Annotated in this window: 99 protein-coding genes, 1 other RNA gene and 5 pseudogenes (2 of these 105 running past the window's edge); 50 read left to right on the forward strand and 55 right to left on the reverse strand. The window is 39.0% G+C overall.

The window, feature by feature from the left end; genetic code table 11:
* The 4 genes in view from HPB14_RS03385 to mqnE are tightly spaced (at most 37 nt apart) and all read right to left on the reverse strand, a layout consistent with a single transcriptional unit that may run on beyond the window.
* Positions 1-975: the 5' portion of a M16 family metallopeptidase gene (locus HPB14_RS03385; protein WP_000713997.1), read on the reverse strand. Its footprint begins 327 nt before the window's first position; the window shows 975 of its 1,302 coding nt (coding positions 1-975); it begins with the start codon at positions 973-975; its stop codon lies off the left edge, out of view.
* Positions 976-980: 5 nt separating this feature from the next.
* Entirely contained in the window at positions 981-2,042 is a 1,062-nt protein-coding gene (locus tag HPB14_RS03390) for a dehypoxanthine futalosine cyclase (RefSeq protein WP_001222318.1), read from the reverse strand.
* A 1-nt stretch (position 2,043) separates the two neighbouring features.
* Positions 2,044-4,839, reverse strand: coding sequence for an outer membrane protein assembly factor BamA (gene bamA, locus HPB14_RS03395; RefSeq protein WP_195182604.1), 2,796 nt, complete (start codon positions 4,837-4,839; stop codon positions 2,044-2,046).
* 37 nt (positions 4,840-4,876) lie between these two features.
* Complete coding sequence (gene mqnE / locus HPB14_RS03400; RefSeq protein WP_014658465.1) at positions 4,877-5,959, reverse strand: aminofutalosine synthase MqnE; 1,083 nt, start codon at positions 5,957-5,959, stop codon at positions 4,877-4,879.
* A 297-nt stretch (positions 5,960-6,256) separates the two neighbouring features.
* Between mqnE and HPB14_RS03405 the strand changes: the two genes are divergently transcribed.
* The 3 genes from HPB14_RS03405 to HPB14_RS03415 are packed head-to-tail and all read left to right on the forward strand — an operon-like array spanning position 6,257 to position 8,855.
* Positions 6,257-6,760: a ferritin gene (locus tag HPB14_RS03405; RefSeq protein WP_000949202.1), complete on the forward strand. Its 504-nt coding sequence runs from the start codon at positions 6,257-6,259 to the stop codon at positions 6,758-6,760.
* Positions 6,761-6,775: 15 nt separating this feature from the next.
* Positions 6,776-7,399, forward strand: a complete 624-nt coding sequence (gene serB / locus HPB14_RS03410; protein WP_001170374.1) for a phosphoserine phosphatase SerB — start codon at positions 6,776-6,778, stop codon at positions 7,397-7,399.
* A gap of 40 nt (positions 7,400-7,439) precedes the next feature.
* Complete coding sequence (locus HPB14_RS03415; RefSeq protein ID WP_000487472.1) at positions 7,440-8,855, forward strand: glycosyltransferase family 10 domain-containing protein; 1,416 nt, start codon at positions 7,440-7,442, stop codon at positions 8,853-8,855.
* Positions 8,856-8,863: 8 nt separating this feature from the next.
* Here HPB14_RS03415 and HPB14_RS03420 read toward each other — a convergent pair whose 3' ends face one another.
* The 12 genes from HPB14_RS03420 to HPB14_RS03475 all read right to left on the reverse strand — a co-directional run bounded on the left by HPB14_RS03420 (position 8,864) and on the right by HPB14_RS03475 (position 19,875).
* Positions 8,864-9,454 (reverse strand): uracil-DNA glycosylase family protein, encoded by a 591-nt coding sequence (locus HPB14_RS03420; RefSeq protein WP_000440402.1) that lies wholly within the window; start codon positions 9,452-9,454, stop codon positions 8,864-8,866.
* A 44-nt stretch (positions 9,455-9,498) separates the two neighbouring features.
* Entirely contained in the window at positions 9,499-10,905 is a 1,407-nt protein-coding gene (aspA, locus tag HPB14_RS03425) for an aspartate ammonia-lyase (protein WP_001217501.1), read from the reverse strand.
* 54 nt (positions 10,906-10,959) lie between these two features.
* Positions 10,960-12,228 (reverse strand): UDP-N-acetylglucosamine 1-carboxyvinyltransferase, encoded by a 1,269-nt coding sequence (gene murA, locus HPB14_RS03430; RefSeq protein WP_000346478.1) that lies wholly within the window; start codon positions 12,226-12,228, stop codon positions 10,960-10,962.
* Between the two features lie 2 nt (positions 12,229-12,230).
* Positions 12,231-12,638 carry a hypothetical protein gene (locus tag HPB14_RS03435; RefSeq protein WP_000527555.1) on the reverse strand — a complete coding sequence of 136 codons (408 nt, stop codon included), beginning with the start codon at positions 12,636-12,638 and terminating at the stop codon, positions 12,231-12,233.
* An 11-nt stretch (positions 12,639-12,649) separates the two neighbouring features.
* Complete coding sequence (galU, locus tag HPB14_RS03440; RefSeq protein WP_000591481.1) at positions 12,650-13,471, reverse strand: UTP--glucose-1-phosphate uridylyltransferase GalU; 822 nt, start codon at positions 13,469-13,471, stop codon at positions 12,650-12,652.
* Positions 13,468-15,150 (reverse strand): lytic transglycosylase domain-containing protein, encoded by a 1,683-nt coding sequence (locus HPB14_RS03445; RefSeq protein WP_001210377.1) that lies wholly within the window; start codon positions 15,148-15,150, stop codon positions 13,468-13,470. Before HPB14_RS03445 ends, galU begins: the two co-directional genes overlap by 4 nt.
* 8 nt (positions 15,151-15,158) lie before the next feature.
* Entirely contained in the window at positions 15,159-15,452 is a 294-nt protein-coding gene (locus HPB14_RS03450; RefSeq protein ID WP_000577975.1) for a YggT family protein, read from the reverse strand.
* Positions 15,449-16,768 carry a glutamate--tRNA ligase gene (gltX, locus tag HPB14_RS03455; protein WP_000943197.1) on the reverse strand — a complete coding sequence of 440 codons (1,320 nt, stop codon included), beginning with the start codon at positions 16,766-16,768 and terminating at the stop codon, positions 15,449-15,451. The genes HPB14_RS03450 and gltX overlap by 4 nt, the downstream gene beginning before the upstream one ends.
* A 163-nt stretch (positions 16,769-16,931) precedes the next feature.
* On the reverse strand, positions 16,932-17,585 hold the full coding sequence (frxA, locus tag HPB14_RS03460) for an NAD(P)H-dependent flavin oxidoreductase FrxA (RefSeq protein WP_000373522.1): 654 nt from the start codon (positions 17,583-17,585) through the stop codon (positions 16,932-16,934).
* A 1-nt stretch (position 17,586) separates the two neighbouring features.
* Positions 17,587-18,444: an NAD(P)-dependent oxidoreductase gene (locus HPB14_RS03465; RefSeq protein ID WP_014658467.1), complete on the reverse strand. Its 858-nt coding sequence runs from the start codon at positions 18,442-18,444 to the stop codon at positions 17,587-17,589.
* Positions 18,445-18,458: 14 nt separating this feature from the next.
* Positions 18,459-18,653, reverse strand: a complete 195-nt coding sequence (locus HPB14_RS08400) for a hypothetical protein (RefSeq protein WP_025445154.1) — start codon at positions 18,651-18,653, stop codon at positions 18,459-18,461.
* A gap of 13 nt (positions 18,654-18,666) precedes the next feature.
* Complete coding sequence (locus HPB14_RS03475) at positions 18,667-19,875, reverse strand: CCA tRNA nucleotidyltransferase (RefSeq protein WP_000462308.1); 1,209 nt, start codon at positions 19,873-19,875, stop codon at positions 18,667-18,669.
* 62 nt (positions 19,876-19,937) lie between these two features.
* On the opposite strand from HPB14_RS03475, the gene queC reads away from it, so the two are divergent.
* Positions 19,938-20,615: a 7-cyano-7-deazaguanine synthase QueC gene (gene queC / locus HPB14_RS03480; protein WP_000434399.1), complete on the forward strand. Its 678-nt coding sequence runs from the start codon at positions 19,938-19,940 to the stop codon at positions 20,613-20,615.
* 238 nt (positions 20,616-20,853) lie between these two features.
* Here the strand turns inward: queC and oipA are convergent.
* Positions 20,854-21,782 (reverse strand): annotated as a pseudogene (gene oipA, locus HPB14_RS03485) (outer inflammatory protein OipA).
* Between the two features lie 181 nt (positions 21,783-21,963).
* On the opposite strand from oipA, the gene HPB14_RS03490 reads away from it, so the two are divergent.
* Positions 21,964-22,416: a hypothetical protein gene (locus tag HPB14_RS03490; protein ID WP_000554061.1), complete on the forward strand. Its 453-nt coding sequence runs from the start codon at positions 21,964-21,966 to the stop codon at positions 22,414-22,416.
* Between the two features lie 94 nt (positions 22,417-22,510).
* Positions 22,511-22,954: a hypothetical protein gene (locus tag HPB14_RS03495; RefSeq protein ID WP_000715968.1), complete on the forward strand. Its 444-nt coding sequence runs from the start codon at positions 22,511-22,513 to the stop codon at positions 22,952-22,954.
* A 4-nt stretch (positions 22,955-22,958) separates the two neighbouring features.
* Here HPB14_RS03495 and hydE read toward each other — a convergent pair whose 3' ends face one another.
* The 5 genes and pseudogenes from hydE to HPB14_RS03520 all read right to left on the reverse strand — a co-directional run bounded on the left by hydE (position 22,959) and on the right by HPB14_RS03520 (position 28,620).
* Positions 22,959-24,497, reverse strand: a complete 1,539-nt coding sequence (hydE, locus tag HPB14_RS03500; RefSeq protein ID WP_000232262.1) for a hydrogenase biosynthesis protein HydE — start codon at positions 24,495-24,497, stop codon at positions 22,959-22,961.
* Between the two features lies 1 nt (position 24,498).
* Positions 24,499-25,035: a hydrogenase biosynthesis protein HydD gene (gene hydD / locus HPB14_RS03505; RefSeq protein ID WP_001290830.1), complete on the reverse strand. Its 537-nt coding sequence runs from the start codon at positions 25,033-25,035 to the stop codon at positions 24,499-24,501.
* The gene (gene cybH, locus HPB14_RS03510) at positions 25,032-25,706 is read right to left on the reverse strand and encodes a Ni/Fe-hydrogenase, b-type cytochrome subunit (RefSeq protein ID WP_000359952.1); all 675 of its coding nucleotides are present in this window, start codon (positions 25,704-25,706) and stop codon (positions 25,032-25,034) included. Before cybH ends, hydD begins: the two co-directional genes overlap by 4 nt.
* A gap of 12 nt (positions 25,707-25,718) precedes the next feature.
* Positions 25,719-27,455, reverse strand: coding sequence for a nickel-dependent hydrogenase large subunit (locus HPB14_RS03515; protein WP_000038020.1), 1,737 nt, complete (start codon positions 27,453-27,455; stop codon positions 25,719-25,721).
* A 9-nt stretch (positions 27,456-27,464) separates the two neighbouring features.
* A pseudogene (locus tag HPB14_RS03520) lies at positions 27,465-28,620 on the reverse strand (hydrogenase 1 small subunit).
* 159 nt (positions 28,621-28,779) lie between these two features.
* On the opposite strand from HPB14_RS03520, the gene HPB14_RS03525 reads away from it, so the two are divergent.
* Positions 28,780-29,364 carry an NAD(P)H-dependent oxidoreductase gene (locus HPB14_RS03525; protein WP_000756695.1) on the forward strand — a complete coding sequence of 195 codons (585 nt, stop codon included), beginning with the start codon at positions 28,780-28,782 and terminating at the stop codon, positions 29,362-29,364.
* A 59-nt stretch (positions 29,365-29,423) separates the two neighbouring features.
* Here the strand turns inward: HPB14_RS03525 and HPB14_RS03530 are convergent, their stop codons facing one another.
* The 4 genes from HPB14_RS03530 to ispG all read right to left on the reverse strand — a co-directional run bounded on the left by HPB14_RS03530 (position 29,424) and on the right by ispG (position 35,070).
* Positions 29,424-31,469: a DUF262 domain-containing protein gene (locus tag HPB14_RS03530; RefSeq protein WP_000648492.1), complete on the reverse strand. Its 2,046-nt coding sequence runs from the start codon at positions 31,467-31,469 to the stop codon at positions 29,424-29,426.
* Positions 31,470-31,712: 243 nt separating this feature from the next.
* Entirely contained in the window at positions 31,713-32,771 is a 1,059-nt protein-coding gene (locus HPB14_RS03535) for a tetratricopeptide repeat protein (RefSeq protein ID WP_000914871.1), read from the reverse strand.
* Positions 32,772-32,782: 11 nt separating this feature from the next.
* The gene (locus HPB14_RS03540; RefSeq protein ID WP_000981156.1) at positions 32,783-33,988 is read right to left on the reverse strand and encodes a 2,3,4,5-tetrahydropyridine-2,6-carboxylate N-succinyltransferase; all 1,206 of its coding nucleotides are present in this window, start codon (positions 33,986-33,988) and stop codon (positions 32,783-32,785) included.
* A gap of 2 nt (positions 33,989-33,990) precedes the next feature.
* The gene (gene ispG / locus HPB14_RS03545) at positions 33,991-35,070 is read right to left on the reverse strand and encodes a flavodoxin-dependent (E)-4-hydroxy-3-methylbut-2-enyl-diphosphate synthase (protein WP_000892504.1); all 1,080 of its coding nucleotides are present in this window, start codon (positions 35,068-35,070) and stop codon (positions 33,991-33,993) included.
* Between the two features lie 153 nt (positions 35,071-35,223).
* Here ispG and HPB14_RS03550 point away from each other — a divergent pair, with 153 nt between their 5' ends.
* Genes HPB14_RS03550 through HPB14_RS03565 form a run of 4 tightly spaced genes read left to right on the forward strand, consistent with a single transcriptional unit; the run spans position 35,224 to position 40,312 of the window.
* Positions 35,224-36,351, forward strand: coding sequence for a succinyldiaminopimelate transaminase (locus HPB14_RS03550; protein ID WP_000142337.1), 1,128 nt, complete (start codon positions 35,224-35,226; stop codon positions 36,349-36,351).
* Positions 36,344-37,693 (forward strand): UDP-N-acetylmuramate--L-alanine ligase, encoded by a 1,350-nt coding sequence (gene murC, locus HPB14_RS03555; RefSeq protein ID WP_000894731.1) that lies wholly within the window; start codon positions 36,344-36,346, stop codon positions 37,691-37,693. The genes HPB14_RS03550 and murC overlap by 8 nt, the downstream gene beginning before the upstream one ends.
* The gene (locus tag HPB14_RS03560) at positions 37,693-38,058 is read left to right on the forward strand and encodes a hypothetical protein (RefSeq protein ID WP_000537721.1); all 366 of its coding nucleotides are present in this window, start codon (positions 37,693-37,695) and stop codon (positions 38,056-38,058) included. Before murC ends, HPB14_RS03560 begins: the two co-directional genes overlap by 1 nt.
* A gap of 7 nt (positions 38,059-38,065) precedes the next feature.
* Positions 38,066-40,312, forward strand: a complete 2,247-nt coding sequence (locus HPB14_RS03565) for an endonuclease MutS2 (protein WP_001063780.1) — start codon at positions 38,066-38,068, stop codon at positions 40,310-40,312.
* Positions 40,313-40,450: 138 nt separating this feature from the next.
* Here the strand turns inward: HPB14_RS03565 and ppa are convergent, their stop codons facing one another.
* Genes ppa through HPB14_RS03595 form a run of 6 tightly spaced genes read right to left on the reverse strand, consistent with a single transcriptional unit; the run spans position 40,451 to position 46,733 of the window.
* Positions 40,451-40,972, reverse strand: coding sequence for an inorganic diphosphatase (gene ppa, locus HPB14_RS03570; RefSeq protein WP_001047002.1), 522 nt, complete (start codon positions 40,970-40,972; stop codon positions 40,451-40,453).
* A 51-nt stretch (positions 40,973-41,023) separates the two neighbouring features.
* The gene (locus HPB14_RS08405; protein WP_000195628.1) at positions 41,024-42,367 is read right to left on the reverse strand and encodes a glycosyltransferase family 25 protein; all 1,344 of its coding nucleotides are present in this window, start codon (positions 42,365-42,367) and stop codon (positions 41,024-41,026) included.
* 40 nt (positions 42,368-42,407) lie between these two features.
* Positions 42,408-43,406, reverse strand: a complete 999-nt coding sequence (locus tag HPB14_RS03580; RefSeq protein WP_000580715.1) for a glycosyltransferase family 25 protein — start codon at positions 43,404-43,406, stop codon at positions 42,408-42,410.
* Between the two features lie 24 nt (positions 43,407-43,430).
* Positions 43,431-44,006 carry an adenylate kinase gene (locus HPB14_RS03585; protein WP_000811237.1) on the reverse strand — a complete coding sequence of 192 codons (576 nt, stop codon included), beginning with the start codon at positions 44,004-44,006 and terminating at the stop codon, positions 43,431-43,433.
* An 11-nt stretch (positions 44,007-44,017) separates the two neighbouring features.
* Positions 44,018-45,757: an aspartate--tRNA ligase gene (aspS, locus tag HPB14_RS03590; RefSeq protein ID WP_001256403.1), complete on the reverse strand. Its 1,740-nt coding sequence runs from the start codon at positions 45,755-45,757 to the stop codon at positions 44,018-44,020.
* 34 nt (positions 45,758-45,791) lie between these two features.
* Positions 45,792-46,733 (reverse strand): chemotaxis protein, encoded by a 942-nt coding sequence (locus HPB14_RS03595; RefSeq protein ID WP_000251165.1) that lies wholly within the window; start codon positions 46,731-46,733, stop codon positions 45,792-45,794.
* Positions 46,734-46,810: 77 nt separating this feature from the next.
* Here HPB14_RS03595 and ligA point away from each other — a divergent pair, with 77 nt between their 5' ends.
* From ligA to HPB14_RS03620, 4 genes and pseudogenes are all read left to right on the forward strand, one after another.
* On the forward strand, positions 46,811-48,781 hold the full coding sequence (ligA, locus tag HPB14_RS03600; RefSeq protein WP_000597668.1) for an NAD-dependent DNA ligase LigA: 1,971 nt from the start codon (positions 46,811-46,813) through the stop codon (positions 48,779-48,781).
* A gap of 124 nt (positions 48,782-48,905) precedes the next feature.
* Positions 48,906-49,238, forward strand: coding sequence for a hypothetical protein (locus HPB14_RS03605; protein ID WP_001989290.1), 333 nt, complete (start codon positions 48,906-48,908; stop codon positions 49,236-49,238).
* A gap of 295 nt (positions 49,239-49,533) precedes the next feature.
* Complete coding sequence (locus HPB14_RS03610; protein WP_014658470.1) at positions 49,534-50,076, forward strand: ATP-binding cassette domain-containing protein; 543 nt, start codon at positions 49,534-49,536, stop codon at positions 50,074-50,076.
* A 157-nt stretch (positions 50,077-50,233) separates the two neighbouring features.
* A pseudogene (locus tag HPB14_RS03620) lies at positions 50,234-50,990 on the forward strand (ABC transporter permease).
* A 62-nt stretch (positions 50,991-51,052) separates the two neighbouring features.
* Here the strand turns inward: HPB14_RS03620 and HPB14_RS03625 are convergent.
* From HPB14_RS03625 to HPB14_RS03665, 9 genes are all read right to left on the reverse strand, one after another.
* Positions 51,053-60,619: a vacuolating cytotoxin domain-containing protein gene (locus HPB14_RS03625; protein WP_000222335.1), complete on the reverse strand. Its 9,567-nt coding sequence runs from the start codon at positions 60,617-60,619 to the stop codon at positions 51,053-51,055.
* A 150-nt stretch (positions 60,620-60,769) separates the two neighbouring features.
* Complete coding sequence (locus HPB14_RS03630) at positions 60,770-61,339, reverse strand: outer membrane beta-barrel protein (RefSeq protein WP_000724730.1); 570 nt, start codon at positions 61,337-61,339, stop codon at positions 60,770-60,772.
* Positions 61,336-64,422 (reverse strand): efflux RND transporter permease subunit HefC, encoded by a 3,087-nt coding sequence (gene hefC, locus HPB14_RS03635; RefSeq protein ID WP_000278404.1) that lies wholly within the window; start codon positions 64,420-64,422, stop codon positions 61,336-61,338. Before hefC ends, HPB14_RS03630 begins: the two co-directional genes overlap by 4 nt.
* Before the next feature lie 12 nt (positions 64,423-64,434).
* Positions 64,435-65,139 (reverse strand): efflux RND transporter periplasmic adaptor subunit HefB, encoded by a 705-nt coding sequence (hefB, locus tag HPB14_RS03640; RefSeq protein ID WP_000619670.1) that lies wholly within the window; start codon positions 65,137-65,139, stop codon positions 64,435-64,437.
* 9 nt (positions 65,140-65,148) lie between these two features.
* A complete protein-coding gene (gene hefA / locus HPB14_RS03645; protein WP_000848849.1) occupies positions 65,149-66,582 on the reverse strand; it encodes an efflux RND transporter outer membrane subunit HefA in 1,434 nt (477 codons plus the stop codon).
* Between the two features lie 8 nt (positions 66,583-66,590).
* Positions 66,591-67,610: a uroporphyrinogen decarboxylase gene (gene hemE / locus HPB14_RS03650; RefSeq protein WP_014658472.1), complete on the reverse strand. Its 1,020-nt coding sequence runs from the start codon at positions 67,608-67,610 to the stop codon at positions 66,591-66,593.
* A gap of 68 nt (positions 67,611-67,678) precedes the next feature.
* Positions 67,679-68,296: a hypothetical protein gene (locus HPB14_RS03655; RefSeq protein ID WP_000577392.1), complete on the reverse strand. Its 618-nt coding sequence runs from the start codon at positions 68,294-68,296 to the stop codon at positions 67,679-67,681.
* Positions 68,293-68,949 (reverse strand): 3-methyladenine DNA glycosylase, encoded by a 657-nt coding sequence (locus HPB14_RS03660; protein WP_000887179.1) that lies wholly within the window; start codon positions 68,947-68,949, stop codon positions 68,293-68,295. Before HPB14_RS03660 ends, HPB14_RS03655 begins: the two co-directional genes overlap by 4 nt.
* Positions 68,950-69,066: 117 nt before the next feature.
* A complete protein-coding gene (locus HPB14_RS03665) occupies positions 69,067-70,599 on the reverse strand; it encodes a flagellin A (RefSeq protein ID WP_000885492.1) in 1,533 nt (510 codons plus the stop codon).
* Positions 70,600-70,762: 163 nt separating this feature from the next.
* Here HPB14_RS03665 and HPB14_RS08655 point away from each other — a divergent pair.
* The 6 genes and pseudogenes from HPB14_RS08655 to pbp1a form a co-directional block, all read left to right on the forward strand.
* Positions 70,763-70,837: pseudogene (locus HPB14_RS08655) on the forward strand (ABC transporter ATP-binding protein); the annotation flags it as partial.
* Positions 70,838-70,847: 10 nt separating this feature from the next.
* On the forward strand, positions 70,848-71,192 hold the full coding sequence (locus HPB14_RS08260; RefSeq protein ID WP_041199482.1) for a hypothetical protein: 345 nt from the start codon (positions 70,848-70,850) through the stop codon (positions 71,190-71,192).
* A gap of 11 nt (positions 71,193-71,203) precedes the next feature.
* A pseudogene (locus HPB14_RS03675) lies at positions 71,204-71,848 on the forward strand (ATP-binding cassette domain-containing protein); the annotation flags it as partial.
* A gap of 71 nt (positions 71,849-71,919) precedes the next feature.
* Positions 71,920-73,221: a chemotaxis chemoreceptor TlpD gene (gene tlpD, locus HPB14_RS03680; protein WP_000467787.1), complete on the forward strand. Its 1,302-nt coding sequence runs from the start codon at positions 71,920-71,922 to the stop codon at positions 73,219-73,221.
* A 22-nt stretch (positions 73,222-73,243) separates the two neighbouring features.
* Positions 73,244-74,365 carry an aminotransferase class I/II-fold pyridoxal phosphate-dependent enzyme gene (locus tag HPB14_RS03685; protein ID WP_000491920.1) on the forward strand — a complete coding sequence of 374 codons (1,122 nt, stop codon included), beginning with the start codon at positions 73,244-73,246 and terminating at the stop codon, positions 74,363-74,365.
* On the forward strand, positions 74,366-76,348 hold the full coding sequence (gene pbp1a, locus HPB14_RS03690) for a penicillin-binding protein 1A (protein ID WP_000913659.1): 1,983 nt from the start codon (positions 74,366-74,368) through the stop codon (positions 76,346-76,348).
* Between the two features lie 2 nt (positions 76,349-76,350).
* Here the strand turns inward: pbp1a and HPB14_RS03695 are convergent, their stop codons facing one another.
* The 10 genes from HPB14_RS03695 to mltG form a co-directional block, all read right to left on the reverse strand.
* Positions 76,351-76,869 (reverse strand): tumor necrosis factor alpha-inducing protein, encoded by a 519-nt coding sequence (locus HPB14_RS03695; protein WP_231622747.1) that lies wholly within the window; start codon positions 76,867-76,869, stop codon positions 76,351-76,353.
* A 183-nt stretch (positions 76,870-77,052) separates the two neighbouring features.
* An RNA gene (rnpB, locus tag HPB14_RS07780) (RNase P RNA component class A) lies at positions 77,053-77,368 on the reverse strand.
* A gap of 35 nt (positions 77,369-77,403) precedes the next feature.
* Positions 77,404-78,876, reverse strand: coding sequence for a disulfide bond formation protein B (locus HPB14_RS03700; RefSeq protein ID WP_001031610.1), 1,473 nt, complete (start codon positions 78,874-78,876; stop codon positions 77,404-77,406).
* A gap of 9 nt (positions 78,877-78,885) precedes the next feature.
* A complete protein-coding gene (locus tag HPB14_RS03705; RefSeq protein WP_000394802.1) occupies positions 78,886-79,050 on the reverse strand; it encodes a hypothetical protein in 165 nt (54 codons plus the stop codon).
* Positions 79,051-79,197: 147 nt separating this feature from the next.
* Positions 79,198-80,973: an HAD-IA family hydrolase gene (locus HPB14_RS03710; protein ID WP_000335073.1), complete on the reverse strand. Its 1,776-nt coding sequence runs from the start codon at positions 80,971-80,973 to the stop codon at positions 79,198-79,200.
* 112 nt (positions 80,974-81,085) lie between these two features.
* The gene (locus tag HPB14_RS03715; RefSeq protein WP_000388018.1) at positions 81,086-81,640 is read right to left on the reverse strand and encodes a 2-oxoacid:acceptor oxidoreductase family protein; all 555 of its coding nucleotides are present in this window, start codon (positions 81,638-81,640) and stop codon (positions 81,086-81,088) included.
* Positions 81,640-82,461: a 2-oxoglutarate ferredoxin oxidoreductase subunit beta gene (locus HPB14_RS03720; protein ID WP_000885326.1), complete on the reverse strand. Its 822-nt coding sequence runs from the start codon at positions 82,459-82,461 to the stop codon at positions 81,640-81,642. Before HPB14_RS03720 ends, HPB14_RS03715 begins: the two co-directional genes overlap by 1 nt.
* A 1-nt stretch (position 82,462) precedes the next feature.
* Positions 82,463-83,590 carry a 2-oxoglutarate synthase subunit alpha gene (locus tag HPB14_RS03725; RefSeq protein ID WP_001206864.1) on the reverse strand — a complete coding sequence of 376 codons (1,128 nt, stop codon included), beginning with the start codon at positions 83,588-83,590 and terminating at the stop codon, positions 82,463-82,465.
* Complete coding sequence (locus tag HPB14_RS03730; protein ID WP_001096895.1) at positions 83,590-83,931, reverse strand: 4Fe-4S dicluster domain-containing protein; 342 nt, start codon at positions 83,929-83,931, stop codon at positions 83,590-83,592. The genes HPB14_RS03725 and HPB14_RS03730 overlap by 1 nt, the downstream gene beginning before the upstream one ends.
* Before the next feature lie 183 nt (positions 83,932-84,114).
* Positions 84,115-85,104, reverse strand: coding sequence for an endolytic transglycosylase MltG (gene mltG, locus HPB14_RS03735; protein WP_000208793.1), 990 nt, complete (start codon positions 85,102-85,104; stop codon positions 84,115-84,117).
* On the opposite strand from mltG, the gene HPB14_RS03740 reads away from it, so the two are divergent.
* The 20 genes from HPB14_RS03740 (at position 85,022) to HPB14_RS03835 (ending at position 103,975) form a co-directional block, all read left to right on the forward strand.
* A complete protein-coding gene (locus HPB14_RS03740) occupies positions 85,022-87,961 on the forward strand; it encodes a DUF3971 domain-containing protein (protein WP_001042331.1) in 2,940 nt (979 codons plus the stop codon). The genes mltG and HPB14_RS03740 overlap by 83 nt on opposite strands.
* Entirely contained in the window at positions 87,958-88,188 is a 231-nt protein-coding gene (locus HPB14_RS03745; RefSeq protein ID WP_000174146.1) for a FeoA family protein, read from the forward strand. Before HPB14_RS03740 ends, HPB14_RS03745 begins: the two co-directional genes overlap by 4 nt.
* Before the next feature lie 2 nt (positions 88,189-88,190).
* The gene (gene nth, locus HPB14_RS03750) at positions 88,191-88,835 is read left to right on the forward strand and encodes an endonuclease III (RefSeq protein WP_014658473.1); all 645 of its coding nucleotides are present in this window, start codon (positions 88,191-88,193) and stop codon (positions 88,833-88,835) included.
* An 81-nt stretch (positions 88,836-88,916) separates the two neighbouring features.
* Positions 88,917-89,288 carry a flagellar motor switch protein FliN gene (fliN, locus tag HPB14_RS03755; RefSeq protein ID WP_001115284.1) on the forward strand — a complete coding sequence of 124 codons (372 nt, stop codon included), beginning with the start codon at positions 88,917-88,919 and terminating at the stop codon, positions 89,286-89,288.
* Positions 89,285-90,166 carry a hypothetical protein gene (locus HPB14_RS03760; RefSeq protein WP_041199434.1) on the forward strand — a complete coding sequence of 294 codons (882 nt, stop codon included), beginning with the start codon at positions 89,285-89,287 and terminating at the stop codon, positions 90,164-90,166. Before fliN ends, HPB14_RS03760 begins: the two co-directional genes overlap by 4 nt.
* Positions 90,150-91,115, forward strand: coding sequence for an energy transducer TonB (locus tag HPB14_RS03765; protein WP_001114772.1), 966 nt, complete (start codon positions 90,150-90,152; stop codon positions 91,113-91,115). The genes HPB14_RS03760 and HPB14_RS03765 overlap by 17 nt, the downstream gene beginning before the upstream one ends.
* 3 nt (positions 91,116-91,118) lie before the next feature.
* Positions 91,119-92,138: a dihydroorotase gene (pyrC, locus tag HPB14_RS03770; protein ID WP_000406728.1), complete on the forward strand. Its 1,020-nt coding sequence runs from the start codon at positions 91,119-91,121 to the stop codon at positions 92,136-92,138.
* Positions 92,114-93,232: a 3-deoxy-d-manno-octulosonic acid hydrolase subunit 2 gene (locus HPB14_RS03775; protein WP_000433780.1), complete on the forward strand. Its 1,119-nt coding sequence runs from the start codon at positions 92,114-92,116 to the stop codon at positions 93,230-93,232. Before pyrC ends, HPB14_RS03775 begins: the two co-directional genes overlap by 25 nt.
* Before the next feature lie 6 nt (positions 93,233-93,238).
* Positions 93,239-93,790 carry a 3-deoxy-d-manno-octulosonic acid hydrolase subunit 1 gene (locus tag HPB14_RS03780; RefSeq protein WP_014658474.1) on the forward strand — a complete coding sequence of 184 codons (552 nt, stop codon included), beginning with the start codon at positions 93,239-93,241 and terminating at the stop codon, positions 93,788-93,790.
* Positions 93,791-93,798: 8 nt separating this feature from the next.
* Positions 93,799-95,844 (forward strand): LTA synthase family protein, encoded by a 2,046-nt coding sequence (locus HPB14_RS03785; protein ID WP_000839084.1) that lies wholly within the window; start codon positions 93,799-93,801, stop codon positions 95,842-95,844.
* 79 nt (positions 95,845-95,923) lie between these two features.
* Positions 95,924-96,796 (forward strand): bifunctional methylenetetrahydrofolate dehydrogenase/methenyltetrahydrofolate cyclohydrolase FolD, encoded by an 873-nt coding sequence (gene folD, locus HPB14_RS03790; protein WP_001133664.1) that lies wholly within the window; start codon positions 95,924-95,926, stop codon positions 96,794-96,796.
* Complete coding sequence (gene lepB / locus HPB14_RS03795; protein ID WP_000670642.1) at positions 96,796-97,668, forward strand: signal peptidase I; 873 nt, start codon at positions 96,796-96,798, stop codon at positions 97,666-97,668. Before folD ends, lepB begins: the two co-directional genes overlap by 1 nt.
* Before the next feature lie 8 nt (positions 97,669-97,676).
* A complete protein-coding gene (locus HPB14_RS03800) occupies positions 97,677-98,375 on the forward strand; it encodes a site-2 protease family protein (protein ID WP_001159344.1) in 699 nt (232 codons plus the stop codon).
* Between the two features lie 20 nt (positions 98,376-98,395).
* A complete protein-coding gene (gene rpiB, locus HPB14_RS03805; RefSeq protein ID WP_001039763.1) occupies positions 98,396-98,851 on the forward strand; it encodes a ribose 5-phosphate isomerase B in 456 nt (151 codons plus the stop codon).
* 50 nt (positions 98,852-98,901) lie between these two features.
* A complete protein-coding gene (locus HPB14_RS03810; protein ID WP_000495089.1) occupies positions 98,902-99,234 on the forward strand; it encodes a hypothetical protein in 333 nt (110 codons plus the stop codon).
* Between the two features lie 57 nt (positions 99,235-99,291).
* The gene (gene apt / locus HPB14_RS03815; protein ID WP_001006106.1) at positions 99,292-99,831 is read left to right on the forward strand and encodes an adenine phosphoribosyltransferase; all 540 of its coding nucleotides are present in this window, start codon (positions 99,292-99,294) and stop codon (positions 99,829-99,831) included.
* Positions 99,832-99,845: 14 nt separating this feature from the next.
* Positions 99,846-100,424 carry a DedA family protein gene (locus HPB14_RS03820; RefSeq protein ID WP_000393412.1) on the forward strand — a complete coding sequence of 193 codons (579 nt, stop codon included), beginning with the start codon at positions 99,846-99,848 and terminating at the stop codon, positions 100,422-100,424.
* 47 nt (positions 100,425-100,471) lie between these two features.
* Positions 100,472-101,962 carry a leucyl aminopeptidase gene (locus HPB14_RS03825; RefSeq protein WP_000912852.1) on the forward strand — a complete coding sequence of 497 codons (1,491 nt, stop codon included), beginning with the start codon at positions 100,472-100,474 and terminating at the stop codon, positions 101,960-101,962.
* A 1-nt stretch (position 101,963) separates the two neighbouring features.
* Positions 101,964-103,064 carry a redox-regulated ATPase YchF gene (gene ychF, locus HPB14_RS03830; RefSeq protein WP_000524625.1) on the forward strand — a complete coding sequence of 367 codons (1,101 nt, stop codon included), beginning with the start codon at positions 101,964-101,966 and terminating at the stop codon, positions 103,062-103,064.
* Between the two features lie 38 nt (positions 103,065-103,102).
* Positions 103,103-103,975: a radical SAM/SPASM domain-containing protein gene (locus tag HPB14_RS03835; RefSeq protein WP_000188607.1), complete on the forward strand. Its 873-nt coding sequence runs from the start codon at positions 103,103-103,105 to the stop codon at positions 103,973-103,975.
* A gap of 279 nt (positions 103,976-104,254) precedes the next feature.
* Here HPB14_RS03835 and HPB14_RS03840 read toward each other — a convergent pair whose 3' ends face one another.
* Positions 104,255-105,304 (reverse strand): AI-2E family transporter, encoded by a 1,050-nt coding sequence (locus HPB14_RS03840; protein ID WP_000647370.1) that lies wholly within the window; start codon positions 105,302-105,304, stop codon positions 104,255-104,257.
* A 114-nt stretch (positions 105,305-105,418) separates the two neighbouring features.
* Here HPB14_RS03840 and dapF point away from each other — a divergent pair, with 114 nt between their 5' ends.
* Positions 105,419-106,237, forward strand: a complete 819-nt coding sequence (dapF, locus tag HPB14_RS03845) for a diaminopimelate epimerase (protein WP_000232490.1) — start codon at positions 105,419-105,421, stop codon at positions 106,235-106,237.
* Positions 106,238-106,343: 106 nt separating this feature from the next.
* On the forward strand, positions 106,344-106,991 hold the full coding sequence (locus HPB14_RS03850; protein WP_001148284.1) for a YkgB family protein: 648 nt from the start codon (positions 106,344-106,346) through the stop codon (positions 106,989-106,991).
* Between the two features lie 23 nt (positions 106,992-107,014).
* Here HPB14_RS03850 and HPB14_RS03855 read toward each other — a convergent pair whose 3' ends face one another.
* Positions 107,015-107,260, reverse strand: coding sequence for a ribbon-helix-helix domain-containing protein (locus HPB14_RS03855; protein ID WP_000418864.1), 246 nt, complete (start codon positions 107,258-107,260; stop codon positions 107,015-107,017).
* A 171-nt stretch (positions 107,261-107,431) separates the two neighbouring features.
* Here HPB14_RS03855 and HPB14_RS03860 point away from each other — a divergent pair, with 171 nt between their 5' ends.
* From HPB14_RS03860 to HPB14_RS03890, 7 genes are all read left to right on the forward strand, one after another.
* Positions 107,432-108,682, forward strand: a complete 1,251-nt coding sequence (locus tag HPB14_RS03860) for a hypothetical protein (protein WP_000996945.1) — start codon at positions 107,432-107,434, stop codon at positions 108,680-108,682.
* A gap of 100 nt (positions 108,683-108,782) precedes the next feature.
* Positions 108,783-108,995: a 30S ribosomal protein S21 gene (gene rpsU, locus HPB14_RS03865; protein ID WP_001117775.1), complete on the forward strand. Its 213-nt coding sequence runs from the start codon at positions 108,783-108,785 to the stop codon at positions 108,993-108,995.
* Between the two features lie 41 nt (positions 108,996-109,036).
* Positions 109,037-109,780 (forward strand): 3-oxoacyl-ACP reductase FabG, encoded by a 744-nt coding sequence (gene fabG, locus HPB14_RS03870; RefSeq protein ID WP_001160896.1) that lies wholly within the window; start codon positions 109,037-109,039, stop codon positions 109,778-109,780.
* 225 nt (positions 109,781-110,005) lie between these two features.
* Positions 110,006-110,242: an acyl carrier protein gene (gene acpP / locus HPB14_RS03875; protein ID WP_001163098.1), complete on the forward strand. Its 237-nt coding sequence runs from the start codon at positions 110,006-110,008 to the stop codon at positions 110,240-110,242.
* A 312-nt stretch (positions 110,243-110,554) separates the two neighbouring features.
* Positions 110,555-111,793 (forward strand): beta-ketoacyl-ACP synthase II, encoded by a 1,239-nt coding sequence (locus HPB14_RS03880; protein WP_001252843.1) that lies wholly within the window; start codon positions 110,555-110,557, stop codon positions 111,791-111,793.
* Between the two features lie 22 nt (positions 111,794-111,815).
* Positions 111,816-112,754 (forward strand): acetyl-CoA carboxylase carboxyl transferase subunit alpha, encoded by a 939-nt coding sequence (accA, locus tag HPB14_RS03885; RefSeq protein ID WP_000312023.1) that lies wholly within the window; start codon positions 111,816-111,818, stop codon positions 112,752-112,754.
* Positions 112,755-113,217: 463 nt separating this feature from the next.
* Complete coding sequence (locus tag HPB14_RS03890; protein ID WP_000259330.1) at positions 113,218-113,655, forward strand: hypothetical protein; 438 nt, start codon at positions 113,218-113,220, stop codon at positions 113,653-113,655.
* Between the two features lie 73 nt (positions 113,656-113,728).
* Here the strand turns inward: HPB14_RS03890 and HPB14_RS03895 are convergent, their stop codons facing one another.
* Both HPB14_RS03895 and HPB14_RS03900 read right to left on the reverse strand, forming a co-directional pair.
* Positions 113,729-114,550 carry a hypothetical protein gene (locus HPB14_RS03895; protein WP_000792815.1) on the reverse strand — a complete coding sequence of 274 codons (822 nt, stop codon included), beginning with the start codon at positions 114,548-114,550 and terminating at the stop codon, positions 113,729-113,731.
* A protein-coding gene (locus HPB14_RS03900) for a hypothetical protein (RefSeq protein ID WP_000437325.1) crosses the window boundary here: on the reverse strand, positions 114,547-115,343 show its 3' portion. It continues 178 nt past the right edge of the window; 797 of the gene's 975 nt are visible here — the last part of the coding sequence; the start codon falls outside the window, past its right edge; it ends in the stop codon at positions 114,547-114,549. Before HPB14_RS03900 ends, HPB14_RS03895 begins: the two co-directional genes overlap by 4 nt.

A 115,343-nucleotide genomic window follows, 5' to 3' on the forward strand; every position in this document is an offset into this window, starting at 1 on the left:
GGTTTGCAAATACCCGCTCGCAAAATGCGCCACTTTAGAAAAATTAGAGCGGATATACACGCTATAAGCCAAGCCCTCTTGAACCCTGATTTTTTCCATCAAACGAGAGCCAAACCCTCCCCCAAGCACAAACATCATGACTTTAGATTTCGCTAAATCCTGTTTTAAATCCTTGATTTTAAAGGGTGCGCCAAAATACACGAAAGCCTGTTCAGTGTCTTTATAGAGGACTTTTTCGCTTTTTTTATCGCTCGTTTCAAAATAAGGCTCTTCATACGCTTTACCTTGTGGCAAGAAATTAAGGGCGTTATCTAAACGCTTAAGAGTTTGATCGATTTTCAAATCGCCCCCAAGCACCACCACGAGCTTATTGAGTTCAAAGACCTTAGAAAATTGCTGTTTCAAATCCTCTAGCTTGATTTTTTGGAGACTCTCTTTAGTGCCTAATGCCGCATTAGCTAAAGGGGTGTTAGCAAAAAGTTCTTGCTTTAAAGTCAATTTAGCCAAATAATCAAAATCGCTTTCTTTTTGTAAAAGCGCGGCCAACATTTGGGTTTTGACTTTTTCTAAAGCGCTTTGAGTGAAATTAGGGGATTTTAAAAGCTCTTTTAAGCGCGTGATGGCTTCATCTTCGTATTCTTTTAAAAATTCTAAAGTGATTTGCAAATCTTCTGTGCTGGTATCCACATTCAAACTGATCGCTTTTTGCTCTAAAGCTTGCGCAAACCCCACCGCACCAAGCTCTTTAGTGCCTTCATTTAAAACTTGCGCGAATAATTTCGCCAAACCCAACTGGTTTTTATCGCTTAAGCTCCCACCCCCTCTAAAAGCTAAATGGATAAACCCCATGGGCAATAAATGGTTTTCTTCATAAATCACAGGGACTTTAGCTTGATTGATTTCTTGGTGTGTCAAAGCGCTCGCTTGTAACCCCATAAAAACTCCTAATAATAAAGTGATTAAAAATTTTTTCATGTTATTTATACCTTTGCTTTAGCCGGATAACGCTTTAAGATTTCATAAGCGGTATTTCGTTTAGCCGCCACGCTCCCAATGTCTTCAATAAGTTCTATCATTTCCGCTTCATTCATGCAAAAACTCGTTCCGGCCGCTTTCACTACATTTTCTTCCATCATCACACTCCCTAAATCATTCGCTCCAAACAATAAGGCTAACTGCCCTATCATAGAGCCTTGAGTAACCCATGAGCTTTGTATGTTTTGAATGTTATCCAAAAAAATCCTACTGCATGCCAAATAGCGTAAATACCGATTGGAACTCGCTTTTTTAATGCTTGGGATTTCTTCTTTTAAGGGGGTGTTGTTGGGCTGAAAACTCCATAAAATAAAAGCCCTAAAGCCGCCGGTTTCATCTTGCAAATCGCGCACCCTTTGTAAATGCTCTATTACATCTTCTTCATTATCCACGCTCCCAAACATCATGGTAGCCGTGCTTTTAATCCCGCAAAGGTGTGCCATTCTATGCACTTCAATCCACCGATCACTGCTCAATTTTTTAGGAGCGATGACATCGCGCACCCTATCGCTTAATATTTCTGCTCCCGCTCCTGGAATGGAGCTTAACCCGGCGTTTTTCAACCTTTCTAAAACTTCTTTTAAAGACAATTTAGAGATTTTAGAAATGTAATCAATTTCAACCGCGCTAAAACCATGAATGGTAATGGTGGGGAATTTTTGGGCGATATGGCTGACTAAATTTTCATAATAATCTATTTTGAGCTGCGGGTGCACCCCCCCTTGAAAAAGGATCTGCGTGCCGCCAATAGCGAGCAATTCTTCAATCTTTTGATCAATTTCTTCATAGCTCAACACATAGGCGTCTTTTTCTTTTAGGGTGCGTTTGAACGCGCAAAACTTGCAATCCACAAAACAAATATTGGTGTAATTGATATTCCTATCCACAATAAAAGTCGTCAGGTTTTCAGGGTGCAAGCGTTGCTTCACTCTCAAAGCCCTTTGCCCTAATTCTTTCAAGGGCACGTTTTTCATTAAATCCAAAATTTCTTCTCTGTTGATGCGCATTTTAAAACCTTGTTCCTATAGAAAATTCAAAGTGTTGCGTGTAATCGTCCATGTTAGGGTTGAAGCACAGCCCTTTACATTTTTTGCCATTGCCATCGCCCCATTGGTTGAAAAACGCTATAGGGAAAATCAGCACCAAAGGCCCCATGGGCGAAATCCATTCAATCTGTAAGCCTGTAGAAGCCCTCCAAGTCGCTCTTTCAAACCCAGCCCCTACCACGCCATAATCTTTAAAATTCGCTGTCGTGACGGGAGCGTTATAGAAGAAACTCCCCCTAGTTGGGGTTTTAAAGGTTAAGAAACCAAAGTCAAAAAACCACGCTAAGCGCATTTTAGCCGCTTTTAACACCCCATAGCTCAATTCAGTAGAAGCGGTGAAAATCCCATCGCCTCCAAGCCACAAGCCAAACTCATCTTTAGGCGTAACCGATCCGTTCCTAAAGCCTCTCACCGTGGTTACGCCCCCCATGTAGAAGGTGGAGTTTAAAGGCAAGTAATCATCGGTGTTATACCTAAAGATATAGCCCCCTTGCGTTTTAAAGCGAGCGATCAAATCTATCAATAAATATTTTTGCAAATGGTGGTAAGCGGCGAATTTACCATAAACTTTGGTGTTACGGACATTCCCGCCTAACCCGTTCCACGAATTGAGCGTGCCAGAGCTTGGCAAACCAGACATCGTCGCATAAGAGCTAAAGATAACCCCATTTCTAGGGAAATAATAATCGTCGGTGTTGTCATAGCTCACATCAAGAGTGAAAGAGCTGGTAATAGGCGTATGGTAATCCCTATCCCAAATACCTTTTATTTCTGGTGAAGTGGTGATCGCTCCAGGATTAGAACAGCTTTCAGGGACCAATGGAGTCCTACCGCCTGATAAGCGATTGATAATCACGGATGCGGGGGTAGAACATTGCCTTGGAGAAACCACTTCATTCACAGAGGAATAGTAGCGGTTGTATAAGGGGCTGCTGAAACCAAGGAGTTTGGTAACGTTCAAGTTATACCCTAAGCTCACATGGGTTCTGTTACCCAGCATGCGCCCGACATTCACCCCAAAGCCCCCGCCTTGTTGGATGTATTGGTAGCTTATCCTGTAATCCGCATAAAGATTGATCGTAGAGCTATACCAGCTGTCAAAAATCCTTGGATTAGTCAAGCTCAAATTCCCCGCAAACATACGCCCCGCTCCTCTTGGCATGCCCGGATAAGATCTACCCCCCCCTGTGGCAATGTTAGCATACAAGCTCATGCTTTGCCCTGTGCCAAAAAGATTCCTTTCGCTCACGCTCCCATTAAGCATAAGCCCTCCATAAGAGCCATAGCCTAACCCAAATTGCAACTGCCCAGTGCGCCCCTCTTCTACGCTCACTAATAAATCCATGAGTGAGCTATTCACCCTTTTTTCTTCAATTTTGACTTTAGAGAAGAATCCTAAACGCCTTAAAGAATTTTCGGAATTTCTCAGTTTGGTCAAGTTGTATTTATCTTTAGGCCCTAGTAACAATTCCCTCCTAATGATCCTATCGCTCGTGCGCTGGTTCCCTGAAATGATGACATCATTGATATACACCATATCGCCCACTTCAATACGATAAATGACTTTCACAAGCCCGTTTTTTTCATCTTTATCCAAGTCTGGCTTCACCACCGCAAACGCATAACCCTTATCGGCGATTTCGGTTTTTAAAATTTGCGCATCCGCTCTTAAATGCTCAATATTAAAGACATCTTTCCTTTTAACTTTAAGCACTTTTTCTAAGGTTTTTAAGGGGACTACCGGGTTGTCAATCTCTATTAAAATATCTGAAATCCTGTATTGGATCCCCTCTTTGACCTTATAATGGAGCTTAGCGTTATGGGTGGAAAAATCCGTTTTCAAAAAAGGCGAAGAAATGTGAGCGTCTAAATAACCCCTACGCATATACACATCTTGGATACGCAAAGAATCGTATTCTAATTGATCTAAACGCAATTTCCCATCATTCAAGCCCCACATCCAGCCCATGAAATCGCGCTGTTTGTTCGCGCTCAAAGATTCAATCATGCGGCGTTTTAATTTCGCGCTTCCCTCATAAATGGATTGTTTGATATAAATACTATCCCCCCTATTCACATCAAACACGATCAATAACGCGCCCTCACTGACCTTTTGGGTGCGTACCTCCACCACGCTCCCATAATAGCCCTGCCCCTCTAAAGCTGTTTTTAAAGCCGTTTTAGCATGCTCTAATTTTTGCTCATCAAAGGTGTCACCCTTTTTGATCCCCATTTGGGATTTTAAGCCGTCTTTTTCCTTTTCAGTCCCATAACCCTTGATTTCTACCCCGGCAATCCTGGCTTTTTCATCAAAATGAAACTCTAATATGCCGCCTTCAAAAGTGGCATAAACGTCTTTAAAATACCCTTGATTGAACAAAGCCAAAACAGCGGTGTCTATTTTTTTAGAATCCACAATATCGCCCACACGAATCTTTACAATCTCATTAGCAAGCATGTCAGACATGTAAGAAAGCCCGACATAAGAAATGGACTTGACTTTCATTTCTTTAGGCGTTTGACTTGATTGGGGGGTTTCTTTTTGAGCCTCATTTCTTTGAACTTCATTTTTTGGAGCCTCATTTCTTTGAGATTCTTGAGAGACTTCTTTTGGTGGAGTCAAATCGTTTGGTTTAGAGCCGTCATTTTCTAAAGCTTCAACGCCGGTATTCATACATGCGAAAACAAGAGAAGATAGAATAAATTTTTTAATACTGATTTCCTTAATAGATTTTAGCTTGAGTGTTGTTAGTAGCATTATTATAACTAATCATTCTTAAAAACGCTAAAAATTATTAAAATTTCTGTATAAAATTATACAAACTATCCCTTTCTACCGCAACAAAACCAGCGTCCTTGATTTTAAATACCAAATCTTCTTTTTCTAAACCATGCCGGCTCTTCGCACCAGCCGCGCTTTGAATGCTCTCTATTTCTATCGTGCCGTCTAAATCGTTAGCGCCAAATTCTTGAGCCACTAAAGCCAAATTCAAGCCCAAAGTCGCCCAATAAGCTTTAATGTGGGGGATATTGTTTAAAAGAATGCGAGATATTGCGATGGTTTTTAAGATTTCTATCGCGCTAGGGGATTTTTCCACTTTCAAATAATTGTTTTCTTTTTGATACAACAAGGGGATAAAAGCGTTAAAGCCCCCTTCTTTATTTTCCACTTTATTTTTAGGGCTTTGAATTTTTTTGATTCTCAGCATGTGATCGATGCGATGGATTTTATCTTCAATATGCCCAAAAAGCATGGTAGCGTTACTCATTTTGCCTAATTTGTGCCAATAAGCATGGATTTCTAACCACCGAGAAGATCCCACCTTACCATTACAGATTTTACGCCTAACTTCTTCATCAAAAATCTCCGCCCCCCCACCAGGCATGGAATCCACCCCGGCTTTGAGCATGTCTTCTAGCACCAATTCAAAAGGTTTGTTGAATTTAGTGCTTAAAAAATGCACTTCCGCAGCGGTCATGGCTTTTAGGTGTAAGTTAGGCATTTCTTGTTTGATGGTTTCAAACACCTTTAAATACCATTCATAAGAATAATTAGGGTTATGAGCGCTCACGATATGGACTTCTTTAATCCCCTTATTGTAGGAGTTTTTAACCTTTTCTAGGATTTCTTCTAAGCTCATTTCATAAGGGTTAGGGTTTTTTCTGTGGGCTGAAAAAGCACAAAATTTGCAAGTGTCCGTGCAAATATTACTGGGGTTTAAATGCCTATTCACATTAAAATACACGATTTTTTGGTGCATGTTTTGGCGCATGTGATCCGCTGCTTCCCCTAGCGTGTATAAATCATAATCATAAAGCTTCACTAATTCTTTACTTTCAGTAACTTGATTGTCTAATACTTTTTCTAAAAAATCCATGGTTAAATCGCCTTTCATTTTAAAGATAAACATTGTAGCATTTTTAGATTGAAGAATGCTTTTTATATATTATATAAAAATATCCCTTTTAACTCCCCTATTGATACCAGCCCTTTTTTTTGATCTAATTCTCATTAAAAGCACTTTTATGATAAAATCTAAGCTTTATCAAGCCATTAGCTGGCGTTCTTTCTCATTTTTTGCAAGTTTTTGAAAATTTTCATACTCTTGTTTACTTTTTTATTATCATTTATGCTATAATTATGGGACAACTTAAACCAACACAAAGGAGATACTATGTTATCAAAAGACATCATTAAGTTGCTAAACGAACAAGTGAATAAGGAAATGAACTCTTCCAACTTGTATATGAGCATGAGTTCTTGGTGCTATACCCATAGCTTAGATGGCGCGGGGCTTTTCTTGTTTGACCATGCGGCTGAAGAATACGAGCATGCTAAAAAGCTTATCGTTTTCTTGAATGAAAACAATGTGCCTGTGCAATTGACCAGCATCAGCGCACCTGAGCATAAGTTTGAAGGTTTGACTCAAATTTTCCAAAAAGCCTATGAACATGAGCAACACATCAGCGAGTCTATTAATAATATCGTTGATCACGCCATAAAAGGCAAAGATCATGCGACTTTCAATTTCTTGCAATGGTATGTGTCTGAACAGCATGAAGAAGAAGTGCTTTTCAAGGATATTTTGGATAAAATTGAGTTGATTGGTAATGAAAACCATGGCTTGTATTTGGCTGATCAGTATGTCAAAGGGATCGCTAAAAGCAGGAAATCTTAATTTTAAGGTCATTGAGTGCAAAAACTAGCCGTTTTTGATTTTGACTCCACGCTAGTGGATGCTGAGACGATTGAGTCTTTAGCGAGGGCGTGGGGGGTGTTTGATGAAGTGAAAACAATCACTTCGCAAGCCATGAATGGCGAGACAGATTTTCATAAAAGTCTTATTTTAAGGGTGTCTAAACTCAAAAACATGCCCTTAAAACTAGCCAAAGAAGTTTGTGAAAGTCTGCCTTTATTTGAGGGGGTGCTTGAGCTTATTAGTGCTTTAAAAGAGAAAAATTACAAGGTGGTTTGCTTTAGTGGGGGCTTTGATCTAGCGACGAATCATTACAGGGATTTATTGCATTTAGATGCGGCTTTCAGTAACACGCTGATCGTGGAAAATAACGCCTTAAACGGCTTGGTTACGGGGCATATGATGTTTTCACACTCTAAAGGCGAAATGCTCCTCGCCTTGCAACGCTTGTTGAATATCAGTAAAGATCGCACTCTAGTCGTGGGCGATGGAGCGAATGATTTGAGCATGTTCAAACATGCCCATATTAAAATCGCTTTCAACGCTAAAGAGGTTTTAAAACAGCACGCCACGCATTGCATCAATGAGCCTAATCTAGCCCTAATCAAGCCTTTGATTTAAAAAAAATTTTTTTGTAAAATACTCCTTTAAAAGGATAACCATGTTCCAGCCCCTATTAGACGCTTATATAGACAGCACCCGTTTAGATGAAACCGATTATAAGCCCCCATTAAATATAGCCCTAGCCAATTGGTGGCCTTTGGATAAAAAAGAAAGCAAAGGGTTTAGGCGTTTTATCTTGTATTTCATCTTAAGCCAACGCTACGCAATCACCCTCCACCAAAACCCTGATAAACCTGCGGACATCGTTTTTGGTAACCCCCTTGGATCGGCCAGAAAAATCCTATCCTATCAAAACACTAAAAGGGTGTTTTACACCGGTGAAAACGAAGTCCCTAATTTCAATCTCTTTGATTACGCCATAGGCTTTGATGAATTGGATTTTAATGATCGTTATTTGAGAATGCCTTTATATTATGATAGACTACACCATAAAGCCGAGAGCGTGAATGACACCACTGCGCCCTACAAACTCAAACCTAACAGCCTTTATACTTTAAAAAAACCTTCCCATCATTTTAAAGAAAACCACCCTAATTTATGCGCAGTAGTGAATGATGAGATCGATCCTTTGAAAAGAGGGTTTGCGAGTTTTGTCGCAAGCAACCCTAACGCTCCTAAAAGGAACGCTTTCTATGACGCTTTAAATTCTATTGAGCCAGTTACTGGGGGAGGGAGCGTGAGAAACACTTTGGGCTATAACGTTAAAAACAAGAGCGAGTTTTTAAGCCAATACAAATTCAATCTGTGTTTTGAAAACTCGCAAGGCTATGGCTATGTAACTGAAAAAATCATTGACGCTTATTTCAGCCATACCATTCCTATTTATTGGGGGAGTCCCAGCGTGGCGAAAGATTTTAACCCTAAAAGTTTTGTGAATGTGCATGATTTCAAAAACTTTGATGAAGCGATTGATTATGTGAGATACTTGCACACGCACCCAAACGCCTATTTAGACATGCTCTATGAAAACCCTTTAAACACTATTGATGGGAAAGCTTACTTTTACCAAGATTTGAGTTTTAAAAAAATCCTAGCTTTTTTTAAAACGATTTTAGAAAACGACACGATTTACCATTGCGATGCCCATCATTATTCTGCTCTTCATCGTGATTTGAATGAGCCTTTAGTATCTATTGATGATTTGAGGGTTAATTATGATGATTTGAGGGTTAATTATGATGATTTGAGGGTTAATTATGATGATTTGAGGGTTAATTATGATGATTTGAGGGTTAATTATGATGATTTGAGGGTTAATTATGATGATTTGAGGGTTAATTATGATGATTTGAGGGTTAATTATGATGATTTGAGGGTTAATTATGAGCGCCTTTTACAAAACGCTTCACCTTTATTAGAACTCTCTCAAAACACCACTTTTAAAATCTATCGCAAAGCCTATCAAAAATCCTTGCCTTTGTTGCGCGCCATAAGGAGATGGGTTAAAAAGTAAGGCACATTTTAAGACTGATTGAGAAATTGGAGCGCTATTTTAAAATGCGCTAACGCTTCTTTTTTGAGCGTGGGGTTTTTGAGCATGTCTTCTAAAGCATGGGTGCTTAAAAAATGTTTGGTTTTTAAAGACACGATGCGCCCAAAGGCTTCTTCTTTAGAAAGGTTTAAAAGGCGTTTGGGCAAAATCTCGCCAAATACCACAATGACTTTTGAAGCGCTGTTGTCTAATTGCCAGGTTAAATGGGGTAGGCATGCGTTGATTTCTTCTTCTAAATTAAGGCTGTTAGAGTCGCATTTAAGGAGCGATAAAATACTGCAATCTTTTAAGGGGTAGTTAAAAACCTTTTGGATAATGCTCTCTAACATGACCGCTTTTAAATTGTTTAAGAAATGTAATTGGCTATCCAGCATGGGGGTTAGCGTGATGAAAGCAAGCTTGGAAGTGGGGTTAAAAAGCCCAATCACCGGTTTTGAATGTTGGTGGCGTTTGCACAGATTGCAATTTTCTATACCCTCATAAACTTGTTTGTTAAGGGGTTTATTTTGGGGCTTGGTAAGGTTGGTATTGGTGTAAGTTTCGCCCAAAAGACGCTCCATATAAAGGGAGCGTAAAGTTTGAAGGCGTGAATATTGCAAAGCGTTCAGTCTTTATGCTTTTTGAAAGCGTGAGGGCTTAGCATGTTTTCTGGCTTGAAAATATCGTCCAGTTGCTCTTTAGTTAAGATTTTCTTTTCTAAAGCAATGTCATAAATAGAACGATCGCTTTTTAAGGCTTCTTTAGCGATCATAGCGGATTTTTCATAGCCGATATGAGGGTTTAGCGCGGTAACAATGCCAATGCTGTTAAAGACATAATCGTGGCAAATCTTTTCATTAGCCGTGATGCCTTCCACGCATTTAGTCGTTAAAGTTTCAATCGCGCGCCCTAAAATCACAAAGGAATGGAAGAGCTTGTAAGCGATAACCGGCTCAAACACATTGAGTTGCAATTGCCCTCCTTCTGCGGCCAACGCCACGCTCAAGTCATTCCCAATCACCGCAAAGCACACCTGATTGACCACTTCAGGGATCACCGGATTGACTTTACCGGGCATAATAGAGCTACCCGGCTGCATTTTAGGCAAATTGATTTCATTCAACCCGGCTCTAGGGCCTGAACTGAGTAGCCTGAGATCGTTACAAACCTTAGAAAGTTTCACTGCAATACGCTTTAAAACCCCGCTCACTTGCACATACGCCCCCGTGCTTTGAGTGGCTTCAATCAAGTTATTAGCCATGACAAAAGGGCGGCCCGTTACTTCTTGGATTTTCTTTTCAATCAAACTGCGATAATCCGGATGCGAATTGATCCCTGTGCCAATAGCCGTACCGCCTAAATTAAGCTCTCTTACCCAATTCCTAGCGTCTAAAACCTGCTCAATATCCCTATCAACCATCAAGGCATAAGTTTCAAACTCTTGCCCTAAAGTCATAGGCACAGCGTCTTGAAGCTGGGTGCGCCCCATTTTAATCACATGAGCGAATTCCTTAGCCTTTTGAGCGAAAGCGTCCCTTAAGGCTTTCATGGGGGCGACTAGATTGCTCAAGCGCTCATAAATAGCGATTTTTAACGCGCTAGGATAGGCGTCATTAGTGGATTGAGAGCGGTTGACATGGTCGTTTGGGTGGCAAAATTGATACTCGCCCTTTTGATGCCCCATGTATTCTAAAGCCAAATTAGCAATCACCTCATTCATGTTCATGTTCGTGCTTGTGCCAGCCCCCCCTTGAATCATATCCACAATGAATTGATCATGGTATTTGCCATCAACCAACAAATCGCACGCATGGCAAATCGCAATCTTAAGCTTTTCATCAATCAGCCCTAATTGCGCGTTCGCTAAAGCAGCCGCTTTTTTGACTTGAGCAAAAGATTTGATAAAAACAGGATAACTGCAAAGCTTGTCGTTGGTGATGAAAAAATTTTCACTCGCTCTTAAAGTCTGGATCCCGTAATAAACTTCATCGCTAATTTCCATTTGCCCAATGAAATCATGCTCAATACGCATAAAAGCTCCTTGTATTGTTAAAAAATATTCTAGCTATTGTAACCAAATCTTGGATTATTTTTCTTTTAAACGCAACACTTTTGCCCCTAAAGCGTTGATTTTATCCTCTAATCTCTCATAACCCCTATCCAAGTGGTAAATCCTATGCACCCTACTCACGCCCTTAGCCACTAAAGCGGCTAAAATGAGAGCCGAAGAAGCCCTTAAATCCGTCGCCATCACATCGCTTCCGGTAAGCTCTGTGGATCCGCTAATGGTAGCCACATTTGTTTTTAGGCTGATATTAGCCCCCAAGCGTTGCAACTCGCTCGCATGCATGAAGCGGTTTTCAAAAAGCGTCTCTTCAATCACGCTCGTCCCCAAACACTGCGTGGCTAGTGCCATGAATTGCGCTTGCATGTCTGTGGGAAAGCCTGGGTATTCTTTCGTGGTGATTTCAAAGGCTTGGCGTTTTTTGACCGGATGAATTTCTATAGAATTTTCTTGAATGTCTAGCGAAAAACCAATTTCTATGAGCTTGTCGGTGATCGCTTGAAGATGGTTAGGGATGATACGATTGATTTTAAGCTGGCTGTTAGTGATAGCCCCCACGCACAAATAAGTGCCTGCTTCAATCCTGTCTGGTATGATTTGAATGTCTTTTAAATTTAAAGCGTCGCTTTCTACCCCCCTAATCTTTAACTCGCTGCTGCCAACACCCTCAATTTCTACCCCCCCACTTTGTAAAAACGCGCACAATTGAGTGATTTCTGGCTCTTTAGCGGCGTTAATGATGCGCGTGATCCCTTTAGCTAAGCTTGCTGCCATGAGGGCGTTTTCTGTGCCTGTAACGCTGATTTTATCAAATAAAATATCATTCCCTTTCAAGCCTTTAGGGGCTTTTGCATGGATATAGCCTTGCTCAATTTTGATTTCAGCCCCTAATTGTTGCATCGCTTTTAAGTGCAAATCCACAGGCCTAGCTCCTATAGCGCACCCACCGGGCAAACTCACTAAGCATTCTTTAAAACGCGCTAATAAAGGGCCTAAAACCAAAATAGAAGCACGCATTTTACGCACCAAATCGTAAGTGGCTTCGGTGTGGCTCAGGGATTTAGCACTGATTTGAAGCGTGTTAGGATCAAGCCATTCTAAGCTCGCGCCTAAATTTTGCAATAATAACGCCATCGCTTTTATATCCACCACTTGGGGCAAGGATTTGATTTTGACTTCTTGGCGGCTTAAAAGTGCGGCGGCTAAAATGGGGAGCGCGGAGTTTTTCGCCCCTGAAATTTCTACCCCCCCTTTTAAAGGGACTTGTCCTACAATCTCTAAAAAATCCAATTCTATCCTTTTTCTTTTTTATTCTTAAGGGCTAAGCCGGTAGCGTTAGCGATTTTTTGCGCATGATTAGGGTTAGCGTTTTCTAATTCTTGCCCAAAATTAATAGCGTCTTCTAATTCAAAAAATTCTGAAGCGACTAATTTTTGGATCGTTTCTAGCCACAGAGTTTCTTTATCTTTGGGGCAAATTTTAAAACGCTCATTGAAGTTGCTTTTCAGTTTTTCTAAAGCTGGTGCACTTTTAAGGTTTTTGATTTGTTCGTTTAAATTTTCTAAAGAGAGGCTTTTATTAGGAATATTTTGCTTTAAGGGGGGGCGAGTAAGCCTCCAAACAAGCCCCACTAATAACACAGGCAGCAAGCATACAAAGAGAATCAAATACATGTAAGCGTAATAAGTCAAATTGCCCATATTGATAAGATTTATAAGCGTTTTTTATAATAAGCGTTACTCGCTTCAATATAGCCTTCCACGCTCCCGCAATCGTATCGTTTGCCTTTGAATTGGTAAGCGATGATGCGTTTTCTTTTGGCTTGAGTGAGTAAGGCGTCTGTGATTTGGATTTCATTGTTTTTACCCGGTTTCGTCTCGCTTAAAATTTCAAAAATATCCGGGGTTAAAATGTAGCGCCCTATCACGGCTAGGTTGCTTGGGGCGTCTTCTTGATTGGGTTTTTCCACCATGTCTTTAATCTCATACACCCCCTCTTCTAACCATTCGCCCCTAATCACGCCGTATTTTGAAACTTCTTCTAGCGCCACTTCTTCAATGGCTACAATGGAGCATTGGTATTTTTGATACAATGAAGTCATTTGCTTTAACACGCTAGGATGATCATGGCTTATGCATAAGTCGTCGGCTAAAATCACTGCAAAAGGCTCATTGCCTATGAGGGCTTCTCCGGTTAAAATCGCATGCCCTAGGCCTTTCATTTGCTTTTGGCGCACATAGGAAAAACAGCATTTTTCTATAATGTTACGAATGCTTTTTAGAGCGTTTTCTTTGTTAGTGCCTTGGATTTGATGCTCTATTTCATAGCTCGTGTCAAAATAATCTTCTAAACTGCGCTTGTTTCTGCCTGTAACGATCGCCATCACTTCACAGCCTGCCTCCATCGCTTCTTCCACAGCGTATTGGATTAAAGGTTTATCCACAATGGGCAGCATTTCTTTAGGAATGGTTTTAGTGATCGGCAAAAAGCGTGTGCCGTAGCCAGCGGCAGGAAAAAGGCATTTTTTAATCATGGTTTGTCCTTTGAGTTAAGAGTTTGTTCTAAAAACGCATCAATAGGGATGAAATTCCCAAAAATTTCTTGATAAATCAAGTAATTGAGCATGACCCTAAAGCCATACATGCGAGTCTCGCTATAAGGCATAAGCTCCATGCTAAGCCATGGCTCAAAATGATTTTTTTCTTTGAATCGTTTGGAGCTTTCTAACCACCTCCTTAAAAACCCAGGCCCAGCGTTATAGGCGTAGGCGACAAAAAGGGGGTGGTTGAATTCTTTTTTCAAATGGTTCAAGTAATAATTACCAAATTTGAGGGCGATATTGGGGTTAAACATGTCGTTTAGATCAATGTTATCCATGCCAAGGCTTTTAGCGAAAGGCCCTACATTAAAGGGCATGATCTGCATAAGCCCCAGAGCGAACGAGCGCGAAATGACTGCCGGGAGCAAAAAGCTTTCTTGCCTAGCGATCGCATACGCCATAGCCCTTTCATCTGTATTTTGCCATTCAATAATGCCCTCATAAGGGGATAAATAATAATAAATCTTGTCTTTATTGCGTTGGCTTAAAAGATAGGTCAATTCAGGGGCGCTTTTTTCATAATACAGGCTTTTTAGCATCGCATTAAACGCGCCCTCATCTTTCAAACTCAAGGTTTTTTCCTTAAAAATTTGCCACGAAAAAGGATCGTAAGTGTTAAAAGGAGGGTCTTCTTGACTTAAATTTTGGATGTGAGAAATGATGCGGTAACTGGGCGTGGTTTTTAATTTTCGGCTCGCATAAAGACTATAGAGGTTTAAGGCAGGGCTTTGTGAAAGGCGTTCCAAAGTTTTTTTCTTTTTAGAGACTAAATACTGCCAAAAAATCGCTCTGTCTTTTGAAAAATCATCGTCTTTAACCACCGCTTCTGATCGTTCAAAATACTTGAGCGCTTTAGAGGGTTTTTTGCGCAAGATTTCGTTAATCCCTAGAATAAAAAAGGTTTGCGCGTTGCTGTGGGTGGCGTTGCTTTTAGTGAGGGCGTCTTTAAAATGATCCAATTTAGGATCTAAGATGACTTGATAGATCAAGCGGTTAAACGCCGGGTAATCTTCATCTAAAAGGCGGTTTAACTCTTTAATGGGGATATGCTCTTCAAAAATTTGGAGCTTTTTTTCATAACTCAAATGATTGAAAAGCGCGCTAAACACTTGCGCGTTAGCCTTAAACAAAGAAGCGCTCACATGCTTACTTTGCAAGATTTCTAATTCTTCATAAAGAACAGGGTAAGCCTCTTTGATTTTAATTTGTAAGGGCTTAAGGGTTTGAAGGGGGATTTTATCAAAATCTCTGATTTTTGATTTTAAAGCGATAGCGATACAGCTATTTTGGAAAGTGTCTAGCTCTTCTAGAATGCTTTCTAAAGTAATTTGTTTGCAATAAATATCTTCAGGCAATTTAACATCAGGGTTTTTTTCTGAATTGTCTGAGCCTTTTTCTTGCATGGCCTTTTGTAGGGCGGTATTTTTATTTTGGGTCAATTCATAGGCTTTTTTAGCGTTTTCTAAAGTGGTTTTTTTATCGCTAATATAACGCCACAAATAATAATCCCTAACGATCCCGGCGGGCTTTTTTTCTAAATCTTTTAAATTGAACTCGGTTTGAGAAAAACCAACGCCAAGCGCACCCATAAAAAATAAAATAAAAAAACGCATGATTTCCTTTAAAGGTTTTTAGCGAGCATGAAAAGCCACTGAATGAGCGTGAGATCCAAGAATTTCAAAACAATAACCACCACTAAAGGAGCGAAATCCAACCCGTTAAACACCAACTTGAATCTAGAGCGTAAAAAATAAAACACTGGCTCACACAAGCGAGCGAGGATTTGCATGATAGGGTTATTGGGGTTAGGCTGCACGAAACTGATAAGCGAATAAATGATCACTATCCACATATAAATCGTAATGAGCACGCTTAAAATCACCGCTATCGCGTTAAGGAGAGTGGAAAATATCATGCTTTGAGCCTTAAAACTTCTTGATGATGGCTTTGGATATAGGGGAAAATCAAAGGCAATTCAACGCCATGCGAATTCCCGGTCAAAAGAATGCGCAAAGGTTTGAAAAAATCCTTACCCTTAAGCTGGCTCAATCGCATGGCTTCTTTTTTAAAACTTTCAAAATCCTTATACGCTTGAAAATCCATGCTTTTTAGAGCGTTAAAAAGCACTAAACAACGCTCTTTAAAATCTTCATTTTCATAAGTTTTAACAATATCCTTTGGCTCTAAAAACAACGAAATTTTTTCTTTCAATTCTAAAAGCGTGCCACATTCTTCTACAAACAATCTTAAAAGCCCTAAAAGATTTTTATCTTTTATTGAAGTGAGTTCTAATAACTTTTCATCGTCTAAAAGCTTTAAATGCTCGTGGTTTAAGTGTTTTAAATATTTTAAATTAAAATGAGCCGGAGAACTGGAAAGATTTTCTAAACTAAACCATTCTATCGCTTCATCAAGGCTAAAAACTTCCTTAGGCACTTTATTGCCGATAGTGATGAGGTAATTCACGATCGCAACCGGTAAAAACCCTTGATTCAAGAGCCATTTCACGCTGGAGGCTTCGTCTCTTTTGCTCATCTTTTTACCGCTTACTTCATCTAAAATAATGGGCAAATGCGCATAAACAATGGGATTATTGGAGCCTAAAGCTTCTTGGATTAAGATTTGTTTAGGGGTGTTACTCACATGATCTTCGCCTCTAATGATCAGACTGATTTCATAGAGCAAATCATCGCATGCGCAAGCGAAATTATAAGTAGGGCTTTTATCCTTTCTCAAAAGCACAAAAGAATCCAATTCATCAGGCTCAAATTTCACTTCTTTTTTAATCGCATCATTGAAAGACACCGCATGATTGGGGGCTTTCAAACGCACCACAGGGGCATGGTGCTTGTCTTTTTCTAAAGTGGCCCACTCGTCTAAATACCTGAAGGGGCGTTTTTCATTTTTGGCTTTTTCTTTTTCTTTTTCTAAAAACTCCGCGCTCGCATAACAATAAAACGCTTTATGTTCTTTCAGTAATTTTTCTGCCATTTCTCTGTGGTAATCTATGTTATGGCTTTGATACACGAGCTTGTCCCAGCTTATCCCCATAAGCTTTAAAATTTCTAAAATTTCCTGGTCTTTGCCTTCAATGTTGCGCTCTTTGTCCGTGTCCTCAATGCGAATGAGAAAGGGTTTATGTTGCTGTTTGGCTACAATGTAATTGAAAATGGCTGCCCTTAAATTCCCTATGTGCATATCCCCTGTAGGCGAAGGCGCAAAACGAAGCATAAAAACCCTTTATTTAAAAATAGTTTTTGATTATACCCAAAGAATACTTAATTGTGTTGTGGTAGTTCTGTTTTATCAAACATGAATGGGCATCATTTAAGAGATTAGCACTTGGCTAACGCCAAGCTTTTTATGGTTGGTTATCAAAAAGCTAAAAGCGTTTTTATTCAATCACTTCGTAAATAACTTCTGTCTTCCAGCGCGTTTTAGGGGTGATTTCTTGGTTGCGATAACCAAAACAAGCCATTACTGATACGCCAAATTCCGCCGTATTCAGATAGCCTTTTTCCTCTAAATAAGCCTCCACTTTTTCTTGATCATACCCTTCAATCGGGCAAGAATCAATCCCTAACATGGCCGCTGCCATCATCATGTTCGCCATTTGGATATAAGTCTGCTTGCTAGCCCAATCAAACAAAGATCGTTCGCTATTGAGTTTCATATCGTTCTCTTGGAAATTTTTGATGATTTGAGCGAACCTTGAATGAGTGTCATAATCCCTTTTTTTAACCTCATGCATCACTTTCTTAACGTAATCGCTGTCATAAGTAACGCCTTTTCGCGCAAGATAAATGACAAAATGGCTCGCCCCCTCTAAACCAAAAAGCGCCCCCCAGGCCATCGGTTTTAAATCTTCTTTCATGCGTTCATTTTTCAATAAAAGCATTTTCCATGGTTCAAGCCCGATTGAAGAAGGGGCTAATCTCCCCACTTCAACCAAAGCTTCCCAATCCTTTTGGGAAATACGACGATTAGGATCGTATTTTTTTGCAGCAAATCGTTGGTGCTGTAAAGCAACCACTTGTTCTCTGTCCATTTTAATGTTCTCCTTTTTCTAAATAATGATAAACGGCTGCCATATCCATTTCGCCCAAACCGGATTTTTCCGCCTGAGAATAAAGTTCTTGCGCTTTGGATAAGAATGGCAATTGAATCGCCTCTCCTGCTTCATTGTTGGCTAAACGAATGTCTTTGAGCATGAGTTTCAAACTGAAAGCGGCCGGATAGCTATCTTGTAGCCACATGCCTTTTTTAGCTTGAAAGAGAGGCGAATTCATGCCAGATTGGCCAATAATTTGCAAAAATAACTCTGCATCAACCCCTAAATGTTTAGCTAATAGCAAAGCTTCTGAATAAGCGACCCCCATTTGAGCCAAAAGGCTATTGATGGATAATTTAGCCCCTGCCCCTTGACCAATCTTACCCAGATAAAAGGTTTGACTCCCCAAATGCGCCAAAATAGGTTTGAGTTTAGAGATCACTTCTTCATCGCCTGCCGCTAAAATCAATAAAGCCCCGGCTTTGGCCGCACCAACCGATCCTGAAACGGGCGCTTCAAGGTAAGTTACTTGATGCTTTTGAGCGATTTCTTCTAAAGATAAGCTCTCCAAAGGAGCGATAGTGCTCATATTCACCACGATTTTTTCAGACATCTGTTCCCAAAATTTTGGCACTAAAACAGCATCAATCGCCGTTTTATCCGAAAGCATGGTAAAAATCAGATCAACTTTAGCGGCCAAATCTATAGGGTTAGTATAAACCGCTACGCCTTTTTCTTTTAAAGGGGCTGCTTTGCTCTCTGTTCGGTTATAAACTGATACTTTTAAACCTGCATCGCACAAACGAGCCGCCATAGGAGTCCCCATAGCCCCAAGTCCAATCCATCCGATTTTCATTTAACCCTCACTTATTAGCGTGAATACGCCACTAAACCATCTAACCAAGCTTGATGGCCATTTAGCATCGCATTAGGCACAGATGCCATTAAATGTTGCACCACTTTATTAAAATCCAAACCTTTGACAATGACTTCATTGGACACAAAATTATCAGTCTCTCCTGGTATCCATTTTTCAGGCCATTGAATCGCATTCATCGTTATCATGTTTTCTCTGTTTTTAATTTTTTCTGCCTATTGGCGAGTGATTTATAGCATCATTAGGTAAATAATTACCCTTAACCCATTTTATCAGCCACTCTAAAGCGTTGTTTTTAGGGTGAGCGATGACTAAATTTAAGCATGCGTTTAAAATTTCGCCGATTTTTTGGTGCTGATAACCCAAGCTTTGAAGCGCACCGCCCTTAAGGGCTAGGTGTTCTTTTTTAAAAGGCTCGTTAGAATCAAATATTTCTTTTAACAAGCCTTTGATTTTTAAAGCGTGTTTGGGGTTTTCTAGCGCATAAAAATCTAAAGCCAGATTAAAAGGCTCTAAATCGTAATCCTTTAATAAAAACTTTAACTCTGTTTTATTATAGGTATTTAAAAAAGCTTTGTGGCATTCTTTAGCTTTTGAAAATAAAACACAAGTTTTTTTAGGGTAGCGTAAATTTTCTAAACTTTTTTGATGCTTGAAAAACCCTAACAATCTTAATTCCAAATTCAAAGGCGCGTTTTTTAAAAACCCTAAATTTTCTATTTTTTCTTGAATAACCAACTCTAAAATTTCTTGATATTCTTTAGCCACTTCATAGGCGTTTTTCCCCATAAGAAGCTTATTCAATTCGCTTTGTAAGCGCTCTTTAGAAAGGTGTTTTAACAAATCCTTACACGCAAAAACCGCTTCTTTAGTGCTTGGTGCTATCTTAAAGCCTAAAGTCGCGCTAAATCGCAGCGCTCTTAAAATCCTTAAAGCGTCTTCAAAAAACCTCAATCGCGCTTCCCCCACGCATTCAATCGTTTGATTTTCAATCGCATTTTGCCCTTTAAAAGGATCGATCAGCCCTTTTGTAGGGCTATAAGCGATCGCATTCATGCTAAAATCGCGCCGCTTTAAATCGTCCGTTAAATGAGCGCTAAAAACCAATTCTTTAGGCTTTCGGTGTTTGATATGCCCTTTTTCCATTCTAAAAGTTGTGATTTCATAGCTTTGATGGTTTTTAAGAGCCGTGATCGTGCCATGTTTGATGCCGGTTTCTAGCACCCTAAAATGGCACTTTAAAAGAAGCTCCTTGCTTTCATTGACTAAAGCGTTTGAGGTCAAATCGTAATCTTTTGGGGTAATGCCCATCAAACAATCGCGTACGCACCCCCCTACCAAGTAAAGCTCATAAGGGGATTTTTCATAAATATCAAACAATTCTTTTAATTCTTTTTCTAGCTCAAACACGCTTTTTACTCTTAAAATTTCTTTGTGTTATTATATCTTTTTAGAATTTTTAAGGAATTTTGATGGAACAAGAAATTTGCGTGATCGGTTTTAGCGGCGGGCAAGACAGCACCACTTTAGCCGTGTGGGCGAAAAAGCGTTTTAAAAAAGTCTGTTTAGTGGGGTTTGATTACGCGCAAAAACACTCTGTGGAATTAGAATGCGCTCAAAAAATCGCTTCTCTTTTACAACTCCCTTATGAAATCATCCCATTAGATTTTTTAGAAAATATCACCCACTCCGCGCTTTTTAAAAACTCTAGCGATTTAATAGGGCATTCGCATGCGCAAAATAAAGATTTACCCAACTCTTTTGTGCCTAATCGTAACGCTATTTTTATCACCCTTTTGCATTCTTATGCGCAAAAACTAGGGGCTAGTAACATCGCTTTAGGGGTTTCGCAAGCGGATTTTAGCGGCTATCCGGATTGTAAAGAAGATTTTATTAAAAGCATCGAGCATGCCCTAAATTTAGGATCAAACACGGCGATTAAAATCGTAACGCCTCTAATGTTTTTAAGTAAAACGCAAGAATTTCAAATGGCTAAAGATTTGGGTGTCTTGGATTTAGTCATCAAAGAAACGCACACCTGCTATCAAGGAGAGCGAAAGATTTTGCATGCTTATGGCTATGGCTGCGATAAATGCCCGGCATGCCAATTGAGGAAAAAAGGCTTTGAAGAGTTTCAAGCCATGCTATAAAAAATAATTTTTTAAAGAATGGGGTTTTTAAAACTTTGTTTTTATAATAAATTTCTTAAGAGAACAGGGGATTTTGAAATAATTCCCCCTACAACCCCTAACTAAAACCCCCAACCCAAAAAGAGCGTTTTTTTAAGAGTTTGTCGCTTGATTAAGATCAAGCTGTTTTATATTTTTGTTTAAAAAATGCCTTTGAGCGTTTTTACAAAACAATCAAAGAGCGGTAAAAAGCGCATTTTTAATGTTTGTTTTTAAAGTTATATGTATAGTTAAGATAAACGCTCACCACTCTTTTATAATCCAATTTATCCCCATAATCATCGCTATAGTAATTGACTTTAAACGCTGGCACTTTAACCCCCAATTCAACACTAGAACCTCCAAGATAGTTTTCATCGCCATAGCGATCAATATCGTATTCATCATTATTCCAACGAACGCCAAATTTTCCTTGTAACTGAAAAATCGTGCGGCTTTTGACTTGATTGAAAGGGGTGAGATTGTTACTTGCAAACCAAGTGCTAGCCCCTATATCCATGCCAATCACAAGCCCTGAAGATTTTCTAAATACATGCCTTGATGCTTTTTTTAATGTATTAGCGTCTAGCGTTCTGCCGGTCATATCTTTGTAAAATATGGAGAGCCCTTTTACCCTTCGTTCAACGTATTTTTGGGACGCTCGCTTATCGTTAGTCCAATTAATGAGCAAATCCGTATTGAAACCATAGGGTAAAAAAACGATTAAACCGCTACCAGGAACAGAACCAACGCCACCAAGTTGGTAACCGAAAAAAAGAGAGTGCCTAAACCCTATAATCCTTTTTTTACCCAAAAAATATTTATACCCCAAGCTGAGCTCATTAAAAAGACCGCCCGACCCGCCATTTCCTGCGAATCGGTTAGCGATCTTTGTTGAATCTTTCACTTCATTTAAGGCGTTTTGTGCATCTCTTATGGCTTTTGTGTTTTGTGTTGTAGGGAATAATGAATTTTTTGCGTTATTGATCGCTTGATTTAAGGCGTTTTCTGCTGAAGCTTTTTCGCCGATGCTACCTTGTCCTTGAATATAGCTTCCTTCTCCAAAATTCAAACCTAAATAAAATCCATTCCTTTCAGCGTGGAGCCAAAACGAGAGAGAGAGAGAGTTAGTAAGAGAGCTTTTTTCATGGTTTTTCTTTGGTTTAAGATTTGATATTATTGCTAGGTATTTTATCATAAAAATAAGATTTTAGTGATTGGGTTTTAATGAAAAACAAAATTAAAACGAAATAACCACAAAACCACCGCTTAATGAATATTAAATCAAAAACATGTTAATCTTTAGTTATTTTTAAATTTAGGAAACCCCATGCATCAAAACAATAAAACTTTTTTACCCCACCAATCCGCTCATCTCTCTAAAATCATTCTTTTTTTAAACACCGGCTTTTTAGCCTATCTGTTAAGTGCTTGTGGGGCGAATGTGCCTATAGAAGAAGTGTTGGTTAAAGATCCTAAAGAAACCAAAGCCCAAGAAGTCGCCAAAGAAGAAAAAGCCATCCAGCAAGAAAACGCCACTATTGATGCGCGCACCACGCCTTTAATCAATCGTTTCACTAATTATAACGCTTATGGCTCTTTAAACGGCTTTTACAATTCAGTGGATAATCTCAATTCGCCCATGCAAAACGGGATGTATGGAGGCTATTACATGCCTTATTATTACATGCCCTATGGTTTCATGCCTTATGGGTCAGGTCTTATGCCTTATGGGCCTTATGGGTATGGAGCGCCTGGATACTTCCCTTACGCTTTTTATTGATTGAGTGGCTTTAGAAAGCGTGGTGGTGTTGGCGTTTTTACTCAAACACGCTTGTGTTTTCTAATGGTTATTTCTAACATGCTATGGTGGTGCGATGAAGAAAGGCTATATCAGAGGAGATCTTATGCGTATAGTTAGAAATTTATTTCTTGTATCGTTTGTGGCTTATAGTAGCGTATTCGCAGCGGATTTAGAAACCGAAACCAAAAGCGACAAAAAGAGCGGTAAAAAGTTTTACAAACTCCATAAAAACCATGGATTAAAAACCGAGGCTAAAAACGACAAAAAGCTTTATGATTTCACTAAAAATAGCGCTTTAGAAGGCGTAGATTTAGAAAAAAGCCCTAGCCTTAAAAGCCATAAAAAAAGCGACAAAAAGTTTTACAAACAACTCGCTAAAAACAATATCGCCGAAGGGGTGAGCATGCCGATTGTGAATTTCAATAAAGCCCTGTCTTTTGGGCCTTATTTTGAAAGGACTAAAAGCAAAAAAACCCAATACATGGACGGCGGGTTGATGATGCACATCCGCTTTTAAGCCCTTATTCATAATCCAAAAATGCATGCGTTTTAAGAGCGAGGGTTTTAGGGAAATACCGCACAAACAAATCCAAAAACACTTTTTCGCCAAAGAAATCCCCAGCGATTGTTACTTCTTGGACGCTAAAATTTTGCGCGTTATCCCAAATGAAATTCCCTAAAAACTCCGCTAAAGAATCCAAAATCCCCAAACTCAAAATTTCATTCTCTACGCCTGCGAGCCTGAAACTCATCGCACTGTGCATGATCTTTGAAAAGTTTAAAGCCATTTTGAAAGAATCGTCTTTAAGGATTTTATAATCAATCCTAGGACCTTTAGGGCGTAAGCATTCTTTAGCCAAAGAAATAACGCTCTGTGTGCAAAAATCCTCGCTATAACCCAAAACAAACCCTAAAATGCGAAAAAAATCCAATAAATTCGCACCCCCTAGCTGGTATTTAGAAAGCTCTAAAATGCGTGCGTAAAAATCAGGGAATTTAGCCGCGTAGTTTTTTAGCATTCTGGAGGCTTTTTCATCTTGTTTGAGAGTGTTAAATATTTGATTGAAATCAAAACTAACGCTTAAAAGCGTTTTTAAAGAACCATTAGCATGCAATAACAACCTTGTAGGGCGCTTGAAACTGAGATACAAAACGATAGAATGCGGCGTTTCTTTTAAAAACTCTAATTCATCTTTAAAGGGAAGGGTAGAAAGGTTGTTTTCTAGCACGAATTTTTTAGTGGGCGTGATCAAGCGCTTAGGGGTTTTAAAAAGCGCTTCATAATGCAAAAGCGCTTCACAAGAACGGCTTTCATGCATAAAAACAAATTCTATCCCCTCATCTTGTAAAATATGGCACAATAAATTCAATATGGGGTCAAAGGGTAGCTGGGCTATGATTTCATTGTTTTTAAAAGTGTCCTTAAACACGCTTTTTAATGGGGCTTTGATAGAGGGTTTTTCCAAACTGGCCAAATATTTAGCGTCTTCTAAAGGCAATTTAGTGCAGGTTAAAACGCTAGAAAGATCGCTAAAAATAACGCTTGGAGAGAGATTTTTTAAAGAAAGGGATAACGCCCCCCTAGAAGTGAAAATAGGGATAAAATCCTGTGTTTTGAGCATGCCTTTTAATTGGGTTAAGCAATCTATAAGCTCTTTAGGGCTATGAATCATTTTCCCTTTAAAAGCGGTGTTTTCAATCAAGCCCAAAGTATCGGCATACAAAGATGAATTTTTGTCTAAAAAATCTTGATGCTCTTTAGCGTTCATAAAAAGGGGCTTTGAAAGGCTTGTTGTTTGGAAAAGATTTTCATCTAAAGGCTCTGTGATTTCCTTTAAAGACAAAAAGCTAAAATCTAAAGAAAAGGGCAGAATTTCGCTTAATTTTTGCGCGAACTCTAAAGTGATCTCAGTGCTCGCTTGGAGGTAGAAAGAAGTCATGTTATCTTTATAAACGCTATAAAAACGCACTTGCAAATTGCATGCCATTTGCTCTAAAAGGGGCGTAAAAATCAAGCTTGTTTTTTCATTAACGCATTTAAAAAGAAAGACAAACACCAATTCAAAAACCCTTATAAGAGAGTTCAGCGATACACTCTAAAGCGATATGATCGGTGCGTTGCATTTTAACCCCCCATGCGTTGAGTCGGATTTCTATGGCTTTTAAGGCTGTTTCTAAAGCGTTTAACATTTCGCTTGAGAGCTTGAAAGTGGTCTCGCTCCCTATCACAAAAGGCACAAGCCCCACGATAAAAGTTTTAGGCAAATCCCCTAAAAACTCCGTGAGCCTTAAAGTGTGCAGCATTTCCACTTCATGCGCGCTCCCAGCCCATGTGATTTCTTTAGGGGCGTCCTTAAAATCAAAGGCATAGACTGAGCCTATCTCAACGCCTTTAGCGCTCACGCAATCTAAAATCAAAACCTTTTCATACGAAGTGATCAAAGGAATGAGTTGCTGAGCCATAGTCCCCCCATCTATAATATCCACGCTAGGGAAAAAAGAAAAATTCTTTTTAAGGTAGTGGGCTAGATGCACCCCAATCCCTTCATCGCCAAAAAGGATATTGCCAATGCCTAGAATTAGGATTTTTTCACTCATTCTTTGGTGTAACCATAGCCATTAATCATAGAATCCGCCCCCGAACTATCATACCGGATAGAATGGAAAAACACCATATAAACATGCACAGGGACAAACAAAATAAACCCCCAAGTCGCTAAGTGGTGGATAAAACGCACGTTCGCTAACCCCCCACAAAGCACTTCAAACCACTTAAAAGCACTCCCTAAAAACGCTCCAAGCCCCGCATGATAGACATTATAATACAGCACTATCCCGCTCAAACTCATCAATACAATTAAAACAACCAAAGTGAAATAAGCCACGAGTTGGATAGGGTTATACGCTCCTTTAGTGTGGGGTTTGCCGCTGATAAGAAAATACGCTTTCATCTGATCGATCCAAGCTTTTGGGCTTAAAAGTTGGCTAAAACTCCTGCGTTCCATCAAGCTTTCTTTAGTGAAAAAAAGATAGGTTCTAAAGATTAATGCGCTAATGAGCAAAAACCCAAACATGACATGAAAAGAGCGCACATAAGCTTGTAAAAGATACACCCCTTTATAAAAGCTGGAATTAGGCTGCAAAAAAGGGTAAGCGATGTAAAACCCCGTAGCGATTAAAGTAAAAATACTCAAAGCCCTAACCCAATGGAAAAAGCGCACAAAACCTGAATACTCTTTGTGTAAAACGACCTTATTCATTTTATCCATGCGTAACCCTTTTTAGAATTTAGCGAAATTAGGCTCTACTTTAAACTCGTTTAAAGACTGCCCTTTAAAATCCATCACATGCACTGAGCATGCGATGCATGGGTCAAAAGAATGGATAGTCCTAATGATTTCTAAAGGCTGGGTTAAATCAGCGATTTTAGTGCCAATCAAGCTCATTTCATAAGCCCCCCTTTGATTTTGAGAATCTCTAGGCCCCGCATTCCAAGTAGAAGGCACCACCGCTTGATAATTTTCCACCACGCCGTTTTTAATACGCACCCAATGGCTTAGCATGCCCCTTGGCACTTGACCAATGTAGCGCCCTTTATATTCTTGATTCTTATCAATGTGATAAGGAGCGCAAGTGCTTTGATCGCTTTTTAGATTTTCCACTAGTGCATCAAACGCCAAAAGACCATTATCAGCGATCGTTTTAGCTTCAATACACCTTGCAGCCGTGCGTCCAAGCGTTGAAAACAACGCCTCTAAAGGCAGTTTAGTGTCTTTTAAAAACTTCGTAGCCACTTCAGTAACATAAGGGTTTTTCGCCGCTAAACCTACCACTACGGAACTTAAAGGGCCTACTTCCATGGGCTTACTATCGTATCTGGGCGATTTTATCCAAGAATATTTATTTTTAGTGTCAAGCACTTTAGCAGGGATGATTTTATTTTCAATCCCCACGCTCTCGCCGTCTTTTAAACCGGTATAATGCGGATTAGTTTGCCCGTCATAAGGGTGGAGTTGCACTTCTTTAGTGTCTTCATATTGATACCAAGAATGCGTAACCTCTTCTTTAATCAAACTTTCATCAATGGGGTGTAATTTAGAAATATCCCCATCAAGCACCACCCCACTACTCAAAAGGTATTTATCTTTCCCAAGCAACACTTCTTCATAAGCGATAAAATTTCTTAAACCACAGCCTTTGATAACGGATGGTTCGTTAGCGAACATTTCGCCTGCCATCACCAAATCAGGGTAGTAAGCATGGTTGATAAAATTGGCCACCACTTCAAACTTGCTCTTCCATTCAGCCAATCTCGTCGGATCCAATATATCCATAACACTCGTAACACCCCCCACCGTTAGGCTTTGTGGGTGAGGCTGTTTGGCCCCAAAAATAGCGGTCATTTTCGCCGCTTCCCTTTGGATTTCTAAAAGCTTGAGGTAGTGGCTTAAGACGATTAAATTTTGCTCTGGGTTTAAACGATAGGTTTTATGCCCATAGTAGCCATTACTAAAAGGCCCTAAAGATCCGCTTTTAGCGAAATCATTCAAGCGTTTTTGAACCGCTTTTAATTCACCGGCACCGGTATTGATAGGATAAGGGCTGTATTTGAAAGAAAGTTTTGCCGCTTGAATGGGATCGGCTTTTAAAGCGCTCAAAATATCGCACCAATCAAGCCCATGCAAAGTATAAAAATGCACCACATGATCATGAAAAAGCAACGCCATGTTCATCAAAGATCGCACCAATTGCGCGTTTAATGGGGGGGTGATGCCTAAAGCGTTTTCTACTGCAGTGATACCGGCTTTATAATGCGAATAAGTGCATACCCCGCAAATCCTTTGAGCGATAAAGCCTGCATCTCGTGGGTCTCTGCCCTTAATGATCGTCTCTAGCCCCCTAAAAAGCGTGGAAGAAGAAAACGCATCAGTGATCACGTTATCATCATCTACGATCACCTCAATCCTTAAATGCCCCTCAATCCTAGTGATAGGATCGACTACGATTTTTTTTGACATGTTAATCCCTTACTCTTTGTTTTTGATCGCTTTAGAAAGGAGTGCATGCGCGGCAATGCCAATAGCAGTTGCACTCAATAAAGTCGTGCCTACTTTATCCGCCACTTTATCAGCCCCTAAGCCATCAAAGGCGGTTTTAATGGAGCGATTCGCTAAAGGCTCTTCAAAAGGACTCATCGTATCCCAAAAATTAGGCTCAGAACACCCTATACACCCATGCCCTGCACCTATGGGCCAAGAGGTGTGTGAATTGAAGCGGAGTTTGGAGCAATTATTGAAAGTGTAAGGCCCTTTACAGCCCATTTTATACAAACAAAAGCCCCTTTTAGCGTTTTCATCGCCAAAATGCTCTACAAACTCGCCCGCATCAAAATGCCCTCGCCTTTCGCACAGATCATGGATTCTGTTCCCATAAGCCCAAGAGGGGCGGTTATACGCATCCAATTTAGGGAGAGCCCCAAACATCAAGTAATAAAGCACGTTACCCACGATATTTTTTTCACTAGGCGGACAACCGGGTACATTGATCACGGGTTTATCAATGATTTTATGCAAGGGTTGCGCGTTAGAGGGGTTAGGGTAAGCCGCTTGCACGCCCCCAAAACTGGAGCATGTGCCTATGGCAAAAATAGCGGCTGCGTATTTGGTGGCTTTTCTGCACTCTTCAGCCCCCGTTTCAGCGTTTGGGCCTTGAGTGAGAAAGTATTCGGTGCCTTGGGGGATACCGCCTTCTACCATTAAAATGTAGTTGTTTTTGTGCTTTTCTATGGCGTCATGCAAGCTTTTTTCAGCTTGAAAACCGCTCGCTACCATAATGGTCTCATGGTATTCTAGGTTAATGTAATCAAAGATAATGCTATCAATAGTAGGGTCTGCACTCCTTAATAAGCTCTCGCTACAACCGGTGCATTCTGCCATGTGCAACCAAATCACGGGCAACCTGTTAGCCACCTCCACCGCTTTTAAAGTCAAGGGAGCAAAACTAGCCGGCAAGGCTAACGCTGTGCTCATCATGCCCGCCCACTTCAATAAATCGCGCCTAGAAATACCAGCCCCTTTAAACTCGTCTTGCAAGTTCTTATGTTCGTTATGAGCGTTAAACGAGCTGACTATATCAAGGCGTTCTTCAATCTTTTGATAGGTCTTTTTTTTCATCGTAGAACATGACCACTCCTTAATTAGAAATTTTCATTATCTTAACATAATAAAAATAATGTAGTGGCAATTGATTGTTTTTTAGTTTTTATTGAGATTGAGGGAATTTCTTTAACATTAAGTTTCATTTGGATAAAATTCCCCCCTATTTTATTAAAAAAGGAACAAAATGAAAAAAGTACTCATCATTAACGGGGCCAAAGCGTTCGGGAGCTCTGGGGGGAAACTCAATGAAACTTTGACTGACCATGCAAAAAAGACTCTAGAGTCTTTAGGGCTAGAAGTGGATACAACAATCGTGGATAAAGGCTATGAACATGCTCAAGAAGTGGAGAAAGTCTTTAGCGCTGATGCGACGATTTGGCAAATGCCTGGCTGGTGGATGGGAGAGCCTTGGATTGTGAAAAAATACATTGATGAAGTCTTTAGCGCAGGGTATGGGAAGCTTTATGCTAGCGATGGCAGGAGTTCGCAAAACCCCACTAAAAACTACGGGAAAGGAGGCTTGATGCAAGGCAAAAAATACATGTTGAGCTTGACTTGGAACGCTCCCATTGAAGCCTTTAACGATCCTAGTGAATTTTTTGAAGGGGTGGGTGTGGATGTTGTGTATTTGCATTTGCATAAAGCGTTCCAATTTTTAGGGCTTTCAGCATTACCCACTTTTATTTGCAACGATGTGGTGAAAAACCCCCAAGTAGAGCAGTATCTTAACTCCCTAACCACGCATTTGCACCAAGCTTTTGGCAAGTGATTTTAAATTTTTTTTAACCCCCCATTTCTTTGGGGGGCTTGTTTGTTGCACAATGTTTATTACACAATAAAGTCTCTGGGATTAAGTTCGCAACCTAAGATAAGATCCCTAAGATTACTGCCCACCGTTTGGTAACTCGCATTGCTCACAAAGTAGAATCCGTATTTTTCAAAAGGCACAACCAAAGTGCCATCTCTATCCCTTAATTGCGCTTTTGCTTTATCCCAACAAATATATCTTGGCTTTTCATCTGTGTAGCTTTCAAAGGCTTCTCTGGCGTTTTCTAGCACATAGTCTATGACAGCGCTAGCCAATTCCTTAGCGTTTCTTGCCATGCACCTTTGGCCATTGGGGAGCTTAACGCTTTGAAGATTATGGTTAGTTAAGTCATCATAAAGGGTTTTTTGAAGCTCTCTGGTGCGGTATTCTTTGGGCAAATCTTTAAACAACCCCACTTGACAGAATTGATCCGCTAAATATTCGCTCCTAGCCCTCACTTCCTCTATCCCCCAAGAATGGGTGTTATTGATGAAATAGTCGTTTAAATGCAAGGAGCTGTATTCTTCCATAAGCGCAATTTTTGCCTCGTAAGATTTGTTGCCAAGCCTTTGATTTTGCCCTGATAAGGTTAGATTCCCAAAATTATTGAGATAGTCTTGCTCAAAAGTGAAATAATCCCCTACCCTATCGCGCCATTCTTGGGTGGGGGTTTTGGGGTAGAAATGCTCCACTTCTAGATTTTCTTCTCTTGGCGGTTCGGCGTTGCTTAGCTTTTCTATCTCAAGCAAAATGAATTTGCACACTTGATTTGCTGCATAAGCGTTACGCACAAGAAACGCCGCTTTAATTTTATCGTCATTAGGGAACGCCGTTCGTCCAACGCTCCTGCCCAAATACCGCTTCAGTGCATCGGCTGAAACATTTTCCCCTAGCTGTCTGTATAAAGAATAAAGAAGTTCAGCAAGTGCAGGGGCAGGATCCCCACACACGCTTCGGCGCACATAGTAGCTGATAAGGATTTGCAAAATTTCGTTGAAGTTTTCATAATCCAATTTGCCTTCTTCAAAATCTCTAGCACAACGCAAAACAAAGGGCTTTGCCACGCCAAATTTGATTTTCACAAGATCTTTAATGTGCAGGCGTAAATTCGCTAACTGCTGCGGGTCTCCACGATGTAAAAAATAATGATCTCTGTCTAAAAAGATTTGATAGATTCTGCCATATTCACGCATATCGCTCATAAGACCTTGTATGTCATCAGAGAAATTGTCTCTGTGATGGTCTTTTAGCGCGTAATACACTTCACGCTCTTCTTTTTTTAATTTATCTTCAAAATAGATTCTCAAATAGGTTAGAATAAAATCATTCAAATCCCTTTCGCCAAGCCAATCTTCTAAAGGCACCCAATAAGTCTCATAAAGGTGTTTCTGTCTGTCAGAATTTTCTCCCATCATCAGGTAGTTGCGGATGAGATCCAGCCCTTTTAATTGCACGCCGGTAGCGTTAATGCTTTCAAACACCACTTGCGGATCATCTTTGCCTAGCTCTAAGCCTACGGCTACGATTTTAAGCCGCAAAAACGCGCCATAAATCTCTTCAATGCGATACCCTTTGCTGATATAATTGTCAAGCTCTTTGGTGAAAAATTTATAATTATTCCTGATGTGTGATACGCCTTGTATTTCATGCGATCGATTTTGCATGACCAGATCAAAGGCTTCTTTGTCGCTTTTAATGGGCTTGAGACGCAACCTTTGTCCTGCAAGATTGAGCAGATTATCAATCTCTTTTTTTATCGCTTCATTTGGTATCTTTGTTTCTATGGCTTTAAGCAAAAGCATGATAGTGGTAATCCTTTGCTGCCCATCAATGATGACAAATTCTTGCAGTTTCCTTAAGCTCTTTTCATCATCAATATGATGCAAAATATAAGTGATAGAACCCATAAAATGCGTTTTCTTGTTTTGAGAAATACTGACAATATCTTGCAGTAACTTTTCACAATCTTCTTCTTCCCAAGTGTAGTTCCTCTGGTATACAGGGATAGAAAATATCGTGCCTGTTAAGGCAAAAAAGTCGTTAACGGTGCTTTGTGTCGCTTTCATCGCTTTTCCTTTTAAATAAAATCAAAATCACACCGAGTATTAAATCAAAAAAAAAAAAAAAAAGATAGCTTAAATTTTTGAAAAAACCGCAATTTGTGGCTGAATTAATTCAAAAAAATAAAAGAGCTTTGCGCAAAGCAAGCGCTAATCTCTTAAAAATGCGATCTTTAGGGGGGGTTTAGTTATGGGGCGAGAACGATTTCAAAATACCCTCTATCCCCTTAAGAAAGAGTTTGGCTATTACTAGGGTATCTCATAAGAATTATATGGCATGAACAAGCGCCCGTAATTAGGGTTCACGCGCAATAAATGCTCTTTGAAATTCCCGTAATTACGGCAGCTTGACTCAAAACCATTATCGCACGCATACGAGAATAAATCCAAAGCCCTTTGGTCATCTTGAGGCACGCCTAAGCCCTTTTGATACAGCACGCCTAAATTATTACAGCTCCCCAAAATCCCCCCATCGCATGCCATTTGAAAATACTTCGCCGCATAGTGGTTATTTAACGGAGCCCCTAAATCCCCATTCGCATAAATCCAGCCTAAATTCGCACACCCCATCATATCCCCAGCGTTACAAGCCAAATAATTCAAATCCACTTGACTGAGTTGTGCTTTATCAATGCCATAAATATTATTCACATTAGACATCAAACCCAGATTATAACACCCCATATCATTCCCATTTTCGCATGAAAATTTATAATAACTTATCGCTTTGTAATAATCTTTTGGGACCCCACTCCCATTAGCAAACATCCACCCCAAATTGTTGCATGCGAGCATGTCCCCCCCTTGACAAGCCACCGCATACAATTGCAAGGCGTTTTCTTTATCGTTTGAATCCGCATTCTTCTTGTTTTCATACATTTGAGCCAGATTCGCACAAGCGGTCGCATCGCCCCCACTGCAACCCATTTCATAATAACGAGCGGCTTTTAGTCTGTTGGTTTGGATTCCTACCCCATTAGCATACATCGCCCCTACCGCAAAACACCCGGCCGCATTACCATTATCGCACGATTGGGAAAAAAGCTTAAAAGCCCCTTGATAATCGCCCTTTTTAGCCAAATCAATACCGGCAGAAAGCTCGGTTTGAGCGTTTTCAGGCGATCCTAATTTGTCTAACAGATTGGAGTTATCGTTTTTAGGGGCAATCTGGGTGTTAGGGTTTGGCGCGCCCTTTGCGTTAGCAGGGTTTAATTCAGGGGGCGTGTTTTTTGGGGCTTGATTGTTTTCTTCAGCACCGCTAAGCTGTAAAACTAAAAAAACAAGCAATAACAAACTTTTTTTGAGCATTCTTTTAATCCTTAATGCAGGTTTTGATTCAACTCAATTTTTTTCACGCTCCTAAAAGCAATCAGCTTACCATTCTGGCTATTGGAACGAAAATGCACGCCATTTTTTCCGGAAAGCTCTTTGCCTTTGTAAAGATTGTTGGCATGTTTTTCTAAAGCGCTATTCACTTCTAAAAGCTTTTTAAACTCATTTTCTTCAATTTCTATCACGCTCCCGGCTAGTATGGCAACGCCTGCATCCACAATACAGCCATCGCCTAAACTAATACCGGTAACGCTATTAGCCCCTAACAAACAATTTTTCCCGATGCTAATAGGGTTATTATTCCCTCCGCTTAAAACGCCTAAAACGCTCGCTCCCCCACCAATATCAGTGCCTGCTCCAACCACCACCGATGAAGAAATACGCCCCTCATTCATGCACACTCCCATAGCCCCTGCGTTAAAATTCACATAACTAGCCCCGGGCATTTGAGTGTAACCACCGGTGCCTAAATACGCCCCAAAGCGCGTTTTTGAGCTATCCAGTAAGCGGATATTATCAAATTCAGGGATTAATTGCATCAAATAGCGCGGGAATTTATCTATAAAATCAATGCTAGGGAAATGGCCTCGCATTTTTAAAGCCACTTCGTTCATTCTAAGCCATTCTAATTCATAAGGCTTGTTGCCGCTCCAAGCCGCATTAGAAAGCTGGTTAAAAATGCCCTCTAAATTCAAACTCCTTAAAGGGGCTTTACCTAAAGAGAGCGCTAAAAGTTTCATATACGCGCTCTCCACGCTCTCGCAAGGCTTATCTTCAAACAAGATTACCAAGCGATAAAGAGACTCCCCATCGCTATTTTTCAAACGATTTTCTTCTAAAGCTTTTAAAAGCTCTAAAACCACTTGGATGTTTTTATGAGCCATTTTATTAGAATAGGCTTCATTCAAAAAGGGCGTATAAAAATCCAGTGCTTTTAACACAAAACTTTCATCAATCTCAACGACGCGCTCGCTCGCGCTCTCTTTTAGGATTTTGTCTTTAGAAAGCGAATTACAAAACACCGCATAAGAGCCTAAATTTTCCTCTTTCCAGTTCAAAACGGGGTAAGTGGCGCATAAAATCTTTTTGGAAATAGGGGCAATATCCACTCTGGCAATGCCAAAGCCTAAAGGCTCTCTATAATGATCAGATTGCTGGTAGTTGCTCACAAAATTTTTAAATTTATTCATCATGCCTAATCCTTTAAACTCTTTTCTCTTTCTTTAGCTAAATTTTCCACTTCTATCACAAAAGTTTCAAACAAATCCTTTTCAGCCAATTTGTGGATGACCTTACCCTCTTTAATGATCAAACCGCTGCGATTCCCAAAAGCGATCGCCATGTCTGCATGCTTGGCTTCACCTAAAGCGTTCACCACGCAACCCATCACGCTAATGTCTAAAGGGGTTTTAATGTGGCTTAAGCGTTTTTCTACCTTGCTCGCCATATCCACTAGATTGGCTTCAATGCGCCCGCAAGTGGGGCAAGAAATCCAATTAATCCCTTCTTTCAAACGCCCGCTATGGCGTAAAATCGCTCTAGCCACTTTGATTTCATTTTCTAATTCCCCTGTGATGGATACGCGCATTGTATCCCCAATTCCCTCCATTAAAAGCCCCCCTAAAGCCATGGCGGATTTGATACTGGAGCTAAAAAGATTCCCCGCTTCAGTAACCCCCAAATGGAAAGGATAGATCACAAGAGGGCGTAGCATCCTGTAAGCTTCTATGGTGCGAATCACATCGCTCGCTTTCAAAGAGATCTTAAAATCAGTAAAATCCAAATCTTCTAAAAGTTTGGCGTTATATAAAGCGCTTTCTACCATGCCTTTTGGGGTCGACCCGTATTTTTGATCAAACTGCTTTTCTAAACTCCCGGCATTCACGCCAATTCTTATAGGAATATTTTTTTCTTTACAAGCATCAACCACCGCTTTGATCTTGTCTTTAGAGCCGATGTTTCCGGGGTTAATTCTTATCGCATCCACGCTTTGAGCGGCAATGAGAGCGAATTTATAATGGAAATGAATATCAGCGATTAAGGGCAAGGAAGACACTTTTTTCAATTCTTTTAAGGCCAGGGCGTCCTTTTCATTGCTCACCGCCACCCTCACTAAATCAGCCCCGGCGAGTTTGAGTCGGTCAATTTGATTTTTAGTGCTTTCAATATCAGCGGTTTTACTAAAGGTCATGCTTTGCGTGCTAATAGGAGCATCACCCCCTATGGCCACGCCACCGATAAAAATTTGCTTGGTCTTAACTCTGTTTTCTAGCATTAAACCTCTTCATCAGTTAAATTTTCACTCGTTATTATACTCTTTTATGCTCTCTCTTTTATGTCCTCTTTGGCTCTTTTTTAGCGCTTTCAATGATAAACGCTTAAATTTTAGATAAGATTAACCATTCCATTTTAAGATTAAAGTAGCCCTATGACTTTTGAGCCTTATCCTTTTGAACGATTAAGAGCCTTGTTTAAAGAGATCACCCCTAAAAAAAAGGGGCTAGATTTAGGCATCGGCGAGCCGCGATTTGAAACGCCTAAATTCATTCAAGACGCTCTTAAACAGCATGCTCATTCGCTCAATATCTACCCTAAAAGCGCGTTTGAAGAGGGTTTGAGAGAGGCTCAAAGGGGTTTTTTTAAACGCCGTTTTAAGGTAGAATTGAAAGAAAACGAATTAGTTTCCACGCTAGGATCCAGGGAAGTATTATTCAATTTCCCTAGTTTTGTTTTATTTGATTATCCAAACCCCACTATCGCCTACCCTAACCCTTTTTATCAAATCTATGAAGGGGCGGCCAAATTTATCAAAGCTAAAAGCCTTTTAATGCCTTTAGTTAAAGAAAATGATTTCACTCCAAGCTTGAATGAAAAAGAGTTGCAAGAAGTGGATTTAGTGATCTTAAATTCCCCTAACAACCCCACCGGAAGAACCCTTTCTGTAGAAGAGCTGATTAGTTGGGTCAAACTCGCTTTAAAACATGATTTTATTTTAATTAATGATGAATGTTATAGTGAAATTTATGAAAATACGCCTCCCCCTTCGCTTTTAGAAGCTTGCATGCTAGCTGGTAATGAAGCGTTCAAAAATGTTTTGGTTATCCATTCGCTCTCCAAACGCTCTAGCGCTCCAGGGCTAAGGAGTGGTTTTATCGCTGGGGATAGCAGCCTTTTAGAAAAATACAAAGCGTTTCGTACCTATTTAGGCTATACGAGCGCTAATGCGATCCAAAAGGCCAGTGAAGCGGCTTGGCTAGATGATAGGCATGCAGAATTTTTCCGCAATATTTATGCGAATAATTTGAAACTAGCGCGAAAAATCTTTAAAGACACGCTCATTTATCCTTTTAGCTTTTATGTGTATCTGCCCGTTAAAAATGGCGAAAATTTTGCTAAAACGCTTTATCAAAACGAAGGCATTACTACTTTACCGGCTTTGTATTTAGGGCGTAACCGTATCGGCGCTGACTACGTGCGTTTAGCCCTTGTCTATGACACCCCCCTTTTAGAAAAGCCTTTAGAAATCATAGAAGCTTACCGAGAAAACCATGCTTGAAACCCCAAAAGTTTTACTCAAAAACTTACAAGATTGCAAGATCCATTTTATCGGTATAGGAGGGATTGGCATTTCAGGCTTAGCCAAATACCTTAAAGCGCAAGGGGCTAAGATCAGCGGATCTGATATTGCCATAAGCCCTAGCGTTAAGTATTTGAAAGCTTTAGGCGTAGAAATTAATATCCCGCATGATCCAAAAGCGATCAATAATCAAGATGTCATTATCCATTCAGCCATTATCAAAGAAGACAATACCGAAATACAAAGGGCTAAGGAATTAGAAATCCCTATTTTGTCTCGTAAAGACGCTTTGTATTCTATCCTTAAAGACAAACGTGTTTTTAGCGTGTGCGGGGCTCATGGAAAGAGCAGTATCACGGCCATGTTGAGCGCGATTTGCCCCACTTTTGGAGCGATTATTGGGGCGCATTCTAAAGAATTTGATTCCAATGTGCGAGAGAGTGCGGATATGAGTTTGGTTTTTGAAGCCGATGAAAGCGATTCAAGTTTTTTATTTTCTAACCCTTTTTGCGCGATTGTGCCTAACACAGAGCCAGAACATTTAGAGCATTATGACCACGATTTAGAACGCTTTTTCTCCGCTTATAAATATTTTTTAGACCATGCTCAAAAAAGAGTGATTTATAAAGAAGATCCTTTTTTAAAAAACTATTCTAAAGACGCCATTATTTTAGAAAAAAAAGACATTTATAATATCCAATACATTTTAAAAGACGGCGAGCCTTACACCTCGTTTGAATTGAAAGATTTGGGGGCTTTTTTGGTGTGGGGGTTAGGCGAACATAACGCCACGAACGCGAGTTTAGCGATTTTAAGCGCTTTAGATGAATTGGATTTAGAAGAAATTAGAAATAATTTATTGAATTTCAAAGGCATTAAAAAACGCTTTGATATTTTGCAAAAAAACGCACTCATTCTCATTGATGATTACGCCCACCACCCTACTGAAATCAGTGCCACTTTAAAGAGCGCTAGGATTTATGCTAACTTATTGAACACGCAAGAAAAAATTATTGTGATCTGGCAAGCGCACAAATACTCCCGCTTAATGGACAATTTAGAAGAGTTTAAAAAATGTTTTTTAGAGCATTGCGACAGGTTGATCATTTTACCCGTTTATAGCGCGAGTGAAGTTAAAAGAGACATTGATTTGAAAGCCCATTTTAAGCATTATAACCCCACCTTTATAGATAGGGTGCGTAAAAAGGGGGATTTTTTAGAGCTGTTAGTCAATGATAATGTGGTAGAAACGATTGAAAAAGGCTTTGTGATAGGCTTTGGAGCGGGGGATATTACCTATCAATTGAGAGGCGAAATGTAATGGGCGTGGCGGTTGTTTTATTTTTAACGCTGGTTTTATTGTTTTTAGTTTTAAGGGATTTTGGTTTAGCAAGCCCTAAACAAAAACTTGTAGCTTTCTTAATCGTAGGGATTATAGGGGCGAGTATAAGCGTCTATACTTACAAACAAAACCAACAAAACCAACAAGAAATCGCTTTACAAAGAGCGTTTTTAAGGGGGGAAACCTTGTTGTGTAAAGGCATTAAAGTCAATAACCAAACCTTTAATTTAGTGAGCGGGACTTTAAGCTTTTTAGGCAAAAAACAAACCCCTATGAAAGACGTTCTTGTGGATTTGGATTCTTGTCAGACGCTCCAAAAAGATCCCTTAATCCAACCCCAATGAATACCCAATGAATAATAATAATACCCTACCCAAACCCCTAGAAGAAAGCCTGGATTTAAAAGAGTTTATCGCTCTTTTTAAAACCTTTTTTGCAAAAGAAAGAGATACTATTGCTTTAGAAAACGATCTCAAGCAAACTTTCACTTATTTAAACGAAGTGGATTCGATCGGTTTGATCGCCCCCAAAAGCGTGAAAGAAAGCGATCTTATTGTTGTCAAACTCACCAAATTAGGGACGCTCCATTTAGATGAAATTTTTGAGATTGTCAAACGATTGCACTACATTGTCGTTTTACAAAACGCCTTTAAAACTTTCACGCATTTAAAATTTCATGAACGCCTTAACGCTATTGTCCTGCCCCCTTTTTTTAACGATCTAATCGCTTTATTGGATGATGAAGGAAAGATCAAACAAGGGGCGAACGCTACCCTAGACGCTTTGAATGAAAGTTTGAACCGCCTTAAAAAAGAGAGTGCAAAAATCATTCACCATTACGCCCGCTCTAAAGAGCTTGCCCCTTATTTAGTGGATACGCAAAGCCATCTTAAGCATGGTTATGAATGCCTTTTATTGAAAAGCGGGTTTTCTAGCGCGATTAAAGGCGTTGTGCTAGAAAGGAGCGCTAATGGCTATTTCTACCTCTTGCCTGAAAGCGCGCAAAAAATCGCGCAAAAAATCGCGCAAATTGGTAATGAAATAGATTGCTGTATTGTTGAAATGTGCCAAACTCTAAGCCGTAGCTTGCAAAAACACCTTTTATTTTTAAAATTCCTTTTCAAAGAATTTGATTTTTTAGACAGCTTGCAAGCCAGACTCAATTTCGCTAAAGCCTACAATTTAGAATTTGTCATGCCAAGCTTTACGCAAAAAAAAATGGTTTTAGAAAACTTTTCGCACCCCATTTTAAAAGAGCCAAAGCCCTTAAATTTGAAGTTTGAAAAATCCATGCTCGCTGTTACCGGCGTGAATGCGGGCGGGAAAACCATGCTCTTAAAATCGCTTTTAAGCGCGGCTTTTTTAAGCAAGCATCTCATTCCTATGAAAATCAACGCCCATCATTCCATTATCCCCTATTTTAAAGAAATCCACGCCATTATCAACGACCCCCAAAACAGCGCGAACAATATCTCTACTTTCGCCGGCAGAATGAAGCAATTTAGCGCTCTTTTATCTAAAGAAAACATGCTTTTAGGCGTTGATGAAATAGAGCTAGGGACTGACGCTGATGAAGCGAGCAGTTTGTATAAAACCCTGTTAGAAAAATTGCTCAAACAAAACAACCAAATCATTATCACCACGCACCACAAACGCTTGAGCGTGTTAATGGCAGAAAACAAGGAAGTGGAATTACTAGCCGCTCTTTATGACGAAGAAAAAGAACGGCCCACTTACACTTTTTTAAAGGGGGTTATTGGCAAAAGCTATGCGTTTGAAACCGCTTTGCGCTATGGCGTGCCGCATTTTTTGATTGAAAAAGCGAAAGCCTTCTATGGCGAAGATAAGGAAAAATTGAATGTTTTGATTGAAAATTCCAGCGCGTTAGAAAGGGAATTGAAACAAAAAAATGAAAGCTTAGAGAACGCTTTAAAAGAGCAAGAAGATTTAAAAAACGCTTGGCTTTTAGAGATGGAAAAACAAAAAGAAATCTTTCATAATAAAAAATTGGAATTGGAAAAATCCTACCAACAAGCCCTAAATATCTTAAAAAGCGAAGTCGCTTCAAAAGATACCAGCTCCATGCATAAAGAAATCCATAAGGCGAGCGAGATTTTAAATAAGCATAAAACAGACCAAGAGATCCCCCAAACAATAACAAGCTTTCAAATTAACGAAAAAGCGCGTTACAAGAATGAAAGCGTACTGATTGTGCAAATTTTAGACAAGGGCTATTATTTGGTAGAAACCGAGCTTGGCATGCGTTTGAAAGCGCATGGGAGTTGGTTGAAACAAATCCAAAAACCCTCTAAAAACAAATTCAAACTCCCTAAAACAACCATCCCCAAACCTAAAGAAGCGAGCTTGCGCCTTGATTTAAGGGGGCAACGTAGCGAAGAAGCTTTAGATTTACTAGACGCTTTTTTAAATGATGCGCTTTTAGGGGGCTTTGAAGAAGTGCTGATTTGCCACGGCAAAGGGAGCGGGATTTTAGAAAAGTTTGTGAAAGAATTTTTAAAAAACCACCCCAAAGTGGTGAGCTTTAGCGACGCTCCCATTAATTTAGGCGGCAGTGGGGTTAAAATCGTTAAATTGTAGTTTTTGGTGCTTTTTATGGGGAATACAAAAATCCGCTTTAAACTACCCTATTTTACACCAACGCCCAATGAGGACAAAGCCTTTTAAAAGAGCGTTAAAAAGGGCTTATCGCTTAATTGATCCAAAACCCTTAAATCTTTAGCCTTGATAGGCTTTTATCGCTTTCTCTAAAACCTTAATCGCGCTCTCTTTGTTTTCAAACCCCTTGACTTTCACCCATTTATTAGGCTCTAAATCCTTGTAAGTTTCAAAAAAATGTTTGATTTTATCCAAAGTGTGTTTGGATAAATCATCAATATCTTTGACATAGGAATGCGTGGGATCGATCTTATCTATGGGTAGAGCGAGTAATTTTTCATCCATTCCGCTTTCATCTTCCATGTTCAAAACCCCAACTAAACGCGCTTTCACCACGCTCCCAGCTTGAAAAGCCACATCGCTTAAAACAAGCGCATCTACAGGGTCGCCATCAGATCCTAAAGTGTTAGGCACAAAGCCGTAATTTGCGGGGTAATTTTGCGCTCCATAAAGCACCCTATCCACCATTAAAGCCCCGCTTTCTTTATCCAATTCATACTTGATATTAGAATGCTTGGATATTTCAATCACCACGCACAAAGAATCAGCGTCATGACTCACTTCTAATTGGTCTAAATTCATTGCAATCTCCTTTGAATAAAAAGACTTATTCTAACATAAAGCCCGCTCTTTTTAAACCTCTTTAGGGGTTTTTAAAGGAGCGTATTGCTTGCTGTATTTATTAAAGGCTTTTAAGCACTTTCTGGCGTTGAATTTATGATAAAAAAGATTATCAAAATAGGATTTTCTAGGGGGTTTTAATGAAATGTCAGGCTTTTTCGCATTTTGAATGGTACTATTGAAAGCATGTTTGTTTAAAGAAACAGGGCAAGGCAAATAAGTAAAATTAGCCACATCATGGTAAGTGGGGTTATTCATAAACATATCCACCGGCTCTACGATTTTAAAACGATCCGTGGCTTCTATAAAGGTTTTAGCGCTCTTAGGCGTGAGATAATAGCCTGCTGTAGTGGCCACATACACGCTGGTGAGGTAAAAATGCTCTAAAAATAGCGCTTCTTTTTCGCTATCAGCGCGAGATTCCCAAAAGGTCTCTTTGATGTTTGTTTCTTTTGCCAATAAGGCTTCGTATTTTCCCATGAGATCGTCGTATTTTCCTGTGAGTTCATCGTATTTTCCTGTGAGTTCATCGTATTTTCCTGTGAGTTCATCGTATTTTCCTGTGAGTTCATCGTATTTTCCTGTGAGTTCATCGTATTTTCCTGTGAGTTCATCGTATTTTTCGGTGAGTTCATCGTATTTTCCTGTGAGTTTCTTATACACTTCCGTCCGAGCTAAAATATTTCCAATGAAGCGGTTGAGTTTTCTTTTAATTTTTTTAAAAACCACTTGATTAGAAGAGATTTTTTGGGGTGCTATTTTGCAAGGCTCAGATAGTTCTTTGGGGTCTTGTTGCGTTTCAATAATAGAGTCTTGTTGCGCATCTTGTGCGGGATTGGGGGGGGGGGTAACTTCATAATTTTCAATAGGCGTTTTTTCCATAGGCACTTCAGCCTCTTCAGCCTCTGTATAGATAGGGAGAGCGTGCAAATTGGTTTTATGACCTCCCCAATAATGCCCATAGAGTCTCACAAAATCAAAAGGGCTTTTCAAGCAATCTTCTAAGGCTTGCATGAAATTAGACTCTAGCGCTACGTCATCTTCTAAAATGACGACCGGTTGGTTTAATTTAACGCATTCTTTCCATAAAAGATAATGGCTTAAATAGCACCCAAATTCTTGGGGCAATAATTCTTGATAACAATAATCAGAATGGAACCAATCGGATTTTAACAAACTTGAAGAATCATAAAGCTCTTGAACGAATTTTTCAAAATCTTCGTGTTTAGGGCTAGTAGCGTCAAAGATTTGGAAAACACAGCGGCCTTTAAACTTTTCATTGGATTCTGAAACGAGTTTTTCAGTATCCAAACGCCTTTGACTTTCTTTTAAAGAAATGATATAAACTTGTGTCAAATGAACTCCTAAATATGGCATTCTACCATAAAATTTCTTTTTAAACCTCTTTAGGGGTTTTTAAAGGAGCGTATTGTCTGCTGTATTTGTGAAAGGCTTTTAAACGCTTTTTAGCGTTAATGCTGTAGTAGAAAAGATTCTTAAAAGTTGATTTTTTAGGCGGGAGTGGGTAAGATTTCAAGCTCTTTTTTTGGGGCTTTTGAATGGTGCTGTCTAAAGAATGCTCATTTAAAGAAACAGGGCAAGGCAAATAGGTAAAATTCGCAACATTATGGTAAGTGGGGTTGTTCATAAACATATCCACCGGCTCTATGATTTTAAAACGATCCGTGGCTTCTATAAAAGTTTTAGCGCCCTTAGGGGTTAAATAATAACTGGCTGTAGAAGCCACATACACGCTGGTGAGATAAAAATGCTCTAAAAAAAAGGCTTCTTTTTCATGCGTTGCGTAATAGCTTTTTTGTATTTTTTTGAGAATATAGTGGATGACTTTATGGGTAGAAAGATTTAAAAATCTAGAAACATCAAAAAATTTTTTAAATTTTTCTAAAATAGGGTTATTTTTAAAAGGATAATCAAAGGGAGGAAATACAAATTCTTTGGGTAAAACATGGAATTTTGTCTCGTGGTAATACCAATAGCACCCATAGAGTCTCACAAAATCAAAAGGGCTTTTCAAGCAATCTTCTAAGGCTTGCATGAAATTAGATTCTAGCGCTACGTCATCTTCTAAAATAACGACCGGTTGATCTAATTTGACGCATTCTTTCCACAAAAGATAATGGCTTAAATAACACCCCAATTCAGGCAAAGTCAAACCAGCACCAACATAAGAATGATACCAATCAGATTGCAATAAACTTTGAGCGTCATAAAGCTCTTGAAGTAATTTTTCAAAATCTTCATGTTTAGGGCTAATAGCGTCAAAGATTTGAAAAACACAACTGCCTTCAAATTTTTCATTGGATTCTAAAACGAGTTTTTCAGTATCCAAACGCCTTTGACTTTCTTTTAAAGAAATGATATAGACACCAATCACAGCTCATTCTCTTTGGAACGCATTTTAATTCGCAAAAGACAAAATATATTTTTGCATTTCATTCACGATTTCTTCAATGCTTCTTTCGCCATTGATGATTTTATGCAAATGTTTAGTCTTGTAGAAATTTTGGATTGCAACTAAAGGGTCTAAAAACACCCGCATGCGGTTATGAAACACCTTTTCATTATCATCAGCCCCCCTAGAGCGCCCTAAAACCCTTTCTTTAGCGGTGTTTTCACTCACTTTTACTTCAATCACGCTTTTTAAGATCACTTCGTTTTGAGCGTTCAATTCCTTATCCAAAGCCTGCATTTGTTCCACACTCCTGGGATAGCCATCAATTAAAATAATCCCTTTTTCAGAGCTTTTAATCGCTGAAAGGATCGTTTCTACCACAATCTCTAAAGGCACTAATTCGCCTTGAGAAGTGAATTTCTCAATCAATAAGCCTCGCTCGGTCTTTTTAGCGCTCTCAGCCCTGAGTAAATCCCCGGTAGAAAAATGAGCGATTGTTTCGCTGTTATTCTTAGCGATAAGCTCTGCATCAGTGGTTTTACCACTCCCTGGGGCTCCAATAATCAAAAATAGCTGTTTCATATCGTATCCTTTTAAATTGGTTTTCTCAAGCGAATGTGTAATTCTCTTAGTTGCTCTTCATTAATGGGGCTAGGCGCATTCGTCAATAAGCATGAAGCTTTTTGCGTTTTAGGGAAAGCGATCACATCTCTAATGCTGCTAGATTTAGTCATTAGCATGATCAAGCGATCAAAGCCTATCGCAAAGCCCCCATGAGGAGGAGCGCCAAACTTTAGCGCTTCCAGTAAAAAGCCAAATTTTTTTTGCGCTTCTTCTTCATGGATATTGATTTTTTCAAAGACTTTTTTTTGCATTTCTTCTTTATGAATCCTTATGCTCCCCCCACCAAGCTCCACGCCATTAAGCACCACATCATACGCATGCGCTTCAATCTCTTCTATATCTTCGCATTCTATATTTTTAGGCATCGTAAAAGGGTGGTGTGCAGCATGATAGCCGTTTTCGGTTTTTTCAAACATGGGGAAATTGACCACCCATAAGAAATTCAAAGCGTCTTTATCAATCAAATCAAGCGTTTCAGCCACCTTCAAGCGCAAGCGTCCCATGTAATCTAGCACGATTTTTTTATCCCCAGCTCCAAAAAAGACAATATCCCCAACTTGCGCATCAGTCCTTTCTAAAATATTCTTAAGCCCCTTTTCGCTTAAAAATTTAACTAAAGGCCCTTTAATCCCATCTTCTTTAATCTGTAAATACGCTAAGCCTTTAGCCCCAAATTGGCGTACAAATTCTTCTAATTCTTTTAAAACGCTGCGGCTAAAAAGCGCATCAGCCCCCTTAACGTTCAAAGCCTTAATGCGTTTATTTTTAGGATCTTGCGCGATATTAGAAAAAATAGAATTTGAGCTGTCCACAAAGCAATCCCCCACTTCCACTAAAGGCAATTCAAAGCGTAAATCCGGCTTATCGCTCCCGTAATTTTCCATCGCTTCCTTATAAGGCATGCGTTTAAAAGGTTTAGAAATAGTATGTCCGATCGCTTTAAAAATCTCTTGCAACAAATCTTCCACCACGCCCATCACATCATTTTCATCGCAAAAACTCATTTCCGCATCAATTTGCGTGAATTCTGGCTGCCTGTCCGCCCTCAAATCTTCATCTCTAAAGCAACGAGCGATTTGAAAATACCTGTCCATTCCCCCCACCATTAAGAGCTGTTTGAATAATTGCGGGCTTTGAGGGAGCGCAAAAAATTCGCCCTCATGCACCCTACTTGGCACTAAATAATCCCTAGCCCCCTCAGGCGTGGTTTTAGACAAAATGGGGGTTTCAATCTCTAAAAAGCCCTTTTGAGCTAGAGTGTTACGAGTAATTAAAGCGACTTCACTGCGCAATTTAAAGATTTCATAAGAATTAGGAGAGCGCAAATCCAAATAGCGGTATTTCAAGCGCAAATCTTCATTCACGCTTTTATTGCCAATTTCAATCGGTGGGGTAGCGCTCTTATTTTCAATAATTAACTCTTCTAAAACGATTTCAATTTTACCCGTTTTTAGTTTAGGGTTTTCTAACCCAGGTCCTCTTAAACGCGCTTTCCCTTTAGCCACTAGCACAAATTCGCTCCTAACCTCTAAAGCCTTTTCATAAGCCTTAGAGCTAGGATCACAGACGAGTTGCACCAAACCGCTTTTATCCCTTAAATCAATAAAAACCACGCCTCCATGGTCTCTATAAGTGTTACACCACCCGGCCACTTTGATGATTTTACCCACATCTTTTTCACTAATTTCTGTGCAAAAATGACTTCGCATGTTTTATCCCTTTAAATTAAAACAAAAATTAAATTTATGAAAGCGTTTTTTTAAGCATTTCATGGATTTCAAGAATGTTAGATTTTACCACAAAACCATCCGCTTCTAAAGATTGGGCTAACTGGCGGTTAGAATCGCTGCTCATGGACGAATTGATAATCACAGGAAGATGCTCAGTTCTATGATCAGCTTTAATGGTTTTTAGCACTTCAAACCCTGAAATAACGGGCATTTCTAAATCCGTAATAACCACGCCGACTTGTTGGTAATGTTCTTTTTCATACAAATAATCCAACAATTCCCTCCCGTTTGGAAAGGCTAAATAACGCAATTCTAAAGTTTGAACGATCTTTTCTAAGGTTTTAAGAGCGCTTAGAGAGTCTTCAGCGATTAAAATGAGTTTTTGGCTTTGAATGGCTTCTATGCAACGCAAAGTCAAATCGTCCAAATCCTTCAAGCTAGGGAAAACATCGCTAATCATTTTTTCCACGTCTAAGATCTGCACCACTCGTTCTTCATCAAAACGAGTGATAGCGCTAAGCTTACCCTCTTCATTAATGCCTTGTTTGTCCCCAGCACTAATCTCATTCCAATTTTTATGAATGATCCTTTCAATTTTTAAAACCTTTAGAGCGATGGAATGGTTAGAAAAATGGCACACGATCACTAAATTATGGTCATCTTTAACGCTGCATTCTTTTAAATCACGGCTCGGATCATTGGTGTTATAATGCAACCACCTTTTCACATCCACTAAAGGGATAGACTCACCCCTAACGCTAAGAAACCCAAGCATCACGCCATCGCTCCCTCCAAGAATCTCTGTAACCTCCCCGTCATAATGGATAATTTCTCGGATCTTAAAAATATTCATGCCATAAAGTTGGGCGTCTTTTTCTGCATCTAATCTAAAGCACAGAAATTGTGCTTCGTTGTTTAAGTGCAACGAAGTCGTTTTGTCAATGTCTCTTACCACCTAATTTCCCCTAAAGCCCTATCAAAGATTAAATGTTATAATACTACCCTAATTTAGTTTAAAAGGTTTTTACAAAAATGATAAAAAGCCAAAAAGAATATTTAGAAAGAATTGAATACTTAAACACCCTATCGCACCATTATTACAACCTTGATGAGTCAATCGTAAGCGATGCAGTCTATGATGAACTTTACCAAGAATTAAAAGCTTATGAAGAAAAAAACCCTAATGATATTCAAGCCAATTCCCCTACCCAAAAAGTGGGGGCTATTACCACCAATTCGTTCAATAAAAACCCCCATTTAATGCGGATGTGGAGCTTAGATGATGTGTTCAATCAAAGCGAATTGCAAGCGTGGTTGCAACGCATTTTAAAAGTTTATCCTAACGCTTCATTCGTGTGTTCGCCCAAACTTGATGGGGTTTCACTCAATCTTTTGTATCAACATGGCAAGCTAGTGAGTGCGACCACTAGGGGTAATGGCTTAGAAGGAGAGCTTGTTACCCACAACGCTAAACATATCGCTAATATCCCCCATTTTATCGCTTATGATGGAGAAATAGAAATCAGGGGCGAGGTGATCATTTCTAAAAAGGATTTTGACGCTTTAAACAAAGAGCGCTTAAACGCTAACGAACCCCTATTCGCTAACCCCAGAAATGCCGCATCAGGGAGTTTGAGGCAGCTTGATAGCGAAATCACTAAAAAGCGTAAATTGCAATTCATTCCTTGGGGCGTGGGCAAGCATTCTTTAAATTTTCTAAGCTTTAAGGAGTGTTTGGATTTTATCGTCTCGTTAGGTTTTAGCGCTATTCAATATTTAAGCCTAAACAAAAACCACCAAGAAATAGAAGAAAATTACCACACCCTGATTAGAGAAAGGGAGGGCTTTTTTGCCCTTTTAGACGGCATGGTGATCGTTGTGAATGAGTTGGATATTCAAAAGGAGCTAGGCTACACGCAAAAATCCCCTAAATTCGCTTGCGCTTATAAATTCCCGGCTCTAGAAAAACACACCAAAATTGTAGGAGTCATTAACCAAGTGGGGCGCAGCGGGGCGATCACACCGGTCGCTCTTTTAGAACCTGTAGAAATCGCTGGAGCTATAATTACGAAAGCGACCTTGCACAATTATTCTGAAATTGAAAAAAAGAATATCATGCTCAATGATAGGGTGGTTGTCATTAGAAGCGGCGATGTGATCCCTAAAATCATCAAGCCTTTAGAATCTTATAGAGACAGCTCGCAACATAAAATTGAACGCCCCAAAGTTTGCCCTATATGCTCGCATGAGCTTTTATGCGAAGAGGTTTTTACTTATTGTCAAAACCTTAATTGCCCAGCAAGATTGAAAGAAAGCTTGATTCATTTCGCTTCTAAGGACGCTTTAAACATTCAAGGCTTGGGCGATAAAGTCATAGAGCAACTTTTTGAAGAAAAACTCATTGTTAACGCTCTGGATTTGTATGCTTTAAAATTAGAAGATTTAATGCGGCTAGACAAATTCAAAATTAAAAAAGCTCAAAACCTATTAGACGCTATTCAAAAAAGCAAAAACCCTCCCTTATGGCGTTTGATCAACGCTTTAGGGATTGAGCATATTGGTAAGGGAGCGAGTAAAACGCTAGCCAAATACGGCTTAAATGTGTTAGAAAAAAGCGAAGCCGAGTTTTTGGAAATGGAAGGCTTTGGGGTGGAAATGGCGCATTCTTTAGTTAATTTTTATGCGAGTAATCAGGAATTTATCCGATCATTATTTGATTTGTTAAACCCTAAAAGTAGCGATACGGCTGAAGAAAAGCAAAAAAGCTCTTCTGTTTTCAGTGATAAAACGATTGTTTTAACCGGCACGCTTTCTAAACCACGGCAAGAATACGCTCAAATGTTAGAAAATTTAGGGGCAAAAATTTCTTCAAGCGTGAGCGCTAAAACCGATTTTTTAATCGTTGGAGAAAACCCCGGCTCAAAACTCGCTCTAGCAAAAAAACATGGCGTGAGCGTTTTGAATGAAGAAGAATTGTTAAAGCGCCTTAAGGAATTGGATTAAAATTAAAATCAAATACCTGGTTAAATTCTAAAGAAAAATTCCAATTTTCATTCTTAATGAATTTACTCACAAAATCCTATTTTATAGTAGAATGCGAAAAATGAAGATATTTTAAGGAACAATGATGGAACACCATAAAGCGCACACAACCATTCAGGCTTTACAAGCCAAACGCAAAAAATTGATAACCGAATTAGCCGAATTAGAAGCAGAAATAAAAGTAAGCAGCGAACGAAGGAGCAGTTTTAACATTTCGCTCTCGCCCAGTTTATTAGCTGAAATAGAAGAAATAGAATACGAAGAAAAAACAAGTAAAGAGCGAAGAATCAATCACAGCGTTTTACTCTCACCCAGTTTTATGGCTAAAGTGGATGAATACATGAAAGAGAAAGGTTTTCCTAATCGCTCGCTCCTCTTTGAAAAAGCGTTGGAATTTTATATGCTAAAACACCCATAAACCAATAACGGACAAAAAAATAAGAGGATATTTAGGGTTTTGAGAATAAAAAATCAAAAGCTCCGTTTCTCTTTTAGGGTTTTTTTATTTAAAGATTTGGCTTTGTCTATTTTTGAGAGTTTGGAACGCTTTTTAAAATCGTTTCACTCGCTTAGAGCGTGTTTATCAGTAACGCTTTTGGCTCGTTTTAATAAAGATTAGTTAATTTTTTAGTAATACTGCACTCAATAAAACCATCATTTGAATATAATAACCCTAAATGGGATTTTAAATCATTTCTATATAAGGGGATTTTATGATTTCTAACATCAGCATACACCCAAAAACCATGTTTAAAAACGCTTTAAATATACAAGATTTTTCTTTTAAAAGTCATACTAGTACAGCCATTATTGGCACAAATGGTGCTGGAAAATCAACGCTTATCAACACTATTCTAGGCATTAGATCAGACTATAATTTTAAAGCACAAAACAATAATATTCCATACTACGACAATGTTATACCACAACGCAAGCAATTGGGAGTTGTCTCTAACCTATTCAACTACCCACCTGGATTAAACGCAAACGACCTTTTTAAATTCTATCAATTTTTTCACAAAAACTGCACTCCAAATCTATTTGAAAAAAATCTTTTGAATAAAACCTACGAACACCTAAGCGATGGACAAAAACAGTGCTTAAAGATTGATTTAGCTCTTAGCCACCACCCCCAATTAATTATTATGGATGAACCAGAAACCAGTTTAGAGCAAAACGCTCTTATAAGACTATCAAATCTCATAAGCTTGCGCAACACCCAACAACTTACAAGTATCATCGCCACTCAGATCTGATTGTCTTAGATAGTTGCGAATGGGTATTGTTCCTTAAGAATGGCAACATTGCTCAATACAAACCTTTAAATTCTATATTAAAATCTGTAGCTAAAACTTTTAACTTTAAAGAAAAACCAACCACAAAAGACTTATTAGCATTACTAAAGGATATTTAATGGGAGCAATTCTATCTATCCTAAAACTTGAAATCAAATCTTATCTCACCAATACAAGTGCACTATTTTGGACTTTTATTTATCCTATTTTAATGCTCCTATTACTGATTTTTGTTTTTTCAAAAAATACCACTGAAATTTTTTACTTTAATAATATTATAGGTCTAATGGGACTTCTTATTATTTCTAGCGCAATCTTTGGTCTCACTCAAGCTATAACAAGCTTGAGAATCGCATAATATATTCTTGTTCTACATGCTATCACCAGCAACTTTCAAACAAATAACTCTAGCATTAATCGCTTCAAGACTAATCGTTGTAATCCTATATGCTTTTATCTTTATTGTTCTCTCTTTTTATGCGCTCAATATCATCACTATTCTTAATTTTAAAGCGCTTATTTTGGGGTTTGTCAGTATTTTTTCAAGCGCATTGTTTTGTTTTTGCTTGGCCATTTTTGTAGCTAGAATTTTTCAAAACGAACAAAGCATCTTAGGATTTTGTAATATCATCAATCTCTATGCACTAATGTCTTGTAATGTTTTTGTTCATTTAGAATACCTACCTAATATTGGTCAATTATTTATCAAAACATCTATTTTTTACTACCTTAATCAACTTCTAATCAAAGCTTTTCAAGGGATTGATACTATACTGGTTTTAGCAACTTCAACATTTTTCATTATTGGTGGCATTATTTTATTTTTACTAAGCGCTAATCGCATGTTACTAACACCAAAAGAACGCATGCGTTAAATCCTTAATCCCACCATTTATCAATTGTTTAATGGCTCAAAAAAGAGGTAAGCCCCAACCCCCTAAAACGCTAAACGCATTCCAATATTCCCGGTAATGTTGATCATTTTGTAATCCAATCCAAACCTAGCTCCCACCCCAGCATTCGCATAAAAGCTTTTAAACAACCTCACTTCCCCGCCTGTAGTGATGCTCGCAAAAGTGTTATAAAGCTCGCCTTTCCTATAGCTCAAAGTGTTGTTGCCAATGAAACGCACCAATTTATCCCCCATAGATCTCACAAGCAAATCCCTACCAAAGCCGCCAATCGCATAAAAATAAGAGTTTGTGTTGAAATAATGGCGGTTCTCCAAAGCAAGATCAATCGTTAAAACGGATTTTTTAGACGGATCGGCGTTCGCTTTAAACTGGTTATAGAGCGCGTTATTCATCACCCCATCTAAACCGGTCATGCCAATATAGTAATACCTTAAACCAATTTGAGGTTTTAAAATGATGCTTTTGTTTTTAAACATGAAATCATACCCGTAATTAACTCTCGCGTTCGTCGTCCATGTGCTGTATTTATAGGACTGATTGATCATAGAAAGCAGAGTGTCGTTGGAGCTGATTTGGGTTTTATTAGCCCCCCAAGTTTCATTGACGCTAAAAGTCAGCTCGCTCTTTTTAATGAAAGCTCTCGCATACAAGCCCATGTCCACATTATTCGATCGAGAATTAGTGATGCGTTCATAAAACCCGCTATACCCATAAGCCGCATACCCTCCAACAATCACGCCCTTAATGAATCTGTCATAGCCCACATTGACACCATAGAGCGTTCCTGTGCCATTTTCCACAAAGCTCACGCCCCCAACGCCGGTTGCCCAAAGGTTGTTTTTTAGTTTATCCCTTTGAGAGTATTTTAAAATCACATCCATCGCATTAGGGGTAGCGTCAGCAAATCTTTGGTTTTTAAGGCTGATCAAGCGTTCGCTAAAATCCGTTGAATCAAAGGAAGCGAAATTAGAAAGCTTGGCTAAACGGCTCATTTGTTGCGTGTAAGTGTTGAGCTGCAAAGCATCGGTGGAATTGTTTTTAAGATTGGGTTTAGAAAGCATGCCTAAAGCACTGTTCACATCTTTCATTAAAGTAACAATGTGTTCAGTGGGATTGTCTTGCAAATAATAAGGAGCGAACAAGGGATTACCCCCCTTAGCTGCAAAAAGCTCATTCAGCCACAGAATGGAATTATTGCCCGCAGATTTGATCGCATTCAAACCAGCACTACCTTGAATGTGTTTAACATAATACTCCAAACTAGGGGCTTGAATGCTCATGGGTTTATCAGAGACGGTAACTTGAACTTTATCATAAAGGATAGATGAATACACCATTTGCCCTTGATTGTCTTTAAAGCTCACCACAAGACCCCCATCTTTAATATTGACCGGTTGGTTGTCATAGCTTAGTGAATCGCCATTCAATTGCATGCGTTTGCCGTTAAAATCAATGAGAGTGTAAAGCTTAAGGTAATCGCTCAAGCTCCCTCCAAGAATCATTTGATTATCATAGCCATAAACCATGCGTTTAGCGTTAATAAGCGTGTAAGCGCCTTGCTTGAGTTGAGTATTAAAATGGATTAAAGCTTGATTGCTATAAGACATGATCGTAGAATTGCCAGCCACATTAATAATCGTTTGATTGGTTTTATTGTTAAGATTAAAGATCAATGGCCCTTCGCTGTTAAAATTCCCCCCCACATTCAAACCATTTTCATTCGTGCTGAGAGCCGCTCCTTTAACCACATTGAGATTACCGCTAATATCAGCCCTGTAATTAGAGTTATTGTTAAAAGCGTTATTCACGATCAAGTTGTTGGCTTTAAAAGTGGCGTTCGGTCCTAAATCTAAAGTCCCGATCGTGGTATTTTGTAAGACTTTTGAAAAATCCACTAATCCATTCGCTTTAATGGTTCCTAAGAAAGCGAAATTATTCGCACTCACCTCTAAAGTTTCATCGGTTGGAACGCTTGAAATTGAAGAATTAGTTTTTTTCTCGCCCATGCAATTTAAAACATTCACGCAAATCTGACCTTTTTGAACGCTAATGTCATTTTTAGAAGCGTTAAGTGTTAAGCCGTTGGTAGCGTTTAAGGTGTCTAATGAAATGTTAGAAAAATCTTTAGATACAAAAGAAAGCCTGCCCTGATATTGCGTGAAATTGATCGTGTTTTTCCCATTAAAGATAATAGACTTACCCGCTATAAAATTCAATTCCCCCCCTGTGGCGTTACTAAACGAGCTGTTATTCACAAACACATGGTTTTTAGCCACGAAATTGAAATTCCCTTTTTGCCAAAGATTGTGTAATCCTCTAGAGCCTAGTAAAGATCCCAAGCCAAATTGTTCCAATTCTTTTTGTAAAGATTTAGGGAGTATGGATCCTAAACCTTGATGATAAACGCCTCCAAAGCCCTTATCAGCAATAATCTTATTGATCATTTGCCCTAGGACTTGATTGCTCATGATTTTATTCACTACGCCTTCGCCTAATAAGTCATTTAACGCTTTTTCACCTATGCTAGAAATGGTGCTAGTCAGCTCTTTGCTAGGGTTAGTGATGCTATTTAAAGCGATATTGACTAACACGCTCAAATCCTGTGGGCCTAGCCAAGAAATGAGCTTATTGATTAGGGGGGCTTGTTCAATCATTTGATTGAGAATATCCCCAAAAGTCGTTTTATCCAAGAAACTCTGTAAGTCTTTGGCATCAGAACTAGAACCTATTTTATCCAGGGCTTGATTCAACCCTCCAGGCACGAAATTATTAGCAAAAGAACTCAAGCTTTGCTTTCCATACCAGTTATTGATGAAATTCTCTACATTTTCAATCCCTAAAGTTTTAACGATGAATTTTTCAAACCCTGAAGCATGGGCTTGAATCTGTTCTAAAAGCATCTGATCAATTTCTTTTCTTTTTACAGGATCTAGCGCGTTTAAAAGCCCGTTTTCACCAAAAACATCGCCCACCGTTTTAGAATTTAAAATTTCCATGATCGCGTTTTTAAAAGCGCTCACGCCTAAGAGATTATTCACTTCAGTAGGGCTAAGCAAAGAGCTTAAAGTCTTAGATCCAAAATCTTTAGGGATCATGCTGGCTAAATCTTTAGGGATAGCGTTATTGTTCAAACTCTCTTCATAAACTATGTTAGAAAGGATATTCCCCAAGCCCTTTTCCCCAAAAAGCTTATCAATGCCCTCTTTCCCCAAGTAAGAAAAGATTTTATCGGTCCCTTGAGCGTCAATATTGGCTTGATTGAGCACCAAATTAGTGCCGCTTTCAAAAGACACATTCGCGCTCCCACCGCTCCCCCAAGCGTTCCCGCTGCCGATGGTTCCGGTAATGTAAATGTTTTTAGCCTTAAAATTAGCGTTAATGTAGCCTAAATAAGGCGCGCTAGAATTAAGCAATTGCCCTAAATTAGTCTGTCTAAACATCTGGCAAGTGTTATCCCCAACCGCGCATGGCTCTTTATAGCCATCGCCTCCAAACCACACCACGCTATTCGTGTTCGTTTGCCCTTCTTTGATCGCCCCTACCACGAGATTGCCTTGAGAGAAATCATAATTAGTTGTGTTGGAAAAATTATTGATAATACCCAATAAGCTCTTCCAATTTGCTTGGTTTAAAGCAATACCATATTTCTTTAAAATGTCAAAAAGAGTTTCAAAACCATTCGGGCTATTGAGATTGAGATTGTCTAAAGCCCCTGAAGATAAAAGATTGGCTATTTTAGGCAAAAACTCCTTACCCAAATTGGCGATCACACTCAAATCTTGCTTAGTGATAGCCTGATTATAAATGTGTAAGGCTTGTAAGGGTTGGTTTTGCGCGTTATAAGTCCCGGGTGTTTCATTGTTTTGATTAAAGCCTTTGATATTGCTGCTCAAATAATAAGTGCCGGCTTTGTCGCTTGTGTGATTATAGGAATTAGAGCTTTCATCATAAGGGTTTTGTTGGTAATCATACAAGCTAGGAGCGAGATTGAACATCGTATTATTAGAAACACCGTTTTGAGAGATCTGCACTTTCAAGCGGTTGTTATGCAAGGTTTCTGTAATCGTTTCAGTCGTATTGAGCGGGTTAGTGAATCTCCACGAATGAACGCCGTTATTAAACGAGTAATCAGCCTTGTCAATCTGTATGCCATAAAAACGGATCTTTTCATAGCCGTTATTCCCCATTAAACCCTGAATATTTTGAGCTTGTAAAATATTATAAACTAAGGGCTTGTTTTTTGCATCAAACAAATTCACATTAGACAGATTCAAAACGCCTTGAGTTCCAAAGCTGAAATTCCCGCTTGCATTAATGGATAAAGCGTTAGCACCATTGCCTAAAAGGCTTAGAGTGCTGTTTAAAAGAACGCTTTGAAAATTCAGGGTGCTGTTGTTTTCTAAATCAAACAAGGCATTAGAATTAAAGGTCGCTAATTTAGTGAAAGAAATTTGAGAATTATTGGCATAAAAACTCACAGGAGCGTTAAAAACGCTATCGCCATTGAAATTCAACAAGCTTGAGTTATTGAGGTTGAAATTCGTTTCCCCTTCCACTTTGAGAGCGTTAAAGCTCGCTTGGGAACTTTCAGCCAAATTCATCGTAGAATTTTGTTTAAAAGTGGAAGCGCCTTGGAAATTGATATGGATATTTTTAGCCCTTAAATTGAGCGTGGCTTGATTAAAATTCGTATTCCCTTTGAAATTAATCAGGCGTGCAGAGTTGCCAAAATCAGGCGTTTTACCAAATAAAGGAATGCCATAAAAGGTTACATTAGCGTTATTGAAATTCGCTTGATTGAAGCTGACTTGAGCGTTAGGGTTCAAGTTCAAATAAGACACCCCGTTAAAAGCGGTTGCGCCGTTAAAATTCGCTGCGCTATTATTATAAAAAGAAAGGCTTGAAGCGTTTTCTAAAGTCGTTTGGGTCTGATCCCCCCCAATATTGATAGCCGCATTGGGTTTGACTGAAAGCCTGGAATGATTGAAAGTAACATTCCCATTCAATGAAGACTGATTCACATTTTTAGACACATCAATCACCATTTGAGTGTTATTGAAAATAATGTTATTAGCTTTCAAATCATAGCGAACGCCCCCTCCTAAAATAGAATCAGTGAAAATCAAATCCGTATTTGCAACCATATTCACATACGACGAACCGCTTTCAGTCGCTCCGTTAATATTAGTCCAGCCGCTAAAAGTGGTGTTTTCAAAAGTGATACGCCCTGAATTAAAATTAAAGCCTCCCCATGTGAAATCCCTAAAGTTAGAGTTTTTAATTTCCATAGAAAGCCTGGAATTAAAATTCGCCCATGAATGCTGGCTCGCGCTGGTTTGTAAGCCCATAGCCACGGTTTGGAAATTCGTGTAATTTAACCCGTCAGCGTTCAAGGTTTCATCAGCGTTAAAACTAATCGTCGCCCCACCGCCAGCGTTAGGGTTGCCAACATTAAAGTTATTCGTTAAAAAGATATTAGTCGCGTTGAAATTGCCATGCAAATACAGCAAATTATTCTTACCAAACCAGATAGATCCGCCATTGTCATTGGCCTTTTCTTGAGCGCTCCCTAAAAGCAAAGTCCCTACCACCGTAGCCCCAAAATTCAGCGACCACGCAAAAGCGCTAGAGCCAATAAGGTCTTGATTTTTATAAGGCGCGATATAGCACACGCCAACACACACAGGGGTTTTTCCTGGAATGAAATCAAATTGCTTCCTCACTTGACTCCAAATATCCTTAGAATCAGCGTCTGTGTGGAAAGGCGAAGAATGGATAGTGAAATATTTATAAGTGATAGAGCCCGGATTAAAAGTCTCTTCAAAAACAAATTTTTGGCCGTTGCTTTGGGTGAATTGCACAAAAAAGGTGTTGTTATCCGCTCTTAATAAAGTCCCTTGTTCGCCACCATAATGGATTAAATTCCATAAACTTTTTGAAAAAACATTATCCGCTAAAATTTGATTGTTATATTTAATGTTACTCCCGCTTAAAAGCGTGTAAGTGGTGTTGTTAATCAAATCCCTTTCAATATTAAAAATACTATTATTTTCAATAGAAACTGAGCCTTGAAGGTGGCTGAAAGGATCGCTATTAATAAGCGTGTTCGTGCCTTTAAAGGTGGTGTTTTTAGTGTCGTTAAACGAATAGCTCCCGCCATTAAACGAGTTGTTGTTAAAAATTAGGTTTTGCGCTTTGGCGTTAATGTTATAGGAATTGAAGGTGTTGTTTTCTAGGGTTAAAGAATTTCCGGCGCTGTTTTCACCCCCTTTATAAATCAAAGTGCCGTTATCGCTAAAATTAACATTCTTAATCACGGCATTCCCATTAGCACTAGCGTTATCCACGCCAAAATTCCCCCCTCCACTCACAGAGCCTTTATCCCAAGTAATGTTATCGGCTTTAAGGTTAAAGCCTCCATGCGGGGTTTGGTTGCTAAAATTTGCGTTTGTTGCATTCAAGTTGCCGTTATTGACAATGAAATTCATCCATGAATTTTGCAAACCGGCTTTATCGCTATTCAAATTAGCGTTAGCGATATTCAAACGCTTTTGAGCGTTAAACACTAAAGTCGCGCCCCCACCGGTTTTAGCGCCGTTACCAGAGCGAATTGTGCCGGTAATATCAATTTGATTGGCTTTAAAAACGCCTTGAATATAGCCCACTAGCCCCCATTCAGCCCCTGAAGTTTTCCCAAAACCCACCACGCCATTAGAAGTGGGATTCGCCCCAGCAAGAAAAGGGGTGGTCTGATTGAACACTAAAACGCTGTTAGCGCCGCTGTAATCTTGCGTGAAAACGCCTGTGCCAGCAGTCTTCCAAGTCGTCATGCCGTTGAGATAGAACACGGTGTTACTGGCGTTGTTATTGACATTTTTGAGATTAAACGCATCATTATGGATATTCACGCAATGCGTATAACCTAGAGTGCATAAACGAGTGAGCGTAATCCCGTTATTAAAATTTTCTTTAATGTAGTAAGTCAAGCCGTTATCAGTGAATTGGACATTATAAATTTTAGCGTTGCTTGGCGCGGATTGATCCTTATTTACTAGCGTGCCGCTAGGGTTTTCCCCGCTAATCCAACGCAACATTTGATACAAAGCGTTATTGTTATCCTTATAATCCACGCTTTTAGCGCTGAGCAATTGATAAGTCGTGCCTACGCTTAGGCTGCTCAAAAGCCCTTGCATGTTGAAAACAACGCCCTTATTGAAAGTGAAAGTTGTTTGAGCGCCATTTATTTTAAATTGGTTATTCACATTAAAAGTGTCACCAGTGAAACTGACTTTAGGGGTATTATTGAAATTAAACACGCCCCCATTGAACGAGTTCCCACTAAAATCCACTTGCTTGGCGTTAAAATTAAACGATCCGCCATTAAACGAATTGTTATTAAAAGCGTCTGTCTGCTCTGCGTGGTTGAAATTAAACGATCCGCCATTAAATTTGTCTTCATTAAAGGTGTTATTCGCGCCATCAAAAGTGTAAGAAGCGTCATTTAAAACGGATTTTTCAATGGTGGTCTTGCCTTGAAACTTAAAGTTCCCTGCTAAAAAGCTCGTGTTTTTAAAGGTGTAAGTGTTTTTAGGGCCTTGAAATTTGTAATAAGCCTTGTTGAAATTCACGCTATCAAAAACGCCATTACCGGTAAAATCATACCCCCCATTCGTCCAGTCGTAAAAATCAGACTGAGAAACATTGATCTTACCACTCCCAGAACTATCCCCTAAGGCGATAAAAGTCATGTAAGAGTTTTGTGAAGTGGTTTTTAGGTTTTTAAAATCAGCCCCAGCGATATTAATTTCAGTCGCGCCCACAAAATTCAAAGTCGCCCCCCCACCGGTTTGAGCTCCATTGCCAGTCATCATGTTACCGGTGATATAAACCCTATCGGCTGTGAAAGTGCCAGTAATATAGCCCGTTTTCCCCCAATTGACTCCCTCATACCCCCCAAAACGCACCGTGCTGTTAGATTTAGGGATTGTGCCATTAGCCCAAGGGGTCGTAGCGTTAAAGACTAAAGCGCTGTTTTTCCCGCCATAGGTTTGAGTAAATTTCGCATTAGTGTAATTCCAAGTGTTTAAGCCGTTGAGGTAGAAAATCGCATCAGCTCTATCATCATTAATATTTTTTAAATTAAAGACATTGTCATGGATATTCACGCTATTGGTGTAATAAATATTGTTCGCACCATAATAAACGGATTGTAAAACAATGGAATCAGGGCTAAAAATTTGTCTGAAATTATAAAGCGTGCCGCCTAAATTGTAAGTTACATAGTAAGTGTGGGTGTTATTATTAGAAGTGGCGTTTTTGCTATTGTCCTTTGTGGCTTGCGTGTTTTTAAGCCTGATGATATTCCATAAATTATTCACATCATTATAAGTGATAGAGCCATTTTTCATGCTAAAGAGCGTGTAAGCGCTCCCTATCGTGGGCGTGTAATTTTGAATGTTAAAAATCGCATTAGGATTGATGGTAACTTTACCGGTCATATTCAAAAAAGGTGAAGTGGGGTTGTTGATCGTGGTTGTGCCTTGAAAATTAACATGAGCATCAGGTCTATTAAAAACGAACCAACCTCCATTAAAGGTCAAATTATTAAAAGTAATATTGCTTGCATTAAGAATATAGGCATTTCCTATAGTATTAGCGTTGCCATTAGGCATGCTCCCCAGAGTGCTGTTATTAAAGGTAACGCTATTGGCGTTAAGATTGAGTTTATAATGATTGATATTAGAGTTAGTGAAGGTGATGCTCCCCCCAATACCATTCCCACCCTTATAAGTGAGCGCGCCATTATTGTTGAAAGTTACTCCGCTAATGGTGGTTGTGCCGTTGCTATCCACGTTATCAAAGCCAAAATTCCCACCATTGATTGTTCCGCCATTATAAGTAATCTTTCGCCCCATAACATTAAAGCCCCCATGCGGGGTTTGGTTGCCAAAATCCGTGTTTGTCAAATTCACGCTATGATTGGAAATCAAATTGATCCAAGAAGTTTGCGTCCCGGCTCTGTTATTTTGAAAATAAGCCCCGTTAGTGTTTAATTCGTTTGAGCTTTCAAAAACCAGTATCGCGCCTCCACCGGTTTTCCACTCATTGCCTGAGCCAACAGCCCCTGTGATAAAAATGTCTTTTGCCTTAAAAACCCCTGTAATAAAACCGATATAGCCCTTTTCCCCAAACCACACAGAAGAATTATTGGGCGTTGCGGAAGCGTTTTTTGTCCCTATGTATAACTGACTATTGTTATAATTTTGCGTGAAATTCCTATTCCCCCCAGCCCAAGTGCGTAAAGGGCTGATATAGTAGGATTTGTGGCTGTTATTTTCATTCACGCTATTGAGCCAATACACTGAACTATTATAATCTTCAGCGCTCAAAGCTGAAACAAACCCTAGCCCTAAGAAGATTTTTTTATTAATGGATAGAGAAGAATTTGAATGCGTTTTTAAGGAGTAAATTGTCAAAGGCGAGTTTTTGATTGTATATTTTTTAGCGATTTTCTTTTTAACGCCCTTAAAAGAGCGGTTTTTACTAAAGCGTTCATTCTTTAAATCGATTTTGCTATTTCTATAAGTCATATTTTGAACCCTTTCATGTGATCATACTCGTTGTTATATTTTTTGATGCTATCCATTATATAATTTAATTAAAAACGGCACAATCTCCTTATATCATAAGGATCTTATCTTATTGATAACGACCACCAATAGGCTATTTTTTATTCTCTCTTAAAACATATAGCTATAAGCCGCATGGATAAAAACGCTCTCTAAAAAATAAAGATTTTTAAAAGAATTTCTAGTCTTTGAAAAAGGGATCTTAGCCCCAAGCTCTATGCGGTGGTGGCGATCGATCGTGCTGCCAAGCCCCACATTAAACAAGCCGTTATAACCCATAAACGAACTATTTTTCATGCCTAAATGGTTATTTTGATAAAAATACCCTATCCCAAGCCCCCCATACACCCCAAAGCTGTATTTTTTGTAAGTGTAAAAATCGCTTAACACATCAATATTTAAGCTCAATAAAGAAGTGTTAATCGTGTGCAATGCGGTGGGTTTGATTGCCATAAGGTAGGAAAATTCACCCCTTAGCGCTAGAGCTTTAAAAAAAGCGAATTGATACCCCCCTTTAGCCCCCCATAAAAAAGCCGTATAAGAAGAATCACTAGCCGGTTTTGGGGTTATTTTAATGGGGGCTAAACCCACCATAGCCCCAAAATAAATATGACTTTTTTTAGGCTCAAACGCCCCTGACAAGCCCACCCATAAAGCCAAAATGAAAACAATCTTTTTCATTCTAAAGCTTTTTGGTTTTGATAAAACCGCTTGATTTTGTCGTCTATGGGAGCGAGCAAACGATAAAACACCGGCACAATGAGTAAGCTTAACACCATAGAAATCATTAAACCCCCACTCATCGCAATCCCTATAGGGGATTTCATCGCCGCTCCATCCCCACTCGCCAACGCTAAAGGCAGCATGCCGCAAACCATCGCAATGGTCGTCATTAAAATCGGTCTTAAACGGGTTTTGCCGGCAAATAAAATGGCTTCTTGGATATTCAAACCTTTTTTACGCTCTTCATTCGCCACATCAATTAAAAGCGTGGCGTTTTTACCCACCATACCAATGAGCAAAATCAAGCCTATCATAGAGAACATGCTCAAAGGCTGATGGACCAAACCTAGAGCAAAAAACGCCCCTGAAAAGCTTAAAGGCATGGTAACCATGATGATAAAAGGCTCTAAAATGGACTCATACAACGCCGCTAAAATCATATAAATCAACACAAACGCTGTCGCTAAAGCGACTAAAAACTCCCCATTGCTCTCTTTGGCGTTATCCGCTTCTCCGGTAAATCTGTAATTCGCCCCTTCAACCAGCCATTCTTTAGTGTTTTTACTCACTTGCGTTAAAATCTCGCCCAAAGAAACGCCCGCATTCCTATTAGGCTCAGCAAGCACCGTAACGCTGCGTTGGCGGTTATAGCGAGAAATACTGGACGGGCTTTTAGTTTCTGTGATTTCCACTAAAGCGTCTAAAAACATCAATTTATCGTATTTGTTGCGCACTTGCAAGCGTTTGATGTCTTCTACAGAAACGCGCTTATCATCAGGCACCCTAATGATCATGTCGTATTCTTTGCCATCTTCTTTGAACACGCTCGCTTGAGAAGTCCCAGAGAAAGCAGAGCTCACCACCGAGCCAATGGTTTGAGCGCTCACGCCGTATTTGTTAGCGTTTTGTCTTAAGATTTTGAGTTGCAATTGCGGTTGCGATTCGCTCGTGCTTGTATGGTAGCCTTCAACCTTGCCTTTTAATTCAGGGCTTTCTAATAAGAATTTTCTCAAATTCTCCACGCTTTTATCCACCGCTTCTTGAGAATGGGAAAACACAAAGGTTTGGAAGGGCGAACTATCCCCACCGCCCCCTATAAGAGCAACTTCAGAAAGATTAATAGTATCTAAACCTTTAGCTTCAGGCAAGCTTCTCAACTCTTTCCTTAAAACGCTCATCAACTCAAATTGCCCCAATTCACCCTCTTTTTTGCGCTCTTTTAAAGGCTTGAGCTGCACAAAAATCTTAGCCTTAAAAGGGTTTTGTGTGGTGCCATAACCCACTTGCAAGGTGGTGAATTCCACTTCAGCATGCTTTTCAATCGCTTTTTGAAAGATCTTACTCTTTTGCGTCATGTAATCTATGCTCACACCCGGTTTAGCCTTAAGCCACACTAAAAACCTCCCCCTATCTTCTTTCAGCATGAACTCCATACCCAATTTAGAAGCCACAAAAAGCGAACCCACAAACACCAAAACCACCGCTATAGAGATAATGAGCTTGTGGTTTAATACCCATTGGAGCAACTTGGTATAACGAGACTCTAAAGCCTTAAAAAAAGGCTCACTCCACACATAAAAACGAGAATGCCTGGGATTGACCACCACTGAGCTTACCATAGGGATAATCGTAACGACCACCACATACGATAAAGCGATCGCTAAAGCCACCGTGATCCCAAAGCTTTGGAAAAAGCGCCCGATAATGCCTTTCATGTTCCCTATAGGCACAAACACAGAGAGCAGCATCGCTGAAATCGCTACTAGAGCAAAGCCAATCTCCCTCACCCCCTCATAGCTCGCTTTTCGTTTACTCATGCCCATTTCTAGCTTTTTATGGATGTTTTCAATCACCACGATCGCATCGTCAATGATGATCCCTATCGCTAGCGTTAAAGCCACCATGGTGAGCATGTTTAACGAAAAGCCCATCCATTGAATGAGTGCAAAAGTCCCCATGATAGAAATAGGGATAGAGATCGCTGAAACGAGGGTGATCGTGCCGTTACGCAAGAACGCAAACACCACTAAAACCGCTAAAATCGCCCCTAAGATTAGGTCAAATTTCACATCTTCAATAGAGGTGCGGATATAGCTCGTGGTGTCTAAAAAGGGTCTGATTTCATAGTTAGGGCTAATGGCTTGAATGCGCTTTAAAGCTTCATACACCCTATCCACGATTTCAATTTCATTCGCTCCGGCAATCTTTTGGATTTCTAAAATCACACCGGGTTTGTCTTTAAAGCTCGCAAAAGTGTTGTCTTCTTCCAAACCGATTTCAATTTTTGCAATATCGCCAAGACGCACATGATTACCCACTTGAATCTTTTCTACATCCGCCACGCTATAACTATTCGCATTGATTAAAATAGACAATTCCCTTTGGCTATTGACAATGCGCCCCCCATCAATTTCCACATTCTCCGCTTTAAGCGTGCTGAAAAGATCCGCATAAGTCAGGTTGTATTTATTCATCAAAGTGGGATCGGCATAAATCCTAATCTGGCGCTCCCTAAAGCCGTTGAGCTGCACGCCCCCTACCCCATTGATTTTTTGGAGCATGGGTTTAATGGTGTTTTTAGCGTAATCATTAAGGGTTGTAGCCGGCACGCTTGAACTGCTCACAAACAATGAAATAATGGCTTGGCTGTCGGTATCAAATTTATTGATAGAGGGTTTTTTAATGTTAGAGTCATCAAAACGCACCGAAGAAATTTTATTCACCACATCGTTTAAGGCTTCTTCATTAGGCTTTTCTAATTCAAATTCAATGACGACAATACTCACATTTTTAGAACTCGTGGAAGTAACCTTTTTGATCCCATCAATCCCCATCACCGCTTCTTCAATCTTATCGGTTACCTTACTCTCTATGATTTCAGCGCTAGCCCCAGGATAAGTCGTAGTAACCACCACCGTAGGCAGATCAATTTTAGGGAAAAGCGCCACGCTCAATTTTTTAAAACCCATAGTCCCAAAAAAGACAATCGCCAAAGCAAACATCAAGGTCGTAATAGGACGATTAATCGCTGTTTTATACATCAAAATATCCTATTATTTCGTTTGGATAAACCCATCGCCAAAAAGCCCCACCGCCATAGGCTTAGACAAAAGGGCTTCAGCACTCACTTTCCTGGTGTTTTCATCAACCGTGGGGTAAATCTTAGTGATTTTAGCTTCATGCTGATTGGAATCCCCATCTATAGAATAGGTGTAAGTATCCCCCACTTTGACTGCATTAATATATTTAGAATCAAATTCAATAACCAATTTCCTAGCATGGCTGACTAGTCTCAATAACACCGTGTTATTCGCGCTCACCCCTTCGCCCACTTGAATGTTTTTACTCGCTATCACGCCATCAAAAGGGGCTCTTAAAATGGTTTTATTCAATACCGCAATAGAATAAGCGTAATCCGATTCCAAACGCCTGTAAGTGAACTCATAACCCTCTAGAGTGTTTTTATCCACAGCGCCCCCAATTTTGCTGTATCGTTGGTATTGCTTTTTAGCGAAAATGAGTTGTTGCTCGGTGGAATCGCTTTGAGCCTGTTTGTCTTGATTATACAAAAGCAACAAAACATCGCCCTTTTTGACCACGCTCCCCTCAGTAACCTTAATGCTATCCACAATCCCTGTGCTGTCTAAGGTGAGTTTGGAATCTTGCATCGCTTTCACGTTGAAAATCGCATACACTCTTTCGCCAGCTTCCATGCTCAAAAAACTCAAAAAAAGTCCTATTAAAATTTTTCGTATCATTTTTATCCCTTAATGCACATAGTCGTCTATCTTATGCCCGCTGTTGAAAATGTAATTGGCTTTTTGCACTTCATAATTATTGAGCGCTAAATTGTAAGCCACTTCTGCATCAAAGCGCGTGGTTAAGCCCCTTAAATAGGTGGTGAAATCCACTAAATTAGCGTCGTATTTCCTTTTAATATTGGCAAAAGAAAGATTAGCCGCATCCAAACTAGCCTTTGAAGATTCAATCTTAGCTCTGGCAATATCAAGCGACTTTCTGTAAAGCTGTTCGTCTTTTTCTTGCTCTAATTTTTTATACGCTAAATTCTTTTCATTCGCTAATTGGCCTAGCATGATGGATTGTTTTTGCAAGCTCAAGCCTATATCATCAAAAATATTCAAAGTCGCAGTAACCCCAGCCGTGTTTTGCTGACCTGGGTAGAAATTCCCAAAACGCCCTGTGGCATAAGCGGGTTTTTGAATCCAAAAAAGCCATGAGTCAAACACATCTATCTTGGGGTAATAATTGAGTTGCTTGTTTTGGTATCTGATTGCGGAAATCTGCTCCCTTAAAGAAACCAAATCCTGCCTTTCTCTTAATTGCAAATTAGGCGCATCAATCGTGGTCTTTTTCAAATTTTTCACACTGAGGTTAGTGAGGTATTCTAAAGTCAAGCGGTTTTGCTCCAAAGCAAATTGCATGTCCAAAATATCGTATTCGCTCAAGTTCCCTTGCGCTTTTAGGCTTTGCAAATCATCAATCGTGGTCAGCCCTTTGTCATAGAGCTTGGTAACCCTTTTAATGTCCGTTTTGATTTGCTCTAATTTCTTTTGCAAAGCGATCATGCGAGCTAAATTATTAAAATACTCATAATATTGTTGCACCACTTGCAAATACACGCTTTGGCGGCTATATTCTAAATTAGCCACAGTGGATCGGTAAGTCGCAGACTTTTCTTTGACATTATTCACATTGCTAAAACCATTAAACACATTCAATGTGACTTGAGCTTGGAATTGTTGGGTGTTATAATGCTTATATTCTGGAGTATCCCTAGCTTCATTTTTAAAATTATAACTCGCGTTCAAAGTGGGCAAAAACATCGCTTTGGCGATGGTGTGGTTTTTCATCGCTTGCTTGACACTGAGTTCTTGCGCTTGCAAACTAAGATTAGTGGTAGCCCCTTTTAGCAATTCATAAAGCCCCAAAGCGGCTTTATCGCTTTTTTCATGGTATTTAGCGATCTCTTGATTGATCGTGGTCGCTGTTTCTTTAGGCGAGGATAAAAAACTCGGTGTTGCTTCTAAAGAACTTGTCGGTGGATCAATGAGCTTTAAATTCTTATGGCTATAATTGTTAAGGATTTGCTTGATTTCATCTGGGGTTTTAGAGGGGGTTTGGGCTAGAGTTAGAGTAACACACAAGCCCAATAAACTCGCATATCTTATAATAGTTTTCATCAATCCCCCTATCGCTTCGTTTTAGCATGCACTAATTGCACTAAATATTTTGCATTTTCTCTAGGCAGATCCGGTAGCATCCCATGCCCTAAATTGAAAATATGCCCTTGATTGCCCATGACTTTTAAAATCCTTTCAACGCCTTCTTCCAAAGCGTTTTTATCATAAAGGCGGGTGGGTTCTAAATTCCCTTGCAAAACATACTTACCGCCTAAAATCTTTTTTGCCACCTCTAAAGGCGTACCCCAATCCACGCCAAACACATCAAACTCCCCATCTATGCTATCCAAATAAGCGCCAATCCCTTTAGGGAAAAGGATAACTGGGATATGCGCATAGCGTTTTTTAAGCTCTTTAGAGATTTTTTTCAAATAATCCCAACTGAATTTCAAATACGCTTCTTTTTCTAAAGCGCTAGCCCATGAGTCAAAGATCATCACTGCATTGACCCCTGCTTGGATTTGAAGGCTCAAATACTCTATCAATTCAAGGCTCAATTTTTCTAAAAGCGCTTTTAAAACTTCAGGCTCGCTATAAAGCATTTTCTTGCTTTTGGCATACGATTTGCTCCCCTCGCCTTCTATCATGTAAGTCGCTAAAGTCCAAGGCGATCCGCAAAAACCGATTAACGCTTTCTCTTTAGAAAGCTTTTGGCGCGTTTGAGAAATCGTATCATAGACATAATTCAGCTGTTTATAAGCCCCTACTTTTAGGTTTTCCACGCTTTTTAAATCCGTAATGGTTTCTAAAAAATGCGGCCCCTTCTTGGGGATAAATTCCAAATTCAAGCCCATTTCCAAAGGCACTACTAAAATATCGCTAAACAAAATAGCCGCATCCACGCCTAAAATCTCTACCGGCTGCAAAGTAACTTCTGTGGCTAAATCGCTATTTTTACACAATTCCAAGAAGCTCCCCGCTTTTTTACGGCTCTCTTGGTATTCGCTAAGGTAACGCCCCGCTTGCCTCATCATCCAAATGGGCGTGTAAGGCGTTTCCTTTCTAAAACATGCATCAATGAAAATCATCATAAATCCTTAAAGGTTTGTCTAATTATGGTTTTTATACTCTATAGTTAGTTTTTAAAATGAATATTTTACCCTAAAAATCTCGTAAAGTCATAAAAAGTGAATGTGATACCAACAGAATAGATGTTCAATCGTGGCGTGCCAAAGGCTTTAGAAAATTTGCTTTGGATAAAATAAAAAGGGATACCACCCCTTGCTTCTATACTCAAGCCAAAATTTTTAGCCGCATTGAAAAACAAACCCACACTCCCCACCGCTGATTGGATATTGAATTGATACTTATCAATCTTAGCCCCTAAAATTTGAAGCTGATAGCCTAAGGCGATTTTAGGGATAACCCACCCCTTAAAAAGCCTCACCCCAGCGACTAGCCCAGCGCTCATGAAATACGAATCGCCCATTCCTGCATCCAAATACCCCCCTAATAAAGCTTTCTTTTTTAAAACGAACCCTGCACCAAAACCCAAAGAAGCGTCATGGTAAATTTTATCCATTAAAATAGGAGGGCGGTTTTTAGGGCGGATGGGGGATCTTTTAGTCGTCTCTGCATGCTGATAAAGATAGCCGATTTTAAAAGAGCCAAAATATTTTTTAGTAGGCTCTAAAGGTTTGAAAAAATTCCAATCCTTTTTGGCCAGTAAAACGCCTTTTAAAAGGCTTAAGATTAAGAAAAATCTAAAAATCAAAGCTTTAATTCCAATTTTTGTTTGGAAAATTCTACAATCTTTCCATGGAATCTCGCATAAAGTTGCGCTAAAGGAATGGTGTTTTCATAAAGCGCTAAGGCGGAATTTAAATTCTCTTGAACGCCTTTTTCAAAAAAATGTTGCAATTCGTCATAATCTTCTATCTCTATGCCTAATTTTTTTAAAAAAAGATAGCTGTATTTATCCACCACCATCACTTCTTTAGCGCACGCATAGCATAAAATCGCATCTGCGCTTTCTTTGCCAATACCCTTTTGGTCTAAAAGCCACTCTCTGGTTACTTCTTGTTTAAAATTTTCAAAACTTTGAAAGTCTTTTAAAATATTCTTACTCAAATCAATCAGTCGTTTGGCTTTTTGGTTATAAAACCCGCTAGGGCGGACACACTCTGCAAGCTTTGAAAACTCTATATAAGCGATTTTTTTAAGATTGATTTCATCATCATTTTCTAAAATGAAAGCGTTTTTTAGATTTTCTAAAGATTTCAAAACGGCTTCAAATTTAGTGTTTTGCGTTAAAACCGCTCCTAATAAAGCTTCAAATTTCAAAGCGTTAGGCCACCACCAAGCAGGGGCGTTTTTCAATAAATCCAAGCTCTTTAAAGCCTTTAAAATCTCAAAACTATCCAACACAATAACCGCCTATAATAAAAAGGAATCAAAAAGAGTATTTTATTGAAAAAGAAGTAAAAATTAAAGCGAAAAGCCAACGCTTAAAGCGTTAGCCCCATACAAACACCTTTCTTAAAACTAAGTTAAAAGCCTTAAGATATTTTGTTGGACGGTATTGGCTTGACTCATCGCATAACTGCCTGATTGCGCCAAAATATTGTTTTTATTGAAATTCGCGCTCTCTTCAGCAAAATCCACATCCCTAATTTGAGACTCAGCCGCTTTAACATTCACTTGAGTGATGCTGATGTTATTCACGGTGCTAATCATTTGATTTTGCACAGAACCTAAATCAGAGCGGACTTTATCCAACATTTTCATCGCAGACTCGGCAATATCAATCACCACCATCGCACCTCTTAAGGTTGTAACCCCAGATCCCAAGCTTTGATTACCGCTAGCGATGACAGCGTTATAGTTCGCGCCACTAGCTGATTTGACATTAGCGTTAAAATTCCCGGTAACATCGCGCAAATTCACCGTGGTTTCTGCCACTTGAGATTCTCCAAAACCAATCGCTGTGAAGCCTAAATGCTGTGAGTCAGAAGCTGAAACGACATTGATGCTCTTAGCGTCTAATCGTGTGAGAGAAAGTCTTCCGTAGTTAGTAGAGCCTTTTGTTAAATCCTGACCGCCATTGATCATCGTTAAAGCACTAGGCCCATTACTGACGCTATCGGTTTTGATTTCAATCCCACGACCATCTATACTGCGCAAATTCAAGCGCCCTTTTTGATCCGTATAAGCTTCCACGCCGGTTTCTGAAGTAACCGCATTGATCGCTGCGACTAACCTTCCGTCTGAGTCGTTTTTCTTAATATCTGCGATATTACCCAAATGAATCCCATTTAAGGTCAAATTACTCAAACTTCCTGACTGGACTGCAACATCACTAGTAGTGATAACGCTAGCATAAGCTTTAACGCCTGTTCGATTAGAGTTTTTGTTAATCACTTCTGCTAACACGCCAATCCCTGTGCCTGCTGAACTAGAGACTTTCACGCTCTCTAAAGTCACATCATTCACGCCATCCACTTGTTTAAATGTCAAGCTAATATCCCCAGAAGCCGTGATTAACGCACCTGTAGCGATACGAACCTGACCGATTTTATCCGAAGTGGTAGAGCCGATAGAAGCCTTAATGCTTTGGTTAGAATAAGCCCCTACTTGGAATTCTTTGTTGGTGAATTGACCAGACAATAACGCTTGCCCGTTATAAGTAGTCGTGTTACCGATATTGTCTAAACCTTGAATCAAACGAACGATGTCAGACTGAATCGCTTTACGGGATTCCGTAGTTTGCCCGTCTTGAGCCGCTTGAGTCGCTTTAACCTTAACGGTGTCTAAGATTTTCAACTGCTCATCCATAGCCTTATCCGCAACCTGGATAATCCCCATGCCGTCATTCGTGTTGGCAATCGCTTGACCCAAACTGCTCGCTTGTGAACGCAAAGAATCCGCTACCGTCATGCCTGATGCGTCATCAGCCGCTTTATTAATCCTTAAACCTGAACTCAATCGCTCCAATGAAGTTTTAAGTGCGTTTTGAGTGAGTGCGGATTGCACATGCGCATTCATCGCATTGATATTTGTATTGACCTGAAAAGCCATTGTTGTAACTCCTTGTTATAAAAAACCCAAAGGCATCCTTGCTTTTGGTTGGAACTATTATCGGTTAAAGTTTGAAATTTTAAAGGGCTTTATTTTAAAAGCAAAATTTAAAGGAGCATGAAAATGGGCTATAATAAAGAAAATTTATACCAAATCTTATTGAATGCAAACACCAATGGATACCATAAAAAACATTCCATTAAGGACTTTTGTTTTACTCTATAAAAGCTCACCAAAAAGGTATTGAAGTGAAAAAAGCATTAATCATAGCTAGCAAAATAACTCTTTGGTTATTGGCGCTTTTAGGTGTTTATGCTTTAGTGATCTTTGTTGCACTTAAAACCTATTATCAAAATAAAGGCTATAGTATTTTAACATTTGGAATGATTATAATGACAGAAGAAACCTATGAAGCCTATCTTGATACGAATATTAAACAATTGGAAGAGATAAGAAATCAAAAGCTTAACAAAGCATTGGAATTGTGCAAACAATCAGGTCTTTTTCTCAGAAAGTTTGACGGAAAAAATTTTTCATTTGAATGCGATGAACCAAATCGCTCTAATAACCCTAACGGAAAGGTGAATCCTTAGAATTTAATTTTTATGCATTAGTCGGTAGGAATGCTAGCGGAAAAACCACGCTGATTAAATTATTGCTAGGGTTTTATATCCCAAATTCAGGTCAAATTATTATCAATAACAAATACTCGTTACAGGATTTAGAGCTAAACAGCTACCACCAACAAATGAGTGCCATATTCCAAGATTTTTCTCTTTATACTGGGTACAGCATTGATGATAATCTTTTCATGCAAAACAACCCCACAAGAGAGCAATTAAAGCAAAAGAGAGAAATGCTAAAATCTTTTGATGAAAATTTTCAAAATTGTCTTAATGATTATAGCAACGCATTATTTGGAACACAGTATAATGGGATAGATTTTTCTTTAGGTCAAAAGCAACGCATAGCTACCATAAGAGCCTTTTTAAAACCAAGTAATTGCATTGTTTTAGATGAGCCAAGCAGCGCCATCGATCCCATTATGGAAAAAGAGTTTTTAGATTTTATTTTTAAAAAATCGCAATCTAAGATGGCTTTAATTATTACACACCGCATGAATAGTGTCAAGCAAGCTGATGAAATTATCGTTTTAGATCAAGGCAAACTTATAGAACAGGGCAACTTTGAAACCCTTATGAAAAAACAGGGATTATTTTACGAATTGTTTTTGAAACAACAATACTAATGAGCGCTTAAAATGTTTGGTAATTTTGGGTATAATCTCAAAAGATTCAAATTTAAATAAGGAATGCCACCATGTTTGGGAATAAGCAGTTGCAACTTCAAATCAGTCAGAAAGATTCTGAGATTGCGGAGTTAAAAAAAGAAGTCAATCTCTATCAAAGCCTTTTAAATTTGTGCTTGCATGAAGGTTTTGTGGGTATTAAAAACAATAAAGTCGTTTTTAAAAGCGGGAATCTTGCAAGCTTAAACAATTTAGAAGAACAAAGCGTTCATTTTAAAGAAAATGCAGAGAGCGTTGATTTGCAAGGGGTTTCTTATTCTTTAAAAAGCCAAAATATTGATGGCGTGCAGTATTTTTCCCTAGCCAAAAAAACAGGGGGTGTGGGGGAATACCATAAAAGCGATTTGTTTAAGACTTTTTGCGCGAGCTTAAAAGAGGGCTTAGAGAATGCGCAAGAAAGCATGCAGTATTTCCATCAAGAAACAGGCTTGCTCTTAAATGCGGCTAAAAATGGCGAAGCGCATTCTACTGAAGGATTAGGGACCGTTAATAAAACGGGTCAAGACATTGAATCGCTTTATGAAAAGATGCAAAACGCCACTTTGTTAGCGGACTCTCTCAACCAACGGAGCAATGAAATCACTCAAGTCATTTCTTTGATTGACGATATTGCAGAACAAACCAATCTCTTAGCCCTAAACGCCGCTATTGAGGCTGCGCGAGCGGGCGAGCATGGGAGAGGTTTTGCGGTGGTGGCTGATGAGGTGAGAAAACTCGCTGAAAAAACCCAAAAAGCCACTAAAGAAATCGCCGTTGTGGTTAAAAGCATGCAACAAGAAGCGAACGATATTCAAACCAACACCCACGATATTAATTCTATTGTAGGCTCTATTAAGGGCGATGTAGAAGAGCTGAAATCCACCGTGAAAAATAACATGATTGTCGCGCAAGCCGCAAAATACACCATCTACAATATCAATAACCGGGTGTTTTGCGGTCTAGCCAAACTCGATCATGTGGTCTTTAAAAACAACCTTTATGGCATGGTCTTTGGTCTCAATTCCTTTGACATTACCAGCCATAAGAATTGCCGCTTAGGCAAATGGTATTATGAGGGCGCGGGCAAAGAGAATTTTTCCAACACTTCAGGCTATAGAGCTTTAGAAAGCCACCATGCAAGCGTGCATGCTGAAGCTAATGATTTGGTTAAAGCCGTTCAAGAAGACCACATTACCGATTCAAAATACCTAGAGCATAAAGTGCATTTAATGGAAGATAGCGCTAAACATGTCAAAGAAAATATTGATAAGATGTTTTACGAAAAACAAGATGAACTCAATAAAATCATTGAAAAAATTCAAAAAGGCGAATGATTCCATTCAATGAAGTGTTTTGATGTTTTCTAAATCTTTAGAAGCCCTACGCCATGCCAAACGCTACCGCAAAAGAGAGTTGTTTGACCCTTTATTAAAGGATTACGCTTCTAATGATTATTTAGGTTTGAGCGTTAAAAAAGATTTGCTTCAAAACGCTTTTAATAAGCTCCAATCCTTTGTTTCTCATTCCCCCAAGGCTTCCATGCTAGTGAATGGCTACCACCCTTTGCATGCAGAGTTAGAAGAACGATTAGCGGATTTGTTGGGGTTTGAAAGCGCTCTTTTAGTGGGGAGTGGTTTTTTGGGCAATCTGGCTTTAATAGACACCCTATTAGTCAAAAACGCCCTCTTATTCATGGACGAACACTACCATGCAAGCGGGATTTTTAGCACCAAAACGAAGCCTAATCAAGTGGTTTTTTTCTCGCACAATGACGCTAAAGATTTACAACAAAAACTCTTTAACGCTCCTAAAAATAAACTCAAATTCATAGCCATTGAGGGGGTTTATTCTATGGATGCGAGCGTCGCTCCCTATGATTTTTATACAATCACTCAAGAGATCCCTAACGCTTTTTTAATCGTTGATGAAGCCCATAGTTTTGGGACTATCGGCGAGAATTTATTGGGTTTTTTAGAATATTATCGCATCAAGGAAAAAGACAAAATCATTAAACTCAGCACTTTCTCTAAAGCGCTTGCGAGCTATGGGGCTTGTATTTTAGCCCCTTTACAAGTCATAGAGTTTTTAACTAATCGCGCTAAAAGCGTGATTTATACTACCGCTTTAAGCCTGTTAGACACCGCTTTGACTTTGGCCCATTTAGAATACTTTATCGCGCAAAAACAAGAATTAAAAAAGGAGCTTAGCAAACACCAACAGATTATTTTTGAAACCTTAGGTATTAGAACGCTCGCAGGATTTTTTACCCTAAAATTTGAAAACAATCCCGATCTTTTAAACGCTCATCATTTTTTGAAAGAAAAAGGGTTTTTAGTGGGAGCTATCCGCCCTCCAACAGTTTCTAAACCCCTTTTACGCATCTCTTTATCCCTTAAAAACAGCTTAGAAGACACTAAAGAGCTTGCGAACACCCTTTTAGATTATTCTAAAATACAATCTTCTTTTAAGAGTGATTAAATGCTAAAAAAGATTTTTTATGGTTTTATCGTTTTATTTTTAATTGTCATAGGGTTATTAGCCATTCTTATCGCTCAAGTCTGGGTAACTACGGATAAGGATATTGCCAAAATTAAAGATTATCGCCCGGGCGTCGCTTCACAGATTTTAGACCGAAAAGGGCGTTTGATCGCTAATATCTATGATAAAGAATTTCGTTTTTATGCGCGTTTTGAAGAAATCCCCCCACGATTCATTGAAAGCCTTTTAGCGGTAGAAGACACCCTCTTTTTTGAGCATGGGGGGATCAATTTGGACGCTATCATGCGCGCTATGATTAAAAACGCTAAAAGCGGTCGTTACACCGAAGGGGGCAGCACCCTAACCCAACAACTCGTTAAAAACATGGTGCTCACACGAGAAAAAACGCTAACCAGAAAACTCAAAGAAGCCATCATTTCTTTACGCATTGAAAAAGTCTTAAGCAAAGAAGAAATTTTAGAGCGTTATTTGAACCAAACTTTCTTTGGGCATGGGTATTATGGCGTGAAAACCGCAAGTTTAGGGTATTTTAAAAAACCCCTTGACAAACTCACGCTTAAAGAAATCGCCATGTTAGTCGCCTTACCCAGGGCTCCGAGTTTTTATGACCCCACTAAAAACTTAGAATTTTCACTCTCTAGGGCTAATGATATTTTAAGGCGGTTGTATTCTTTAGGCTGGATTTCTTCTAACGAGCTCAAAGGCGCTCTCAATGAAGTGCCAATTGTTTATAACCAAACTTCCACGCAAAACATCGCCCCCTATGTCGTGGATGAAGTGTTGAAGCAATTGGATCAATTAGACGGGTTAAAAACTCAAGGCTACACCATAAAACTCACGATAGATTTGGATTACCAACGCTTAGCGTTAGAGTCCTTGCGTTTTGGGCATCAAAAAATCTTAGAAAAAATCGCTAAAGAAAAGCCAAAAACTAACGCATCTAATGAAGATGAAGACAACTTAAACGCTAGCATGATAGTTACGGACACGAGCACCGGTAAGATTTTAGCTTTAGTGGGGGGGATTGATTATACAAAAAGCGCTTTCAATCGCGCCACGCAAGCCAAACGGCAGTTTGGGAGCGCGATCAAGCCTTTTGTGTATCAAATCGCCTTTGATAATGGCTATTCCACGACTTCTAAAATCCCTGATACCGCGCGAAACTTTGAAAATGGCAATTATAGTAAAAACAGCGAACAAAACCACGCATGGCACCCTAGCAATTATTCTCGCAAGTTTTTAGGGCTTGTAACCTTGCAAGAAGCCTTGAGCCATTCGTTAAATCTAGCCACGATCAATTTAAGCGATCAGCTTGGCTTTGAAAAAATTTATCAATCTTTAAGCGATATGGGGTTTAAAAACCTCCCTAAGGACTTGTCTATTGTGTTAGGGAGCTTTGCTATCTCACCCATTGATGCGGCTGAAAAATATTCTTTATTTTCTAATTACGGCACCATGCTCAAACCCATGCTCATTGAAAGCATCACTAACCAACAAAACGATGTTAAAACTTTCACGCCTATGGAAACCAAAAAGATCACCTCTAAAGAACAGGCTTTTTTAACCCTTTCAGCGCTGATGAATGCGGTAGAAAACGGCACAGGGAATTTGGCTCGCATTAAAGGTTTAGAAATTGCCGGTAAAACCGGGACTTCTAACAACAATATTGATGCTTGGTTCATTGGCTTTACTCCCACCTTACAAAGCGTGATCTGGTTTGGGAGAGACGATAACACGCCTATTGGCAAAGGAGCGACAGGAGGAGGCGTTGTGAGCGCGCCTGTGTATTCGTATTTCATGCGTAACATTTTAGCGATTGAACCCTCTTTAAAAAGAAAGTTTGATGTCCCCAAAGGCTTGCGTAAAGAAATCGTGGATAAAATCCCCTACTACTCAACCCCTAATTCCATCACCCCCACCCCCAAAAGAACAGACGATAGCGAAGAACGCCTATTGTTCTAAGCCTACATGGCTATAGGGACTTTAATGTCTCCGTAATTGACAGAATCTTTAAAGATTTCTTCCACTTTAGCCACAAGGATACTCACCGCTTGATTGTCTAAGGCCATTTTATGCAACCCTTCGCTCAAAGCGTCCTTATCAAAACCACGCGCACGCACTAACGCAAACACTTCCTCATTGTTAGGATTGATATAAATCCCTAAACGATCCACATTCATCAAGCTATCATAAATGGGCTGTGTCATTTGGATAAACATTTCATTAGTGATCTTTTGCTTGATGCGGTTGGATTTAGAAAGGTAAGCCTCTTTGAGTTTATGCACAATATTTTGCGCCACTCTTATTGTCGCTCTTTTGGTAGCGATTTTTTCTATTTCTTCAGTTTTCTTACCATCCACAATGTGCGAGCTATCCACCCCTTGCGTGATATACTCACTGCGATTTTGCAACATCCAATAAGGCACATCTTGCAAGAAAGAATTCCTTTGCGAAGTGTTTGGGCAAGTGCAAGCCTGTAACATTAAAACACCCAACCCGCATAAAACCAATTGCTTGCTTTTTAAAAAAGATTTTTCTAACACGCTATCCCCTTTGATTTTGATTTCACAGAGTGTAACATAAATCTTTAAAATTTTAAACAATAATCAGGTAAAAAAATAAAAAAATAAAATGATTGAAACTTTATTTAAAAAATCAACACGCAGTTGAGCATTAGAATAAGCCGGGTTCTGTCAATGGATGGCCATTTATCTGGGAAATATTTTGCAATATTCCTCAAGCGAAGCGCGTATCAATTTAGACTTACCATGCGCTTCTTGCTACAAATTGGGTTTGCCCAAACAAGCTAAATCGCTTTAGCTCTGGTGGGCTCTTACCCCACCCTTTCACCCTTACCTTAAAAAGGCGGTTTGCTTTCTGTGGCACTTTCCCTTAGCTCACGCTAGCCATCCGTTAGATGGAATTTTGTCTAATGTAGCCCGGACTTTCCTCTATTCTAAAATAGCGACCATCTTCTAATGCATTAATATGTTAGAAAAAAGTAGCTTTAAAAGAGTTTAAAAATTAAGAGTGTAGAGAATATTTTTATTATTCTCATAGCTCACAAGGACAAGCTCATCGTTTCTAAACCCCCCAGCGTTGATATTTTTAATCTCTTTAGGCAAGCCATAAACTTCAAGGATTTCTTCTTTTGTGGGGTCTATGACTAAAAGCGTGTTAAATTCCTTACTGAACGCATAAAGTTGATTATCCTTTAAAGCCAAAGCGCTAATGACTAACTCGCCCAATCCCCTTTTTTCTTTAAGTTTGGCATTGCCTAATTCCAGTAAAAACTCCCCATGCACCTGTTTATCGCTATTGAGCATGGAGATGATAATCAAATCCTTATAACGCTTGTTAGGAGCGGTGATCAAATAAGTGAATTTAGCCCCTCTTCTTGCAGCGCTAATATAGTAGTTTTTTGCCCTAGAAGTTTTTAAGCGGCTGCGCTCCACTTCATCAAAAGAGTCAGCCCCTTCTAAAAAATAAGGGAAGTTTTTAAGCGCGTTAGCGTTTTTGTTAGGAGTGATTTCTACGCTCGTTTTATTATTGCCCATGATCACAATGTTTTCATCTTCGTTGAAATCCGCCCCCACGAACGCCCCCACCGTCGCACTATAATAGCTATCCAACACCATATGGCTATGAATGGTTTTCAAATCGTTACTTACAAGATAAAGCCCTTGGTTTTCTGTAGTAAGGATCGCCTTGTCTTCATTGAAACTCAAATCCGTGATCGCTCCGTTCAGTTTTAAAAAAAGCTCTTCTTTTTTTCCAATCTTTAGAGTTTTTGTAATTTCTAAAGGCGAATGCTCATAATCATTATCTTTAGGCAAAGCGCTCAATTTCAAAGGCTCGCCCACATCTCTTCTGCCTAAAACGCTTCTTGGGAATTTCAAATGATCCCAATTCTCCATAGACCAGACCGATTCTTTCAGATTCCAAGAAAAACGCACCGGATCGCTTTGCCCTATGTAAGGGAAAGGCCCGGTAGAAATAAACGCTTGCACAGCGTTAGAACCCACCACTATAAAGAAAACATAAAAAGCGCTTTTTTGGAGTGTGTTTAACGAATCATCTTTAAAAAGTTGGGTATTAGGGGCAAAAAAGAGCAAAACCGCTAAAAGCACCACCACGCTAAAAAAAACAAAAAGCGCCCAAAACTGCGTGTGCAAGCCCAAAATAGCGAGCGCGAATCCCTGCCCCACATCTTCTAACGCATGGCTACCGGTATGATAAAAGCTCTCATATAACCCGCTACTAGCCATGAGCAATAGCAGGGCAATGTATTTAGGCTTAAACCCAAAACGCACCACCAAAAGCGCCACCGCCCCTATTAAAATCATGTTGATGCGTTGTGCCCAGCAAAAAATACAAGGCGAATCTTTCAAAACATAGCCAAAATAAAAATTCGCTAAACCCACAGGAAAGATCAAAATCCCTAAAACCGCCAAAGAAAAAAGATTGTAAAATCGGGTTTCTTTATTCATGCATCCCCCTTATAGATTCATATTAGGCAAAGTGCTAGAGCTATGGGCTATAAAAATAATAAGCTCCACCAACCACACCACAATCAAAATCCCAAACGCCCAATTTTCTTTTTCAGGCTTTTTAAACGCTATCAAAATAGCGGCTAGACTTAAAATCAGTCCTAAAAACTCCATGCCGTTCCTTAAAATTTTCGTAGGATTATACTCAAAAACAAACTATTGGATAAATAAAAAAATATCTAGTGGATAACTTTTGAGAGAATTATATTAAGGGAGAAAGCCCTATTTATCCATATTTGATTAAAAACAGAGCCAATTTTATCATTTCTTTTTTAACTTCCCATAGATTTTTTTAATTAGAGATAATATTTTAAACAACCTCTCTTGCTTGTTTGTCCTAAGGCTTCTTTTTAATACGCCATAACTTTGTGAAGGTTTTAAAATACAAGACAACAAAGAAACATCGTTGCAAAACAAGGGCAGAGCGTTTTTATGCGTCGCATCTGGAAGAAAATAAATTTGTTTAAATTGCTCTTGATCTTGAATGCTAGGATTGTCAATAAAGAAATTCACCCATTCTATCACATCATAAATGCCTAAAGAAATTTGACTTTCTTTAAAATATGAAGCATATCCAACAGCCCCTTCTACTATTTTTTCATAAGCTTTAGAGCGGTGTTTTTCACAAGATGAAACATCTTTTTGATAAATTGGAACGCCATTTTCTACATTTAAAATAGGGTATTCAGGGCTTGTTAGCAAAAACTCCATAAAATCCCAATTATGAAAATAAATGGATTTAGGGTGTGAAAAAGGTAAGAAACTCGCGCAATCATAATTTAAAATTCTTAGGAGATCCACATAGCACCCAAAAACTTCTTTGTTTAAAGCTTTTTGGATTAACCCTTGCGAAGAATAGCCTAAAGTAATCGTATCTACAATAGCGATATTTCCCTCTAAATTTGATGAATACAAGTATTTTCTGTAATTATCTAAACATTTTAACGCTAAATGGCGGCAGTATTCAAAGTTACTATATATGTATATATATGCTTGTTGGTTGGTGGTGATTTGTTTCTTTTTAATTTCTTCTTCGCCTTCTAAAATACGCAAAATTTCCAAACTCTCGCCCTCTACGACTTCTAAAAATACCGCTTTTTTTAAAATTCTGGGAGCATAGACATAAGTAGTTTTATATGAATTTGGATATAAAATATTAAAAATTTTTTGCAATAAATAACCATCTCGTGCAACAAACACTAAAGTATCAATATTTCTTTTATGAATCTCTTTATAGATAAACTGGCAATAAGCAACGGCTGCAATTCCTGCTTGCATCGCTCCCAAAAGAAACCAATAATCAAATTTTTCATGTTTTTGAATATAATTTTTATGAAAAACGCATAAAGATCCTAAAATGAAGCTTTGTGCAACACTGGTTGGACTAAATGTTTTGTATTTAGGAAAAATTTCTTCAAATTGCTTCAATACGCTTTTTCTAAATAGCGTTGCTATACCTAAACCTTTAGGCATAGCGTCATCTGCCCAAGAATTATCACCAATATGCAACATTTGTGTGTGAGTAATATTTTCTTGTTTTAAAACATGTTTAAACAAATCCTTTGAATGTTTAGTAAGCATTATATGGCTACTAAGATAGAAATTTGTATAACCATCAAAACCCTTAGAAATTAAAATATCTTCAAGGACTTCTAAAGGTAAATACATATCTGATACAATAATCACTCTTTTATTGTTCTCTTTAGCGAAACGATAGAGTTCTAACATCTCTAAGTTTGGAATAAGCACCTCTTTTTCAGTGGCAATTTCTACTCCCTTATATGAATGAAACTCTTTTGGGATTTGATGATAAATTTCATCTAGAGTAATGTCTTGTCTTTTACTGATTTCTCTAGATTGCATTTCTGCCAGGATCCTTGCTTGATGAAAACCTTTAATATTGTATTTAGTCTCAATATACAAGAACAAATCTGTGGGTTTAATGAAAGGTCTTAGAAGAAGGGTATCAAAAATATCAAAAGAAATCACATCATATTTTAAAATCTCACTTTTTGCCCCATCCAAAAATTTGCACATACAAGAATCCTTTGTAAAATTTGAGCATTATATCATTTTTTTTTTTTTTCAAAAATACAAAAAAAGGGGAAAAAGCTATAGCTAAAGAAAAATAAGATAAGGAGTTACCCCCTTATTTTTTCAAAGCTTCTAAAGCATGTTTTTTGCCAATTTCAAAGGCTTTTTTGTTCGTTTCAGCGACTTTTGCAGGGACTTTTTTAAGCATGGTGTCTAGCACGATATTTTCTTCTACGCATTTAGTAAGCTCCACGGTAATCGCTAACGCCACCACAGATTGCGTGATAATGTTACCCACTTCATCTTTAGCGATACTAATGATAGGGATTTTATAAAGCTGATACTTTTCTTCATCTTCTTTAGTGGGGGTTACCAGATTAGGATCAATGACAACGATACCGCCTTTTTTAATATCGCTTTTAAACTGGTTGTAGCTGATTTGAGCGACTGAAAGCATGAAATCAATCTCACCCTCTTTAGCATAAGGGAAAATAATTTCATCTTTATCTAGCAAAATATCCACCTTAGTGGGCCCTCCACGCACTTGCGAAGTGTAAGTGGAAGTCTTAGTGCCATAGCCCCCACTCACAATCTTAGCCTCAGCTAAAATCTCCCCCGCTAACAACACGCCTTGCCCTCCAACGCCTGTAAATCGTAACTGCGCTTCCATTATTGTTTTCCTTGTGCTTTTTCAATGATTTCTTGATACGCTTCGCAATATTCTTTCCTGTCCGTGTCATGCTTTAAAACGCCTGTAGGGAATTTATCCACCCTTTCTTCAGGGCTCATGGCTTCAAATTGGCGTTTGCTCACTAATCGGCTTTCCATCCATTTCAGCATTTGAGACGCTTCGCCCATTTTATTCTTGCGCCCTAAATTGATATGGCAATTGCTATGGACATCAAAGAAGCTAAAGCCCTTGTGCGTGAAACCTTCTTTAAGCACTTTTTCTAATTTTTGAGGGTCTAAAACGCTCTCTCTAGCCACAAAACTCGCCCCTGCAGCGGTGGTTAAAGCGCATGGGTCAAATTGGTTGTCAATATTCCCCCATTGAGCCGTAACCGTCCACATGCCATTAGGTGTGGTGGGCGAAGTTTGGGAGTTAGTCAAACCATAAATGAAATTATTCACTAAAATAAAATTCAAATCAATGTTTCTTCTGCATGCATGCATGGTGTGATTGCCTCCAATCGCAAAGCCATCGCCATCGCCAGAAACCACGATCACATGCTTACTAGGGTTAGCCATTTTAATCCCTGTCGCATACGCTACAGCCCTGCCATGCGTGGTGTGAACGGTGTTGCAATTCACATACGAACTCATGCGCCCGCTGCAACCAATCCCGCTCACCAAGCACACATCATCCATTTTCCAACCTAAAGCGTCAATCGTGCGGATAATGGATTTTAAAATCACGCCATCGCCACAGCCCCAACACCACAAAGTGGGTATTTTATCCACACGCAAATATTCATCATAATTAAACGCCATTTTAAAGCTCCTTCAACTTTGCGATGATTTGTTTAGGCGAAATCGTGCGCCCATTGGCTTGCCCAAAGAAATGCACCTTTCTTTGCATAGCCCTTTCAATTTCTTCTAAATACTGCCCCTTATTCAATTCAATCACAAGGATTTTTTCGTATTTATCCCCTATTTCTTTCAAGCGTTTAGCCGGGCTTGGCCATAAGGTTTTAGGCCTGAAAAAGCCGACTTTTTGCTTGCTTTCTTTATTGTAATCTTTCAAGGCTTCTTTAACCGCTAGAGAAACCGAACCATAAGCGATAACAACGACTTCAGCACCCTCTAGATCCATTTCCTCATTTTCATTGATAATGTCTTGCTTGGATTCAATCTTATGGAATAATCTGTCAATCAAATCCCCTCCGATTTTGGCGTCTTCAGTGGGAAAGCCAATAGGCCCATGGTGCAAGCCTGAAACATGGTAGCGATAGCCTTTGAAGAAAGGGTTTAAAACGGCCGGTTCATCTTGTGCGACCCCATAAGGTTTGTAGTCTTTTTTATCGCCCACAAATTCCTTACGATTAATGGTCATCTTTTGCACTTCTTCTAAATCCGGGATTTGCACTTTGCCATACATATGTCCCACGGTTTCATCCATGAGCAAGAATACAGGAGTCATGAGCATTTCAGCCAAATTGAACGCGCGAACGGTCTCTGTGTAAGCTTCTTCCAAATTCGCAGGAGCGAGCGCAACGGCTTTAAAATCCCCATGTATGGGGTGTCTTAAGAAATTCACATCGCCTTGAGCCACACGAGTAGGCATTCCGGTTGATGGGCCTGAACGCATCACATCAGCGATCACTAAAGGGATTTCCGCCATGAAAGAATAACCGATTTGCTCCACTTTCAATGAAATACCAGGCCCAGAGCTTGCTGTCATAGACTTCGTCCCGCTCATGCTCGCTCCTAAAGACACGCTAATCCCGCTGATCTCATCTTCCATTTGGATAAAATGGCCGCCGCATTTGGGTAAAGCCACGCTCATCGCATGCATAATATCCGAGCTTGGCGTGATAGGATAACCTCCAAAAAACCGACACCCCACTTCAATCGCCGCTTTAGCGACTAATTCATTCCCATCAGAAATAATCTCACGCATTATTTGCCTCTCCCTTCTAAAATAGTCTCTTCTAAGAGCATGTATTTATTGGCCTTAACCTTTTCGCTTCTTTCTTGGGCTTCTTTAGAAACTTTAGCGAATTTGAAATCCTTCCTGTCAGCCACATAAATCGCAAAATCCGGGCAGTGCAACTCGCATTGCACGCAACCGATACAACTCTCTGGATAAGCTACTTTGGCCACTTTTCCAAGCACCCTTTCTTTTTCGATCCCCATGCCAAGAACCCCAGCAGGGCATACCGATACGCAAATATCACAACCCTTACACCTGTCTTCATTCACCCAAACGGCAACCCCATCTGGAGCGCTCATTTTAGCCATTCATTCTCCTTTGTGCTAAAAGCTGTTCTAAAGCCCTAGCAATCAAAATTTGCCTAAAATTGTAGCAAGCCTTTTTTAATAAAATCTAAAATGCTTTAATAGTAAGAACTTAAAATTAAAATGAGAAAATACTAAACACTTTTTACTCAATTTAAAAGAAAAAACGCCCCATTAACCCTAATTTTAAAAATGATTATTAGAAAGATTAATGTTTTTTAAATGCTCCTTATAAGTCGCGCTGAAAGCATGTTTTTTATCCGGCATTTTCACAAAATACAAAAAGTTAGTTTCTTTAGGGAATACCACCGCCCTAATCGCTTCTAGGCTCACGCTCCCTACAGGATTTTTAGGCAAGCCCTTAAATTTATAGGTATTGTAGGGGGTGTTATCGGTCTTAATGCGTGCTTTGGTTACTTTAGCGTGTGAAAATTCCTGATAATTCAAAGCCCCATCCATTTGCAAAGGCATGCCTTTTTTCAAGCGGTTAAAAATCACGCTCGCAATCAAGGGCATTTCTTCAACATTAGCGGCTTCTTTTTGCACAATAGAAGCGAGAATGATTTTTTCAAACCACTCTTCTTTATGGTAGTATCCAAGCCATTGTTTGCTTAAGGATTCGTGTTTTTTCATGGATTGACTGATCAAAGTTTGCATGATTTTAAAAGCGTCCTCCCCTAAAGGCAAATGATAAGTGTCTGGTAATATCACCCCATCTTCTATCACAGAGCCGTTTAATCGTGGCGCAATGCTTTCATAAGCTTCATTGAGATCGCTTGTTTCTAGTTGGTAAGTCTCGCTCAAAATTTGCGTGAAAAAATAGCGGGTTTCTCCAGGGATTAGAGTCGCGCTTTTTTGCGCCGCTTTTGCTTTAATCAAACGGACTAAAAAATCCCCCTTCCTTAAAGCCCCATCGCCCATATCAATATAACCTTTTTTAGGCATGCCCATTAAGCGTAAAAAAAGCAAATCCAAAGCGTTAATATCCACGCCCTGATCTTTTAAAGAAAAAAACACTTTTTTGAGCGAACCTTGCGGGACAACCACCACTTTGTTAGGATAAATTGGTATACTTAAATAAAAAAGAATACTAATGAATAAAAGAAAACATGTATCCAAGAAAGTATTTAATGTCATTATCTTGTTTGTGGCAGTATTCACTCTTTTAGTCGTCATTCACAAAACCCTTTCAAACGGCATTCACATACAAAATTTAAAAATTGGAAAGCTTGGCATTTCTGAATTATACTTAAAACTTAATAACAAGCTTTCTTTAGAAATTGAACGCATTGATCTCTCTTCTTTCTTCCATCAAAAACCCACTAAAAAGCATTTAGAAGTTTCTGATTTGATTAAAAATATCCGTTATGGCATTTGGGCGGTGTCTTATTTTGAAAAACTTAAAGTCAAAGAAATCATTTTAGACGATAAAAATAAAGCCAATATCTTTTTTGATGGGAATAAATACGAGTTAGAATTTCCGGGAGTCAAAGGGGAATTTTCCCTAGAAGATGATAAAAATATCAAGCTTAAAATCATCAATCTGCTTTTTAAAGACATTAAAGTCCAAGTGGATGGCAACGCCCACTATTCACCTAAAGCTAGGAAAATGGCGTTCAATTTGATTGTCAAGCCCTTAGTTGAACCCAGCGCTGCAATTTATTTGCAAGGGCTAACCGATTTAAAAACCATAGAATTAAAAATTAACACTTCTGTAATGAAAAGCCTAGCGTTTTTAAAGCCTCTTTTCCAACGCCAATCGCAAAAAAATTTAAAAACATGGATTTTTGACAAGATCCAATTTGCTAGCTTTAAGATTGATAACGCTTTAATCAAAGCTAATTTCACTCCCAGCGAGTTTGTCCCATCGCTTTTGGAAAATTCTGTAGTTAAAGCCACTTTGATGAAACCTTCAGTCGTTTTTAATGATGGCTTATCGCCCATTAAAATGGATAAAACCGAATTGATCTTCAAAAACAAACAGCTTCTCATACAGCCTCAAAAAATCACTTATGAAACCATGGAATTAACCGGCTCTTACGCCACTTTTTCCAATTTGTTAGAAGCCCCCAAGTTGGAGATTTTTTTAAAAACGACCCCTAATTATTATGGCGATAGCATTAAGGATTTATTGAGTGCTTATAAAGTCGTTTTACCTTTGGATAAAATCAGCATGCCATCTAGTGCAGATTTGAAACTCACCTTACAATTCTTGAAAAACACCGCCCCCTTATTTAGCGTTCAAGGCAGCGTTAATTTGCAAGAAGGCACTCTCTCGCTCTATAATATCCCCCTTTATACGCAAAACGCTAGCGTGAGCCTAGATATTACCCAAGAATACCAATACATCTACATAGAAACTACCCACACCCGCTATGAAAACATGCTGGATTTAGACGCTAAAATCGCTTTAGATTTGAATAAAAAAACCCTTTCTTTGGATTCTTTAGTCCATAAAATACGATTCAACACTAATAATAGTGTCAACATGCGTTCTTATGGCTTGAACAACGACCCAGATAACCCACAGCCTACTAAATTTTCTTTAGATTTAAAAAGCTTGCATTCTATTATTCAAGAAGGTGAAAACTCAGAGGTGTTTAGAAGAAAAATCATAGACACCATTAAAGCCCAAAGTGAAGACAAATTCACTAAAGATGTTTTCTACGCTACAGGAGACACTCTCAAAAACCTTTCTTTGAATTTTGATTTTTCTAACCCCAACCACATGCAATGGAGCGTGCCGCAACTCTTATTAGAGGGCGAATTTAAAGATAACGCCTATGTTTTTAGGATCAAAGATTTGAAAAAAATCAAGCCCTATTCCCCTATTATGAAGTATTTCGCCTTAGAAGATGGCTCTTTAGAAGTTTCTACGAGCGATTTTATCAATATTGATTTTTTTGCTAAGGATTTAAAAATCACTTTACCCATTTATCATAGCAACGGCAGGCAATTTGATTCCCTCTCTTTATTTGGTTCTATCAATAAAGATGAAATTTCTGTCTATACTCCAAGCAAAAGCATATCCATAAAAGTTAAGGGGGATCAAAAGGATATTACCCTTAATAACATTGATTTGAGTGTTGATGATTTCTTGGATAGTAAAATGCCAGCTATTGCGGAATTATTCTCCAAAGAACGAAAAGAAAAGCCTAGCTCTAAAGAAATCCAAGATGAAGATGTTTTCATTAGCGCCAAACAACGCTATGAAAAAGCCCACAAAATTATCCCTATCTCTACACGCATCCATGCTAAAGATGTCGTGCTGATCTATAAAAAAATGCCTTTTCCTTTAGAAAATCTTGATATTGTCGCTCAAGACGATAGGGTGAAAATTGATGGCAATTATAAAAACGCCATGATCATGGCGGATTTAGTGCATGGGGCTTTGTATCTTAAGGCTCATAATTTTAGCGGGGATTATATCAATACCATCCTCCAAAAAGATTTCGTAGAAGGGGGCTTATTCACGCTTATTGGGGCTCTTGAAGATCAGGTTTTCAATGGCGAATTGAAATTCCAAAACACAAGCTTAAAGAATTTCGCCCTCATGCAAAACATGATCAATCTCATCAACACCATTCCCTCCCTCATTGTCTTTAAGAACCCTCATTTAGGGGCTAATGGCTATCAGATCAAAACCGGCTCCGTTGTTTTTGGGATCACTAAAGAATATTTAGGGTTAGAAAAAATTGATCTTATTGGCAAAACGCTTGACATTGCTGGCAATGGGATCATTGAATTGGACAAAAACAAATTAGATTTGAATTTAGAAGTTTCCACTATCAAGGCTTTGAGTAATGTTTTAAATAAAATCCCTATCGTGGGCTATCTCATTTTAGGGAAAGAAGGTAAGGTAACCACTAATGTGAATGTCAAAGGCACGCTGGATAACCCTAAAACCAAAGTGACTTTAGCATCAGATATTATCCAAGCGCCTTTTAAAATCTTGCGCCGTATTTTCACGCCTATTGACATCATCGTGGATGAAGTCAAAAAAAATATTGAATCAAAAAGGAAATTAAAATGACGCTCAATGAAGCCATTAAAGACAAAGTTTATGAAATCGTAGAAATCGCTAACTGCGATGAAACCCTTAAAAAACGCTTCCTCTCTTTTGGTATCCATGAAGGGGTTCAATGCATTCTTTTGCATTATTCCATGAAAAAAGCCACGCTTTCGGTTAAAATCAACCGCATTCAAGTGGCTTTAAGATCCCATGAAGCGCAATACCTTGTCATCAAAGAAAGCGTGTGAAAATGGGTTTAAAACACGCTAAAACAAAAGCCCAACAAATCAAAGAGCTGCTTTTAAAACATTACCCCAACCAAACCACCGAATTGCACCATAAAAACCCCTATGAATTGCTGGTGGCGACCATTTTAAGCGCCCAATGCACGGACGCTAGAGTGAATCAAATAACGCCCAAGTTATTTGAAAAATACCCAAGCGTGAACGATTTAGCGCTCGCTTCTTTAGAAGAGGTTAAAGAGATCATTAAATCCGTTTCTTATTTTAACAATAAAAGCAAGCATTTAATCAGTATGGCGCAAAAAGTGGTTAGGGATTTTAAGGGCGTTATCCCCTCTACGCAAAAAGAATTGATGAGTTTAGATGGCGTGGGGCAAAAAACCGCTAATGTGGTGCTTTCAGTGTGCTTTGATGCAAACTATATAGCGGTAGATACCCATGTGTTCCGCGCAACACACCGCTTAGGCTTAAGCAACGCTAAAACGCCTATTAAGACCGAAGAAGAACTCAGCGATCTGTTTAAAGACAACCTGTCCAAACTCCACCATGCCTTAATCTTGTTTGGCCGCTACACATGCAAGGCTAAAAACCCCTTATGCGACGCGTGTTTTTTAAAGGAATTTTGCGTTTCTAAGGCTAGCTTTAAAGCGTAGTGGCTTTATTTGTTATAAAATTTATAGTAAAATTAAGATTTTATAATCAAAGTCAAATCATTCTTGAAAGAGTAGAGTTTTATGCCAGAAACAGAAGCTAATAAGTTAAAAATAGCCGAAAAAGAAAAAGAGAAAGCGAATAAAGAAAGGGAACTAGAGCTTTCCACTTATTTAGAAGAACTCATTTGCGATTATAAAAACCTTTTAGACATGGAGATTGTTTTTAGTGCGGAACTTGGCTCTACGCAAATCCCTTTGTTGCAAATTTTGCGTTTTGAAAAAGGCTCTGTGATTGATTTGCAAAAACCCGCCGGAGAAAGCGTGGACACTTTTGTGAACGGGCGGGTGATTGGTAAGGGTGAGGTGATGGTTTTTGAAAGGAATTTAGCCATTCGTTTGAATGAAATCCTAGATTCTAACGCCATTGTGTATTATCTCGCTAAAAATTCATGAGATTGTTATTCTTGTTATTGAGCGCTGCTTTGATGTTACTGGCTGAAGAAAAAATACCTTTAAGCGATGATGCCCCCATTAAACTAGTGCATTGGCAAAATGCATTAAAAGAAGTCCAACCTGATTCAAACGCTCTAGCAACACCACCTATAAAGGCCGTGCAAACCACGCTCACTTTTGAAACGCCTTTTAACAAAACGCCTAAAATCATGGAAGTTGAAGGGCAAAAAGTGATCGTTTTAAAAAACGCTCAATTGGATTCTAAAAAAACCATGGATTTTAAAGAAGCCTCTTTGAATGCATTAGAAATGTTTTCCTACCAAAATGACATCTACCTCTTGTCTAAAAAAGCTAAAGCGGGATTAGAAATCCAAGCTTCAAACAGCAAGGATAAAAAGCAGCTCCGCTTTCTTTTTTTGCCCAAAGGTTTTCATTTAGCCCCACCGCCTAGCCTGAAAGAACAATCTCAGCATGCCAATCTCGCAAGCCAAGATGAAAAAGAGCAACCCCAAAGCCCTTTAAACACTCTAGAGTTAAAACCCCCACTGGATTTAAGCCATGCTTACAAGGCGCTAGCGGTTATTGCTGCCTTACTCTTAATATTGTATATAATCAAAAAAAAAATTGTTCCCACACAAGGGTCTTTTTCTGCAAAAGATTTTAAGTTAGAAGTTAGTGTTTTGGGTCGTGTTGGTGCGAACCATAAAATCATTTCAATAGAAACCAATAAGGAGCGTTACTTGGTCTTACTAAGCGATAAATACGGCCTGCTTTTAGACAAAATAAGCCCAAAAACATCTAAGGAAGAACTGATTAAAGAAGCTGAAAATAATATAAAGAATTCAAAATTAGGAAATTTATATGCCGGAAAATTCTAAACTACAACCTGCTAAGTTAGGGAAAAATTTTGATCCTGTGGATCATTCTAACAGGAATTTTTTCTTTTCTCTCATTCTGTCTGTATTGTTACACTGGTTGATTTATTTTTTATTTGAACACAGAGAAGATTTTTTTCCTTCAAAACCCAAGCTTGTTAAATTAAATCCTGAAAATTTATTGGTTTTAAAAAGAGGCCATTCGCAAGATCCCAATAAAAACACCCCGGGCGCTCCTAAACCCACGCTAGCTGGCCCTCAAAAACCCCCAACACCACCCACACCCCCCACTCCGCCAACCCCACCAAAACCTATAGAAAAGCCAAAGCCTGAGCCTAAACCAAAGCCCAAACCAGAACCCAAAAAGCCCAACCACAAACATAAGGCTCTTAAAAAAGTGGAAAAAGTGGAAGAGAAAAAAGTAGTAGAGGAGAAAAAAGAAGAGAAAAAAATCGTAGAGCAGAAAGTAGAACAAAAAGTAGAGCAGAAAAAAATAGAAGAGAAAAAACCTGTCAAAAAAGAATTTGACCCTAACCAGCTTTCTTTCTTGCCTAAAGAAGTTGCACCACCCAGACAAGAAAATAATAAGGGCTTAGACAACCAAACCAGAAGGGATATTGATGAATTGTATGGCGAAGAATTTGGGGATTTAGGCACAGCCGAAAAAGATTTCATCAGGAATAATTTAAGGGATATTGGGCGCATCACGCAAAAGTATTTAGAATACCCTCAAGTAGCGGCTTATTTAGGGCAAGACGGGACGAATGCGGTAGAGTTTTACTTGCACCCTAACGGCGATATTACCGATCTTAAAATCATCATTGGCTCTGAATACAAAATGCTTGATGACAACACTTTAAAGACCATTCAGATCGCTTATAAGGATTACCCACGCCCCAAAACTAAAACCCTCATTCGCATCAGAGTGCGTTATTACTTAGGAGGCAATTAAAAAATGGAAATCACGCTTTTTGACCCTATAGACGCCCACTTGCATGTGCGAGAAAACGCGCTTTTAAAAGCGGTGTTAAGATATTCTAGCGAGCCTTTTAGCGCCGCGGTGATCATGCCAAACCTCAGTAAGCCCTTGATTGACACTCCAACCACCCTTGAATATGAAGAAGAAATTTTAAACCATTCTTCAAACTTCAAGCCTTTAATGAGTTTGTATTTCAATGATGGTTTGACTTTAGAAGAATTGCAATGCGCAAAAGAAAAAGGCATCAGGTTTTTAAAACTCTACCCCAAAGGCATGACCACAAACGCGCAAAACGGCACTTCGGATTTGTTGGGTGAAAAGACTTTAGAGGTTTTAGAAAACGCCCAAAAATTAGGCTTTATTTTATGCCTCCATGCAGAACAAGCCGGGTTTTGTTTGGATAAAGAATTTTTATGCCATAGCGTTTTAGAAACTTTCGCCCTTTCATTCCCCAAACTCAAAATCATTATAGAGCATTTGAGCGATTGGCGCAGTATCGCTTTGATTGAAAAGCATGACAACCTCTATGCGACTTTGACTTTACACCATATCAGCATGACTTTAGATGATTTATTAGGGGGGAGTTTGAACCCGCATTGTTTTTGCAAGCCTTTAATCAAAACCAAAAAAGACCAAGAAAGGCTTTTATCCCTTGCTTTAAAAGCCCACCCTAAAATCTCTTTTGGCTCTGATAGCGCCCCGCATTTTGTCTCTAAAAAGCATAGCGCTAACATCCCGGCGGGCATCTTTTCTGCCCCTATTTTGTTGCCTGCGTTGTGCGAACTTTTTGAAAAACACAACGCTTTAGAAAACTTGCAAGCCTTTATCAGCGATAACGCTAAAAAAATCTACGCACTAGACAATCTACCCAGTAAAAAAGCGCGTTTGTCTAAAAAACCCTTTATAGTCCCTACACACACGCTTTGCTTGAATGAAAAAATCGCTATCTTAAGAGGGGGCGAAACGCTATCTTGGAACCTTCAAGAAATCGCCTAAAACATGCCGCCTTTTTTGTGGGGCTTTTTATCGTTTCATTTTTAATTATAATGAAGCGCCAAACCCCCCCCTATGCTTTCACGCATAATCAAACCCTTGTTACTCAAACCCCCCCCTATTTCACGCAACTCACTATCCCTAAACCAAATGACGCTTTAAGCGCGCATGCGAGCTCTTTAATCAGCTTGCCTAACGACAATCTTTTGAGCGCTTATTTCAGCGGCACTAAAGAAGGGGCAAGGGATGTGAAAATCAGCGCGAATCTTTTTGACAGCAAAACTAATCGCTGGAGCGAAACCTTCACTATTTTAACCAAAGAAGAGCTTTCTCATCATTCGCATGAATATATCAAAAAACTAGGTAACCCCTTGCTTTTTTTGCATGATAATAAAATTTTGTTGTTTGTCGTAGGGGTGAGCATGGGCGGGTGGGCCACTTCTAAAATCTATCAACTTGAAAGCGCTTTAGAGCCGATTCGTTTTAAGTTTGCGCGAAAACTCTCTTTAAGCCCTTTTTTAAACTTGAGCCATTTAGTAAGGAATAAACCCTTAAGCACCACTGATGGCGGTTTTATGCTACCGCTCTATCACGAATTAGCCACCCAATACCCCTTGTTGTTGAAATTTGACCAACAAAATAACCCACGAGAGCTTTTAAGGCCTAATGCCCTAAACCACCAGCTCCAACCAAGCCTAACCCCCTTTAAAGATTGCGCTATTATGGCGTTTAGAAACCATTCTTTTAAAGATAGCCTCATGCTAGAAACCTGTAAAACCCCAACCGCTTGGCAAAAACCCACGCTTACGAATTTGAAAAACTTGAATGACGCTTTGAATTTGATCAATTTAAACGAAGAATTGTATTTGATCCACAACCCTAGCGATTTATCTTTGCGTCGTAAAGAACTCTGGCTTTCTAAATTAGAAAACTCCAACTCGTTTAAAACCTTAAAAGTTTTAGACAAAGCCAATGAAGTGAGTTACCCAAGCTATAGCCTTAATCCTCATTTTATAGATATTGTCTATACCTACAACCGCTCTCATATCAAACACATCCGTTTTAATATGGCTTATTTAAATTCCCTTCTCAAGTAATCAGTCATGCTTATATATTCTTCTTACACGCTGAGTTTTATATGGCTTTTTTTAATTTTCTTTTTTTTCAAAAATAAGCCATTGGGTTTGAGGTTTTCGCTCTCTTTTATAAGCGTGATTTTAAGCAATATCGCTTTGAAAGACTCTCTATCGCTCAATGAATTTTTAAGCAGTTTTACAGCCCCCTTAAGCCCCTTTAGCTGTCTTTTGATCCTTGCTTATGCGCTCTTTTCTTGCCGTCTTCTCCAAAAGCCCCCTTTAGAAACCTTGCAATCTTATAGCGTCATGCTGTTTTTCAATCTGTTGCTTTTGACAGATATTTTAGGGTTCTTGCCTTTTTCAATCTACCATCATTTCATGGCTTCTCTTATTTTTAGCGCGCTTTTTTGCAGCAGTTTGTTTTTGAGTAGCCCTTTACTGGGCGTGATCGCTTTAGTAGCGTTATCCAGTTCGTTTTTAATGCGTTCTAATTTTCAAATCTTGGATTCTTTATTGGATTTCCCCTTGCTTCTTTTTGTCTTTTTTAAGACTTTATCTCTTGTTAAAAAAAGGTTATAGTAACACTTATGAAATCCCTATCTAATGCCCTTTTTTCGCTCTTTTTAAAAGGTTTTTATTTCACCTTTTTTATGAGCTTGTTGTTTGTGTTTAATCGTATCGGCTTTATCCTTTATACAGGCTATTATAAGCATGCCTTAAAAAACCCTATTTTTGATGAAATCATCAAAACCCTATTCAATGGAGCCAGATACGATAATCGTGTGGTCTCAAGCTTAGCGATTCTTTTTATCATCATCGGGTTATTAGGGTTATTAGCCCCTAAACACCAAGTAAAAATGCTTAATATTACGGCGTATTTTTCTATCGCTATTATCCTGTTTTTAAATATTGCGAACATTGTTTATTATGGCATTTATGGGAATGTGTTTGATGAAAATTTATTGGAATTTTTGCATGAAGACACGCTCACGATTTTAAAAATGAGTGGGGAATACCCTATTCTTTCTAGTTTTTCACTCTTTGTAATCCTTAGCGTTTTAATTTCTTTTATCTATTTCAAACTCCAAAACGCCCTTTTTAAGCCCACAAATATTTATCAAACCACCAAACCCCTTAAAACTTTCATTTTATTTGCGCTTTTTTCGCTCACGCAAATGTTTTACATTAACGCGCAATTGAGCTTTGTTGGCGCGTCTTTAGATCTCAGCATAGAGCCAGCCAAAGATCCTTTTTTAATGAAAATCACCCCCGGTGCGTTTCGCAACCTTTATCTTTTGGTGCGCAATTACAGACAAAGCCATAACCTTAAATTCAGCGATTTTGCTAAAGAAACGCCTTTAGAAGTGGCGAAAAATTATTTCAATCTTAAAGAAAACCCTTCAAACAACCTCTATGAGTTGCTTTCTCAGACAAGCCATAACAATTCCAATCAAACCATTCAACATGTTTTTTATATCGTTTCAGAGTCCCTAAGCTCATGGCATTTTGATCCAAAATTTGACGCCATAGGGCTAACGAGCGCTTTACAAGATCTGGTTAAAAAAGAGCATGCCCACATGCTTTCTGCTTTTATTGAAAGTGCCCCACGGACCGTTAAAAGCCTGGATGTTCAGATCACAGGCTTACCCTATATCAATGATAATAACTTAGTCAATTCAGGGGTAATCCTCCCTAGCTTTCCTATGGCGATTGGCAATATCACAAAAACTCTGGGTTATAAAAACAACTTTTATTATGGGGGTAGCGGGATTTGGAACAAACTCACTAGTTTCACCAAAAAACAAGGTTTTCACGCCCTTTATTTTAACAATCACCTCTTAGAATTTGTTAAAAACAAGCCCTACCCTAAGCCCATAGAGAGCAACTGGGGAGTGCATGATAATATTTTATTTGACTATATTTTAGAAAACACCAACCCTAATGAAAAAACTTTCAGCATGGTCATGACTTTAAGCAACCACGCAATCAAAAACGTGAATCTCAAAGCCTTTGGCGTACCTTTAGAAAAAATCCAACAATTTGTGGAAAAAACCCCCAAATCAGAAAATCTACCGGACGCTAATTCTTTAGGGCATATTTACTGGTATGACAAAGTGATAGTCAGTTTCATCAAAAAAGCCAGCCAAAAATTCCCTAACTCGCTTTTTATCATCACAGGAGATCATTTTGACAGGAGCTATGAATACGCTAAAAACGATTTGTATATCATTAAATCCGTGCCGCTTATTTTATATGCCCCTACTTTAAAGCCTAAAAAAATCAGTCAGGTCGGATCGCATTTAGACATCGCCCCTAGCATTATTGAATTAGTCGCCCCTAAAGGCTTTCAATTTGTGAGTTTTGGGAAGCCTTTATTTTCTAACAATACAACAAACCCCCCAAGCCACCCCAATTACGCGCTAGGTTATGAAGCGATCGCTACCAAAGATTATTTTTATAACCCGAGTTTGGGGTTAAGGTATTTGAACGAAAGCCCTAAAGAGCCAAAGGATAAACAAAACGACAAGAAACAAAACGACAAAATAGAAGCTTCTAAATTTTACCAGCAATTAGAATTTTTAAAAGCCCTTAGTTTTTACTTGCTCTATCATGGGGCTAATCTTAAAGATTGACAAAATGAGTTTTTAATTCCCTTAAACGCATGATTTTTGCTACAATAATGGGATTTTAATTGATAAAGGACAAATAGACATGCCAAATAGGGGCGTTGTTTTATTAGACGGGCAAGCGCTAGCTTATAGTATAGAAAAAGATTTGAAACATAAAATCCAAACAATAACTGCGCAAACGCATAAACGCCCCAAACTAGCCGTGATTTTAGTGGGGAAAGATCCCGCTAGTATCACTTATGTTAACATGAAGATCAAAGCATGCGAAAGGGTGGGCATGGATTTTGACTTAAAAACCCTCCAGGAGAATATTACTGAAGCCGAATTGCTGTCCTTGATTAAAGATTACAATATCGATCAAAACATTTCAGGCGTTTTAGTCCAGCTCCCTTTGCCCAGACACATTGATTCTAAAATGGTTTTAGAAGCCATTGATCCTAGTAAAGATGTGGATGGTTTCCACCCCCTTAATATCGGCAAGCTCTGCACTCAAAAAGAATCGTTTCTGCCAGCCACCCCTATGGGTGTGATGCGTCTTTTAAAGCATTATCATATTGAAATCAAGGGCAAGGATGTGGCGATTATTGGGGCGAGCAATATCATTGGAAAGCCTTTGAGCATGCTCATGTTAAACGCTGGGGCTAGCGTGAGCGTGTGCCATATTTTGACTAAAGACATTAGTTTTTACACCCAAAACGCTGATATTGTCTGCGTGGGCGTGGGTAAGCCTGATTTGATTAAAGCGAGCATGTTAAAAAAAGGGGCTGTAGTGGTGGATATTGGGATCAATCATTTGAATGATGGGCGTATCGTGGGCGATGTGGATTTTACCAACGCACAAAAAGTTGCCGGTTTTATCACCCCTGTGCCTAAAGGCGTGGGGCCTATGACGATTGTCTCGCTTTTAGAAAACACTCTAATCGCTTTTGAAAAACAACAAAGGAAGGGATTTTAATGAAATTTTTACGCTCTGTTTATGCATTTTGCTCCAGTTGGGTGGGGACGATTATTATCGTGCTGTTGGTTATCTTTTTTATCGCACAAGCCTTTATCATTCCCTCTCGTTCTATGGTTGGCACGCTCTATGAGGGCGATATGCTCTTTGTCAAAAAATTTTCTTACGGCATCCCCATTCCTAAAATCCCATGGATTGAGCTTCCCGTCATGCCTGATTTTAAAAATAACGGGCATTTGATAGAGGGGGATCGCCCTAAGCGTGGCGAAGTGGTGGTGTTTATCCCTCCCCATGAAAAAAAGTCTTACTATGTCAAAAGGAATTTTGCCATTGGAGGCGATGAGGTGCTATTCACTAATGAGGGGTTTTATTTGCACCCTTTTGAGAGCGGCAACGATAAAGATTATATTGCTAAACATTACCCAGATGCTATGACTAAAGAATTTATGGGTAAAATTTTTGTCTTAAACCCTTATAAAAATAAGCATCCAGGCATCCATTACCAAAAAGATAATGAAACTTTCCACTTAATGGAGCAGTTAGCCACTCAAGGCGCAGAGGCTAATATCAGCATGCAACTCATCCAAATGGAGGGCGAAAAGGTGTTTTATAAGAAAATCAATCACGATGAATTTTTCATGATCGGCGATAATAGGGACAATTCTAGCGACTCGCGCTTTTGGGGGAGTGTGGCTTATAAAAACATCGTGGGTTCGCCATGGTTTGTTTATTTCAGTTTGAGTTTAAAAAACAGCCTGGAAGTGGATGCAGAAAATAACCCCAAAAAACGCTATCTGGTGCGTTGGGAACGCATGTTTAAAAGCGTTGAAGGCTTAGAAAAAATCATTAAAAAAGAAAAGACAACGCGTTAAGGTTTTTTGTGCAATTTTTTGATTTCTCTTTAGAAAGTTTTATTACCACCTTAATGAAAATCCTAGCCCTTTTAATCGCTATCATAGGGCATGAAATCATGCATGGCTTGAGTGCGTTTTTATTTGGGGATAGGAGCGCTAAAGACGCCAAGCGTTTGAGTTTAAACCCTATCAGGCATTTAGACATGATGGGATCGGTGCTTTTACCGGCTCTATTACTCATTTTTCAAGCCCCCTTTTTGTTTGGGTGGGCCAAACCCGTGCCTGTGGATATGCGCTACATTGTCTCTCAAAAAGGCTCTCTGGCATGCGTAGTGGTGAGTTTAGCCGGGGTGATCTATAATTTCACTCTGGCCGTTCTACTCGCTTTCATCACGCATTGGAGCTTCCAAAAACTAGGGATCAACGCTTTAAGCATCAATGAATTGAATCTTTATCAGCTCGCTTTAGTAACCTTTCTCATTCAAGGCATTCTTTATAATCTTGTCTTAGGCGTTTTCAACAGCCTCCCTATCCCGCCCTTAGACGGATCCAAAGCGTTAGGCTTTTTAGCGTTGCATTTTAAAAGCGCGTTTTTATTGGAATGGTTTTCTAAAATGGAACGCTACGGCATGTTGGTAGTGTTTGTCTTTTTGTTTATCCCCCCTTTATCGGAGTTTTTTATCCATGCACCCACAAGATTTTTATTTTCCTTACTCCTTTCTTAATCTTTTATCAAGGAGAGTTTATGAATAAGCCCTTAAAGTTTTCTCAAGTTTTTATAGGAAGCGATCATGCAGGGTTGCATCTTGCAGAATTTGTTAAACATTTTTTAGAAGACAAGCGTTTTAAAGTCCAAGCTTTTTTACCCACTATGAGAGTGGATTACCCTGATTACGCCAAATTAGTGTGCCAAAAGGTCTTAGAAAATCCGCAAAGCTATGGCATTTTAGTGTGTGCTACAGGGATAGGCATGAGCATGGGCGCTAATCGCTTTAAGGGTATTAGAGCCGCTTTGTGCCTTGATGCTTACATGGCTAAAATGACTCGCTTGCACAATAACGCTAATGTCTTGTGCTTGGGTGAAAAGATTAGCGGTATTGGCGTAACAGAAAGCATTTTAGAAGCGTTTTTCTCTACAGAATTTGAACAAGGCCGCCATGTGTTGCGCATCCAAAAGCTAGATGAATCGCTGAAATCATAGGGCTAATATAGTATAATTGCATCGTTTCGCTAAAAGGATATTTTAATAGAATGTTTACCCAATGGTTTATCATCACTATCGCTATTGTTTTTATCCTTTATATGGGTGTGCGCACTTTCTTTTTTAAAACCGTGGCTAAACGGCAAGAACGCACCAACGCGTCCATGAAGCTCACCTTACAAGAAGCTGAAATTTTGATTCAAAAACACCAGTTGCAACTCCAAAGGGCTTTAGGCAATATTGACATTCTTACCCAAGAAATGAGCTCGTTAAAAACAGAACTAAAAGCCCTTAAACAGCGCAACTCTGAATACAAAGGCGAATCGGATAAATATAAAAATCGCATTAAAGAATTGGAGCAAAAAATAGAAGCTCTCCTTTAAAAACGCTATAATAAACCAAAATTCTACAACCAATCCGTTATATTAAAGGAAATCAAAATGAATGAAACGCTCAAAGAAGAACTTTTACAAAGCATCAGAGAAGTGAAAGACTACCCTAAAAAAGGGATTTTATTCAAAGATATTACCACGCTACTCAACTACCCTAAACTCTTTAACAAACTCATTGACGCGCTCAAAAAACGCTATCTCGCTCTCAATATAGACTTTATCGTGGGCATTGAAGCTAGGGGGTTTATTTTAGGCTCTGCTTTAGCTTATGCGCTTGGGGTGGGTTTTGTGCCTGTGAGGAAAAAGGGCAAACTCCCTGCGCACACCCTGTCTCAAAGCTACAGCCTAGAATACGGGAGCGACAGCATAGAAATCCACTCTGACGCTTTTAGGGGAATTAAGGGGGTAAGGGTGGTGTTGATTGATGATTTATTAGCCACTGGAGGCACAGCTTTAGCGAGCCTTGAGCTTATCAAAGCCCTACAAGCCGAATGCATAGAAGCATGCTTTTTGATAGGGTTAAAAGAATTACCGGGTATCCAACTTTTAGAAGAGCGAGTGAAAACCTTTTGTTTGTTAGAGTGCTAGAATAAGGGTGAATTTTGGAAGAATACATCATTGACTTATGGAATCAGCATGCAGCGACTTGGGGGTATCTCATTTTATTTGGGTGGAGCATTTTAGAAGGCGAAATTGGGTTAATTTTAGCAGGGATTGCTAGCTATACCGGTCATATGCATTTAGGGTTAGCCATTTTAGTCGCAGGGATTGGGGGCTTTGTGGGGGATCAGATCTATTTTTACATCGGCCGCACCAATAAATCTTACATCCAAAAAAAGCTAGAAAAACAACGCCGAAAACTAGCCCTAGCCCATTTATTGTTGCAAAAACACGGCTGGTTTATCATTTTTATCCAACGCTACATGTATGGCATGCGTACCATCATTCCCATTAGCATAGGCCTCACGCGCTATAGCGCTTTAAAATTCGCTATCATCAACCTCATTAGCGCGATGGTGTGGGCGAGCATTACCATTATTCTAGCGTGGTATTTAGGAGAAGAGTTATTGCATGCGTTAGGGTGGCTTAAAAAACACCCTTATGCGCTAATATTACTATTAGTATCTTTCTTGGCGTTAGTGCTGTGGTATTTCCAATACTATAGTAAGAAAAACCGCTAGAGTGCAATACAATTCTTGAAAGATATGAAATTAAAAAAGGAGACTTTATGTTAAAAATCAAATTAGAAAAAACCACTTTTGAAAACGCAAAAGCTGAATGCGGTTTAGTTTTTATTGTCAATAAGGATTTTAGCCACGCTTGGGTCAAAAATAAAGAATTGCTAGAAACCTTTAAATACGAAGGCGAAGGCGTATTTTTAGACCAAGAAAATAAAATCCTGTATGCGGGCGTTAAAGAAGATGATGTGCATTTATTGAGAGAGAGCGCGTGTTTAGCCGTTCGCACCCTTAAGAAACTCGCTTTTAAAAGCGTTAAAGTGGGCGTTTATACTTGCGGGACGCATTCTAAAGATAATGCGCTTTTAGAAAATTTGAAAGCGTTGTTTTTGGGCTTAAAATTGGGCTTGTATGAATACGACACTTTTAAATCCAACAAAAAAGAAAGCGTTTTAAAAGAAGCCATTGTCGCTTTAGAATTGCACAAACCTTGCGAAAAAACTTGCGCAAATTCTTTAGAAAAGAGCGCTAAAGAAGCGTTAAAATACGCTGAAATCATGACAGAAAGCTTGAATATCGTTAAAGATCTAGTCAATACCCCCCCTATGATTGGCACCCCAGTTTATATGGCTGAAGTGGCGCAAAAAGTGGCTAAAGAAAACCATTTAGAAATCCATGTTCATGATGAAAAATTTTTAGAAGAAAAGAAAATGAACGCCTTTTTAGCGGTCAATAAAGCCTCTCTTGCTATCAATCCTCCTCGCTTGATCCATTTAGTCTATAAACCCAAAAAAGCGAAGAAAAAAATCGCTTTAGTGGGTAAGGGCTTGACTTATGATTGCGGAGGGTTGAGCTTGAAACCGGCCGATTACATGGTTACCATGAAAGCGGATAAAGGCGGTGGCTCTGCGGTGATTGGGCTTTTAAACGCATTAGCCAAACTAGGCGTGGAAGCTGAAGTGCATGGCATTATTGGGGCCACAGAAAACATGATAGGCCCAGCTGCCTATAAACCAGATGATATTTTAATCTCCAAAGAAGGCAAGAGCATAGAGGTCCGTAATACCGACGCTGAAGGGCGTTTGGTTTTAGCGGATTGTTTGAGCTACGCTCAAGACTTGAACCCTGATGTGATCGTGGATTTTGCGACCCTTACTGGGGCATGCGTTGTAGGCTTGGGCGAATTCACTTCAGCGATCATGGGGCATAATGAAGAGTTAAAAAACCTCTTTGAAACTTCAGGGTTAGAATCCGGCGAATTGTTAGCCAAACTCCCCTTTAACCGCCATTTAAAGAAATTGATTGAATCTAAAATCGCTGATGTGTGCAATATTTCTTCTTCACGCTATGGCGGTGCGATCACAGCGGGCTTGTTCTTAAATGAATTTATTAGAGATGAATTTAAGGATAAGTGGCTACACATTGACATTGCAGGCCCTGCTTATGTGGAAAAAGAATGGGATGTGAATAGCTTTGGAGCGAGTGGGGCTGGGGTTAGGGCTTGCACAGCTTTTGTGGAAGAGCTTTTGAAAAAGGCTTGAAATGGGCTTGTCTGTAGGCATTGTGGGTTTGCCTAATGTGGGCAAATCCAGCACCTTTAACGCGCTCACTAAAACCCAAAACGCCCAAAGCGCGAACTACCCTTTTTGCACCATTGAACCCAATAAAGCCATCGTGAATGTGCCTGATAGACGGCTTGATGCGTTGGCTCAAATCGTAAAGCCTGAACGCATTTTGCATTCTGTGGTGGAATTTGTGGATATTGCCGGATTGATTAAAGGAGCGAGCAAGGGGGAGGGTTTAGGCAATCAGTTTTTAGCCAATATCAAGGAATGCGAAGTGATCTTGCAAGTGGTGCGCTGTTTTGAAGATGATAATATCACGCATGTGAACGACAAAATTGACCCTTTGAATGATATAGAAACTATTGAATTGGAGTTGATTTTAGCGGATATTGCCACTTTAGACAAAAGGATCGATCGCTTACAAAAAGCCCTAAAAAGTTCAAAAGACGCTAAAAATCTTTTAGAATGCGCTTTGAGTTTAAAAACGCATTTAGAAGAATTAAAGCCGGCGAAAACTTTCCCCTTGAATGTAAGCGAGGCTTTTTTAGAATTGGACAAGGAATTGCGTTTTTTATCTCATAAAAAAATGATCTATGTCGCTAATGTGGGCGAAGAAGATTTAAACGCCCTCAGTGAGCATGCTAAAAAAGTCAAAAACCATGCGAAAGCCCAAAATAGCGAGTTTGTTGCCTTGTGCGCTAAATTAGAAGAAGAAATGGTTTCCATGAGTGGAGATGAAGTCAAAGAATTTTTGCAAAGTTTAGGCGTAGAAGAAAGTGGGCTAGAAAAGACCATTCGTTTGAGTTTTAAGGAATTAGGTTTGATCAATTATTTTACCGCTGGAGTCAAGGAAGTGCGATCATGGACGATTAAAAAAGGCTCTAGTGCGCCTGTGGCTGCTGGGGTGATCCATAAGGATTTTGAAAAAGGCTTTATCAGAGCTGAAACCATCAGTTATGATGATTTTATCGCTTATAAGGGCGAAGCCGGAGCGAAAGAAAAGGGAGCGTTACGCATTGAAGGTAAGGACTATATCGTTCAAGATGGCGATGTGTTGCATTTTCGCTTCAATGTTTAGTGTCTTTTCAAACAAGCGTTACTATTTTTTCATAAGAATTGACACCCAACAAGAAACTTTTTAAAAAAATCTATGTAGAATTAAGCGATATTTGCGGGTTGCAATGCAGTTTTTGCCCTAACCCTAAAAATATCAGAGGCGTGATGCCTCTAAAATTATTTGAAAAAGTTTGTAAAGAAGTGGCCCCCCTAACCCCTATTATCACCTTGCATGTCTTAGGCGATCCTTGCAAGCTCAAAAATTTAAACCGCTATTTAAGCACCGCTAAACGCTTTTCTTTGAAAGTGGATTTGGTTACTAGCGGGGTGTATTTGCACGATTTTGAAACACTCCTACAAGATGTGATCTATCAAATCTCTATTTCTTTAGACGCAGGGCTAGACCATCACAACAAACTCAACCAGCACCGCTATATCCAAAAAATTTTAGAATTTTGCCGCTATAAATTTGAAAAAAATAGCGAAGTGTTTTTGAATTTACGCATTCAAGATGGAACCCTTGACAAACACCAGAATTTGATCAAGCCTTTTTTAGAAAGCTTTGAATGCGTTTCTTTAGAGGGCTTAAAATCGCAAGGCCGCGTTCGTTTGTTTAAAAAAAGTTTTTTGAATATCCAAAAGACCTTTAAATGGCCGAATTTGAACGCCCCAAATCCTTTAAACCAGAAATCAAAAATCCCCTATTGTTATGGGCTTATTAAACAAGTCGCTATTTTATCTAATGGCGTTGTCGTGCCGTGCTGCATGGACACGCAAGCTCATATCAACCTTGGCGATTTAAACCATACACCCCTAAAAGATATTTTAAACAGCCAAAAAGCTATGGCTATCAAAACCCATTTTTTAAAGGGCGAAGCGTTAGAACTTTTATGCCAAAACTGCTCCTACCCTTTGATCCGCTACAAAAAATGAAACCACTCAATAGTTTGTTGGTCATTGGTTTTGCAATTGTGGCGGCGTTTAGTTCGCTTCAATTAAAAGCTTTTACTCTTTATATTCTTATCTTTTATGTTTGGATTGGTGCGTTAGAATTGTCAAAATTTTAAGGGTTAAAAGGCAAATGGCTCTCTCTTTTTTTGTAATAGCTTGTGGGATCGGAAAATGCGTGGGCTTCTCTCGATGCCATTCAAAAACACTAATTGACCCCACTCTTTGATTTCTACGCTTTTTAGTTGTTTTGCGTTATTTCATTCAACATTCGCATGCTTTTTGATCGTTTTGGATAAAGTAATTTTCATACAATCGCAGTAACGCAATAAAAAACGCCGTGATAGTAGGCCCTACAATAATTCCCCAAAAACCAAATTGTGAAATCCCAGCAATCATGGAAAAGAAAATCAGCATTTCATTGATTTTAAGGGTGGTTTTAAAGATTCTTTTTTTGATGAAGACGATTAAAATTGGCTTGATCACGCTATCAATCAACCCGCCAATCAACAAAAGAGAATACAAAACGATAAATACCGTCTCATTCACATGCCCATGATAAAGCTCATAAATCGCTATAGGGATCCAAATCAAAGCCCCCCCAACAGCCGGCACCAAAGACGCTAGGCCGTATAAAATCCCCAAAGACCAGCCGTCATGCCCAAACCATACGATCATCACCCCAAACGCCACACCCTCTAAAATAACCGTGATGAGAGAAGTTAAAAGCACGATGCGTAAAATCCCAGCCACTTCTTCAAAAATCTTTTTGCTTTGATTCATTCCAAGAGGCAAGACCCCCAAAAAATAACGATAAAATCTCTCCCCATAATAAAAAAAGAAAAACAACAGCCCCAAGATAAACAAAGCGTCTGTAATGAGTTTCAAGCTGTATCTTCCCACATAGCTGCTTATTTTCAACAAATAACCCGTGATGGAAGTGGCGCTAAAATTTTCTAAAAACTTGCTCACTCCATCATGAATGGCAGGAAAATGCGACAAATTTTCGGTGATTATCCCTTTAAGCCATTTAATCAGAGCTGAAAATTTTTCAAAATTGATTTCAAAAATGATATTAGAACTTTTATAAACAATAAAATACAACGGCACGATCAAAACGCTCGCTAAAACTAAAACGCATAAAAACGAGCTGATAACATTAGAAAAGCGCTTATTCAAAAAAACTTTCACTTGAAAAAGCCCCACACACAAAAGCCCAGCGATCAGTGCATCCATTAAAAAATCTTGATACAGATAGATCATCCAATAAAAACCAATCAAAAAAAGAATCCAAAAAAAATACTGAGCTTTCATGCAATTATCCCCATTAAACTGAACCAAAAATTATCAAATGTTAGCTAAAAAACGCTCTTTTAAGGATAAAAAACCTCTTTTAACTTATAATTAAAATCAAAAAGGCTTATACAGATGGTGTTTTACAAATATTCAGGGAGTGGGAATGATTTTTTAATCGTTCAAAGTTTCAAAAAAAAAGATTTTTCCAATTTAGCCCAACAGGTGTGCCATAGGCATGAGGGTTTTGGGGCTGATGGGCTTGTGGTCGTCTTACCAAGTAATGATTATGACTACGAATGGGATTTTTACAATTCAGACGGCTCTAAAGCTGGCATGTGCGGGAATGCGAGCCGTTGCGTGGGGTTATTTGCCTACCAACATGCTATAGCCCCTAAAGAGCATGTTTTTTTAGCCGGGAAAAGAGAGATTTCTATCCGTATAGAAGAACCCAATATCATAGAGAGCAATCTCGGTAACTACAAAATCCTAGACACCATACCCGCCTTAAAATGCAAAAAATTTTTTACTAATAACAGCGTTTTAGAAAATATCCCTACTTTCTACCTCATAGATACAGGAGTGCCGCATTTAGTGGGATTTGTGGAAAATAAAGAGGGGTTAAATTCCCTTAACACGCTGGAATTAAGGGCTTTAAGGCATGAATTTAACGCTAATATTAACATCGCTTTTATAGAAAATAAAGAGACGATTTTTTTACAAACTTATGAAAGGGGGGTTGAAGATTTCACGCTAGCTTGCGGGACAGGCATGGCAGCGGTTTTTATCGCCGCGCGCATTTTTTATAACACGCCTAAAAAAGCCACTCTCATCCCTAAAAGCAACGAATCTTTAGAGCTTTCTTTAAAAAATGATGGAATTTTTTATAAGGGCGCGGTGCGTTATATTGGCATGAGCGTTTTGGGCAGTGTTTTTGAAAATGGGTGTTTTTGATCATTATTTCTTGTAATGGTAATGATTTTGTCGTAATTAAACATAATGCGCTATCATTTGCGAGCTGTTTTTAGCAATATAAAAAATATCTTAAAGGAATAAAACCATGCAAGCGTTAAAATCATTGCTTGAAGTGATTACAAAACTCCAGAATCTAGGCGGCTATTTGATGCATATAGCTATTTTCATCATTTTTATTTGGATTGGAGGGCTTAAGTTTGTGCCGTATGAAGCCGAAGGGATCGCTCCTTTTGTGGCTAATTCCCCTTTCTTTTCTTTCATGTATAAATTTGAAAAGCCCGCATACAAACAACACAAAATGTCTGAATCCCAATCCATGCAAGAAGAAATGCAAGATGACCCTAAAATCGCTGAAAACAAAGAATGGCATAAAGAAAACCGCACTTATTTAGTGGCTGAAGGTTTAGGGATTACGATCATGATCCTAGGCATTTTGGTGCTTTTAGGGCTTTGGATGCCTTTAATGGGCGTGATTGGGGGCTTGCTTGTCGCTGGAATGACGATCACGACTCTATCCTTTTTATTCACAACGCCAGAAGTGTTTGTCAATCAGCATTTCCCATGGCTTTCTGGAGCTGGAAGGCTAGTGGTTAAAGACTTGGCGTTATTTGCTGGAGGCTTGTTTGTGGCCGGATTTGATGCGAAACGCTATTTAGAGGGGAAAGGGTTTTGCTTGATGGATCGCTCATCGGTAGGGATTAAAACTAAATGCTCTAGCGGGTGTTGCTCTTAAAGAGCGAATGCCTTAAAGTAGGCTTAAAGCCTACTAGAAGAATCACAATTGATAGAAGAATCTTGGTTAGTGCCTTTTTTATAAATGATTGTTTTTAAAATGTGGCGTTTGACAAAGGAATTGACACTTTCTACTTCTTCATCAGCTAATCGTCTTAGAACATCATGCTCATCTTTAGAGAGATAAAAAGTAACTGAAAAATTGCGTTTCAGCTCATCTACAGCGACACGCTTACGACCGGGTTTTATATTTTTATTTCCTAATTCCATTAAAATTTCCTTTTTTAGTTAGTATGTTGTAACATCGTAGTGGCTATTTTAACATGAAATAAACGCCATTTTATATTAAATCTAAAGAAAAATATTTTTAGATGTGCTAGAATACCCATTTGTTACAAGATAAGCTTTTTTATCAAAAAAATGATGACATAGGGGTAACAAGTGGCAATAAACACCTTTTTAAAACATTCTTTTTTGGTTTGTTTGTTAGCGGTTAATTCTTACGCTTTTGATTGGAATATTTTTAAATACAATCTGGGTTTCAATATGTTCATCATGGACCATGAAGGCTCAACGCCTTATTGGGTCAATACTAACACCAATCTTAAAACCCGTTTGACTCCAAATTTTGGGATCCAATTTTATACAAGAGGTGTGGAGCAAAGCCTGACTGTGGGGGCGTATTTTTTTCAAAACTTCCATAACTACAGCACTAATTTTCCCTACCGCTGGGGGCCTACTATGTATTATAAGGCTAGAGGGAAGCGTTTTACTTTTTATGGCGGCATCTTTCCTAGAAAAAACCTCTTAGGAAGGTATGGTTTGAATATTTTTGCCCCTTATTATTGGTTTATAGATCCCAACGCTAGAGGGTTTTTATTGCAATTTCAAAACCATTATTCGCCTTCAAAACCCTATTATGGGCATGCGGAATTCATGCTAGATTGGTTTGGAGGCAATTGTTACAACACTTGTAAATTCGGGAGAAACCCTTATGGGAACGCAATGGACAGGTTTCAAATGAACGGCTCTGTCGCTTATAATTTCTTTAAGGATTTATTGGGTATTGGAGGGTATTTTGTCTTGTTCCATAATGAAGACAAATACCTTTTGAATGGGGCTGATGGCATGCAGTTTAATGAAAAAAAAGCGATTGACAACAATAATATTTATCTTATGGATCGCCTCTATTTTAACGCTTACATAGGGACAAGCCTTTTAGACATCGCTCCCTTTATGGAAAAGCTCAACGCTAGTTTTGGCATGGTTTCTGAATCAAGCCGATTAAGGCAAATCCACAAAAATGTGCCTTTTATGAACAGCGTGGGCGGGCAATTTGATGTGGAGATCCAATACAAAGGCTTTGGCATCCACAATTTATTTTTCTTCGCCAAGACCCCAGAAATGCCTTTTTATAACCAATACCAATATGTTGAAATGTATTGCACGCCTTCTTACTGCCCCACGCCTATTTATCGTGGCGTGCCATTCTTTCAAGCCAACATGTATAACCGTTTTGATTTTTATTACAACTGGAAAAACGACTTCGCATCGGTCCGCATCAATTTCGTGCTTAATGCGATGCGTGGGGGATTTGATAGGAGCTTACCTTGGTCAGAATCTTACCAAGTGTATATGACGGTCGCCTTTGATCCTTATAACCTTATTAACAAAATTGCTAGAAAAAAGTGAAAATTCTTGACAACCAGTTAATTCGTCTTATATAATGCTGTTTCATTTGTAGCCATTGTTAAGCAATGATTTTAAGCTATGGAAAAGAGGTGATAGCAGTATGCCAGGGATTAAGGTTAGAGAAGGCGATGCGTTTGATGAAGCTTATAGGAGATTCAAAAAGCAAACCGATCGCAATCTAGTGGTAACAGAATGCCGTGCTAGAAGGTTCTTTGAGTCTAAAACGGAAAAGCGTAAAAAACAAAAAATCAGCGCTAAAAAGAAGATTTTGAAGCGTCTTTATATGTTAAGGCGTTATGAGTCAAGACTATAATAGGCTTTAAGAAAAATTTAAAAATTAAGGATTATTGAATAATGCAATTCACAGGGAAAAATGTTCTCATTACCGGGTCTTCTAAAGGCATTGGGGCTGAAATCGCCAAAACTCTCGCTTCTATGGGGCTGAAAGTTTGGATCAATTACCGCAGTAATGCTGAAGTGGCTGACGCTTTGAAAAATGAGCTTGAAGAAAAAGGCTATAAAGCGGCCGTTATTAAATTTGATGCGACTTCTGAAAGCGATTTTGTTGAAGCGATACAAACCATTGTTCAAAGCGATGGAGGTTTGTCTTATTTGGTGAATAACGCCGGTGTGGTGCGCGATAAATTAGCCATCAAAATGAAAACAGAAGACTTTCACCATGTCATTGAAAATAATCTCACTTCAGCTTTTATAGGTTGCAGAGAGGCTTTAAAGGTGATGAGTAAGAGTCGTTTTGGGAGCGTGGTTAATGTCGCTTCTATCATTGGTGAAAGAGGCAATATGGGGCAGACAAACTATTCAGCGAGTAAGGGGGGGATGATTGCGATGAGCAAGTCCTTTGCTTATGAGGGAGCTTTAAGGAATATTCGTTTCAACTCTGTAACGCCAGGCTTTATAGAAACCGACATGAACGCTAATTTGAAAGACGAACTCAAAGCGGATTATGTTAAAAACATTCCCTTAAACAGGCTAGGGTCTGCTAAGGAAGTGGCAGAAGCGGTAGCGTTTCTTTTGAGCGATCACTCTAGTTACATCACTGGGGAGACTCTCAAAGTCAATGGCGGGCTTTATATGTAGTCCTAAACATTCTTTTAGTAATAAAAGTTTGTAAGTAGCAAAAATCATGCTAACATTATGAGGTTATTCTAAAACAAAGAGGTTATTATCAAATGGGGATTATTTACTTAATATTGTTTCTCATTGTAATTTATTTGTTGTATAGGATTTTAGATGTTTTGGAGCAAAAATAAACGCTTCAATGAATGGTTGATTTAATTTTTACAAAACAAGGGAGTTTTAATTATGGCTTTATTTGAAGATATTCAGGCAGTTATTGCTGAGCAGTTGAATGTGGATGCGACGCAAGTTACCCCAGAGGCGGAATTTGTGAAGGATTTGGGTGCGGACTCTTTAGATGTCGTGGAATTGATCATGGCGTTAGAAGAAAAGTTTAACATTGAAATTCCTGATGAGCAAGCGGAAAAAATCGTCAATGTGGGCGATGTGGTGAAGTATATTGAGGACAATAAACTAGCTTAATCTTTTTAACTTGGAGCGTTTGTCTCCAGGTTTTAGTCAAAAATTTGGCTTTAGCTAAAATCTAGTTTTATCCCAACAGCACGAAAAACTCCATCCTTTAGGTCAGAGATATAAGTGCATAGCTGTTAGGCTATATTCAAGCTAAAAGAGGTTAAAATACCGCTAGTCTTTTTGGGGTAGGAAATATCCATGCAGACTTTAAAGAACAAAGCCTTTCGTGTTAGCATTCAATGGAATGCTTTAGTTAGGAAGCTCCTTGCTTTAGCAAGGGGTGCTTTCACTGAATTAAAGTTTTGAAATGAGGAGCTATTGGTGCGTCGGATTGTAGTAACTGGAATGGGAATGATCAATTCGCTAGGTTTAAATAAAGAAGATTCTTTTTTAGCGATCGCTAAAGGGGAATGCGGCATCAAACATATAGAAAGTTTTGATGCGAGCGCGTTTCCTGTGCGTATTGCTGGAGAAATCACTGACTTTGACCCTACAGAGGTGATGAATCCCAAAGATGTTAAAAAGGCGGGTCGTTTCATTCAATTAGCCTTGAAAGCCACAAAAGAGGCGATGAAAGATAGTGGGATTTTAGACGCTCACAATAAATGCCCTGAAGAATTGGCAAATCGCATGGGTGTAAGCTCTGGCTCTGGGATTGGCGGGTTAGGCAATATTGAAGCGAATTCCATTTTTTGTTTTGAAAAAGGCCCTAGAAAGGTCAATCCCTTTTTTATCACTTCTGCGTTAGTGAATATGATTGGTGGTTTCACTTCCATTGAGTTTGGCATTAAAGGGCCTAACCTCTCTAGCGTAACGGCTTGTGCAGCAGGCACTCATGCCATTATTGAAGCCGTTAAAACCATTTTGCTTAATGGGGCTGATCGCATGCTCGTCGTGGGAGCGGAATCCACCATTTGTCCTGTAGGCATTGGGGGGTTTGCGAGCATTAAAGCCCTTTCTACAAGGAATGATGATCCCAAAAAAGCTTCAAGACCTTTTGATAAGGATCGCAATGGTTTTGTGATGGGCGAAGGCGCTGGGGCTTTGGTGCTTGAAGAATACGAGAGCGCGAAAAAAAGAGGGGCGAAAATTTATGCAGAATTTGCCGGGTATGGCGAGAGCGGCGATGCTAACCATATCACAGCCCCAGCCCCTGAGGGCGAAGGGGCTTTTAGAGCCATGAAAATGGCTTTGGAAATGGCGAAAGTGGAAGTGGGCTATGTGAACGCTCATGGGACAAGCACGCATTATAACGATTTATATGAGAGCATCGCTCTAAAAAATGTGTTTGGCTCTAAAGAAAAAGTCCCCCCTGTTAGCTCTACTAAAGGGCAGATTGGGCATTGTTTAGGCGCTGCGGGTGCGTTAGAAGCCGTTATTTCTATCATGGCCATGAATCAAGGGATCTTACCTCCTACCATCAATCAAGAAACGCCTGACCCAGAATGCGATCTAGATTATATCCCTAATGCGGCTAGAGAAAAACAAGTGGATGCAGTGATGAGTAACTCATTTGGTTTTGGTGGCACTAATGGTGTTGTGATTTTCAAAAAAGCCTAGTTTTATAAAGTTAGGATTTTGAATGGCCGTTTATTTAGATTTTGAAAATCATATTAAAGAGATTCAAAATGAAATTGAATTAGCCCTTATTAGAGGCGATGAAGACGCTAAAGAAATCTTAGAAAAAAGATTGGATAAGGAAGTTAAAAGCATTTATTCCAATCTCACTGATTTTCAAAAACTCCAGTTAGCAAGACACCCTGATAGACCCTACGCTATGGATTATATTGATCTCATCTTAAAAGATAAGTATGAAGTCTTTGGGGATAGGCACTATAACGATGATAAAGCGATCGTGTGTTTTATAGGGAAAATTGATAATGTTCCGGTTGTGGTGATCGGAGAAGAAAAAGGCAGAGGGACTAAAAACAAGCTCTTAAGAAATTTCGGCATGCCTAACCCTTGTGGCTATCGTAAGGCTTTGAAAATGGCAAAATTTGCTGAAAAGTTTAATTTGCCTATTTTAATGCTTGTAGATACAGCCGGGGCGTATCCGGGGATTGGTGCAGAAGAAAGAGGCCAGAGTGAAGCGATCGCTAAAAACCTCCAAGAGTTCGCTTCCTTAAAAGTCCCTACTATTTCTGTAATTATCGGTGAAGGGGGTAGTGGTGGCGCGCTAGCAATTGCAGTGGCTGACAAATTGGCTATGATGGAATATTCCATTTTTAGCGTTATATCCCCAGAAGGTTGCGCGGCGATTCTTTGGGATGACCCTAGCAAAACTGAAGTGGCTATTAAAGCGATGAAAATCACGCCCAGAGACTTAAAGGAGGCGGGGCTTATTGATGATATTATCTTAGAGCCTAGCAAAGGGGCTCATAGAGACAAATTTTCAGCCGCCAACACGATCAAAGAGTATTTTTTAGACGCTCTAAGGACTATCCAACAAGACCCTCATTTCCTTGACAACCGCTACCAAAAATTAATGTCGCTTGGTTCGTTTGTAGAGAGCATGAATTAGATCTATAAAAAACTTTACCTTAATGAAAACTTGATAACTGGTTCTTTAGCTTTTAAAATTGTGTTTTTAAACTTTATTTTAAACCCATTCTCTTAAGGAGATAAGGGGTGTTTTGAAATAATTCCCCAACTAAAATCCCCTAAGACCGCTTTTAAAAATACCGCTTGATAAAATCAGGCTCTCTATTATCCAATCTTAAAAATGCAATATTTTTTTATAACCAACGCTCGATAAAAACAAAGCCAAATTTTTCACGACTTGCTATCATTTTAGAAAAAAGCGAATATTTTACATAGTTTGTAAAATAATATAAAAAACATCATTGTGTTACCAATCTGCTATCTCTATCCTTTTGTTTGAATATAAAAAGACAATCATCATGATCAGCGTATTGAATGAAAGCATTCTTATTTTACAATACAAAAGCTAGGTTTAATAGTATTTTAAAAAAGAAAGAAATCCCATGGTTACATATGAAAAAATCAAAAGCCGCTTTTCTAGGAATTGGTCTTTAAGGAATAGGGGCAGGCATTTTGCATCTTCAAGCGTGTATTTTTTCTCACTTTTTGTCATTACAGCGGTTAATAGAAGTAGCGCAGTTGCTTGGTTATTGATGCCTGAACATTTGATTGGGTGGTTTTTGATTTCTTTTAGTGGGGAATTTGTAGTAGACATGGCGTTTGGCAAAAAAAGTAAAATCCTTAAAACCCGCTTTGGAATTTCTATTGTGAGCGGCGTTTCACTATTGCTTGGCGCTTTACCAGCGCATTTGTTTTTTGTATGGTTTGGTTTTATTGATTGGTGGGCTGTCCTTTTTATAGAAGCGGGAGCTGGTCTATTGGTGGGCTGTGTGATACAAAAGATTTTTTTTGGTAAATATTGGGTGGATCGCTATTATTAGGGCTCTCTTTTTTTCAAGCCTGAAAGCGGATTTTCTCATATTCCAATCAATTAAATAAGGGTTACACCCCTACTTAAGGCATCGCATCAAAAACCACGCTGATCCCATTTTTTAAAATAATAGGGTTTTTCGCATCAGTGATATGGATAAAACGCACGCCATCAAGCAAGTTAAGAGCGATTTCTTGTTGTCTGTTTTCTTTAGCAATGATTTGAATGATCTTTAAGTTTTCATCATAAAAAATAATTTTGGGTTGCCACAAAGGGTTATTAGAGCTTATTTTTAAATACGCGTTTTGATTCACGCTCAGCCAGTATTTCCCACTCGCTTCCTTAAACTCCACAGGTTCGCTACTCAAAACTAAGACTCTCGCGTTAGGGAGCTTGATCTTTTGTAAGACAAAGTCGTATTCCCACTCTTTTAAAGACACCCGTCTAATATCCACAAAATCAAAACCATGCCTTTTCATCGTCTCTATCAAAATGTTAGGGTCTAAAACATATTCCGTTTTAAGCTCGTATGAAAAAACATTCTCGCCTGAAGAGCTTTGCATTTTAATGGGCAAAACATACGAATACCCCATCATGCTCAAAGAATTATTGATGCTTTTGGCAAACGCTAGGGGATTGCTTGAAGCCTTGAAAGTGATTTTCAACATGCTTGGCTTGTCAAAATTAAAAGACAAAAGACCGTTTTCTTTGAGAGTGTTGAGCAGTTTCAAGGAATCCAAACGCCCCATTACATAGAAAGCCTTACGATTTTTAAACAAACGCTCTAAAAAAAGCTTGTTCGTATGGTAAGCTCGCTCCCCCATTAAATTCTCAACCTTATCGTTTAAAGCGTCAGCGTTTAAAAGCATTCCCCCAACAATAAAAGCTAAAAAAAGGTTTTTCATTGCTGGAGTTCTTTGTATTGGGCCTCGTTGATGAGCGTTAAGCCTTTATTTGGCTCGTATAAAAACCGCCTGGTTTTGCTGTCGTTATATTCTTGTTCTTGATGGTTGTTTTTAAGACTAAGATGCCCATGCCCAAAACGCAACAACAGGCGGTGGTTTTTGGTTTCTAAAGAATAATTTTTTTTAAAAACCTTTTGAAAGGAGTTTTTTTTCTCATCCAAATCAATCACTTCCACCCAAATATCTCGTTTAGGGATAATGTAAATGGTATTAGGATTTTCTTTGATCGCTTCTTTTCCTTGCTTGTCGTGTTCTGTTTGTTTTTCTTGTTTTTCTTTTGGCTTAGGCGTTGGCTCTGGCTTGTTTTCTTCTGTAGGATTAGCTTCATTGAAAGAACTCTTTTTAGTGCCGGATTTAATAGCACTTTCTTGCTCTCTTTCTTCTTTTAAAGAAGAGCTGTTTTGAATGATAACGACCACTAAAATAATGACAACCACCCCTAAAACGATAACAAAGGGTTTCCATTTGGAAGACTTTTTGGATAATGAAGTATTGGCTTGATTGATGCTGTAATCCAATTCAACCTTAAGGGGTTTTTTTGCTGTTTCTTCAGGGCTTGTTTCTTGATTTTTTTCTTCTCCCACGCCCTCTTTAAAAACACACACTTTGTCAAATTCTTTCACCCATGCGCTCAAATCAATTTTATACTCGCGCTCTAAAATCTGTATAAAACCCCTAGCATGCACCCTTGATAAAGACTCATAGCGTTTTTCCAAGATAGAATGAATATTTT

Origin of the sequence: Helicobacter pylori HUP-B14, from assembly GCF_000259235.1 — a bacterium.
Lineage (GTDB): Bacteria > Campylobacterota > Campylobacteria > Campylobacterales > Helicobacteraceae > Helicobacter > Helicobacter pylori_CU.

Coding starts and splice junctions, on each gene's coding strand:
- HPB14_RS03390 (WP_001222318.1), bottom strand. CDS start 2,042: ATGCGCATCAACAGAGAAGAAATTTTGGATTTAATGAAAAACGTGCCC.
- bamA (WP_195182604.1), bottom strand. CDS start 4,839: ATGCTACTAACAACACTCAAGCTAAAATCTATTAAGGAAATCAGTATT.
- mqnE (WP_014658465.1), bottom strand. CDS start 5,959: ATGGATTTTTTAGAAAAAGTATTAGACAATCAAGTTACTGAAAGTAAA.
- HPB14_RS03405 (WP_000949202.1), top strand. CDS start 6,257: ATGTTATCAAAAGACATCATTAAGTTGCTAAACGAACAAGTGAATAAG.
- HPB14_RS03415 (WP_000487472.1), top strand. CDS start 7,440: ATGTTCCAGCCCCTATTAGACGCTTATATAGACAGCACCCGTTTAGAT.
- HPB14_RS03420 (WP_000440402.1), bottom strand. CDS start 9,454: ATGGAGCGTCTTTTGGGCGAAACTTACACCAATACCAACCTTACCAAG.
- aspA (WP_001217501.1), bottom strand. CDS start 10,905: ATGCGTATTGAGCATGATTTCATTGGGCAAATGGAAATTAGCGATGAA.
- HPB14_RS03435 (WP_000527555.1), bottom strand. CDS start 12,638: ATGGGCAATTTGACTTATTACGCTTACATGTATTTGATTCTCTTTGTA.
- galU (WP_000591481.1), bottom strand. CDS start 13,471: ATGATTAAAAAATGCCTTTTTCCTGCCGCTGGCTACGGCACACGCTTT.
- HPB14_RS03445 (WP_001210377.1), bottom strand. CDS start 15,150: ATGCGTTTTTTTATTTTATTTTTTATGGGTGCGCTTGGCGTTGGTTTT.
- HPB14_RS03450 (WP_000577975.1), bottom strand. CDS start 15,452: ATGATATTTTCCACTCTCCTTAACGCGATAGCGGTGATTTTAAGCGTG.
- gltX (WP_000943197.1), bottom strand. CDS start 16,768: ATGCTTCGTTTTGCGCCTTCGCCTACAGGGGATATGCACATAGGGAAT.
- frxA (WP_000373522.1), bottom strand. CDS start 17,585: ATGGACAGAGAACAAGTGGTTGCTTTACAGCACCAACGATTTGCTGCA.
- HPB14_RS03465 (WP_014658467.1), bottom strand. CDS start 18,444: ATGAAAATCGGATGGATTGGACTTGGGGCTATGGGGACTCCTATGGCG.
- HPB14_RS08400 (WP_025445154.1), bottom strand. CDS start 18,653: ATGATAACGATGAATGCGATTCAATGGCCTGAAAAATGGATACCAGGA.
- queC (WP_000434399.1), top strand. CDS start 19,938: ATGGAACAAGAAATTTGCGTGATCGGTTTTAGCGGCGGGCAAGACAGC.
- HPB14_RS03490 (WP_000554061.1), top strand. CDS start 21,964: ATGCATCAAAACAATAAAACTTTTTTACCCCACCAATCCGCTCATCTC.
- HPB14_RS03495 (WP_000715968.1), top strand. CDS start 22,511: ATGAAGAAAGGCTATATCAGAGGAGATCTTATGCGTATAGTTAGAAAT.
- hydD (WP_001290830.1), bottom strand. CDS start 25,035: ATGAGTGAAAAAATCCTAATTCTAGGCATTGGCAATATCCTTTTTGGC.
- cybH (WP_000359952.1), bottom strand. CDS start 25,706: ATGGATAAAATGAATAAGGTCGTTTTACACAAAGAGTATTCAGGTTTT.
- HPB14_RS03515 (WP_000038020.1), bottom strand. CDS start 27,455: ATGTCAAAAAAAATCGTAGTCGATCCTATCACTAGGATTGAGGGGCAT.
- HPB14_RS03525 (WP_000756695.1), top strand. CDS start 28,780: ATGAAAAAAGTACTCATCATTAACGGGGCCAAAGCGTTCGGGAGCTCT.
- HPB14_RS03530 (WP_000648492.1), bottom strand. CDS start 31,469: ATGAAAGCGACACAAAGCACCGTTAACGACTTTTTTGCCTTAACAGGC.
- HPB14_RS03535 (WP_000914871.1), bottom strand. CDS start 32,771: ATGCTCAAAAAAAGTTTGTTATTGCTTGTTTTTTTAGTTTTACAGCTT.
- HPB14_RS03540 (WP_000981156.1), bottom strand. CDS start 33,988: ATGATGAATAAATTTAAAAATTTTGTGAGCAACTACCAGCAATCTGAT.
- ispG (WP_000892504.1), bottom strand. CDS start 35,070: ATGCTAGAAAACAGAGTTAAGACCAAGCAAATTTTTATCGGTGGCGTG.
- HPB14_RS03550 (WP_000142337.1), top strand. CDS start 35,224: ATGACTTTTGAGCCTTATCCTTTTGAACGATTAAGAGCCTTGTTTAAA.
- murC (WP_000894731.1), top strand. CDS start 36,344: ATGCTTGAAACCCCAAAAGTTTTACTCAAAAACTTACAAGATTGCAAG.
- HPB14_RS03560 (WP_000537721.1), top strand. CDS start 37,693: ATGGGCGTGGCGGTTGTTTTATTTTTAACGCTGGTTTTATTGTTTTTA.
- HPB14_RS03565 (WP_001063780.1), top strand. CDS start 38,066: ATGAATAATAATAATACCCTACCCAAACCCCTAGAAGAAAGCCTGGAT.
- ppa (WP_001047002.1), bottom strand. CDS start 40,972: ATGAATTTAGACCAATTAGAAGTGAGTCATGACGCTGATTCTTTGTGC.
- HPB14_RS03585 (WP_000811237.1), bottom strand. CDS start 44,006: ATGAAACAGCTATTTTTGATTATTGGAGCCCCAGGGAGTGGTAAAACC.
- aspS (WP_001256403.1), bottom strand. CDS start 45,757: ATGCGAAGTCATTTTTGCACAGAAATTAGTGAAAAAGATGTGGGTAAA.
- ligA (WP_000597668.1), top strand. CDS start 46,811: ATGATAAAAAGCCAAAAAGAATATTTAGAAAGAATTGAATACTTAAAC.
- HPB14_RS03605 (WP_001989290.1), top strand. CDS start 48,906: ATGGAACACCATAAAGCGCACACAACCATTCAGGCTTTACAAGCCAAA.
- HPB14_RS03610 (WP_014658470.1), top strand. CDS start 49,534: ATGATTTCTAACATCAGCATACACCCAAAAACCATGTTTAAAAACGCT.
- HPB14_RS03625 (WP_000222335.1), bottom strand. CDS start 60,619: ATGACTTATAGAAATAGCAAAATCGATTTAAAGAATGAACGCTTTAGT.
- HPB14_RS03630 (WP_000724730.1), bottom strand. CDS start 61,339: ATGAAAAAGATTGTTTTCATTTTGGCTTTATGGGTGGGCTTGTCAGGG.
- hefC (WP_000278404.1), bottom strand. CDS start 64,422: ATGTATAAAACAGCGATTAATCGTCCTATTACGACCTTGATGTTTGCT.
- hefB (WP_000619670.1), bottom strand. CDS start 65,139: ATGATACGAAAAATTTTAATAGGACTTTTTTTGAGTTTTTTGAGCATG.
- hefA (WP_000848849.1), bottom strand. CDS start 66,582: ATGAAAACTATTATAAGATATGCGAGTTTATTGGGCTTGTGTGTTACT.
- hemE (WP_014658472.1), bottom strand. CDS start 67,610: ATGATTTTCATTGATGCATGTTTTAGAAAGGAAACGCCTTACACGCCC.
- HPB14_RS03665 (WP_000885492.1), bottom strand. CDS start 70,599: ATGGCTTTTCAGGTCAATACAAATATCAATGCGATGAATGCGCATGTG.
- tlpD (WP_000467787.1), top strand. CDS start 71,920: ATGTTTGGGAATAAGCAGTTGCAACTTCAAATCAGTCAGAAAGATTCT.
- HPB14_RS03685 (WP_000491920.1), top strand. CDS start 73,244: ATGTTTTCTAAATCTTTAGAAGCCCTACGCCATGCCAAACGCTACCGC.
- pbp1a (WP_000913659.1), top strand. CDS start 74,366: ATGCTAAAAAAGATTTTTTATGGTTTTATCGTTTTATTTTTAATTGTC.
- HPB14_RS03695 (WP_231622747.1), bottom strand. CDS start 76,869: ATGTTACAGGCTTGCACTTGCCCAAACACTTCGCAAAGGAATTCTTTC.
- HPB14_RS03700 (WP_001031610.1), bottom strand. CDS start 78,876: ATGAATAAAGAAACCCGATTTTACAATCTTTTTTCTTTGGCGGTTTTA.
- HPB14_RS03705 (WP_000394802.1), bottom strand. CDS start 79,050: ATGGAGTTTTTAGGACTGATTTTAAGTCTAGCCGCTATTTTGATAGCG.
- HPB14_RS03710 (WP_000335073.1), bottom strand. CDS start 80,973: ATGTGCAAATTTTTGGATGGGGCAAAAAGTGAGATTTTAAAATATGAT.
- HPB14_RS03715 (WP_000388018.1), bottom strand. CDS start 81,640: ATGGAAGCGCAGTTACGATTTACAGGCGTTGGAGGGCAAGGCGTGTTG.
- HPB14_RS03720 (WP_000885326.1), bottom strand. CDS start 82,461: ATGGCGTTTAATTATGATGAATATTTGCGTGTGGATAAAATACCCACT.
- HPB14_RS03725 (WP_001206864.1), bottom strand. CDS start 83,590: ATGCGTGAGATTATTTCTGATGGGAATGAATTAGTCGCTAAAGCGGCG.
- HPB14_RS03730 (WP_001096895.1), bottom strand. CDS start 83,931: ATGGCTAAAATGAGCGCTCCAGATGGGGTTGCCGTTTGGGTGAATGAA.
- HPB14_RS03740 (WP_001042331.1), top strand. CDS start 85,022: ATGAATAAAAGAAAACATGTATCCAAGAAAGTATTTAATGTCATTATC.
- mltG (WP_000208793.1), bottom strand. CDS start 85,104: ATGACGACTAAAAGAGTGAATACTGCCACAAACAAGATAATGACATTA.
- HPB14_RS03745 (WP_000174146.1), top strand. CDS start 87,958: ATGACGCTCAATGAAGCCATTAAAGACAAAGTTTATGAAATCGTAGAA.
- nth (WP_014658473.1), top strand. CDS start 88,191: ATGGGTTTAAAACACGCTAAAACAAAAGCCCAACAAATCAAAGAGCTG.
- fliN (WP_001115284.1), top strand. CDS start 88,917: ATGCCAGAAACAGAAGCTAATAAGTTAAAAATAGCCGAAAAAGAAAAA.
- HPB14_RS03760 (WP_041199434.1), top strand. CDS start 89,285: ATGAGATTGTTATTCTTGTTATTGAGCGCTGCTTTGATGTTACTGGCT.
- HPB14_RS03765 (WP_001114772.1), top strand. CDS start 90,150: ATGCCGGAAAATTCTAAACTACAACCTGCTAAGTTAGGGAAAAATTTT.
- pyrC (WP_000406728.1), top strand. CDS start 91,119: ATGGAAATCACGCTTTTTGACCCTATAGACGCCCACTTGCATGTGCGA.
- HPB14_RS03780 (WP_014658474.1), top strand. CDS start 93,239: ATGCTTATATATTCTTCTTACACGCTGAGTTTTATATGGCTTTTTTTA.
- HPB14_RS03785 (WP_000839084.1), top strand. CDS start 93,799: ATGAAATCCCTATCTAATGCCCTTTTTTCGCTCTTTTTAAAAGGTTTT.
- folD (WP_001133664.1), top strand. CDS start 95,924: ATGCCAAATAGGGGCGTTGTTTTATTAGACGGGCAAGCGCTAGCTTAT.
- lepB (WP_000670642.1), top strand. CDS start 96,796: ATGAAATTTTTACGCTCTGTTTATGCATTTTGCTCCAGTTGGGTGGGG.
- rpiB (WP_001039763.1), top strand. CDS start 98,396: ATGAATAAGCCCTTAAAGTTTTCTCAAGTTTTTATAGGAAGCGATCAT.
- HPB14_RS03810 (WP_000495089.1), top strand. CDS start 98,902: ATGTTTACCCAATGGTTTATCATCACTATCGCTATTGTTTTTATCCTT.
- apt (WP_001006106.1), top strand. CDS start 99,292: ATGAATGAAACGCTCAAAGAAGAACTTTTACAAAGCATCAGAGAAGTG.
- HPB14_RS03825 (WP_000912852.1), top strand. CDS start 100,472: ATGTTAAAAATCAAATTAGAAAAAACCACTTTTGAAAACGCAAAAGCT.
- ychF (WP_000524625.1), top strand. CDS start 101,964: ATGGGCTTGTCTGTAGGCATTGTGGGTTTGCCTAATGTGGGCAAATCC.
- HPB14_RS03840 (WP_000647370.1), bottom strand. CDS start 105,304: ATGAAAGCTCAGTATTTTTTTTGGATTCTTTTTTTGATTGGTTTTTAT.
- dapF (WP_000232490.1), top strand. CDS start 105,419: ATGGTGTTTTACAAATATTCAGGGAGTGGGAATGATTTTTTAATCGTT.
- HPB14_RS03850 (WP_001148284.1), top strand. CDS start 106,344: ATGCAAGCGTTAAAATCATTGCTTGAAGTGATTACAAAACTCCAGAAT.
- HPB14_RS03855 (WP_000418864.1), bottom strand. CDS start 107,260: ATGGAATTAGGAAATAAAAATATAAAACCCGGTCGTAAGCGTGTCGCT.
- rpsU (WP_001117775.1), top strand. CDS start 108,783: ATGCCAGGGATTAAGGTTAGAGAAGGCGATGCGTTTGATGAAGCTTAT.
- fabG (WP_001160896.1), top strand. CDS start 109,037: ATGCAATTCACAGGGAAAAATGTTCTCATTACCGGGTCTTCTAAAGGC.
- acpP (WP_001163098.1), top strand. CDS start 110,006: ATGGCTTTATTTGAAGATATTCAGGCAGTTATTGCTGAGCAGTTGAAT.
- accA (WP_000312023.1), top strand. CDS start 111,816: ATGGCCGTTTATTTAGATTTTGAAAATCATATTAAAGAGATTCAAAAT.
- HPB14_RS03890 (WP_000259330.1), top strand. CDS start 113,218: ATGGTTACATATGAAAAAATCAAAAGCCGCTTTTCTAGGAATTGGTCT.
- HPB14_RS03895 (WP_000792815.1), bottom strand. CDS start 114,550: ATGAAAAACCTTTTTTTAGCTTTTATTGTTGGGGGAATGCTTTTAAAC.